The 110,542-nt window shown below is 38.6% G+C and carries 66 protein-coding genes and 1 pseudogene; 58 read left to right on the plus strand and 9 right to left on the minus strand.

What is annotated here, in order from left to right; all coding sequences use genetic code 11:
- Nucleotides 1–721: 721 nt before the first annotated feature.
- Nucleotides 722–1,099 (minus strand): response regulator, encoded by a 378-nt coding sequence (locus JEM65_RS03770; RefSeq protein ID WP_199597241.1) that lies wholly within the window; start codon nucleotides 1,097–1,099, stop codon nucleotides 722–724.
- 11 nt (nucleotides 1,100–1,110) lie between these two features.
- Nucleotides 1,111–4,092, minus strand: a complete 2,982-nt coding sequence (locus tag JEM65_RS03775) for a PAS domain-containing protein (protein ID WP_199597242.1) — start codon at nucleotides 4,090–4,092, stop codon at nucleotides 1,111–1,113.
- A gap of 1,330 nt (nucleotides 4,093–5,422) precedes the next feature.
- Here JEM65_RS03775 and JEM65_RS03780 point away from each other — a divergent pair.
- The 11 genes from JEM65_RS03780 (at nucleotide 5,423) to JEM65_RS22820 (ending at nucleotide 12,395) form a co-directional block, all read left to right on the plus strand.
- The gene (locus JEM65_RS03780) at nucleotides 5,423–7,228 is read left to right on the plus strand and encodes a cbb3-type cytochrome c oxidase subunit I (protein ID WP_199597243.1); all 1,806 of its coding nucleotides are present in this window, start codon (nucleotides 5,423–5,425) and stop codon (nucleotides 7,226–7,228) included.
- Nucleotides 7,229–7,240: 12 nt separating this feature from the next.
- Nucleotides 7,241–8,251 carry a cbb3-type cytochrome c oxidase subunit II gene (locus JEM65_RS03785; RefSeq protein WP_199597244.1) on the plus strand — a complete coding sequence of 337 codons (1,011 nt, stop codon included), beginning with the start codon at nucleotides 7,241–7,243 and terminating at the stop codon, nucleotides 8,249–8,251.
- Between the two features lie 3 nt (nucleotides 8,252–8,254).
- Complete coding sequence (locus JEM65_RS03790; protein ID WP_199597245.1) at nucleotides 8,255–8,524, plus strand: hypothetical protein; 270 nt, start codon at nucleotides 8,255–8,257, stop codon at nucleotides 8,522–8,524.
- 4 nt (nucleotides 8,525–8,528) lie between these two features.
- A complete protein-coding gene (locus JEM65_RS03795; protein ID WP_199597246.1) occupies nucleotides 8,529–8,951 on the plus strand; it encodes a cytochrome C in 423 nt (140 codons plus the stop codon).
- A 302-nt stretch (nucleotides 8,952–9,253) separates the two neighbouring features.
- Nucleotides 9,254–9,598, plus strand: coding sequence for a cupin domain-containing protein (locus tag JEM65_RS03800; protein ID WP_199597247.1), 345 nt, complete (start codon nucleotides 9,254–9,256; stop codon nucleotides 9,596–9,598).
- A 41-nt stretch (nucleotides 9,599–9,639) separates the two neighbouring features.
- Nucleotides 9,640–10,056, plus strand: a complete 417-nt coding sequence (locus JEM65_RS03805; RefSeq protein ID WP_199597248.1) for an OsmC family protein — start codon at nucleotides 9,640–9,642, stop codon at nucleotides 10,054–10,056.
- A 24-nt stretch (nucleotides 10,057–10,080) separates the two neighbouring features.
- Complete coding sequence (locus JEM65_RS03810) at nucleotides 10,081–10,725, plus strand: carboxymuconolactone decarboxylase family protein (RefSeq protein WP_199597249.1); 645 nt, start codon at nucleotides 10,081–10,083, stop codon at nucleotides 10,723–10,725.
- Nucleotides 10,726–10,800: 75 nt separating this feature from the next.
- Complete coding sequence (locus tag JEM65_RS03815; RefSeq protein WP_199597250.1) at nucleotides 10,801–11,100, plus strand: hypothetical protein; 300 nt, start codon at nucleotides 10,801–10,803, stop codon at nucleotides 11,098–11,100.
- A 262-nt stretch (nucleotides 11,101–11,362) separates the two neighbouring features.
- A complete protein-coding gene (locus JEM65_RS03820) occupies nucleotides 11,363–11,689 on the plus strand; it encodes a 2Fe-2S iron-sulfur cluster-binding protein (RefSeq protein WP_199597251.1) in 327 nt (108 codons plus the stop codon).
- Nucleotides 11,690–11,789: 100 nt separating this feature from the next.
- A complete protein-coding gene (locus JEM65_RS03825) occupies nucleotides 11,790–12,251 on the plus strand; it encodes a carboxymuconolactone decarboxylase family protein (RefSeq protein WP_199597252.1) in 462 nt (153 codons plus the stop codon).
- Between the two features lie 18 nt (nucleotides 12,252–12,269).
- Nucleotides 12,270–12,395 (plus strand): hypothetical protein, encoded by a 126-nt coding sequence (locus JEM65_RS22820; protein ID WP_262895211.1) that lies wholly within the window; start codon nucleotides 12,270–12,272, stop codon nucleotides 12,393–12,395.
- A gap of 974 nt (nucleotides 12,396–13,369) precedes the next feature.
- On the opposite strand, the gene JEM65_RS03830 is transcribed toward JEM65_RS22820, so the two are convergent.
- Complete coding sequence (locus JEM65_RS03830) at nucleotides 13,370–14,884, minus strand: catalase (RefSeq protein ID WP_199597253.1); 1,515 nt, start codon at nucleotides 14,882–14,884, stop codon at nucleotides 13,370–13,372.
- A gap of 373 nt (nucleotides 14,885–15,257) precedes the next feature.
- On the opposite strand from JEM65_RS03830, the gene JEM65_RS03835 reads away from it, so the two are divergent.
- The 5 genes from JEM65_RS03835 (at nucleotide 15,258) to JEM65_RS03855 (ending at nucleotide 23,171) form a co-directional block, all read left to right on the plus strand.
- On the plus strand, nucleotides 15,258–18,488 hold the full coding sequence (locus JEM65_RS03835) for a SusC/RagA family TonB-linked outer membrane protein (RefSeq protein WP_199597254.1): 3,231 nt from the start codon (nucleotides 15,258–15,260) through the stop codon (nucleotides 18,486–18,488).
- 12 nt (nucleotides 18,489–18,500) lie between these two features.
- Complete coding sequence (locus tag JEM65_RS03840; RefSeq protein WP_199597255.1) at nucleotides 18,501–20,012, plus strand: RagB/SusD family nutrient uptake outer membrane protein; 1,512 nt, start codon at nucleotides 18,501–18,503, stop codon at nucleotides 20,010–20,012.
- A 227-nt stretch (nucleotides 20,013–20,239) separates the two neighbouring features.
- Nucleotides 20,240–21,145, plus strand: coding sequence for a dihydrodipicolinate synthase family protein (locus JEM65_RS03845; protein WP_199597256.1), 906 nt, complete (start codon nucleotides 20,240–20,242; stop codon nucleotides 21,143–21,145).
- A gap of 96 nt (nucleotides 21,146–21,241) precedes the next feature.
- Nucleotides 21,242–22,411 carry a sialidase family protein gene (locus JEM65_RS03850; RefSeq protein ID WP_199597257.1) on the plus strand — a complete coding sequence of 390 codons (1,170 nt, stop codon included), beginning with the start codon at nucleotides 21,242–21,244 and terminating at the stop codon, nucleotides 22,409–22,411.
- Nucleotides 22,412–22,712: 301 nt separating this feature from the next.
- Entirely contained in the window at nucleotides 22,713–23,171 is a 459-nt protein-coding gene (locus tag JEM65_RS03855; protein ID WP_199597258.1) for a YhcH/YjgK/YiaL family protein, read from the plus strand.
- Here the strand turns inward: JEM65_RS03855 and JEM65_RS03860 are convergent.
- A complete protein-coding gene (locus JEM65_RS03860) occupies nucleotides 23,152–23,871 on the minus strand; it encodes a FadR/GntR family transcriptional regulator (protein ID WP_199597259.1) in 720 nt (239 codons plus the stop codon). The two genes, JEM65_RS03855 and JEM65_RS03860, sit on opposite strands and share 20 nt — an antisense overlap.
- 133 nt (nucleotides 23,872–24,004) lie before the next feature.
- Here JEM65_RS03860 and JEM65_RS03865 point away from each other — a divergent pair, with 133 nt between their 5' ends.
- The 10 genes from JEM65_RS03865 (at nucleotide 24,005) to JEM65_RS03910 (ending at nucleotide 39,253) form a co-directional block, all read left to right on the plus strand.
- Nucleotides 24,005–25,174 carry an AGE family epimerase/isomerase gene (locus JEM65_RS03865; protein ID WP_199597260.1) on the plus strand — a complete coding sequence of 390 codons (1,170 nt, stop codon included), beginning with the start codon at nucleotides 24,005–24,007 and terminating at the stop codon, nucleotides 25,172–25,174.
- A complete protein-coding gene (locus tag JEM65_RS03870) occupies nucleotides 25,171–25,944 on the plus strand; it encodes a creatininase family protein (RefSeq protein WP_233530513.1) in 774 nt (257 codons plus the stop codon). Before JEM65_RS03865 ends, JEM65_RS03870 begins: the two co-directional genes overlap by 4 nt.
- 239 nt (nucleotides 25,945–26,183) lie before the next feature.
- On the plus strand, nucleotides 26,184–27,311 hold the full coding sequence (locus JEM65_RS03875; RefSeq protein WP_199597261.1) for a sialidase family protein: 1,128 nt from the start codon (nucleotides 26,184–26,186) through the stop codon (nucleotides 27,309–27,311).
- 27 nt (nucleotides 27,312–27,338) lie between these two features.
- Nucleotides 27,339–27,704 (plus strand): CidA/LrgA family protein, encoded by a 366-nt coding sequence (locus JEM65_RS03880; protein ID WP_233530514.1) that lies wholly within the window; start codon nucleotides 27,339–27,341, stop codon nucleotides 27,702–27,704.
- Complete coding sequence (locus JEM65_RS03885; protein WP_199597262.1) at nucleotides 27,697–28,398, plus strand: LrgB family protein; 702 nt, start codon at nucleotides 27,697–27,699, stop codon at nucleotides 28,396–28,398. The genes JEM65_RS03880 and JEM65_RS03885 overlap by 8 nt, the downstream gene beginning before the upstream one ends.
- Nucleotides 28,399–28,408: 10 nt before the next feature.
- A complete protein-coding gene (locus JEM65_RS03890) occupies nucleotides 28,409–30,496 on the plus strand; it encodes a GDSL-type esterase/lipase family protein (RefSeq protein WP_199597263.1) in 2,088 nt (695 codons plus the stop codon).
- Nucleotides 30,497–30,503: 7 nt separating this feature from the next.
- Nucleotides 30,504–33,215 (plus strand): family 20 glycosylhydrolase, encoded by a 2,712-nt coding sequence (locus JEM65_RS03895; RefSeq protein ID WP_199597264.1) that lies wholly within the window; start codon nucleotides 30,504–30,506, stop codon nucleotides 33,213–33,215.
- Nucleotides 33,188–34,006 (plus strand): sialate O-acetylesterase, encoded by an 819-nt coding sequence (locus tag JEM65_RS03900; RefSeq protein WP_307810541.1) that lies wholly within the window; start codon nucleotides 33,188–33,190, stop codon nucleotides 34,004–34,006. The genes JEM65_RS03895 and JEM65_RS03900 overlap by 28 nt, the downstream gene beginning before the upstream one ends.
- A 204-nt stretch (nucleotides 34,007–34,210) precedes the next feature.
- Nucleotides 34,211–37,333, plus strand: a complete 3,123-nt coding sequence (locus tag JEM65_RS03905; RefSeq protein ID WP_199597265.1) for a SusC/RagA family TonB-linked outer membrane protein — start codon at nucleotides 34,211–34,213, stop codon at nucleotides 37,331–37,333.
- An 18-nt stretch (nucleotides 37,334–37,351) separates the two neighbouring features.
- Nucleotides 37,352–39,253: a SusD/RagB family nutrient-binding outer membrane lipoprotein gene (locus tag JEM65_RS03910; RefSeq protein ID WP_199597266.1), complete on the plus strand. Its 1,902-nt coding sequence runs from the start codon at nucleotides 37,352–37,354 to the stop codon at nucleotides 39,251–39,253.
- Nucleotides 39,254–39,616: 363 nt separating this feature from the next.
- On the opposite strand, the gene JEM65_RS03915 is transcribed toward JEM65_RS03910, so the two are convergent.
- Nucleotides 39,617–40,327 (minus strand): LytR/AlgR family response regulator transcription factor, encoded by a 711-nt coding sequence (locus tag JEM65_RS03915; protein WP_199597267.1) that lies wholly within the window; start codon nucleotides 40,325–40,327, stop codon nucleotides 39,617–39,619.
- A gap of 44 nt (nucleotides 40,328–40,371) precedes the next feature.
- Nucleotides 40,372–41,433: a sensor histidine kinase gene (locus JEM65_RS03920; protein WP_199597268.1), complete on the minus strand. Its 1,062-nt coding sequence runs from the start codon at nucleotides 41,431–41,433 to the stop codon at nucleotides 40,372–40,374.
- A gap of 283 nt (nucleotides 41,434–41,716) precedes the next feature.
- Here JEM65_RS03920 and JEM65_RS03925 point away from each other — a divergent pair, with 283 nt between their 5' ends.
- From JEM65_RS03925 to JEM65_RS04040, 24 genes are all read left to right on the plus strand, one after another.
- Nucleotides 41,717–43,975: a GH92 family glycosyl hydrolase gene (locus tag JEM65_RS03925; protein ID WP_199597269.1), complete on the plus strand. Its 2,259-nt coding sequence runs from the start codon at nucleotides 41,717–41,719 to the stop codon at nucleotides 43,973–43,975.
- Entirely contained in the window at nucleotides 43,975–45,852 is a 1,878-nt protein-coding gene (locus JEM65_RS03930) for a sodium:solute symporter family protein (protein ID WP_199597271.1), read from the plus strand. The genes JEM65_RS03925 and JEM65_RS03930 overlap by 1 nt, the downstream gene beginning before the upstream one ends.
- A gap of 5 nt (nucleotides 45,853–45,857) precedes the next feature.
- The gene (locus JEM65_RS03935; RefSeq protein ID WP_199597273.1) at nucleotides 45,858–46,823 is read left to right on the plus strand and encodes a glycoside hydrolase family 130 protein; all 966 of its coding nucleotides are present in this window, start codon (nucleotides 45,858–45,860) and stop codon (nucleotides 46,821–46,823) included.
- 53 nt (nucleotides 46,824–46,876) lie between these two features.
- Nucleotides 46,877–47,905, plus strand: coding sequence for a carbohydrate-binding family 9-like protein (locus JEM65_RS03940; RefSeq protein ID WP_233530515.1), 1,029 nt, complete (start codon nucleotides 46,877–46,879; stop codon nucleotides 47,903–47,905).
- A gap of 148 nt (nucleotides 47,906–48,053) precedes the next feature.
- Nucleotides 48,054–49,667: an alpha-L-fucosidase gene (locus JEM65_RS03945; RefSeq protein ID WP_199597277.1), complete on the plus strand. Its 1,614-nt coding sequence runs from the start codon at nucleotides 48,054–48,056 to the stop codon at nucleotides 49,665–49,667.
- A 67-nt stretch (nucleotides 49,668–49,734) separates the two neighbouring features.
- Nucleotides 49,735–50,892, plus strand: a complete 1,158-nt coding sequence (locus tag JEM65_RS03950) for a glycoside hydrolase family 18 protein (protein WP_233530516.1) — start codon at nucleotides 49,735–49,737, stop codon at nucleotides 50,890–50,892.
- A 24-nt stretch (nucleotides 50,893–50,916) separates the two neighbouring features.
- Nucleotides 50,917–52,029, plus strand: coding sequence for a putative glycoside hydrolase (locus JEM65_RS03955; RefSeq protein WP_199597279.1), 1,113 nt, complete (start codon nucleotides 50,917–50,919; stop codon nucleotides 52,027–52,029).
- 10 nt (nucleotides 52,030–52,039) lie between these two features.
- Nucleotides 52,040–53,353 (plus strand): sugar MFS transporter, encoded by a 1,314-nt coding sequence (locus JEM65_RS03960; RefSeq protein ID WP_199597281.1) that lies wholly within the window; start codon nucleotides 52,040–52,042, stop codon nucleotides 53,351–53,353.
- A gap of 76 nt (nucleotides 53,354–53,429) precedes the next feature.
- Nucleotides 53,430–55,676 (plus strand): GH92 family glycosyl hydrolase, encoded by a 2,247-nt coding sequence (locus JEM65_RS03965; RefSeq protein ID WP_199597282.1) that lies wholly within the window; start codon nucleotides 53,430–53,432, stop codon nucleotides 55,674–55,676.
- A 7-nt stretch (nucleotides 55,677–55,683) separates the two neighbouring features.
- Nucleotides 55,684–56,703, plus strand: a complete 1,020-nt coding sequence (locus JEM65_RS03970) for a N(4)-(beta-N-acetylglucosaminyl)-L-asparaginase (RefSeq protein ID WP_199597284.1) — start codon at nucleotides 55,684–55,686, stop codon at nucleotides 56,701–56,703.
- A 32-nt stretch (nucleotides 56,704–56,735) separates the two neighbouring features.
- Nucleotides 56,736–59,066 carry a glycoside hydrolase family 20 protein gene (locus tag JEM65_RS03975; RefSeq protein ID WP_199597285.1) on the plus strand — a complete coding sequence of 777 codons (2,331 nt, stop codon included), beginning with the start codon at nucleotides 56,736–56,738 and terminating at the stop codon, nucleotides 59,064–59,066.
- 3 nt (nucleotides 59,067–59,069) lie between these two features.
- A complete protein-coding gene (locus JEM65_RS03980) occupies nucleotides 59,070–60,377 on the plus strand; it encodes an alpha-L-fucosidase (RefSeq protein ID WP_199597287.1) in 1,308 nt (435 codons plus the stop codon).
- A gap of 54 nt (nucleotides 60,378–60,431) precedes the next feature.
- A complete protein-coding gene (locus JEM65_RS03985; RefSeq protein ID WP_199597289.1) occupies nucleotides 60,432–61,781 on the plus strand; it encodes an alpha-L-fucosidase in 1,350 nt (449 codons plus the stop codon).
- Between the two features lie 177 nt (nucleotides 61,782–61,958).
- Nucleotides 61,959–64,292 carry a GH92 family glycosyl hydrolase gene (locus JEM65_RS03990; RefSeq protein ID WP_199597291.1) on the plus strand — a complete coding sequence of 778 codons (2,334 nt, stop codon included), beginning with the start codon at nucleotides 61,959–61,961 and terminating at the stop codon, nucleotides 64,290–64,292.
- On the plus strand, nucleotides 64,289–66,511 hold the full coding sequence (locus JEM65_RS03995; RefSeq protein ID WP_199597293.1) for a GH92 family glycosyl hydrolase: 2,223 nt from the start codon (nucleotides 64,289–64,291) through the stop codon (nucleotides 66,509–66,511). The genes JEM65_RS03990 and JEM65_RS03995 overlap by 4 nt, the downstream gene beginning before the upstream one ends.
- Before the next feature lie 54 nt (nucleotides 66,512–66,565).
- Nucleotides 66,566–67,744 (plus strand): PNGase F N-terminal domain-containing protein, encoded by a 1,179-nt coding sequence (locus JEM65_RS04000; protein WP_199597296.1) that lies wholly within the window; start codon nucleotides 66,566–66,568, stop codon nucleotides 67,742–67,744.
- Nucleotides 67,745–67,983: 239 nt separating this feature from the next.
- Complete coding sequence (locus JEM65_RS04005; RefSeq protein ID WP_199597298.1) at nucleotides 67,984–71,118, plus strand: SusC/RagA family TonB-linked outer membrane protein; 3,135 nt, start codon at nucleotides 67,984–67,986, stop codon at nucleotides 71,116–71,118.
- A 13-nt stretch (nucleotides 71,119–71,131) separates the two neighbouring features.
- Nucleotides 71,132–72,868, plus strand: a complete 1,737-nt coding sequence (locus tag JEM65_RS04010) for a RagB/SusD family nutrient uptake outer membrane protein (protein WP_199597300.1) — start codon at nucleotides 71,132–71,134, stop codon at nucleotides 72,866–72,868.
- 362 nt (nucleotides 72,869–73,230) lie between these two features.
- Nucleotides 73,231–76,584 carry a glycoside hydrolase family 2 TIM barrel-domain containing protein gene (locus JEM65_RS04015; protein WP_199597302.1) on the plus strand — a complete coding sequence of 1,118 codons (3,354 nt, stop codon included), beginning with the start codon at nucleotides 73,231–73,233 and terminating at the stop codon, nucleotides 76,582–76,584.
- Between the two features lie 27 nt (nucleotides 76,585–76,611).
- Nucleotides 76,612–79,728 carry a glycoside hydrolase family 2 TIM barrel-domain containing protein gene (locus JEM65_RS04020; RefSeq protein ID WP_199597304.1) on the plus strand — a complete coding sequence of 1,039 codons (3,117 nt, stop codon included), beginning with the start codon at nucleotides 76,612–76,614 and terminating at the stop codon, nucleotides 79,726–79,728.
- 87 nt (nucleotides 79,729–79,815) lie between these two features.
- Entirely contained in the window at nucleotides 79,816–81,069 is a 1,254-nt protein-coding gene (locus JEM65_RS04025; RefSeq protein ID WP_233530517.1) for a glycoside hydrolase family 27 protein, read from the plus strand.
- A 14-nt stretch (nucleotides 81,070–81,083) separates the two neighbouring features.
- Nucleotides 81,084–83,561 carry a DUF4982 domain-containing protein gene (locus JEM65_RS04030; protein WP_199597306.1) on the plus strand — a complete coding sequence of 826 codons (2,478 nt, stop codon included), beginning with the start codon at nucleotides 81,084–81,086 and terminating at the stop codon, nucleotides 83,559–83,561.
- A 4-nt stretch (nucleotides 83,562–83,565) separates the two neighbouring features.
- Complete coding sequence (locus JEM65_RS04035; protein ID WP_199597308.1) at nucleotides 83,566–83,838, plus strand: hypothetical protein; 273 nt, start codon at nucleotides 83,566–83,568, stop codon at nucleotides 83,836–83,838.
- An 88-nt stretch (nucleotides 83,839–83,926) separates the two neighbouring features.
- Nucleotides 83,927–85,492: an arylsulfatase gene (locus JEM65_RS04040; RefSeq protein WP_199597310.1), complete on the plus strand. Its 1,566-nt coding sequence runs from the start codon at nucleotides 83,927–83,929 to the stop codon at nucleotides 85,490–85,492.
- Nucleotides 85,493–85,509: 17 nt separating this feature from the next.
- On the opposite strand, the gene JEM65_RS04045 is transcribed toward JEM65_RS04040, so the two are convergent.
- Nucleotides 85,510–88,533 (minus strand): ligand-binding sensor domain-containing protein, encoded by a 3,024-nt coding sequence (locus JEM65_RS04045; protein ID WP_199597312.1) that lies wholly within the window; start codon nucleotides 88,531–88,533, stop codon nucleotides 85,510–85,512.
- Between the two features lie 318 nt (nucleotides 88,534–88,851).
- On the opposite strand from JEM65_RS04045, the gene JEM65_RS04050 reads away from it, so the two are divergent.
- From JEM65_RS04050 to JEM65_RS04085, 8 genes and pseudogenes are all read left to right on the plus strand, one after another.
- Nucleotides 88,852–90,969, plus strand: coding sequence for a BACON domain-containing protein (locus JEM65_RS04050; RefSeq protein WP_199597314.1), 2,118 nt, complete (start codon nucleotides 88,852–88,854; stop codon nucleotides 90,967–90,969).
- A 62-nt stretch (nucleotides 90,970–91,031) separates the two neighbouring features.
- Nucleotides 91,032–94,247, plus strand: a complete 3,216-nt coding sequence (locus JEM65_RS04055) for a SusC/RagA family TonB-linked outer membrane protein (RefSeq protein WP_199597316.1) — start codon at nucleotides 91,032–91,034, stop codon at nucleotides 94,245–94,247.
- Nucleotides 94,248–94,441: 194 nt separating this feature from the next.
- Nucleotides 94,442–96,352 carry a RagB/SusD family nutrient uptake outer membrane protein gene (locus tag JEM65_RS04060; protein ID WP_199597318.1) on the plus strand — a complete coding sequence of 637 codons (1,911 nt, stop codon included), beginning with the start codon at nucleotides 94,442–94,444 and terminating at the stop codon, nucleotides 96,350–96,352.
- Nucleotides 96,353–96,369: 17 nt separating this feature from the next.
- Nucleotides 96,370–97,941 carry a sulfatase family protein gene (locus JEM65_RS04065; protein ID WP_233530518.1) on the plus strand — a complete coding sequence of 524 codons (1,572 nt, stop codon included), beginning with the start codon at nucleotides 96,370–96,372 and terminating at the stop codon, nucleotides 97,939–97,941.
- 267 nt (nucleotides 97,942–98,208) lie between these two features.
- On the plus strand, nucleotides 98,209–99,036 hold the full coding sequence (locus tag JEM65_RS04070; RefSeq protein ID WP_199597322.1) for a glycoside hydrolase family 16 protein: 828 nt from the start codon (nucleotides 98,209–98,211) through the stop codon (nucleotides 99,034–99,036).
- Nucleotides 99,037–99,313: 277 nt separating this feature from the next.
- On the plus strand, nucleotides 99,314–100,966 hold the full coding sequence (locus tag JEM65_RS04075; RefSeq protein ID WP_199597324.1) for a beta-N-acetylhexosaminidase: 1,653 nt from the start codon (nucleotides 99,314–99,316) through the stop codon (nucleotides 100,964–100,966).
- 280 nt (nucleotides 100,967–101,246) lie between these two features.
- Nucleotides 101,247–103,919: a glycoside hydrolase family 2 protein gene (locus JEM65_RS04080; RefSeq protein WP_199597326.1), complete on the plus strand. Its 2,673-nt coding sequence runs from the start codon at nucleotides 101,247–101,249 to the stop codon at nucleotides 103,917–103,919.
- A gap of 372 nt (nucleotides 103,920–104,291) precedes the next feature.
- Nucleotides 104,292–105,329: pseudogene (locus JEM65_RS04085) on the plus strand (virulence RhuM family protein).
- A gap of 280 nt (nucleotides 105,330–105,609) precedes the next feature.
- Here JEM65_RS04085 and JEM65_RS04090 read toward each other — a convergent pair.
- Both JEM65_RS04090 and JEM65_RS04095 read right to left on the minus strand, forming a co-directional pair.
- Nucleotides 105,610–106,050 (minus strand): CHRD domain-containing protein, encoded by a 441-nt coding sequence (locus JEM65_RS04090; protein ID WP_199597328.1) that lies wholly within the window; start codon nucleotides 106,048–106,050, stop codon nucleotides 105,610–105,612.
- 428 nt (nucleotides 106,051–106,478) lie between these two features.
- On the minus strand, nucleotides 106,479–110,348 hold the full coding sequence (locus tag JEM65_RS04095) for a TIM-barrel domain-containing protein (protein ID WP_233530519.1): 3,870 nt from the start codon (nucleotides 110,346–110,348) through the stop codon (nucleotides 106,479–106,481).
- Nucleotides 110,349–110,542 lie beyond the last annotated feature (194 nt).

Consider the following 110,542-nt stretch of genomic DNA (forward strand, 5'->3'; position numbering starts at 1 on the left):
CACCATTGGTGTGGAGGTTTTTAATATGTTCGACGTTCAAAACTCCATCACCAATACTTGGGTGAGAGATGTGTATAGCAAACGCCAATCTGCAGTTCCCAATTATTTAAGCCCGCGGGTGTTTAATGTGCGACTGTCTATGAAGTTTTAAGATTTTTAGTTTAGTAAACCCTATCTTAATAATGGATTTTACAAGAGTTTTTAAATTAGTGAAACTCAATTTTTAAAAGTTGCGAAGCAATGAATTAAAAATTGTTAGTTGAACTAATCCCGCTTTTTAGCGGGATCCTTGGGTTTTATTCCCCGACGCTCTGCGTCGAAATAAAAAAGGAACTTCTACTTGATACCTCGTACCCTTGGGTCGAGGTTGTTCATTTGATACAAACTTACGGCATAAGATTATACTGTGCATTGATCTATGATAAGAAGTGATCTGTTTGGTAATCAAGTGGTTAAAACCATCCAATGGATGGATGCCTATTGGTCCTTCATTATAATGAGATGTGATCTTATGATACAGCCTAGAGAGTTGTTTGTTGGAGAATTTACAATTCTAATAGTTGCAGTGGATAGTTGAGATGTTGATTTTTTGAAATATTGACGTGCCAATGTTTTATACTAAAAGTGTCTAAGAATTAGAGCGTTTTTTTAAGATAGGTTCCGTTCCCAAAGATAATCAGGTTCCTTTCATCAAACAGATGTTTACTATTGCCCCGAAGCACTAAAGGTCTTCCAGCATATTTATAAATAAAGGCTTGGTTAGGAATTTTTTTACGAAAGGATATTGAAGGGAGCGTTTAATATCCTGTGGGTCATTGGAGGAGGAGAGCATGATAATCTTACAATGGGTACGGATAGCCTCTGGGTATTTTTTAAACGCTTCAAGAAAACCAAATCCATTCATTTCAGGCATCTGGATGTCAAGAAAAATGAGATCTGGAAATTCTTCGGGATTATTTTTTAAGGTTTCTAAATACTTCAAGGCCTCCACGGCGGATGTATGTACCCCTATTTTTTTTGCTGTTTTACTTTTGGTGATATTGCGTTTCGCAATGTAATTGTCCACATTGTTATCGTCAATTAATAAGACATGTTTCATAAGTTAAGTTTTTAATTAAATACAGTGAGCTGATTGGGAAGGCTCACAAGAAATGTAGTCCCCTTTCCCAGTTCCGATTTTACGGTAATGGTGCCGTTAAGCTTATCTAGGGTTTCCTTTACAATATACAATCCAAGTCCAGAACCTTCGGAAGCCTTGGTGGCCCTGTAAAACATTTCAAATATTTTTTTCTGATCCTTTGTGTCAATACCAATACCGTTGTCTTTAATACGTATATTGGCCATGCCATTTCTACATTTGATAGCAATGCTTACAACTTGATTTTCTTTTGAAAGGTCTTGATATTTAAAGGCATTGGAGATAAGATTGTTTAAAACAATGTTAATTCTTCTTTTATCCGACACAAACTTCAGGTCTTGTTGGATGTCTACTTTCAGTTTGATTTTTTTAGTCTCCTCCATGTGTTTGTACTCTTTGATAAGGCCTTGCAGGGTTTCTTCAAAATTCATTTCTTCTTGTACAACCTCGGTACGGGAATTGCGTGAATATTGTAAGATGTCTTCAATAAAATCATCCAGTTTTATAATACTTTTCTTCATCATGTCCATCTGTTCCAATTGAATGACATTATCTTCATCCGTATCTTCTCTTATGATATCAGACAAGCCAAGCAATGATTTTAAGGGGGCGCGTAAATCATGGGAAGCACTGTAGACGAAGCGATCCAATTCGTTGTTTGTTTTTTTGAGCTCTCGGTTGGTAATGGTCAACTCATTAGCCCGTTTTTCAATCTCATCGTTTTGGAAAGCAAGTTTTTGGTTTTGTTGTTTGAGCTTTTCCCGAGTTTCAATACGTATGGTAATATCAACAATACTGGCATAGATTCTTGGTTTTTTAGCCTCTGGCAATAAGGCAAGTTGTACCTCACACGGAATATTCTTATTGTTGGCATCACAATGCATCCACTCAAAACTTACTTTTTCGCCTTGAATAGCCTTTTCAATATACATCTTCACTTTGTCTTCTGATAGACTGCCATCTGGTTGAAACTTTGGACTAATGTCTTGAGGTCCCATTTTAATAAACTGTTCAACTGAAAACTTGAACAATTTTACGCCATTTTTATTGGCTTTTTCAAATTTTAGGGTTATTAAATCAAGTACAAGGATACTTTCTGGTGCATTTTCAAAAAGATTGCGAAACCTGTTTTCACTTAGGGTTAATTCTTGGGTTCTTGTTTTTATTTTTTGTTCTAATTCAATATTGAATTGTTTGATCTCCTCTCCTAACAATTTGTTTTCAGTAATATCTTCTCTAATCACTATATATTGATAAGGTTTTCCCTGTTCATTCAGGAAAGGAATGATGGTAGTATTTACCCAATAAAAAGTACCGTCCTTGGCTTTATTTTTTATTTCACCTTTCCATACCTTTCCCTTGGCAATGGTTGCCCATAAATCTCTTATAAATTCCTTGGTATGAAATCCTGAATTAATAACCCTGTGGTCCTGACCAATCAATTCCTCTCGGCTGTATTTTGAAATTTTACAGAAGTTATTATTGACGGAATTAATAATGCCCTTTTGATCTGTGATGGCGACTATGGCAGATTCGTCTAAAGCATGTTTATAATCGGAAACTTCCTTTAAGCTCAGCTGAAGGCTGCGTTCTTTTTGTTTGCTTCCCTCTTCTAATAGTTTTTTTTCAGTAATATCTTCTCTAATCACTAAATATTGATACGGCTTCCTTTGTTCATTCAAGAAGGGGACGATTGTAGTATTTACCCAATAAATGGTACCGTCCTTTGCTTTATTTCTTAATTCACCTTTCCACACATTTCCCTTAGCAATGGTTGCCCATAAATCTCTTATAAATTCCTTGGTATGAAATCCCGAGTTAATGATTTTGTGGTCCTGACCAATCAACTCCTCTCGGCTGTATTTTGAAATTTTGCAAAAGTTATCATTGACGGATTTGATAATGCCCTTTTGATCTGTAATGGCTACTATACTAGATTCGTCCAGAGCATGTTTATAATCGGAAACTTCCTTTAAGCTTAGCTGAAGGTCGCGTTCTTTTTGTTTACTTTCCGTAATATCCCAATTGGTGCCTATCATCATTAAAGGGTTACCGGCTTCATCACGTTCTATAAGTGCAAATCCTTGGATATAACGGATAGACATGTCTGGCCAGATAATCCTGAATTCGGAATTGACCTCCTTCTTACTTAGTAGGGCCTTATTAACTTCATTATTGAAACGCTCCTTATCATCTGGATGAAGCTTTTGTTGCCATGACTTGTATATACTACTAAACGCTTGTTTGGTAAGACCATAGATGTTATACATTTGATCATCCCATTTAATTTCTTTTTTACCAATATTGTAATGCCAGATGCCCACTCCTCCTGCACGAGCGGCAAGTAACAGGTTTCTGTTGGCTTCAATAAGGTTTTCTTCGGCTTCTTTCAAATTGGAAATATCGATCCAATTGCCTACCATTTCAATAGGATTTCCCTGCCCATCATATATTAGTTTTAGCTCATCGCTCATCCAACGGTAATCTCCGTTTTTATACTTCCACCGGTAATTGTGCTTGTGCGTTCCTTTTTCAAAAAGTAAGTTGAGTCCATTAAATACCCTTTCTTTATCGTCTGGATGAATGTTGTTTGCCCAAAAACTTGGGTCCTGAATATAATCTTGAGGGGTATATCCCGTAAGTGTATGAACATTTCCGCTGATAAAAGTGGCACCAAAAGGTGCTTCTGCTTCACATGTATAGGTAATAGTGGTCGTAGATTGAAGCAAAAACCGCAATCGATTTTCTGAATCAAGAAGTAAATGTTTCTCTTGGTTTTGGGTCTTAAGTTTGGTTCTGGCTTTCTGAAGCTTTTCCTGTGCTTTTTTGCGTAGGTTAACCTCTTTTTGCAATAATTGCTCTTTGTGCTTCAATTTTTTCTTTACCAATAACAAATGCTCAGCCAGTTCCTGGTTTTTTTTAACCTGAAGTGCATAATGTGTAGTGTTCTCCATATGTTACATTTTATGGGTTAGGTGTAGAATTTGGGGGTATTCTATCTTAACAATGTCATTTTTTTAAATCTGGGATAATTTCTTTTCAATCCGTGTTGAGGTTAACTCACACAATTATTTTTTAACCCAGAACATCTCTTTATAGCCTAAGTTATAAAAAAAATAGTTTCCAGTACGTGTAATTTTCCTGAATGCGAGAAAGATATCGTTTGTTAGCATAAAATCTCTTATTTTTGAGAGTTTATTTTCCTAATTAGCTGTTTTTCGGATTGTATATCCGGTTTTTGTCATACCAGTAAGAAAATCCGCGAACATCTCCGCAATCAGCGGGAAACAAAAATAAGCGTATGGAAAAATTATCCCGCAGATCTCGCAGATTTACGCTGAACAAAAATAAATATTTGTTACTTTTTGATGAAATATACATTTTTATAATAAATCAATTTACTATCATTATGATGTTTTACGGACAATCAATTTTTCCGTTATAACTTCGTAAATCTAGAAATAGCACTGCTAATTTTGGCTTCACATCTGCATGGTTCTGTAGCCTTTAATAATGCCCAGATTGCTTCGAATGATGGTTGTTCTATGCAAAGTTTCAACGCACAAGTGCATAATCCCAATGGTATCGGAACTTCTCAAATCGGCTGGTGGATCACGGCTCACGACCCCGTTTAAAGCAGGAATCATACTGAGGTAGAATGAAAAAACAGGAATGCGATCAGCAAAGCGTTTCCAAAATTAGGTGCAGAATACTTTTTTCATTAGGCTGCCAGAGCCCTCGGGCGCTCAGGATTTACTTTTTTGATAATTTATATCGGATAAGTTTGTCTGACATCACTTCAGCGTGTATATTTGTAACTCATTAGTTCAACTTATTATTTTATAGTTATACTAATGCGTCATTTAATGTATTGCTGTGACGGCCTTGCAATTGATTGAATCACAATAAGGAAGCATCTTCTGCTAACTTTCATGAAATTGTATAACAAGTCAATTTACCAGTGCTTTTTGAATAAAACATTCTATCTCGTGACAAAAGCTATGAAATCAACATCTTAAACGAAATCGCCTGCGGTTTGAAATAGCAAAAAAAACAGCAGTAACATTATTCTAATTTTTATATAATCGACGGCCATCACATGTGAAGAAAGTGACACCGATTAATTATCGGAATGTAGCCAAATGGGTTGGTTACTCAAAAAATTGCTGACATCCAGAATACACTAATGACTACTCAAGAACCCTCACTTTGAGAGTAACCACGTCTTTTGGAATGCTAAAATGTATATTCTAAAATGATTAAAAGGATAATAAATTCAACTCTATGAAAAAATGTAAGATGGTCATCTTGTTATTTTTAGTCATACTTCCAAACATCTTAAGTGCCCAAGAGAAAATAACCACGGACAACTGGCTTTCCAGTCCTGGAATTATCGGCACCTTCGTGCTTATAGCAATAGTGATGATCATTGCTATTGTCATTTTATTTGTAAAGATCAATGGCTATATCGATTCATTAAAGCGCCGTCAGATTGATACGAATAAAATGGCGTTCGATGATGAGCTTGTGGCCTTGGACGATGCGGATATTGATGCCATTCTTGAAAAACGGAAAGCCGCCTTAAAATACAAATTAAAAGGCAACGAATTATCGGGTAGTGCTATCGCAAGTGATGATAAAGGCCTGATACAACGCGTCGAAAAGGATCCGAATAATGCCTATTTTGATGAAAAGAAGAAAACATCCCTCAGCCTCGAAACGCCTTTAGAATTAAAGAAAATAGTCATCTATTATATTGGTGCTGCTACCTTGTGGCTTGTATTAGGCACTTTAATTGGGCAATATCTCGGGATGAAGTTTGTTTGGCCTGAAATGGACCATCAGTCTTGGTTGAGTTTTGGCCGTTTGCGTCCGGTGCATACCAATATGGTGTTTTGGGGATGGTCGTCCTTGGCAATGATTGGCCTTGGATATTTCGTAATTGCTAGGACCTCCAATAATAAAATACACAATTACTCTTGGGCGTGGACCGCATGGGCGCTCATCAATGCTACGGTGTTACTGGGCAGTCTGGCATTAATGGCAGGAATCAATAATGGCGGCGGAGAGTACAGAGAATACATCTGGCCCATAATGCTCATGTTCGCCATAGGTTTAATCATCACCTTTATCAATTTTTATAAAACGGTAGCGACGCGTAAAATTTCAGAAATTTACATCTCCAATTGGTTTATACTGGCTTCCTTAATTTGGACGATCGTCTTGGCTATTATTGGCTATTTGCCATTCTATCAGGATGGGTTGGGAGAAACGGTAATTCAAGGCTATTATATGCATCAGGGCGTAGGGATGTGGTTTATGACTTTTACCTTGGGCTTGGTGTATTATTACCTGCCTTCTGCCTTAAACAAGCCTATTTATTCCTACTCTTTGGGAGTCTTGGCATTTTGGACACAAATGTTGTTTTATACCATGATCGGAACGCACCACTTTGTGTTTAGTCCGCTGCCTTGGTGGTTGCAAACCATTGCCATTGTCTTTAGTGCAGGCATGGTGATTCCGGTTGTAGCAGGAACTACCAACTTTTTAATGACCATGAAAGGCAGTTGGAATCATATCTCTAAAAGTTATGTGCTCCCGTTCTTTTTGGTGGGGACCATCTTCTATTTTGTGGGGTCCATGCAAGGAAGTGTACAGGCGTTTCGGTTTACAAATTTCGTCTGGCATTTTACAGATTTTAATGTGGCCCACTCCCATATGACCATGTATGGCATTGTGGCTTTTTTCTTGTGGGCGTGTATCTATGCTATTTTGCCAAAATTAACCGGAAGAGAACCTTCGCAGGTATTGGTTGGTGGTCATTTTTGGCTTGCATTTATCGGGCTGTTTGCCTATATGATTTCGCTTATGGCAGGAGGTACGTATAAAGGCTTAAGCTGGATTGAAGGGAATGCCTTTATAGAATCCGTCATTTTGATGAAACCCTATTGGGTGTGGCGCGCTGTTGGCGGATCGTTGATGTTTATCTCTCATCTGATATTTGCCTATAATTTTTATTATATGGTGATAGGATATAAGAAGATAAAGTCGTCAGTACTAGCAAAACCAATAGAAGAAATAACTGTTTAATACATCTAAAACATGCTTAATTTTCATAAAGAACATAAAAATTTGGTCCTTGCGGCAGGGGGTGTATTTATAGCCTTAAGTATTCTTATTGCTATTGTGCCAGCATTCCAGATGCAAGGTACTGAACCCATACCGGACGAAAAACCGTTAACGGCAGAAGAACGCGAAGGTCTTCACGTCTATGTTTCAGAAAACTGTATGGCTTGCCACACCCAGCAAGTCCGCAATATTGAAATGGACAATATGTGGGGAAGCCGGCCGTCCATTCCTTCAGATTATTATTACAGTAAAAAACGTCTGGATGTGTGGCGACAATCGCCGTCTGTTTTAGGAAGCGAACGAACGGGACCAGACCTGACCGATATTGGGAACCGTCAACCTAGTGAAGATTGGCATTTGCTCCATTTGTACAACCCTAGAGCGGTTGTTTCAGCATCGGTTATGCCATCCTACCCGTGGTTATTTAGAGAAGTAGATAGCGCATTGCTGAAAAAGGATGATAAAGTAGTTGCTGTGCCAAAGGAATTATTCAATAAACCTGGCAAAAAGATTATAGCTTCCAATGATGCCCTGCGTTTGGTAGATTATTTAAAATATTTGAAACAGACGGAATTGCCGGGAGGTACTATCAATGATTTTATTCCTGCGCTTAAGAAAATTCAAGCCGAAAGGAATGAAGGTCAGCAAGCTGGCGGATTGGATGGTGCCAAATTGTTCTCACAAGTCTGTGCAGCGTGCCATCAGGAAACTGGTAAAGGCATTGTGGGTGCCTTTCCGTCTTTGGTTGGAAGCACCATTGTAACGGATGGGGATACTGAAAAACTGATTCGTGTCGTGCTTCAAGGCTATGATGCCCGTACAGATTACGGTGTGATGCCGCCATTTGGAGATCAACTTACCGATGAAGAAATTGCGGCCATACTCACCCACGAAAGGAGCAGTTGGGGTAATGATGCAGCCCCTGTTACTGCAGATGATGTAGCCAAAGTAAGACAATATGTAGAGATGGAACTAAATAAATAAGAGATGAAAAAAGGAGCTTTAATATTTGTGTTGTTGTTTTTCTTTGGACATTTTATGGCGGTTGCTTGTGATGTTTGTAAAAAAAATCAACCCAAAGGATTTGAAAACATCACGCACGGTGCGGGACCTTCAGGAGACTTCGATTATATTATTATTTGGGGAGCTGTAATTATTGTTGGATTTACACTTTTCTACAGTCTTAAATATCTGATACGGCCTAAAGAGGATAATCCTGATCATATAAAGAATATTGTAAGAAACGAAGGATTTTAAAATTATGGAAGACAATAGGATCGTAACAGTGTTTTTGGACGATGACACCAAGCCGTTTGCATCATTTGCACCTCCGGTTAAAATCGTGTTGGATACTACCAAAATACCCGACGGAAAGCACACCTTAAAAATCGTAGCAAAATCCTCCAATAATGTGGAAGGCATTCGGGAAATTCCTTTTATTGTGCGTAACGGACCAGAGATTTCAGTGGTAGGCTTAAAGGAAAACGAAACGGTAGATTCCCAGATTCCCATAACCATCAATGCATACGGTAGTGAAACCTCTGATTTTTTTGTAATCCGCGGATCTGAAACACCAAAAGCCATACCTGCATGGGTTTGGGCCTTATTGGTGATGGTGTTTGCTTTTGGTCTGTTTTATATTATTATGTATTGGGATCCTGAACTTTATAAATCATTCTTTTAAATATGGAACGTGATGTTCTTTGAGAACATTCTTGTTTGAAAATTTAAATCGGATAATTTTGTCCTAATTAGAATTGTTTGTATCTTTACGTTGGGGATGGAGGGAATAGAGAATAGAGAATAGAGAATAGAGAATAGAGAATAGAGAATAGAGAGAAGAGAGAATTTCGAATACTGAATACTGAATACTGAATACTGAATACTGAATATCGAATATCGAATACTGAATATCTAACATCGAATTCTAAATACTGAATTACATAGTACTTAATACTACATACTAAATTCTATAAAACAAAATACATGAAAACAGCATCATTAACCAACAACATTCAATACCATGAGACCAGACCAACCATTCAAGTGTTATTAGAAACAGATAACGGCAAGGAAATAAGAATCGCTTTCAAAAAAGATCAAGTGATGAAAGAGCATAAAACGCCATTTCCTATTGTTGTAGAGATTTTTGAAGGCAGTATTGATTTTGGAGTCAATGGCAATATCCATACCCTGAATATCGGAGATCTTGTGTCGCTGGAAGGTGGTGTACCGCATGATTTAACCGCCGTAGAAGATAGTATTGTTCGGTTGAGTTTGAATAAATCCGATAGCGCCAAACGTGTGGAAGATGTTGCAAAAAACTCCTAAACATAAATTCAAAACACTATAAATATTTAAAAATCACTAGTATGAAACGAACAGGACATGCCGTTTGGAACGGTTCACTCAAAGAAGGAGAGGGGAAGTTGACCACCCAAAGTAAGGTTTTAAACAATTCACAATACTGTTTCAATTCCCGTTTTGGAGAAGGTAAGAGCACCAATCCTGACGAATTGCTGGCTGCTGCACACGCAGGCTGTTTTGCAATGGCGCTAAGTCTTATTCTAGGTAAAGAAGGCTACATTCCGGACGAACTTGATGTGTATTCAGAAGTCACAATGGATGCCGATAAATTGGAGCTTACTGGCTCTCATTTAATTTTGAAGGCAAGCATCCCAAACATCACCGAAGCGAAGTTTATGGAATGTGCAACTGCTGCCAAAGACAATTGCCCTGTGAGTAAAGCGCTGAGCATGCCAATTACTTTGGACGCCTCACTTCAATAATTAAAACATTAAAACAAATCTATCATGAACAACGCAACAGAATTAGCCAAGAAAAAAGCAGATTTGGCTCCAAAACATATAGAAGCGTGGCGAAATTTTAGCAGAACCGTTTTTAAGGAAGGGGCTTTAGATGAAAAAACCAAACAACTTATTGCGGTGGCTGTAGCCCACGTTACCCAATGTCCGTATTGCATTAAATCCCACACACCACAAGCCATGCGTAAAGGTGCCAGTAAAGAGGAAATTATGGAGGCTATTTGGGTTGCTGCTGCGGGTAGGGCAAGTAGCGCCTACACCCACGCAGCTATTGCCGTAGATGCCATGGAAGGAAATACCGAAGAAGGTTTGTATCCAAAAGCCACCCCAGAGATGGCTAGGAAAAAAGCAGATTTGGCGCCCAAACAAGTGGAAGCTTGGCGAACATTCAGTAATTCCGTATTTAGAGCAGGCGCCCTTGATGAAAAAACAAAACAGCTTATTGCTTTGGGGGTTTCACATGTTACCCAATGTCCAAATTGTATAAAGGGACATACTAAAACGGCCAAACTAAAAGGAGCTAGTAATGAACAAATGATGGAGGCCATTTGGGTTGCATCTGAAATGCGCGCTGGTGCGGCCTATGCCCATGCCTCAATTGCGATGGAAGAAATGGAGAAACATTCCCATTAAAATCTGTTTTTATAGCTCCTGCAGATAAGATGTCAAAATAAAGAGAATGTGATAAAATAATAATGTAACAAGGTCATGAATCTTATTGAAAACATTGTGCAGTTTTTGCAGAAACCCAAAGAAGAAACTGAAGGGAAATCGCCAACGGGGACTTGTCCCGTATGTTGGGGCTATCAGCAATACGACACTAAAATACGCGAGTTATTCAAGGACAAACAAATAGACGTCAACAACCACAGGGGCAGTTATATGCGAATCCAAAAATTTATGAAAACGTATATTGATGGCATTCGGTTAAAACAAGGAGAAATCAAAGATTGCCCAACTTGCGGCAAACATTCAAGAGCGGATCAAAATCCAGGATCCGAATCTTAACAAATGCTTCCCAACTATGGAAGTCTCAATAAATTTAAAAAAAACACACCTTTTATTGCTCAGTTGCGAAGTCAATTCCCGTCCGCTTTTTGTGCTGGCAATTATGACAAAGTTATTTAAAAAGCGTGGTAACAAATAGGATTAAACGATAGGTTGAGTGGAAGACAAAATTTATCTTTACCTCTCCAATTACTCATGCTTTGTGGAACGATATTATGACTTGTATCGACCGAAAAATTATAAACTAAATGGAATACGCCCTATGATACCCGAAAGTTATGACTTTACCTATATTAATGAGTTTGGTGAAGCGTGCAAAGTAGAATTCAAAATCAATGACTATCATAGTCTAATGGAGTTGCTATTTGATAAATATATGGAAGATTGGGGCGACTGCAAGGGTCGGGCATGGTGTGGTACTTGCCATATTCAAATTCTTGAGGGCCATCTATCCCAGACCGTGGATAGAGATGAAAAATACACGCTTTCTAAAATCGAAGACACCAAAGAAAACAGTCGCTTGGCCTGTCAGATTCCAGTCAATGCTGAACTGCATAAGTTGGTTTTTAAAATTATGGAACGCACATAGGTATGAAATCCATTCTTTGAGGTCTATTATATTGGTTCAGGATAAAAGACCCACTCCTATAGTGTAAGCCAATTATAACAAAGTATAATCTAATGTAACCATGAAACAACGATTGAATTACCAAACGGTAGCTCCAGAAGCCTTAAAAGGAATGATGGAATTGGAGAAATATGTAGCTGGTTCAGGACTGGAACACAGTTTATACGAACTCGTCAAACTTCGTGCCTCGCAAATAAACGGCTGCGCTTACTGTATTGATATGCACAGCAAGGATGCGCGTAAAGCTGGTGAAACCGAGCAACGCTTGTACGCCCTTACGGCTTGGAAGGAAACCTCGTTTTACACGCAGCGGGAACGTGCCGCCTTAGCTTGGACTGAAGCCATGACGCTAATTTCAGAAAACGATATGCCAGATGCATTGTATCAACAGTTAACCGAGCATTTTAGTGAAAAGGAGCAGGTGGCATTGACCATGGCAATAGTGGCCATAAATGGTTGGAACCGATTGGCCATAGGTTTTCGGGTAGAGCCAGGCAGCTATAATCCGAGTAAAGCCGTATGATATTCAGAATAGCATAAGATGGATCTTGATATAAAAATAGCATGGGTAACTGGCGTAAGCAGTGACCTAGGTGCTGCCATTCCGGCAGGTTTGATTTGTAACGGAACAAAAGTTATAGGCTTGCGCGTAACACAAATGCACTGAATTCTCTACAAAAAGAATTACGAGATCAATTTATTCCGGTGTCCTTAGATATTTCAGGTTATACAGCGGTGAACATATGGATCGACGAAACGATTTGAGAAAACAAAATGCACGATTTGAAAATAGTAATTGATTGTCCTTAAAACATCGTAATGCAATAAATTGATTCATTGTAATAACAGGTATATCTCATCAAAAAATGTGATTTTGTTTAGCGTAAATCTGCGAGATCTGCGGGATAATTTTTCCATACGTTTAGGGTTGTTTCCCGCTGATTACGGAGGTTTTCGCAGATTTTTCGACGCATATCGCAACTAACAGAAACAGGATCAATAGTATGGAGTGCTGTGGAAAAACTGCATCAAAAAAAATATGTGATTTTGTTCAGCGTAAATCTGCAAGATCTGCGGGATAATTTTTCCATACGTTTAGGGTTGTTTCCCGCTGATTACGGAGGTTTTCGCAGATTTTTCGACGCATATGGCAACTAACGGAAACAGGATCAATAGTATGGAGTGCTGTGGAAAAAGGTCATCAAAAAAAAATATGCGTTTTTGATCAGAGCAACTCTGCGAGATCTGCGGGATAATTTTTCCTGACGCTTATGATTGTTTCCCGCTGATTACGCAGATGTTCGCAGATTTTTAGACGCGTATCGCAACTAACGGAAACACGATCAATAGTATGGAGTGCTGTGGAAAAAGGTCATCAAAAAAAAATATGCGTTTTTGATCAGAGCAACTCTGTGAAATCTGCGGGATAATTTTTCCTGACGCTTATGATTGTTTCCCGCTGATTACGGGGATGTTGGCAGACTTCTTTGCTAGTATTACAAATAGCGGAAACACATTAAATAGTATGGTGTGTTTTGGAAAAAAAAAGATGTTAGCGGCTTTATAATTTGCCACAAACATCTTTTTTAGTTTAACTCTGCTAATACCGTCTGCTCAGTAGGTTAAAACGATTCAAAAATCCTATCTGTTGGTTGGTTTCGGTGCCCATCTATCATAAGGGGTCATGTCGAAATTATTCACTTCGTCCATCGATAATCCTAGAGCTCTTGCCACACCTGTTCCATATTCGGGATCGGCTTTGTAGCAGTTTCTAATATGACGAATCTGAATAAATTGTTCTGCACCACCCACTTGGGCCGCCGTGTTGTTATATAAGGCCTCTTCTTTACCATCTGCTTTTATAATGCGGAACAAGTCGCCGGGCTGGGTGAAATAATCCTCATCATCATCCCTGAAATTGTGCGCATAGGCATCACCACTTAGTTCTAAAGGCGGTTCTTGCGCTTCAGGCTGTTCTTGCCATTCGCCATAGCTGTTTGGTTCATAATGTTTGGTCGCCCCATAATTACCGTCCACGCGCATCGCGCCATCTCTGTGGTAGGAATGGTATGGGCAGGTTGGTTTATTTACAGGAATTTGATAATGGTTAACGCCCAGTCTGTAACGTTGTGCATCGCCGTAAGAAAAGAGTCGTCCCTGTAGCATTTTATCTGGAGAGAACCCGATTCCTGGAACAATATTCGTCGGATTGAAAGCCGCTTGTTCTACATCTTGGAAATAGTTTTCTGGGTTTCTGTTCAATTCAAATTCGCCAACAGGAATAAGTGGAAAATCTTTTTTAGACCACACTTTTGTCAAATCGAACGGATGAAAACGGTAGGTTTTGGCTTGCGCTTCGCTCATTACCTGAATGAACATGTTCCATTTTGGGAAGTCGTTGGCTTCAATCGCATCAAACAGATCTCTTTGAGAAGATTCTCTGTCCATGCCTACAATGTCTTTAGCCTCTTCGTCCGTCAGGTTTTCAATACCTTGTTGCGTTACAAAATGGAACTTTACCCAATGTCGTTCATTATTTTGGTTGATCAAACTATAGGTGTGACTTCCGAATCCGTGCATATGTCGGTAGCCTCTAGGAATTCCTCGGTCACTCATAATGATAGTTACTTGGTGCAAGGCTTCCGGCAGCAGCGTCCAAAAGTCCCAGTTGTTGTTAGGGCTCCTTAAGTTGGTTTTAGGATCTCGTTTTACAGCGTGGTTTAAATCCGGGAACTTCATCGGGTCACGAAAGAAAAATACGGGCGTATTATTTCCTACCATATCCCAAATGCCTTCTTCGGTATAAAATTTTAGTGCAAATCCGCGAATATCGCGTTCAGCATCAGCAGCACCACGTTCACCGGCAACCGTAGAGAATCGGCTAAACATATCGGTTTGTTTGCCAACTTCACTAAAAATTTTCGCCTTGGTATAAGGGGTAATGTCATGCGTTACCGTAAAAGTTCCGAAAGCGCCAGAACCTTTGGCGTGCATGCGTCGCTCAGGAATTACTTCCCGATCAAAATTCGCCATTTTTTCCAGAAACCAAGCGTCCTGCATCAACATGGGGCCGCGTGGCCCTGCCGTTTGGACGTTCTGATTGTCCGGAACTGGTGCCCCAGTCTGTCTTGTGAGTTTTGATTTTTTATCCTCCATTTTATATTGATTTTAGATGATTAGTTAAAAGATTGAAGTTACAATATTTTCAATAGGAATAAAAGAACTTTTGGCAGATTTAAAATCTAGAAACACCCTAATTCGACCAGTTTTAGAAGACGGGAGTGCGCCATAAGATGATTTAAAATTTTGTTAAAAGAAACGCTATAATAGCGTTAAAAAATTGCAGAAACGCTGTAATTACGCTGATTATGATGGATAAAGAGTTGTAGTAATTTATTTAAAGCGTTAAGATTTTCTTAAATAATTCCTTTGAGAAGTTAAAAATAAATGTTAGTATTGCATTATGTATAACATAATGCTTTTATACATAGCTAACTTAATTCAATCTAATTCATCAAAATTATTTCGTATGAAAAAAAGAAATTCCAATATCATTTATATGATATTTATTTTACTTTTCGCTTTGCCTGCCCTAAGTTTCGGCCAGGAAAAGACAATCACAGGAACTATAATATCGTCCACGGATAAGATCCCGCTTACTGGGGCTACCGTTATTGTAAAAGGCACAAGTACAGGAGCCGTTACAGATTTTGACGGTAATTATACCATAACAGCTAATTCAGGAGATGTCCTAGTATTTAGTTTTGTAGGTTTTCAAAATAAAGAAGTTACTGTTGCAACCCAGACCGTTATTAATGTGTCTTTAGCGGAAGATACTGCAATGTTGGATGAAATCGTTATTACAGGATATGGGAAACAGAGTCGTGCAACTTTAACGACGTCCATATCTAAATTAGATACGCAAATTTTAGAAACATCGTCAAGATCAAATGCTGCAACTGCTTTGCAGGGCACGATTGCGGGCTTGAGGGTAACTAATAATACAGGGCAGCCAGGGTCTACACCTTCTATAGTTCTGCGTGGTGGAACAACATTTGGTGGCGGTGGATCACCTTTGATTTTAATTGATGGGGTTCCAGGCTCATTTTATGCCTTAAATGCAGATGATATTGAATCAATTGAAGTTTTAAAGGATGCGGCAGCTACTGCAATTTATGGAGCAAGATCGGCAAATGGTGTTATTTTGGTCACAACTAAAACAGGAAAAGTAGGAAGGTCTTCTATCAACTATAAATATAAATATAGTATGAATAATAGAAGGGATGATCAAGAGTTCTTAGGGGCGGCAGACTTTATAAAGTATAACAGGCAAGCCGTTGCCTACTACAATGAAGTGACTGGCAGAACCAACTTTGATTCCGGATTCTTGAATAATGGACGGACAGCATTTTCTACCGGTAACAATACGACAGATTCAGCCTTTACTACTCAATTTCTTACAGATGAAAATCGATATCTCTTGGGACAACCAGGATGGAAAACGGTAGAAGATCCATTAAATCCTGGTAAACAAATTTTATATTTAGATAATGATGTAAGTGATAATATTTATCAGCAGAGCGAGATTAAAGATCATTATCTATCCTTTGATGGTGGTAACGAGAAGGGTACCTATTATTTAGGATTAGGATTTTTAGATAACGATGGATTGATCTTAGGGTCAGGATTTAAAAGATATTCTGGTAAATTCAGTGGGTCTTATAAAATAAAAGAGAATTTAAGGGTCAACTCAAATATTCTATACGCGCATTCTAATTTGAGTAGAAGTCCTTTAGGCAGTGATGATACAGTGTTTAGAAGATTTGCCGGACAAGCACCCACTTCAAGAACTTATGACACTAATCCTGATGGAACTATGTCAACAATTTTAAGTCCTGGAACTAATACTGGGTTTGGTAATCCATTATATTATCAAGATAAATTTGTCAGAAAAAATTTAGAACAACGTTTAACTGCTTCTGTAGGTGTGGATTGGGATATTTTAAAAAGTCTAACAGCATCGGTGCAGGGCAGTCATTTTACAATCAATAATCATAATGAGTTTTTCGCTAAAGCTTTTCGTCAAGGGAGTACTTCAGCTACGTTAAATACATCCCGTGATGCATCCACAAGTTTAACAAGAACTTTAAGAAATCAGGTAACAGCTACTTTGGCTTACACTAAGAAAATTGGAAATCATAATTTTAATGCCTTATTGGGAACAGAATATTTTAAAGAAAACGTATTTAGTTCTTATGCTGCAACGAAAGGGTCTCCAACAGATTTAATTTTCACCCTTAACGCAGGAGCTGAACCTACAGGAGCCTCAAGTTATGAAACTGAATATGCACTAGTTTCCACATTTGGTAGATTACTGTATGATTTTGATAGTAAGTATTTATTTTCCGCAACGTTTAGACGTGACGGTTCATCACAATTGGGGAATGAAAAGTTTGATTTTTTTCCAAGTGTTTCTCTGGGGTGGAATGCGCACAATGAGGAATTTATCCAAAACTCATTTATTGGTGGCTTTGTATCTAGGCTTAAGCCAAGGGTAAGTTATGGTTCTAATGGTAATCTTCAAGTGATTTCTGATCGAGGTAATTTCCTTGTTTTTGGTTCTTATGGCTCACAAGGAACATACAATGGCCAAACTGGTTACGGAAATACTGGTCTCCCAACCTTAGATCTCGTTTGGGAAAAATCAACAACATTTAATGTTGGATTGGACCTCTCATTTTTTGATAATAGAATTAATTTTATTGCAGATGTGTATTCAAGAGATGTGAAAGATAAATTAGCAGATTTAACATTGCCTTATTACACAGGGTTTGGAAGTATATTGACTAATAACGGAACACTTAGGAATAAAGGCTTTGAATTAGAAATGAATGCTGATATTATTAGAAACGATAATTTAACTTGGAATATTGGGGCTACTGTAACAACCAATAAAAATTATGTCATTAAGTTGCCTGAAAATGATAACCCTTTAAACCGACAAGGAGGGACAGAGATTTTTAATCCAGCAACTGGCCAGAACGAGTGGGTAGGTGGTTTGCAAGAAGGTCAACGTGTAGGGAATGATCTTATTGTTACTTATGAACAAGACTATATTTACGCAGATCAAGCAGCAGTCGATGCCCATGCTACTAGGGTAGATGAATTATTGAATGACCCTACAAAACGTTTTCCTGGAGATGTGGCGTGGGTGGATCAAAATGGAGATAATATAATCAATAGTTTAGATAGAAAAGTTATTGGTAGAGCAACCCCTAATTTTGTAGGAGGTTTAACCACTAGCTTAACCTATAAAAACTTTAATTTATTTGTCAAAACAGATTTTGCGACAGGTCACATGATCAATAATCATATCAGAGCTAAAGGGTATGCACAAACACAAGGGAATTTAAATCAACCTATTGAAGTATTGAATTCTTGGACACCAACAAATACCAATACAGATCTACCACGTTTTGTGTTTGTAGATGCTCAAGCAAATATACTGAGAGGTGCCACGGGTTCCACTCGGTTTTGGGAAAAAGGCGACTACTTGGCTTTAAGGGAGGTAACCTTAAGTTATAACATCCCAGCAACATACTTTAATGATGTCATAAATAACCTGAGTGTTTATATTACAGGTTCCAATTTACATTATTTTAAGTCCTATAGTGGTGATTCACCAGAAGAAGGGGGGGTGCAACTCGGTGAGTTTCCAATGCCAAGAACAATAACTATAGGGTTAAACGTATCATTTTAAAACTTTTACACAATGAAAAAATATATATACATATTTATAGCGGTAATTACTTTGAGTGCTTGTGAAAGCGAACTTGAAATAAAAAGCCCTAGCGAATTAACAGCTGCTGGTTTCTGGGATACTGAGGAAGGCGCAAAAGCAGCTCATACTGGTTTGTATGGCACGTATCGGTTTAGTAACTATACATTCTGGTTGTTAGGTGAAATAAGAAGCGATGTTTGGGGAGGTGATACTTTTGAGTCAGCAAGTGCGCTTGATCTTATAAGATCTAACTTTACGGTTACAACAGCACCTTTTGGTGGATGGGCGGGGCTGTATTCTAATATGCATAAGCTCAATGATTTTATCAAAAATGTACCTAACGTGCCTTTTACCAAAGAAGAAGAGAAAAATCACTTAATGGGACAGGCGTATGGTTTGAGAGCTTTTTATTATTACACTCTTTTGAAAACATGGGGTGGTGTTCCAATTGTTTTAGAACCATTGAGCACTGTAGATCCTGCAGGATTGAGTAGAGCAAGATCGTCTCAAAGTGAGGTAATGGCCCAAATAAAAATGGATATCACGGCTTCTTTAAGTGCATTTGGGTCAGATAACAGTTTTTGGGAGGGTAGCAATGTCTATTGGTCCAAAGCGGCTTCCTTGACCTTGAAAGGAGATGTGTATATCTGGTCTGGAAATTTAATGGGTGGCGGGAATGCCGATTTTTCGGAAGCTAAGACAGCACTTGAGCAAATTTCATCTTTAGGGGTGAGCTTAGAGCCAAGTTACGCTAGTTTATGGGGCATAGATAATGAAGATAATAGTGAATTTATATTTTCAGTGCAATATAAAGAGAATGAGTTTTCCAACTTTTATAATAGCTTTACGGGAAGATCAACAGAAATTAATCCTGCGTTTGATGATAGTGGCGCATCTATGAATGGTTTCATCATTAATGGCGCTAATAGGTTTGGGCCATCAGAAAAAACATTATTAACGCTTGACGATAATGAAGATACACGTAAAGCAGTTAACTTTATATACTTATATGCAAATGATAATGAAGGTGCCGGATATCCTAACTATAATGCCGCTAATTACTTTGGAGCGGTATTTAAGAAGTTTCTAGGTGTTGAAGATGGGACTGGTGGAAGGATTTTCGAAAATGATGTACCTCTATACAGATATGCTGACGTTGTATTAATGTTAGCAGAAGCTAAGAATTTATTAGGTGAAGATCCTTCTGCCGAAATTAATCAAATTCGTGAAAGAGCTTACGGTGCAGATTATGACCCTGCAGTACATGGGTATGTCAATAGCTCGCCAACAGCTAATGCCAACGCCATTTTAAATGAGCGTTATAAAGAGTTTATTGGTGAAGGTAAAAGATGGTGGGATTTAAGACGCGCTGGAAACAGTTTTGTTATAGATAACATCAGTTTTTTAAACCCTGGAGATGAGTATAAATTAATATTACCAATCACTAATGATATGATTGGAAGAAACCCATTGTTGGAACAAACACCTGGGTATACAAATTAGTTAGTGATTTTTTTGAGTTAGTCTGAAAAGGGAGTTATGTTTAAAAGCTTAGCTCTCTTTTTCTTAGTGAAACCCAAAACATAAAAGCGAAGCGCATTATGTTTTGTTGGATGTCCCGATAGCTACGGGATAATCCCGCTTTTTGGCGGGATTTTAGTTGAACTTGCCATAAAGCATTTATTAATTTAGCAAACGTAAAAATAACCCAAAGAGATTGATTAAAAATAATGAAGATAAAAAATTTAATAGCAGCAACATACGCTCCCATGCACCAAGATGGTTCATTAAATACTAGTATTATTGGGGAGTATAGTAAGTTCTTAGTAAGAAATAAAATCTCTGGAGTGTTCATGAACGGCTCTACGGGAGATTTCACGTCCTTATCTAGCGACGAAAGAAAGGAAATAACAACCGCATGGTCAGAAAATAAATCCTCAGATTTATATCTAATAGACCACGTTGGTGATTCAAGTTTAAAAGTTGCCAAAGACTTAGCAACGCATGCAGCTGATAAAGTAGATGCCATTGCCGTTTTAGCACCATTTTATTTTAGGTTGAACACTATTGAAAAGTTGGTGCAGTATTGTAAAGAGGTTGCGGCATGCGCACCTAATTTACCGTTTTATTATTACCACATTCCTGTATTGAGCGGTGCCAATTTAAATATGCTCGACTTTTTAAAAGCAGCATCTAAAGAAATTCCCAATTTAGAAGGCATCAAGTTTACTAATAACAACCTGATTGACTATTTGCACTGCAAAAACTTTGAAGGTGGCAAATACAATATCCTTTTTGGTTTTGATGAAATTTTCCTGTCAAGTTTACCGCTTGGCGCTGATGGATGGGTAGGCAGTACTTACAACCACTTGGCTCCGGTATATTACAAGATCAAAACATTATTTGAGGAAGGCAAAATGGCGGAAGCTGCTGCCTTGCAAACAAAAGCCATAAGATTTGTTGAAATTTTGGATGGTTACGGTGGGTTCAACGGCGTCGCTAAAGGCTTTATGAAAACCTTTGGTATTGATTGTGGACCGAGTAGATTTCCGCATACCACACTTTCTGATGCTGTTTATACTGATATTAAAACAGAATTGGAGAGTATTGGATTATTAGAGCTTTTAAGCAAATAATCTCTATTTGTAATTTTAAAATGATTTTGCCTGCTGAAATTTTATCTCTAAAGGATTGACTTATGAATTTTTATAAACCATTAAAAACTTATATCTATGAGCAGCAATTTGATTAGTAAGTATGTTTTAGTTTTATGCTTGGTCTTTTTTTTAGAAGTTAAAGCTTCAGAGAGTCCTTTAGACTCCATCCGTAAAACAATTGTTTTCAATGCGGGAGATGATGGAATTGACTCTTATCGCATTCCTACGCTTACCACTAGCAAGAAAGGAACCTTACTTCTTTTTACAGAAGCTCGTAAAGTGAGCTCTACTGATAAGACGCCCACAGATATAGCTTTAAAAAGAAGTGAAGATGACGGAAAAAGTTGGTCCAAAATTCAAATCTTAACCAACAGTGGCGAAAACGCCTTCATGGATCCAGTTGCTTTAGTAGATAAAGTTACTGGAAGAATATTTCTTTTTACAACCTTATGGCCTTCAGAGGATCATAGCAAGTTGAAAAATACCGCATGGGTCATTATATCTGACAATGATGGTATAAGTTGGAGTAAGCCTCGTGAAATCACCAAAGAAATCGTTGCGCCTAATCATTATATCGGCGGATTTGGTCCAGGTGCAGGCCTTCAAATGCAAGGGAGTCGGTTTAAAGATAGGCTGATAGTGCCAACTAGGCAAACTGATGGTAAAATCTCCAAAAACAGAACAGTATATAGCGACGATCATGGTGAGACTTGGGAAATTGGAACTAGCGCTCCTGATGGTGGAGAGTACCAAATTTCAGAATCTCCATATAATGTTTTAAGATATAATCTCAGAGCAGGTAAAGGTAAGCGCACGGTGGCCACAAGCCGAGATGGAGGGATGACATGGAGTAATAGTCATATTGATTTCCGCTTGCAATCATCAGTTGATTATGGTGGCTGTCAGGGTAGTATGTTAGGAATTGATACTATGCTGTTTTATGTTGGGCCTGCTGGGGGATTAGGTGATGCTAATCATGAAGATCGTCAGAACCTGTTTATTTATCGTAGTTTAAATGGCGGTGAGACTTGGGCAAATGATTATTTGTTGCATGATAAATCAGCAGGCTATAGTTGCATCACACAATTGTCAGATGGGCGTCTTGCCATTGTCTTTGAGGCATCAGATAGTAATGGGTTTCCAAAAATGACTCCCGGCAACCGTCCCCCTGGGTGGATGCGTTTAGATGTTATTATTCTTCCTAAGGAAATAGTTAATAAAGACACTTGGTTCAATCATTTGTAAAACTCCATTCTTTCTTGTAAAAACCCCGACTCCTTTTAAAATTGTACGATGGAAACTTATATATTTAGGTCTGGCTTCCGCTAATCTCGTTTAGGTTGGGTCACACAAAAAGAAATTGAACATCGATAAAAAAATGAATTGCTTAACTATAGACCACAATGACCCAATTAGAATTATTGATTTAAAAATCACTTGATAAAATTGCAGACCTGAGGTGTCAAAAAAGAATAATTAATATGAAATATACCAAAGTTTGAATCAACATTTTGAACTTGGTTTCTTAATCTTTAAACATGTTATAATGATTGTAGACAAAATTGAAAATGCACAGCTCTATCAAGGCCTTCACCCAGGAATTGATAAAGCTTTAGAGTATATTAAAAACACCAATTTTTCTGATTTACCTTTCGGAAAGCACGAGATTGAAGGCGACGCTGTGTTTGTCATTTTAAAGGAATACGAAACAAAGCAAATAGACGGAAACCTGTTAGAGTCTCATCTTAAATACATTGATGTTCAATATATTATTGAAGGAGTGGAACAAATGGGCGTCACTATGCGTACGGATCAATTGCCAAAAAAAGCATACGATGCCGACGACGATTATATGCTGTTCGATGAATCGTATGACATCATAACCGTTAAGGAAGGTATGTTTGCTATCTTTTTTCCTGACGATATCCACATGCCAGACATGACTACAGGCTCACCATCACATGTGAAAAAAGCTGTCTTTAAAGTTAAAATTCAGAATTCTTAAGGACTCTTTCAAAATGTGGTTCTAAATGCAAGGCCAAGCCCTTTCTGAACTTCTTGATATCATTAGCCTGTAAATAATTTAAAAGATCGCGATGGGTCACAAACTTTTTGGAATATTTATAAGTTTTAGCATCTAATAATTTATAGTCATGGACATATTTAAACACTGGCAATAAAATATGTTGCACGCGTTTTAAGGTTCTGTTTCCAGACATTTCGTATAATTTTCCATGAAATGCCACTTCATTCTGTAAGCTAAACACATGGGCTTCCGGTTGGTTTTTTTCCATCCGTTCTACAATTTCTGTAAGTTCCACCAAATCGGCATCAGTTTTTCGGGCAAAAACCAAATCAACCATACCCATTTCTAAAATGAGTCGAAGTTCAAAGATGTCTTTCAAGGCGCGATCGCCTAATAAATTGGTTTCTATAACCTTTTCAAAATTCTTGATGATATCTGGCTGAGAAAGAACCATGCCCTTGTGCTTTTTTGAATCGATAATGCCAATGGTGCGGAGCCTTGTTAAAGCCTCTCTAATTACCGTTCTACTCACACCAAGCGTTTCTGCAAACTCCATTTCTTTAGGAATCGCATCGCCAACTTTAAGATTATTATTTTTGATATATTCTGTAATGCTTATTTCTACCTTATCTACTAGCGTTAAATTAGTTAGGGGTTTTAGAGCAATGCGATCTTTCATAAGAATTTATTTTGAGCAAATGTAAATTATAAATCTAAATTCGCTAAGTTTGTATTATGTATTACATATGATACAAATATAATAATTTTTTGACTTGTAAGTAGGACTTTTAATTTTCAACAATTATAATGCAATGAATTACACTTCACTTTATAAAAATACACTTTTAAACGATATTATCCCGTTTTGGGAAACTTACTCTATAGATGCTGAACACGGGGGCTATTTTACATGTTTGGATAAGACAGGTAAAGTTTATGATACCGACAAGTTTATGTGGCTTCAAGGGCGCCAGGCGTGGACGTTCTCCATGCTTTATAACACCGTCGAAAAAAATGAGAATTGGTTGAAGTTGGCTAAACACGGTATCGATTTTATCATCAAACACGGCATGGACAAACACGGAAATTTTTATTTCTCAACCACCAGAGAAGGAAACCCCTTAGTGCAACCCTATAATATATTTTCAGACTGTTTCGCCGCCATGGCATTTAGTCAATACGCCATGGCGTCTGGGGATGAAGAGATCAAGAAGCTCGTTAAACAAACCTATCTTAACATTCTTAAAAAGAAAGACAATCCTAAAGGGAGTTATGAGAAATCAACAGGGGAACGCCCGTTGAAAAGTTTTTCACTACCCATGATCTTGTCAAACTTAGTGTTGGAATTGGAAGGGGTTTTGGATGAAGAAGAAGTGAATAAAACCATCGATTTCAGTATCAATGAAGTTATGAATGTCTTTTTGGATAATGAATCTGGTTTGGTGTACGAATTTGTCCGTCCTGATGGCACCCATGAAGACAGTTATAATGGCCGTCTTTTAAATCCTGGGCACGGCATCGAAGCCATGTGGTTTATGATCGATATTGGTGTTAGAAGAAACAATACTGAACTTATCGATAAAGCCGCAGATACTATTTTGCGTATCTTAGATTACAGTTGGGATAAAGAGGACGGCGGTATTTTTTATTTTATGGACGTGCTAGGAAAGCCGCCACAACAATTGGAATGGGATCAGAAGCTATGGTGGGTACATTTGGAAGCTTTAGTTGCACTAGCCAAGGCTTATGAGCAGACCGGTAGAAAGGAATTAATGGCATGGTATGAAAAGGTGCACGATTATGCCTGGGGTCATTTTTCAGATCCTGAAAATGGCGAATGGTATGGGTACCTCAACCGTCAAGGCGAGGTGCTTTTAGATCTGAAAGGCGGCAAATGGAAAGGTTGTTTCCACGTGCCTAGAGCCATGTGCCAATGTTGGAAATCATTCGAAAAAATAGAACATAAAAAAGTAACATCATGACGAAGACTATACGACCTTATGTGTTGGCAGAAACCAATTGGAAGTCTGTTAAAGACACCAATTATACCGTGGCCATTTTGCCGTGGGGCGCTACGGAAGCCCACAATTACCATTTGCCGTATGCTACCGATACTATTCAAGCGAAATATGTAGCTATTGCTGCTGCGGAACAAGCATGGGCTAAAGAGGCGAAGGTCATCGTGTTGCCAACCATCCCTTTTGGAGTGAATACAGGTCAAATGGACATTTCATTGTGTATGAATATGAATCCCAGCACACAATATGCCGTCTTGAGGGATGTGGTTGAGGTGTTGGATGGCCAAAACATTCAAAAACTAGTGATTGTCAATGGGCATGGCGGTAATAATTTTAAGCAGATGATTCGCGAATTGAGCTTAGAATTTCCCAACGTATTTGTGTGTGCCCTCAATTGGTTTCAGGCAGCCAATGCTAAAGACTATTTTGATGAACCTGGAGATCATGCTGGTGAGCTGGAAACTTCGGCAGTGCTGCACATTATGCCACATTTGGTATTGCCACTGGAACACGCTGGAAACGGAAGTGCCAAACAATTTAAAATTAAAGGCCTAAAAGAAGGTTGGGTAAGTTCCCAACGCCAATGGACACAAGTCACTGAAGATACCGGTGTGGGCAATCCGACAAAAGCGACTGCAGAAAAAGGCAAAACTTTTTTAGACGCCGTAGTAAAAAACATCACTGAATTTTTCGAAGAATTACATCATGCGAATGTTCATAATATGTACGAATAAATGATAAAGGCTGTCAAAATAGATCGGGACTGATTCGAGATCTTCAAAATGAATTTATTCATATGAAAAAACAGTATGAGACTAATTGGGCAAATCTATTTTAAACTCAGATTGTCCATCATTAAAGTTACAATCAAGTCTTTGTTCTCTTATCTAACAGCGAAGCGCCTGCCTGCCGGCGAGGCAGGGTCTTAATTCTATATTAAATAAGAAAACAATAAAATAATACATTTTTAACCATGAGAAAACTAATTGCATTACTGATTCCAGTATTCCTTTTTAATTGCGGGGTCAAAACCCAAAATACGAGCACTACTGATGGAGCGCCCGTCTTTCAAGATTTGTTCAACACTTCAATGACTGAAGGCGTGGAATGTTACCGTATCCCGGCTATTATTACCGCTCCAAATGGCGATGTCATTGCTGCTATTGATGAGCGTGTACCGGGCTGTGGCGATTTGAAATGGAGTAAAGATATTAATATTATTGTCAGACGTAGTGCTGATAATGGAAAAACATGGTCAGACATTGAAACGGCTGTAGATTTTCCTTTCGGACAATCGGCGTCAGATCCGTCATTGATTGTAGACCATGTGACCAATGATATTTTTATGTTTTATAATTACATGAATTTAGATACTGAAAAAGACATCTATTACCTACATTATGTAAAAAGTTCTGACGATGGTAAAACTTGGAGTGAACCCGTAGATATTACCTCTCAAATAGCCAAACCAGAATGGCACGAAGATTTTAAATTCATCACTTCTGGTAGAGGTATTCAAACCCGCTCTGGTAAATTACTACATACCATGGTGAATTTAAACAGTGGCTTGCATTTATTTGGTAGTGATGACCATGGTAAAACGTGGTATTTTATAGACACACCAATTCAACCTGCCGACGAATCTAAGGTCATTGAGCTTGTTGATGGCACCTTAATGATCAACGCTCGTGTTAATGGTGAAGGCTTACGTTATGTGCACACGTCTAAAGACGAAGGCAAATCATGGACTACCGTTCCTGCGCCTGAGTTGGTTGATCCGGGTTGTAATGCCAGCATCATTCGTTATACAGCAATTGAAGATGGGTATAAAAAGAATAGATTGCTTTTTTCTAATGCGAAGTCTGAAAAAGGCCGTGTAAATATGACCGTTCGTGTAAGTTATGACGAAGGTAAAACGTGGACTGAGGGCAAAACAATTTACGAAGGTCCTTCTGCCTATTCAGATATGACCATTCTTGAAAATGGCGATATCGGATTGTTTTTTGAGCAAGACGGCTATACCAAGAACCCATTTGTGAGTTTTTCACTAAATTGGTTGACTGATGGTAAGGATACCTATCAAAAACCTAAGAAAAAATAATCTTAGTTCTTACAGCGCTGAAAATTAATGAATCCACTAAGTAGTCGGTTACGAATGCTCAAAGCGTTCCTTTGGATTTTTTTATTCCTCGGAATAGGAGAGTTGATCAGCTACGTTACTGATGTTCCAATTCCTGGGAATATCTTGGGGATGATTTTAATTTTCAGCGCTTTAAAATTAAAGCTGATCCATCTCAAAGACGTAAAACCTGCTTCAGACCAGTTATTGAAGTATATGGTGTTGTTTTATGTGCCTTACGGTGTGGGACTCATGTCTTATTTTGATTTTATAAGCTCGTATTGGATGGTTCTTTCTGTTATTGCAGTTGTTACAACGCTGCTCACCCTTTACATTACAGCGCTCGTACAACAAAAACTGGAAAAACATGATTGACTTCTATCAGCTTCCCATTTTTGGTATCCTCCTAACTGTTGTCGTTTTTTTTGCTGCGCGAGCTTTACGGAACAACATAAAATTCGTTCTATTTAATCCTGTCTTAATAGCCATAACACTCATTATTTTGTTTTTGGTGGTTTTTGATATCCGTTTTGAGGACTATAACAAAGGCGGTAAATATTTGAGTTTTTTTCTAGGACCGGCAATTGTAGCGCTTGGTGTCCTCTTTTATGAAAAGTACCAGTTGATCAGGCACAACATATATCCCTTTTTACTGGCCGTAGGTTGTGGCGGTTTGATCAGTATTGCTTCGGTCTCCTTGATTTCAATTGTGATGAACGCGCCGGATGTCATAATTAGATCACTAGTGTCCATGTCGGTCACCACGCCAATCGCGATTGAAATCACCAAAATCACTGAAGGTATTCCGTCCTTAACGGCAGGCGTTGTGATTGCGGTAGGAGTTTTTGGAAATGCCTTTGGATCGGGGTTTTTGAAATTAGTGGGCATCCAGAGCCAGACTGCTGTAGGAACGGCACTCGGAACGGCAGCACATGGTATCGGTACAGCGCGCGCCATTGAGATTGGACCCTTACCTGGTGCTTATAGCGGATTGGCCATGTGTGTTAATGGGATTCTGACCACACTTATTTCGCCATATGTTGTACTTTGGATTGTAGGATCTATTTAAAAAATTCAAGATGAAAAATTCCTCAAATAACTGCCGGATAATTTTAATGACTTTGATGTTGTGTTTTTCTTTATTATTAAATTCCCAAACTATAAAAGTTGCCTGTGTGGGCGATAGTGTGACCTATGGCGCGGGGATTGAGGATCGTGAAGAAAACGCCTATCCGCAACAACTGCAAGAGCGTTTAGGCGCAAATTACGAAGTTGGCAATTTTGGGTTTTCAGGGGCAACCCTACTTAAAAATGGTCATAAGCCGTATTGGAAGACAGCCGAATTTAAGCAATCACAAGATTTTGCGCCTAACATTGTCATCATTCATTTAGGACTGAATGATCAAGGCAATAATAATTGGCCAGATCACCACGCCGAATTTGAACAGGATTATTTGGAGATGATTGCGCTCTATAAAAATCTGCCATCGAAGCCTGAAGTTTTGATTTGCAAAATGACGCCAACCTTTTCTGGGCACCATTGGTTTGAAGAAGGCATGCGCGAAAGTTTTAAGGAAATCCAGACGACAATAAAAGGCATTGCCGAAAAAGCAGAAGTTCAAGTCGTCGATTTGCACGAACCGCTCTACCGTTTTCCTGAATATTTCCCTGATAATTTGCATCCAACTAAGGAAGGTGCGGCAATAATTGCCCAAAAAGTGTTTAGTGCCATTACTGGCAATTATGGGGGATTAAAACTCCCTGTGATCTATGGTGAAAACATGGTATTGCAACGTAATGAACCCATGAGTTTTAATGGTACAGCCAATACGGATGAAACTATTACTGTTCGATTTAACAACGTCACGAAAACAACAAAAGCTGATGTGCATGGCAAATGGCAGGTCAATTTTCCTCCAATGCCAGCAGGCGGCCCTTTTGCCTTAAAATTTGCAACGGCTAAAACATCTGTTGAAATTAAATCGGTTAATATAGGAGAAGTGTGGTTGGCTTCTGGGCAGTCTAATATGGATTTTAAAGTCCGTGATATGGACAATGCGGCGACCGTTTTAAAAGACTCCCTTAATCCGCAAGTGTTCTTATTCTCCATGGACGGAAAAGTGTTGTCTGAGAAACCTTATACGGAAGCCGAGCTTAAAGATTGCAATGCCAATGCGTATTTTAAGAACTCAGGATGGACCGCGTCTACAACCAAAAACCTCGACAATTTTTCGGCAGTAGCCTATGCATTCGCCTATAGACTTCAAAAGAAATTGGGGATTCCTGTCGGGATTATTTGCAATGCTGTGGGTGGGGCGCCCATTCAAAGTTGGATCAGTAGGGAGGCAATGGAACAACATCCTGAAACTGTGAATCTGTTAAATGATACCCATTTACATCCAAAAGTAGATACTTGGGTTGCGGAGCGGGCAGCCTTAAATATGAAAGGTGATTCTAAGAGTGGGATTAGGGCCAGACATCCCTATCACCCAACAATGCTCTTTGATGCAGGCATTATGCCCATCAGAGACTACAGGATCAAAGGTGTAATTTGGTATCAAGGCGAATCGAATACCGAGCATGTCAAGTTACATTCAAAACTATTAAAACTGTTGGTAGACGATTGGCGTAACCATTTCAAAACACCAGAGTTGACATTTTATTACGTGCAGTTGAGCAGTATCAATAGGCCAAATTGGGGTCTATTTAGAGATTCCCAACGCCGATTATTGGAAATTCCTAACACAGGCATGGCGGTCAGTTTGGACGTGGGCCATGCATCCGATGTGCATCCAAAACAGAAATGGGTTGTAGGAGAGCGCCTTTCGAGAATTGCACTTCATAACACTTATGATGTCGAAATTCCTTTCTCTGGACCACTTTTAGATTATATAAATGTCAATAAGAATAGGTTGGAAATCCATTTTAAACACGGACAAGGCCTGAAAACTCTGGAAAACACTTGTGTAAATGATATTTATATTGCCGGACCGGACAAAAAATTTGTTCCCGCACAGACCAAAATAGTGAATGACATTTTGCAAGCATGGTCTCCGGAAATTGAAAATCCTCGATTTGTAAACTATGGGTATACCTCCTTTTCGGAAGGGAATTTAGTCAATAGTGCGGGATTGCCAGCATCCACATTTTCAAATAGTACTAATTAAATAAAAAATGAAAACACTACCAATTTTTATGAGAATACCTAAAGTTGCAATTGTCGTTATAGCCATAAGCCTGTCCATGTTTTCCAGCATGTTTGCTGATGCTACTCAAAACCGTGTTTTAGAGAAGAAATATCCAATCATCCCAACGCCTCAAGATATCCAATACGGGAAAAGTGAAGTGACCTTTAAAGCGTTTCAAATCGTAAAAACTGATTTTATAAATGAGTCCAATCAATTAAAATCGTTTTTTAAAAACAATGGTGTTTCAGAAGCGCCAGACGGGTTAAAAATTCACATGATCCAGGAGCATATTCCGGTTCATAATGCTGAAGAAGCCTATAAAATACAAATCGATTCTGAAATTAAAATCTGGGCCAGCACTGAAAAAGGTGCGTATTATGCTCTAAAAACCCTTCAACAAGTGTTCAGACAGCAAGGCGATTTTGGTGTCAGCCCACAACTGCAACTCACCGATTGGCCTGCGTTTAAAGTCAGAGGGTTTATGCACGATACGGGTAGAAATTTTCAATCGGTTGCCCAATTAAAGGAGCAGTTGGAAGTCTTGTCCCAATACAAATACAATGTTTTCCATTGGCATTTAACGGACGATCCAGGATGGCGACTTGAGAGTAAGTTGTATCCGCAGTTACAAAACGAAGACGCCACTTCTCGAGGGAAAGGGAAGTTTTACACCCAAGACGATTTTAAAGAAATCTTAGCCTTTTGTAAAGCACGGCATATTACCGTAATACCGGAATTTGATATTCCAGGGCATTCGCGTGCTTTTAGAAATGCGATGGGTTTTGAAAACATGAAAGATGAACGTGCACTTCCAACTTTACTAGACTTATTTGATGAATTGATGGACTTGGCAAGCGCTGAGGAGATGCCTTATATTCACATTGGTACGGATGAAGTGAGAAACAAAGAAGAATATGTTCCAGACGGGTTTGTCAAAACCATCATGGACCGTGTGAAATCTAAAAATAGGGAACTCATTGTTTGGAAGGAAGGCATTGAAATTGAAGAAGATTCCACTTCCATCAATCAGCTATGGGCGCAGCATACGCCACGTAAAGGGCATCGTTTTATAGATTCGCGCGCCAATTACATCAATCATTTGGATCCTTTTGCGGGAATGTCGCGATTGTTTTTCCAACAGCCTGCACGTCAACCACAAGGCGATTCTTTAGCCTTGGGCGGCATTTTAGCAGCATGGCCAGACAATAATGTGGCTAAGGAGCGCGACATTTTAATTCAAAACCCAATCTACCCATCCATGGTTTTTTATGCCGATGCGATATGGAAAGGACGCGCGGAAAATAAGCTGGAGTATTGGGCGAAATTTCCACCAGTCGGTTCAAAGGAATTGGAGGAATTCAAAGCGTTTGAAGACAAAGTCATTGCCCACCGCTTTTTTTTTTTTAAAGGCAAGGAATTTCAATATGTAAAGCAAACTAATTTGGAATGGAATGTGATTGGGCCATTTGAAACACATGGCGATGTTAACTTGCGTTTCCCGGTTGAAGACTCGTTGACTGCTTCCTATAAAGTAGACGGGAAAGATTATACATGGTCTCAACCTATTGTAGGTGGTACTACACACTTTAAACATTTCTTTGGCTTCCCAGCGGTAACCACCGAACGAACAGGAACCTATTATGCCTATACTGAAATTTATTCGCCAGATGATCGGGTACAAGATTTTTGGATAGGTTTTCAAGGCTGGTCACGTTCAGGCGGAAGACGTGTTGGTCCATTTCCTGATCAGGGGCAGTGGCATACCACCAATCCTAAGATTTGGGTGAATGGAACAGAAATAGCGCCGCCCGTGTGGAAGCAGCCAAATTTAGGTACTCGAACGGACGAAATCCCATTTATAGACGAAGATTATTTTTATAGAGCACCAACCAAAATTGCCCTCAAAAAAGGCTGGAATAAAGTGCTGTTGAAAATTCCGCAAGATAAGAATTCATGGAAATGGATGTTTACCTGTGTGCCAATTCATCTAGAAAATGGTGCTGTTAAAGAGGTAAACGATTTAAAGTTTAGAGCGGTTTTTAATACGGAGCCAAAGGTTTCCGTAACCGAATTCCCGAAGGAGAATCAGTTATACGCAAGAGATACAGCTAATAGGGCAACGGTTGCTGTTTCAGGAATAGCTGATAGCACTGTGGATAGTGTACTTGTAAGAGTGCATCGTGACAAAGGCGTTATCACAAGCCATTCAGTCGCTGCAAATGGTGCTTTTTCTATCCTTTTAACTATTGAGGCTTTAAAACACAATTATACTATTGAACTTTTCGCTAAACGTAAAAAGGAAGAAGTATATCTTATTAAAAGGGCCACACATGTCACCGCGGGTGATGTGTATGTGTTAAGCGGACAATCTAATGCTTGGGCCATAGATTATGACAATGCGTATAATAAAGAGCATATGTCTTCAAATGTACAATGGGTGCGTACCATTGGCGCCATGCATGTGTACAATAGTCCAGCCATCTATCCTGAAGCTGGAAATACAGATTGGTATATAGCCAGTGGCAAAGCACCTGATATGGTTGGTAAAGCGGAACGCGTAGGCAAGGGCATGGTAGGTGTGTTAGGGATGAACATTGGTCTTAATTTAGTAACATCTCAAGATGTGCCCATCGCGATCATCAACGGTGCGGGAGGTGGAGGCGCCATTGCATTCTATCAAAAAAAAACTTTAATTTAGATACACCTTACGGTCGATTATATCACAGATTAGAAGCGTCGGGATTAAAACAGCATATCAAAGCATTTATTTGGAATCAAGGAGAAAGCAATGCGGGCGATTCTGTTTTAGAGTATAAAACTGCGCTTACGCAACTGTATCATGATCTCAACTCAGAGTATACATTTGAAAAATTTTACCTGGTACAGACCCCACCTGGTTGCAGCGCATCAAGCGGCCATCAAACCGTGAGAGAAGCGCAACGGCAATTTGCTGAACAGCATTCTCAAGTCAACATCATAACGCGTCATGGGTTTCCTACCAATCCATTATTTGATGGTAACTATTTTTTATCTGATGGCTGTCATTACCACGCCCTCGGGTATGAGGTGTTGGCCGATTGGATTTCACATATGGCTCTGTATGACTTTTATAATGGCAGTGTAGATTTTCAAGCACCACAAGTTATTAGTGTAAAAAGGGAGACGTCTAAGTCCCTGAGTATCGAATTTGACAAACCTATTGCCATTCAGCCAGACTTAAAAATAGATGGTATTGTGTATACTGTAAAAGATCAATTGTTCGCTGTCAATTCTAAAAAAATCACTTCAATTTCTGAGTTGAAAGTCGATTCTAAAAACCCTAAAAAGCTTCGAATAACCTTTAAGGGGAAACGCCTTAAAAAAGGTGCTGTTCTTACCTATATTTTAGGTGACACTTACCCAGAAACATCAATTCCATATCGCGGACCGTGGCTTGTAGATGCCAGAACAGGAATCGGTGCCGTAGGGTTCACTTCAACGATAAAATAGATTTAAGCTGTTAAATTGATAGTTGTAAGAAGAAATTTATGAGACTATCATAATTATTATGCTGTTTTAGTTGTATATTAATAATGCGCTAAAATCGAGATTATCCTACCAACTCCTCACTAGAAACGTCATTAGTCGAAAAAATTTACTAGTGTCTGATATTTTGCATTCATTTAAACTGTTAAATTAAACTTAAATAATATTATGACAAAAAAGGTACTTAATTTACTGTTTGTGTTAGGCATTCTATGCACTTATGGTATGCAAGCACAAACAACTGTAAAAGGAGTTGTTGTTGATGCTGCGAGCAGTTTGGGACTTCCGGGAGTAAGTGTTGTTGTTAAAGGCACGAGTAAAGGGGTTACAACAGATTTTGATGGTAATTACAGTATTGAAGTATCAGATACTGAAAGCATCTTGCAATTTTCTTATGTGGGGTTTACAACACAGGAAATTGCCGTTAATGGAAATAGCACCATTAATGTTTCTCTCATTGAAGATGTGAGTAAATTGGACGAAGTGGTGGTAACCGCCCTCGGTATTAAAAGAGAACGTAAATCTTTAGGATATTCTGTGCAAGAAGTTAAAGGAGAAACTTTAACAGATACAAGAGAACCTAACGTGGTAAACGCATTATCTGGAAAAATAGCCGGTGTGCAAATTATTAAGGGAAGTAATGGTCCTGCTGGATCATCAAAAATTGTTTTAAGAGGAAACAGTTCTCTTACTGGAGACAACCAACCATTAATTGTTGTTGATGGTGTGCCAATGGATAATTTTACTGGAGCTTCTAACAATGATTTTTTCAATCCATCCTCAGATTTAGGTAATGGTTTGGGAGATTTAAACTCTGAAGATATCGAGAGTTTATCTGTATTAAAAGGAGCTTCTGCTGCTGCATTATATGGATCGCGTGCTGGTAACGGTGTTATTTTGATAACAACTAAAACAGGTAAAGGGAAAAAAGGATTGGGGATTTCATATTCTTCAACTACTGGCTTTGAATCTATTTTCATGACACCTGATTTACAAAACAACTTTGCTCAAGGAAGTAATGGTATATATGACCCTCAATCTGGTACAAGCTGGGGTCCAAGAATGGACGGACAATCGGAAATAGATTATAGTGGAAACAGCGTTGTCTTAAAACCTTATGACAATATTGGTAATTTTTACAATAATGGGTTTAGTCAAACACATGCAGTATCCTTTCAACAGCAAGTGGGAGAAGGATCTTCATTTTACACTTCTATAAGCAACACTAGTGATAAAAGTAATATCCCTGGTGCAGAATTAGAAAGATTAAATGTACTTACAAGAGGTGTTTCTAAATTTGGAGAAGATAAGAAATGGACGATTGATGCTAAAGTACAATATGCCAATACAATTGCTAGAAATCGACCTTTAGCAGGAAGCAATATTAGAAACGCTTACGGTACTATTGCACAGTTGCCTAGATCAATTGATATTAGAGATTTTAGTGAAGGAAGAGATGAATTTGGTAACCATATCTGGTATCAAGAAGATGCTAGCACAGTAAACCCTTATTGGGCTGAAAAGTTTAACTTGAATGAAGATTCTCGTGATCGATTTTTGTTAAATGGATCTTTGAAGTATGAATTTACGGATTGGTTAAGAGCTGAGGTTAATGCAGGAGCCGATTTATATACCACCAATGGAGAATCGAAGCAGTATGCAGGAAGCCCACTTTCAAACAATGGACGTTACAGTTTGTCAAAAAACACGTTTATAGAGCGGAATTATAGCACCTTAATTGTGGCATCTAAAGATAACCTTTTTGGTAAATTTGGAGGTTCTGTAACGCTTGGAGGTAATTTAATGTCACAAAACTCTAGCGGGTTAAATTCTAATTCTGGAGAGTTAGAAGTTCCTGATTTGTTTAGTTTGAATAACGGACAAAATTCAGCTTCAGTTGGTCAAGGGTTTAGTGAAAAGAAGATTAATTCTTTATATGGTTTGTTTCAATTAAACTATGATGGGTACTTATTTGTTGATGTTACCGCGAGAAACGATTGGTCCTCGGCATTAAGTAAGGCAAATAGATCTTTTTTCTATCCTTCAGTAAGTGGTTCTTTGGTTATTTCAGATATGATAAGAAAAACTGGAGGAGAGACGCCAAGTTGGTTTGATTTTGGAAAAGTTAGAGCATCCTATGCAACCGTAGGAAATGATTTAGATGCTTATCAGTTGTACAATTCTTTTGGGATAGGGAGCGATGCAAACGGAAACACAACAGCGGGCACTAATAATACTTTGCTTAATCCAGATATTAAAAGTGAGTTAATTAAATCATTGGAGTTTGGTTTTGAAACCCGCATGTTTAATAATCGTGTTGCTTTAGATTTTACTTGGTATAAGTCTAATGCTACAAATCAAATACTTGACCTTGCATTAGATCCTTTTAGTGGATTTAATGGTCGGAAAATTAATGCGGGTGATGTACAAAATACGGGGATAGAGCTTGGGATTAATGCTGATATTATTAGATCCGATGATTTTAATTGGAATATGAGTGTTAATTTTTCTAATAATAAAAACACCATTGAAGCACTTGACCAAGATGTGGTCCAGTTTGGTTTAGGTGGTTTTGACAATTTATCTGTTATAGGAGTAGTTGGAGGAACTTATGGAGAGATTAGAGGTACCAAATATGTGAGAGTGGAAGACAGCAATAGTCCTCATTTTGGAAAAATTGTCTTAGATGGTGATGGACTTTTTGTTAGTGATACTGATAAGTTTAAATTAGGAGATCAGCAGGCAGATGCTTTGTTGGGTATTACAAATACATTTTCTTATAAAAACTTTACTCTTGGTTTCTTAATAGATGCACGTATTGGTGGGGAGATTTTTTCTGGGACAAACCTCGTATTACAAGAATCTGGTAATGCAGCTGTGACAGTTATTAACGGACAAAGAGAAGATATTGTAGTAGATGGCGTTGTTAGTGATGGGAATGGTGGCTTTACACCAAATACTGTAGCAGTTTCACCGCAACAATATTGGGAGGCAATTACAGGAAGAACAGGTAATTTAGGAATTAATGAAGCTAATATTTATGATGCCACAAATGTGAGATTGAGAAATGTAAGTTTGAACTATAATTTTCCAACCAAGACGTTAAAAAATTTACCAATTCAAAATTTAAAGCTTGGTATTTCAGCAAATAATGTTTGGATGATTTCTAGTCATTTGAATGGTATTGATCCAGAATCTGTTTACTCTACGGGAACTAACGCTACTGGTTTTGAGAGTTTATCATCTCCATCAACAAGAAGTGTTTTTTTAAATTTAGTAGTTAATTTTTAATATTTAAAATAATTGATTATGAAAAAAATAATAATAAAGCTAGGGTTACTTAGCATCGTTTTATTATTCTCTCAATGCTCCGACTTTGAAGAAATAAATACAGACCCCTTGGCTGCAAATGCAGACCAAGTACAAGTTGAATACCTCATAAATGCTTCAATTGGTGGTGCTCAAATGAATCCACACATAGCAGAACGTGTGTTTTTCTTATATTGGTTAGATGCATCAAATATGAACAGAGTAGGTACTTTGTCTGTAGGAGATTATAATGATGGATGGTCAAATGACTATTTTCAAGATTATGTGTCTAAATGGTTAAGAAACATAAATACCGCCGTTTCTGTTGCCGAAGAAAAAATTGCTTCAGGTAATGTTAAAGAATATACAAATAACTTATTGCAAATTTCAAGAATCTGGCGCGCTTATATTATGAGCGAAATGTCAGATAATTTTGGTCCTGTTCCCGTCAATGGTTTTAAAGGAGTAAATCCAGAGTATAGTAGTGTAAAGGATGTTTACTATTATATGCTTGCTGAATTAGATGAGGCGGTTAGTTTATTGGATGACAATATTACTGCTCAACCGGATGCAAAATTTGATCAAGCTTATGGGTTTAATTATTCACAATGGAAAATGTATGGTAATTCTTTAAGAATGCGTTTGGCAATGCGCTTATCTGAAATTGATCCTGCCAAAGCACAACAGGAATTTGAAGATGCTGCAAGTAGTGGATTATTTATAAGTGCAGCAACAGACAATTTTACAGTACACCAACTAGATGGTTGGAATGACTATTCAGGCGTTATGTCAAGGGGATACAGTAGTCATTATATTTCTGCCACATATAGAAATTTAGCATTAGGTTTAGGAGGTGTAACATCAGCGGCACAAATACCAATGAATCAACACGCCAATATCAAACCCGCTAACTATATGGGGCTTAAATTTGAGAAGCATTATAGCAAACTTACTAACGACCCAACAACAGGCTTTTGGCTTGATGGTCTTCCAAATACAATTGATCCTAGAGCTTATAAAACATTTCCTATTACAGGCGATTTTGATAATTCTGATTTTTATAATGTGGGTAATTCAACTGAAAGAAATTTACTGAATCCCGCCAATAGCAGCAATGTGTTGCTTGCCATAGATGGGGCCTTTACCTATAATGCTTTTCCTGTTGGAGATTTAGGAGTACCTGGCTCATTAAACCAGCTACCTAATCGCGCTACTTTACCTCGTATAGCAGAGCATTTCAGATTTGGTACAGATGCTAAAGATAATCGCGTATTTTTTGCGTCATGGGAAACACATTTTTTAATTGCAGAAGCAGCTGTTAGAGGTTGGAGCGTACCAATGAGTGGTCAAGCTGCTTATGAAACAGGTATTGGTGAAAGTTTTGCCTTTTTTGGGGTATCGAATCATCTTGCAACTTATTTAGCATCTCAAGATTATAATAATGCTGGTACATCAGTTAGTTGGACACATACTACTGAGCCTCCTGCTACCAAAACAATGGAATATATTGATGGTTATACAAAAACACCAGGGACGTTTAACTATAAATTTCCAGAAAACACAATTTATGAAGGTGGAAATGTAAAAAACGACCTTTTAAGTAAAATTATAACGCAAAAGTATATTGCGCAAACACCATGGTTGCCTTTAGAAGCTTGGAGTGATCATAGAAGGCTTGGTTTGCCATTTTTTGAAAACCCTGCGGTTGAAAATCCATTGACAGGATTGCCAGCTTTAAATGCAGGTAACGTTATGACTAATAAAGTAGAGTTTTTTCCACAACGATTAAAATACCCATCATCTTTTGAGACTAACATACCTGTTGGTTATTCACAAGCTGTTCAGGTATTAGGAGGTCCTGATGCTGTACTTACACCATTATGGTGGGCAAAACAGAATTAAGAAACTGTATATTTTTATTTTATGTTAGTCGAAAATGGAGAACTGTAATGGTTCTCCTTTTTTTTTAGTGAAACCCAAAACCCAAAAGCGCAGCGCATTGGGTTTTGATGGTTGAACTAATCCCGCTTTTTAGCGGGATCTTTAAATTAAAAGTATGGAACCCAAAGGTGAAGCACATTTGGTTTTGATGGTTGAATTAATCCGGGGGCTTAGCAATGCGGAGCTTTGTACGTGTATCACGCAGTGTTCTGTAATTGATACACCTTGCTTGAGATGAAGAAGTGCTTTCTTTTCTTTTTAAGAGGCATTGAAGCCAATATTCACAGAGCTTTTTATCTAATGATATGATACGTCTTAATTCGTTTAAATTGAAGAATTTAAAATCTTTGCTTTTACTTCGTCTATATAAGAGCGGCCAATACTATATCTCATGCCATCAATTTCAATACTATTGCCTTCAACAGCGTCAATTTTACTGATCGATATAGTATAGGACCTATGAATTCTGATAAAGTCGGAAGCGGGGAGTAAGTCGGTGAAGTCTGATAAGGTACTGTGGATCATAAACCGACCGTTGATAGTGATGATTTTTAGGTAGTCTTTTTGGCTTTCAATAACCAAAATTTCGTCTAAAAATATTTTCTTCATCTTTTTCTTGTCGATCTTAATGAAAATATAGGGTCGCGAGTGGCTGATATCTGAAGGCGCTTGCTTCAAGTTTAACCGTCTGTAAACTTTGTTTAGCGCATTCATGAATCTTGGAAACTCGATTGGTTTTACCAGGTAATCGATGACATCTAGAGCATAGGTTTCTACTGCATATTCTGTATACGCTGAAGTAATGATAATCAAGGGTGGTTCTTTTAGACTTTTAATAAAACTAATGCCGTCCAAAATGGGCATGCCAATATCTAAGAAGATCACATCTACCTTATGGTGCTTTAAAAAATTTAAACCATCAATGGCATTGTTGAACGTATTCACCAATTCTATGTCTTCAATTTTCTGTAGATAATTTTTGATGACATTAATTGCTAAAGGCTCATCATCAATAATTAAACATTGTATTTTCATAACATATTTTTTAAATAGCCGCCATTATGAGCAGGTGTAAAACTTTACTGAGTTACCTTAATTTTAAGGTGAATTGTAAAGGTTTGCGCATTACTTTTAATGGTCAGCTCATAATCATTCTTATCATACCCTAAACTTAATCTTTTTTTTACGTTTTCTAAACCTATCCCGCTAGATTGATCAAACTTGTTTGGGATGATGTGCTCGGCGGGCAATGGATTGGTGATGGTAAAATAAAGAAAATCGCCTGTTACAGTAAAGTCAATATCCACCTTTACTACCCCAATATTTTTGTTTACACCGTGCTTAAAAGCATTTTCAACAAAAGTCAACAATAAAATAGGGGCAATGGTTTTATCTTGTATGTCTCCAGAAATAGACATGTTGACCTTTAGTCGCTCGTCATGACGAATTTTTTCCAGATCGAGATAATTTTGGGTGCAGAGAATCTCATCTTGTAAAGACTGTCGCTCAGACTTTGTCTCATAAAGTAGGTAGCGCATTAACTCTGAAAGCCGCAAAATAATTTTGGGCGTTTTATTTGATTTCTCTAGCGCTAGGGAATGGATATTATTAAGTGTATTAAAGAAAAAATGTGGAGAGATTTGCGATTTTAAAAACAATAATTCGGTTTCTAATTGGGCCTTTTCAAGATCCGCAACCCGTTTGTGCTCCTTCACAAAATCTAAGGTCACTTTTATGGCCGTCACAAACGTAATCACGTACAATTCCCCAATCATCATATCAATCACATAATTGAGCGTCAAGGTATTGATGGGGTTGGGGCCTTCGGGCCACACTTCATTGCTGATTAAAAAATAGGTCAGATTAAATTTTGCGAGCACCATTAAAAAGATGGCCGACAAAATCAAGATCACATAGGGTACATATTTCTTTTTGAACAAAAACTTGGGCATCAAAAAGTAGATGTTGAAGTAAGATAACGTAATATGAATTGGAAACCCGAGAAAGTTTGTTTTTAGAGAATACAAGTAATCATCAAAGTAACTTCCCCATCTAAAAGTGTTAAATAAAAAATAAACAGACCAAAAAATAATATGGTGCCAAAACGAGATTCTATAGAGTCTGTTGGATTTAAGGTTCATTAAAAAAATCTTTTGTGATGTTCAGGAGAGTTAACGTGTCGTCCGTCTAATTTAATTTCAATTCCGGTTAAATTTATGAAAATTTATGGAGTGAATTCAGTTTGTTTTTTTTCTTTCCATTTAAAAAGTAAAATGATAGCAAACCTTAAGGAAAGTAGCGAATTGCTTTTGCAAATTCTAAACTGACATAACGGTCTCGAAAAGAGTAGAAATGGATCATTATTTCCCTCTTTTAAAATTTAATTAACGAAAACGATTGCTTAATTCAGGTTAAACCATAATCATGAAAAAAAGATACTTAATTTTTTTATCCGCACTTCTGCTTGTCGGCTGTAATGACAAAGTAGAAAAGACTGCAGAAGTAAAACCAGACGCCATTAGTTATGTCGATCCATTTATCGGAACTGGAGGTCATGGCCATACCTATCCAGGTGCTACTGTGCCTTTTGGAATGCTACAAGTGAGTCCTGTAAATGGCATCAGCGATTGGGATTGGTGCTCAGGCTACCATTATTCTGATGATGTGGTTATCGGATTTAGCCATTTAAACCTAAGCGGAACGGGCATTGGCGATTTGGCAGATATTCTTTTAATGCCAACTAATAAAGCGGCCGATTTAACTTTAAATCCGACGTCTCGAGACAGCCTGCCTTACAAGTCGTCCTACAGTCATAGCAAGGAAACTGCAACACCTGGCTATTATCAGGTATTTTTAGAAGATCATAATGTGAATGTGGAGCTGACCACTTCAAAAAGAACGGCCTATCACCGATATACTTTTAAAGAAGATGATGAGCAGTCGGTAATTATTAATTTAGGATTCGCAATCAATTGGGATAAAGCGGTTGCAACATCCCTAAAAGTAGAAGACCGCTACACTATTAGCGGCTATCGCCATAGCACCGGATGGGCACAGAATCAAAAAGTATTTTTTGTGGCTAAATTTTCAAAACCCATTGCCGATTATAAATTGTATGTAGATGGTCAGGTTTTTGAAGACGGCGATCATGAAGGCGTGCAATCGTCCATTCAGGTAGTCTTTGATCCGAACGAAAAGAGCCCTGAATTATTGGCAAAAGTAGCCTTGTCGTCTGTGAGTATAGAGAACGCCAAAGACAATATGGGAACGTCCGGATTTGATTTTGATAAGACAAAAACAGCTGCGGAAAAGCTATGGAATACGGCATTGGCTTCCTTTGAAGTGGAGAGCCCAACTGATTCCTTAAAAACCATTTTTTATACGGCATTGTACCACACCCAATTGGCGCCAGTTACTTTTAGCGATAAAAATGGCCAGTTCAGAATGGAGAATGACAGTATTGTTACGGCTAAGGATTATACGGCATATTCTACACTTTCACTTTGGGATACGTTTAGGGCAGAACATCCATTATTAACCATCATTGCGCCAGATAGAGTTTCTGACATGGTCAATTCCATGTTAGCGTATTATGAAGTCAGAGATATATTACCGGTCTGGACATTGTACGGTAAAGAAACGAATACCATGACGGGCTACCATTCCATCCCTGTAATTGTGGAAGCTTATAAAAAAGGAATCCGAGGCTTTGATGCCGAACGCGCTTACGAGGCCATGAAAACTACCATGATGCAAGACGAGCGTGGCCTCAATCACTATAAAAAGTACGGCTATATTCCGTACAGTTTGTTGGATGAATCTGTAACCATCACGTTGGAATATGCCTATGACGATTGGTGCGTGGCAGAAATGGCGAAAGCACTAGGTAAGGAAGAGGATTATCAGTATTTCTCAGAGCGTTCTAAAGCTTACCAACATTTATTTGATAACGAGTCCGGATTTATGCGCGGAAAATCTGTCGCCGGAAATTCTTGGAACGAACCTTTTGATCCGAAACACTCCAACCACAGGGAACAAACGGATTATACCGAAGGTAACGCGTGGCAACACAGTTGGTTTGTGCCACATGCGGTCGATAACCTTATAAAACTTCACGGGGGTAACGAAAAATTCACCAGCCGTTTAGAGCAATTGTTTTCCGAGAGTTCTGAAATTACTGGCGATAATATTTCTGCAGATATTACAGGACTTATCGGTCAGTATGCACACGGCAATGAACCAAGTCATCATATTGCCTATATGTTTAATCATGCTGACCAACCTTGGCGCACACAATATTGGGCACGTCATATTATGGATACGCAGTATAATACCACACCAAATGGATTGAGTGGTAATGAAGACTGCGGACAAATGAGTGCTTGGTATGTGTTGAGTTCAGTTGGTTTGTACCCAATGAATCCAGCTTTTGGAGAGTATGAAATAGGGACCCCAATTTTTGAAAAGGCAAGCATCAATCTACCTAATAAAAAGTCATTTGTTATAGAAGCAGAAAATGTTTCAGACAAAAATTTCTATATCCAATCGGCAACACTTAATGGCAAAGCCTTTAATAAAACAGCCATTGCTCATGATGTTATTTTAAAAGGCGGAACGCTACATTTTGTAATGGGCGCAACGCCTAACAAACAGTGGGGCACCGCTAAAACTACTACAGACTAATGGGAATTATAGATGTATCAATTATAGTCCTCTATATTATCATCACTTTGGCGGTAGGGATCTGGATTTCCAAACGCGCTTCTAAAGGCTTGGACTCTTACTTTCTTGGAGGCAAAAGTATCAAATGGTATTACTTAGGGTTGAGCAACGGTTCAGGAATGTTTGATGTTTCCGGAACCGCCTGGATGGTTGGGATTCTATTTCTCTATGGCGCTAAAAGTTTCATGTTTATGTGGATGTGGCCCATCTGGAATCAGATTTTCATCATGATTTTCTTGGCTGCTTGGATTCGCCGTTCCAATATCATGACGGGTTCAGAGTGGATTTTAACCCGTTTTGGTGATGGGAAAGCAGGAAGGGCATCACATTTAATTGTGGCTATTTTTGCCGTAGTGGCCTCCATCGGATTTATTGCTTACTTTTTTGAAGGTGTTGGTAAATTTATGAGCATTATTTTACCATGGGATTTAACCCTTATGATGAATGGAGATGTGTTCTTAACTTCAGATCAAAATTATGCGCTTATTATCATATTCCTTACCACTATTTACACTATTAAAGGGGGGATGTTTTCGGTTGTTGCTACAGAAGTGTTGCAATATGGTATCATGGTTATTGCAGGAATTCTGATTGCGGGTTATGCGTTTGTTACCGTTACTGATATTCAAATTAATGAGGTGATTTCAACAGAATGGTCTAGTATTTTGTTTACCAATCAACTGGAAGGTTCATGGTCTGAAAAGTATGCCGCATTTAATAGTTTGATCGATACCCAAGGTTATAAAATGTTTGGCGCTTTTATCGGGATGTCACTTTTTAAAGGTTTTTTTGCCAGTATAGCTGGGCCAACACCTAGTTATGATATGCAACGCATCCTTTCCACTCGATCAGTTAAAGAAGCCGCCTATATGAGCGGATTTACTAACTTGGTGCTTTTTATTCCGCGGTATTTGCTTATTGGTGGTATTGTGGTGCTTGGATTGGTGTATTTGGCACCAGGAATGGCAGCTTCTGGCACATTAACCGGCGCCGATTTAGAAGTTATTCTGCCTAAAGTCATCAATGAGCATGTGCCCGTTGGTATTAAAGGCCTGTTGCTAGCTGGACTTTTAGCCGCGTTTATGTCGACTTTCTCAGCCTTTGTAAACTCTGGTCCTGCTTATATTGTAAATGATATTTATAAAAAATATTTTAAACCTGTAGCAACAGATAAGCATTATATAAAAGCAAGCCATATCGCTTCTTTTGCCCTTGTGATTCTCGGGGTAACGATGGGATTCTTTGCCGGATCCATCAATAGCATAACGCTCTGGATTACCAGTGCACTTTATGGAGGTTATGTTGCCGCTAATTTCTTGAAATGGATTTGGTGGCGTTTTAACGGTTGGGGCTATTTTTGGGGAATGACCTCAGGATTGTTTGTGGCTACATTACAGTTTTTATTAGACCAAAATAAGGGTAATTTTGAAGTAGGAACCTGGCTGTATGATGTTTCACAGATACCTGCCATTTATATGTTTCCGTTTATTTTTGTAGTATCATTATTAGGCTCATTTCTAGGAACATTATTGACGCCTGCTACTTCCATGGAAACTTTAAAAACGTTTTATTCAAACGTACGCCCATGGGGTTGGTGGAAGCCTGTGTATAACGCTTTGCAAAAGGATAATAGTGAGGCAACTCAAAATAAAGATTTTGTAAGTGATATGTTAAATTGTGTGGTGGGTGTCGTTTGGCAATCGAGTATGATTTTATTGCCCATCTACTTCCTGATCAGAGACTACCCAAAAGCGTGGACAGCGGTATTGATATTTGGCATTACCACCCTTATTTTAAAATTCACTTGGTTAGATAAAGTTAAAAAATATAAAGATTAAAGCAGATGAATTCAATTCCATGGCAAGATAAGCCTGACAACTGTAACGACGTGATGTGGCGTTATTCTGAAAACCCAATTATTAACCGATACGATATTCCATCATCCAACAGTATTTTTAATAGTGCGGTAGTGCCTTTTGAAGATGGTTTCGCCGGTGTTTTTAGGTGTGATAATAAAGCAGTGCAAATGAATATTTTTGCTGGTTTTAGCAAAAACGGCATCGATTGGGAGATCAATCATGACCCGATTGTGATGCAGGCTGGAAATACAGAGATGATAGAATCCGATTATAAATATGACCCTCGCGTGGTTTTTATTGAAGATCGGTATTGGATTACCTGGTGTAATGGGTACCACGGGCCAACTATCGGTATTGCCTACACTTACGATTTTAAGGAATTTTTCCAGTGTGAAAATGCCTTTTTACCATTCAACAGAAACGGGGTCTTATTCCCTCAAAAAATAGACGGCAAATTCGCTATGTTAAGTCGCCCAAGTGATAACGGTCACACGCCATTTGGAGATATTTACATCAGCTACAGTCCAGATATGAAGTACTGGGGAGAGCACCGTTGTGTGATGAAAGCCACGCCGTTTGTGGACAGTGCATGGCAATGCACCAAAATTGGGGCGGGTCCAATTCCTATTCTTACTGATGACGGTTGGCTGATGTTGTACCACGGCGTTATCAATACCTGTAACGGATTCCGTTACGCCATGGGTGCTGCTATTTTGGACGAACAGCAACCCGATAAAGTTAAATATAGAACACAACCCTATTTACTAGGTCCAGCCGAACTTTATGAAACCACGGGCGATGTACCTAATGTGGTGTTCCCTTGCGCCGCCTTGCACGATACCAAAGAAGATAAATTGGCCGTATATTACGGTGCCGCAGATACCGTGGTGGCTTTGGCATTCGGAAAGTTGAGTGAAGTGATACAGTTTACAAAAGATAACAGTTTATAAAAACAATTTTGATGGATTTGAGATTTCGATATGCGTTAGTATGCTTTTGGTGTATGTCTCTGACAGCGTTTGCCCAAACAACTAACAGTAAAATTCCTAAAAGCTATATTGCCTATCACACGGCTGATTCTATAAAGGTTGATGGAAAGGATGCTGATGCCTCTTGGAATAAAGTGGAATGGACCGATCTGTTTATTGATATTGAAGGGGTCAAAAAACCGACTTACAATACCCAGGCAAAAATGTTATGGGATAGTACTTATTTCTACATTTTAGCCAAAATGGAAGAGCCACATGTGTGGGCAGATATTACAGAACACGACGCGATTATTTTTCATAATAACGATTTTGAAGTGTTTATCGACCCCACTGGCGATACCCATAATTATTATGAAATTGAGATCAACGCCATCAACACCGTTTGGGATTTATTTGTGTCAAAACCCTATCGCGAAGATAATGTGGTGTTAAACGATTGGATGGCTACGGGAATGAAATCCGCCATAACCATTGACGGCACTTTAAATAATCCGAAGGATACTGATAAAGGATGGATGCTCGAAATTGCCATTCCGTGGTCTGTTTTCAAGAAAGCCTATTTTGAAGAAAATGTACCTAAAGACGACTTTTGGCGCGTGAATTTTTCTAGAGTCAATTGGGATTACCAACTCAATGACGGTGCTTACGGACGCAAGAAAGATGCGGAAGGCAATTACCTCCCAGAATACAATTGGGTGTGGTCGCCACAAGGTGTCATTAACATGCACGAACCTGAACATTGGGGCTATGTTTATTTTTCTTCAAAGGAAGCTGGAGTAAAAGATACGTTTGAAATTCCAAATGACGAAAAAATCAAATGGGCATTGTATGAATTGTATCGCGCGCAAAAGACTCATTTTGAAGCTCATGCTGCTTGGATAACGTCTATTGAAAAACTATCTTCATCCCCTATCATTGTTGACGGGAAAACGATAACACCAAAACTAGAAAATCATGGTTTTGGATGGACGATTTCAGTTATGAGTCCGTTTTCAAATAAATTGTTGATTTTAAAAGAGGATGGTAAATTTATAATAAAATAAAAATAGAATAATAAAAGATTTAGCGGTTAGAGACCTCACAGGTTTATAAAACCTGTGAGGTCTCGGCCACCCTCAAAGACACAAGAAGTTTATTTCTTAAAATTAATTTTGCCATGCGCAGGACAAACTAAATTTAAAAATAACCAACATGGAGTTCAATAAACACATTTTAATTTTATTCCTAATCGGATTTTTGAGCTTCCCTGCTCTTTCACAGGACAAAGAATTGTCATGGGAAGAACTCAGTGCAACTTATGAATTCCCTGCGTGGTATACAGAAGCCCGATTTGGAATTTGGGTACATTGGGGTGCGCAAACCGAGCCAATGCAAGGCGGAGGTTGGTATGCGAGACACATGTATATGGAAGACGTGAAACATGAAAAATGGGGGAGAAACGCTTATGCCTATCACAATAAAACCTATGGCCATCCAACTGAAATTGGATATAAAGATGTGCTCAATGAATGGAAAGCTGATAAGCTAGACACGGATGCGCTTGTTTCATATTTCAAAAGTGTTGGCGCAAAGTATTTTGTTGCCTTAGCCAATCATCACGATCATTTTGATAATTTTAATTCCACCTATCATCCTTGGAATTCCGTTAATTTGGGACCAAAACGAGATATCATTGGGCAGTTTGAGAAGTCATCTAAAAAACATAACATGAGGTTTGGGGTGAGTTCTCATGATGACCGCTTTTTGGGTTGGTGGGAACCTGCTTTTGGAGCTGACACTTCAGGACCTTATAAGGGCATTCCTTATGATGGACATATGACTATTGAAGATGGAAAAGGCAAATGGTGGGAAGGTTTGGATCCTGCCGACTTATACGGTTTGCCACCAGCAAAACGGACTCCTGAGTATATTGAATCCGTAAAGGAAAACTGGAAGTTACGCCACACCGAACTCGTTACAAAATATGATTTAGATTACCTGTGGTTTGATGGGTATAATTTTCCTTATGGCGATTATGGAAAGACGGTGAGCACCACTTATTTCAACAAAAAACGTCAGAGCAATGGAAAAATTGATGCGGTTTTAGCGGGTAAATTTAGCAGTGAACCCACAACCGTTAAAGATATTGAACGTGGTGGGGCTTCTGAAATACTAGCTTTTCCGTGGCAAGGGATAACAACCCTCCGTACTTGGTTTTATAAAGAAGATGAAGGCGGGTTGGATTATCGCCATAGCGCAAGAACCGTTATCGAAACCTTGGCCGATTACAATAGTAAAAATGGTAATCTCGTGCTGAATGTTGAATTGTTACGTGATGGCACCATCCCTACCACCCAAAAACTAATTTTGGATGACGTTGGTGCGTGGATACACCTCAATAGTGAAGCTATTTACGCCAGCAAACCTTGGAAAATATATGGAGACAATCTGGATTCTTATCTCAAGGTACTAGAAAATAGTAGCATTGGGGAAGCAGATCTTGAAGCCTTAAAAAAGCAAAAGAGCGAGGAGCATTTCAATGAAAGAACGCTAGCTAGTCCTGCTTATGGGAGTGATGAAGTGCGGTTTACTACAAACGGAGATGTGCTGTACATGTTTGTGCTGAATCCAGCGGAGGGGGAAATTGAATTACCAACTTTAGGTTTAAAATCAAAACAAAAGCCAGGCAAAATAAGCGCTATTGAGATGATTGGTAGTGACCAAAAAATCGAGTATAAACAAGACAATAATAAGCTTGTACTTACAATGCCAGCAAATCGACCTAATACATTAGCAACGGTTTTTAGAATTAAAGGAGCTCTATAATTGACGCATGACGTCAAAATAATAATTACAACTAAAACCAATGGCATTTTTTTAAAACAAAAAAGAGATGAGATTTATAAAATTTATGGTCCTATTACCCCTGTTTTTTGCCTGCAACAATGCACCTGAAAAATCGGAATTACCAGTTGAAGCTCAAGAGGTCTCCAAGGAGGATGCAGAACCTGTCGATATGAAAATCATCGGTTATGCGGCAGGATATGAAGATTATGATTTCTCAGAAATTGACGCCACAAAACTGACCCATATCAATTTTGCCTTTGCCAATATTGTAGAAGGTAAAGCGGCTTTTGAACTCGACACTGATGCCGTTAAAATTGCGACGCTTATCGGACTCAAACAACAAAACCCCGACTTAAAAGTATTGTATTCTGTAGGAGGATGGGTTTGGTCTGATCAATTTTCAACTATGGCTGCATATGAGGAGTCGCGTAAAATATTTGCAGAAAGTTGTGTGGCGCTCCTTAAAAAACATGAATTTGATGGGGTCGATTTAGATTGGGAATATCCAGGCCAACGCGCCGAAGACAACGTCTTCCGTCCGTCAGATAAAGATAATTTCACGTTGCTTTTAAAAGCGATTCGTGAAGCACTCGATGTGCAAGGTGAAAAAGACGACACTCATTATTTATTGACTATTGCTACTGGCGCTGATCAGGCGTATATAGATAATACCAATTTAGGAGAGGCGCATGAGTACCTTGATTTTATTAATGTGATGGGCTACGATTTTTATCAAGGCTGGATGTATCAAACCGGGCACCACGCCAATTTATATCCATCAGATAAGGAAAAATATGGCGGGAATAGTGGTGTTGAAGCTATTGAAAGACATATTGTTGCTGGCGTTCCTGTGCACAAACTCGTTTTGGGTATTCCATTTTATGGCAGACAATGGGAGAAAGTAGCACCAACAGAGGTTCCTTTGTACTCGTCGGCTAATGAAGGTGGCTATATCATTTCCTACTGGCAAATTCTTGAAAAGCTAAAATCCGGAAAGTATAAAAAAATGTACGACGAATCGGCAAAAGCATCCTATCTATGGAATGAAACAGACAACATTTTTGTATCTTGGGATACCCCAAAGGAAATTAAGTTGAAAGCGAATTATATCAAAGAAAAGGGCTTAGGTGGCGCGATGTTTTGGGAGTATAGTCTTGATAAGGATCAGGAATTGTTGAATGCGCTTTTCGAAAATTTAAACTAATAAGTTATATTAAATCGCTTTCGGATGAAAACCAACTTTTTATTTTTTATACTGATCGTTTTAGGGTTGGTCAGCTGTAATCAAATGGAACGGAAGCAGGAAACTGCGGATACAAAACCTTCAGAAGAAGCAAGTTTTAATTTTGGCACTTGGATCACCTCCAACAAAGACAAATCTAGCGAAGATTACGCTGCCGAATTTAAACGCTATAAGGCAGGTGGAATTGACGAGTTGTTAATCAACACGGCTACAGATGTTAAAGAATTGGAGCGATTGGTGGCCATTGCAGCAAAGGAAGATCTTAAAGTTCACGCTTGGATGTGGGCGGTCAACCGACCGGGCGACACCATTGCTCAGAAACATCCGGAGTGGTATATGGTGAGCAGAGATGGCAAATCGTGCTATGACACCCAGCCTTACGTAAACTATTACCAATGGCTTTGCCCTACTAGAGAAGCGTCCCGAAACCATATTTTAAGTTTGGTAGAACGTATGGCTAAAGTGGATGGGATTGAAAGTGTACATCTCGATTATATCCGCTTTCCGGATATTTTCCTACCGATAGGATTACTGCCTAAATACAACCTTACCCAAGATACTGAAATGGCAGAATACGACTTCTGTTATTGTGAAGCCTGTATCAGTGCCTTCGAAAAAATCCATCATAAAAACCCACTGGAAAGTAACAATACCGCTATTGACATGGAATGGAAGAACTTCCGTTTGAATGCCATTAGAAACTTGGTTAATGACGCTTACGAGATCGTCCATAAACACAACAAGAAATTAACCGCTGCCGTTTTTCCTTATCCGGAAATGGCGGACCATATGGTGCGCCAACGTTGGGATAAATGGAATATTGATGCCGTTTATCCGATGATATACCACGGCTTTTACAACGAAGAAATCGATTGGATTGGCTACGCTACCAAACAAGGCGTCACCGATTTGGAATCTAAGAATGTCCTTCTGAACACTGGCGTTTTTGTGCCGCCGTTTACATCTGCGGAGGAACTCAAAGAAGCCATTCATTACGCTAAAGACAACGGCGCAAAAGGCGTGACATTTTTTGACGGCCCACAACTAACAGATGCGTATTTACAGACTATTAAAGAAATAAAAGGAAGCTTTAACTAACACATAACCTATGTCAAACCAGAAATCATACCGCTCCGCATTTATTTTATTGACTATCCTATTTTTCCTTTGGGGATTTATAACTGTGTTGGTCGACTCCCTAATTCCGCGATTGCGTGAATTGTTTACCTTAACTTATTTTCAGGCAGGACTGGTTCAATTTGCATTTTTTGGAGCTTATTTTTTACTGTCCATTCCGGCAAGTTATATCCTTTCCAAAATCGGCTATAAAAAAGGAATCATTCTCGGATTATTGACCATGGCTTTGGGTTGTTTACTGTTTTATCCCGCGGCATCCTATCGCATCTTTGGAATCTTTATGTTGGCGTATTTCATTTTGGCAGGAGGGATTACCATTTTACAGGTGGCTGCCAATCCGTTTGTAGCAGTTTTGGGTTCTGAAGAAGGCGCGTCGAGTAGATTAAACCTTTCCCAAGCCTTCAATTCCTTAGGCACCGCTATCGCGCCAGCAATTGGCGCCTTGTTTATTTTAAGCGATGTGATAAAAACCAAGGAAGAAATTGCAGTATTAGAAGGTTCGGCGAAGGAAGCGTACCTCTCCGCAGAAGCTGCAGCCGTGCAAACACCATTTTTGGGCTTGGCGCTTTTTATAGGCTTGATCGCGGTTATTTTCTTGTTCGCAAAGTTGCCTACCATGATTTCGGAAACTTCTACGGGAACTTATAGAGAAGCCTTAAAGAATAAAAAATTGATGCAGGGCGTATTGGGTATCTTCTTTTATGTAGGTGCTGAAGTAGCCATTGGGAGCTATTTGGTCAACTACTTTTTAGATATGAACCTGGTTTCCGTAATCAAAGAATCTAGTGTGATGCGGTCTATAGCAGAAACCATTCTAAATTCAGGTTTGGCAGATAAAGACGATAAAGCCGTCGTGGGTGTGTTTGTCACATTTTATTGGTCCGGTGCGATGATTGGAAGGTTTGCAGGCGCTTATCTTACCAGAATTATGCAGCCAGGAAAAGTCTTGGCGATTTTCGCAACCATTTCCATCAGCTTGATTGTACTATCTATTAGTACCGTCGGTTTGGTGAGCATGTGGAGTATTTTGGCGGTTGGTTTGTTCAATTCTATCATGTTCCCAACCATTTTCACCTTAGCGATTGACGGCATTGGGCATTTAAAACCTAAAGCTTCAGGCTTGTTGTGTACAGCCATTGTGGGTGGTGCCATAATTCCGCCAACGTTCGGGTTTTTAACCGATCAGATAGCGTTTAAAAATGCCATGATTTTTATAGTGTTGTGCTATGCGTACATTGTGTGGTTTGGGTATAAAAATGGGAAATCGAAGGTGGCTATAGTGTAAGGTACATGGGCTGTAGTGTAGAGAAAAGAGAACAGAGAGAAGAGAAAAGAGAAAAGAGAATAGAGAATAGAGAGAAATGAGAAAAATTGTGGTAATTGGTCTGATGAGTATGGGGTTTTTGTGGCATTGCAAAGCACCTAAGACTGTAGTACCTCAAAAGAAATTAACCCAATATGTGAATCCGTTTATTGGTACGGATGGACCGGGGAATACATATCCTGGCGCCACCGTTCCGTTCGGGATGGTACAGTTGAGTCCCGATATCGGCATCCCAGGTTGGGACCGTATTGCGGGTTACTTTTATCAAGATTCCATAATTTCTGGATTTTCGCACATGCATTTGTCCGGTACCGGCGCTGGTGATCTTTACGATATTTTGGTAATGCCAACCAACAGTCGCTTTTCTGAGCGTATGGAAGCCAACAGCTTTAAACCTTTTTCAAGTTTTTCTCACGACAAAGAAGCCGCCTCTCCAGGCTATTATACCGTAGACTTGTTAGATTATGGTATTAAAGCGGAATTGACCGCCACCGAACGCACAGGAATTCATAAATATACCTTCCCTAAAGACGACAGTACGCAAATTCATATCGATTTAGGTTACGCTTTAAATTGGGACAGTCCTACCGAAACACATATCAATGTGGTAAATGAAACCACTATTGAGGGCTACAGAAAATCTACAGGTTGGGCAAAAGACCAGAGGGTTTATTTTGTTATTAAAATTTCAAAGCCATTCAAAAGCTATCAGGTCTTTAAAAATGACTCGCTGACAAGTTCTCCAGTCACTCACAAAAACACCAAAATTATTCTGGATTATACAACCTCAGAGGGCGAGGAAATCGTCTTAAAAACAGGGGTGTCTTCCGCAAGTATTGAAGGCGCTTATAAATCTTTGGAAATTGAAGCGGCACATTTTGATTTTGAAGCACTAAAACATCAAGCAGAAAATAAATGGGAAACCCAACTCAATAAGATCAACATCACCGTAGCTGATGACACGAAAAAACGAATTTTTTACACCATGTTGTACCAGTCCATGTTGGCGCCAACCTTATTGAGTGATCTTAATGGCAACTACAAAGGCGCCAATGATACCATCATGAAGGCTGACGGATTTGACCGTTACGATACGTTCTCATTATGGGATACCTATCGCGCAGCACATCCACTTTACACCATCGTACATCCTACACACGTGTCAGATATGGTCAATTCCATGCTGGCTCATTACAAGGAAACAGGATTGTTGCCCGTTTGGTCCATGCAGGGCAATGAAACCAATATGATGATTGGCTACCACGCTGTTCCGGTGATTGTGGATGCTTATTTTAAAGGCATTAAAAATTTTGATGCTGATTTGGCATACGAAGCCTGCATCGCCAGTGCCACAGATGCGTCGAGAGAAATTGATAAATACATGGCCTTAGGCTATGTTCCTATTGGTGAAGGCGGCGATGATTGGTCGGTATCCAAAACCTTGGAATATGCTTATGACGATTGGTGCATTGCGCAATTCGCTAAAGCGTTAGGAAAAACGGAAGATTATAATACCTTTCTAAAACGTTCCGATAACTGGCGTAATGTTTACGATACCCAAAGCACCTTTATGCGTCCAAAATTGGAAGATGGTACTTTTATAGCCGATTTTGACCCTAAAGCGTATTCCGCACATTTTTGCGAAAGCAATGCTTGGCAGTACTTCTGGTCCGTGCAACACAATATTGAAGGTCTAGCCGAACGGGTTGGTGGCAATGAACTATTCGAAAGAAAACTCGATTCCATGTTTTCGTTAAATCCGCTTCCTGACGATAAATTACCCATTTTCAGTACCGGAATGATTGGCCAATATGCACATGGTAATGAACCGAGTCATCATGTCGCCTATCTTTATAATTATGTTGGTAAACCATGGAAAACCCAAAAGTTGGTCCGCGAAATTCTAGAAACCCAATATCAAAATGAGCCTAGCGGCCATTGTGGTAATGAAGATTGCGGCCAAATGTCGTCGTGGTACGTCTTTAGTGCTTTAGGTTTTTATCCGGTCAATCCAGCACAAGGAGTCTATGCTTTTGGATCGCCAAGTGTTGATTCGGCAACGCTCAACTTAGAAAATGGAAAGACTTTTAAAATCACTGTGCTTAATAACAGTCCAAAGCATATCTACATCCAGTCCGTTACTTTAAATGGCGAGACTTTAGAAACTAATTTTATCACGCATAAACAAATAATTGAAGGTGGCGCGCTCCAGTTTAATATGGGTAGTGAGCCTAATAAAAACACGAGCAATACCATGGCGCCTTCATCACAACTATATAAATAAATACTGTATGTCAGACAGAAGAGATTTTATAAAAAAAGCAGCCTTAGGCACTATAGGAATTAGTTCCGTATTGAGCTGTACCAGTGTAACTAGTGCCACTGCCGCAGTACCAGTAGTGAGTTCAGGAAAGAAGGGATCGAAACCTTTTGTGATTTCAACCTGGAACCACGGGTTGCCAGCCAACGACGAGACTTGGAAGCAACTTAAAAATGGCAAATCGGCCATAGATGCGATTGAAGCAGGAATGAGAATCCCTGAAGCAGATCCTAAAGTAAGAAGTGTGGGGTATGGCGGTTTTCCGGATCGCGAAGGCAAAGTAACTCTAGACGCTTGTATTATGGATCATAATAGCGATTGTGGGGCGGTGTCCTTTTTACAAGGCATTAAGCATCCAATTTCTGTGGCTAAAAACGTCATGCAAAATACACCGCATGTGATGCTTTCGGGTGAAGGCGCCCTTCAATTTGCCTTGTCTGAAGGTTTTAAAGAAGAAAACCTTTTAACGGCAGAAGCAGAAGCGGATTGGAAAAAATGGATGGAAGAATCGAAGTATAAACCGGTCATCAATATGGAAAATCACGATACCATTTCCATGTTGGTTATTGATAAGGACGGCAATATTTCAGGTGGCTGTACTACAAGTGGAGCGGCTTGGAAAATGCACGGACGTGTTGGCGATTCGCCAATTATTGGTGCAGGTTTATTTTTGGATAATGAAGTGGGCGGCGCAGCCTCAACAGGATTGGGTGAAGCGGTCATACGAACTGCCGGCAGTGCCATGGTGGTCGAATTGATGCGCCAAGGCAAATCGCCTTTAGAGGCCTGTAAAGAAATTGTAGAACGCATTTATAACAAACATAAAAACCATAGAGATATGGAATATTTGCAGGTTGGTTTTATCGCTATTAATAAAAATGGAGAACACGCCGGCTATAGTTTGCGTTCCGGATTTAATTATGCGATAACCGATGAAGCAGAAGGCAGCAGAATGGAAGATGCCACTTTCAAAATGTCTTGGGAAGAATAGAAAATTAATTGATCATATAAAATTTTAGAAAAATGAGTGTATTTAGAAAGCTAGTTGTTTTAGCATTAATTGCGATAACGTGGTCTTGTGAAGAAAACAAGGTGAACAAAACGTTTACAGAAAAGGAGATCGCTGTTATTCCGAAACCTGCGCAACTAACCTTGGCGGAAGGGTCTTTTCAATTTAGTGATGACACAAAAATTGTCATTTCAGACGCCTCTCAAAACGATGTGATTTCTGGATTTTTAAGTAAATTCAAAAATGCAGCGGGATGGGATTTAGAGGTGTCAGAAAAAGCGCCAAAAGCGGATTTTGTGCAATTGGTTGTGGATAGCAATTTAGAAGTGGAAGCCTATAAATTAGACGTCAATTCTGATCGTGTCATCGTCTCTGCGAAAGGAAATGCTGGATTTCTCTATGGATTGGAAACACTGAGACAATTACTTCCTGTAAGTATTGAAAGCCCTGATAAAATTGGTGATATAGCCTGGATTATTCCAAACTTGACAATTTCTGATCAACCACGTTATAAATACAGAGGTTTGATGTTGGATGTGTCCCGTCATTTTTTTGAAATCGATTATTTAAAGGAAACCATTGATCGTTTGGCAATGCTTAAAATGAATGTCTTGCATTTGCATTTGGTGGATGATCAAGGCTGGAGGATCGAAATAAAAAAATACCCAAAATTGACAGAAGTTGGGGCATGGAGAGTCGATCAAGAAGATAAGCATTGGGACGGGAGAGAAGAAACTTCTCCAGACGAAAAAGGCACCTACGGCGGATTCTACACCCAAGAAGAATTAAAAGATTTAGTAGCCTATGCGGCGACTAAAAATGTGGAAATTATTCCTGAAATAGAAATGCCTGCGCACGTCACTTCAGCAATTGCGGCCTACCCAGAATTATCTTGTCATGAACGTCCAGTTGGTGTGCCTTCAGGAGGTGTTTGGCCAATTACAGATATTTATTGTGCAGGAAAAGAACATACTTTTGAATTTTTAGAGAATGTATTGTTAGAAGTTATGGAGATTTTTCCATCTAAATACATTCATGTTGGTGGCGATGAAGCGACCAAAACCAATTGGGCAACCTGTCCAAATTGTAAGCAACGCATGCAAACAGAAGGTTTAAAAAATGTTGAAGAATTGCAGAGTTATTTCATCACGCGCATGGAGCGTTTTATCAACGCCAAAGGGAAACGTCTGATTGGATGGGATGAAATTTTAGAAGGCGGAATCGCACCTGAAGCAACGGTTATGAGTTGGAGAGGTGTTGCCGGCGGTGTTGAAGCAGCAAAACAAGGTCATGATGTGATCATGACGCCAGGTTCACATGCCTATTTTGACCATTACCAAGGCCCGCAAAATGAAGAGCCTTTAGCGTGGGGCGGCTATACGCCATTAAGTAAAGTGTACACGTTTGATCCATTGGTAGAAGGCATGACGGACGAGGAAGCAAAACACGTTTTGGGCGGGCAGGCCAATTTATGGTCTGAACAAATAAAAACTACGGACCATTCCGAGTATATGATTTTCCCGAGATTGGCAGCGTTATCTGAAACCTTGTGGTCTCCAAAAGAGTCTCGTAATTGGGAAGATTTCTCTTCGCGTATCGAAACCATGTTTAAGCGTTATGATTTGATGGACATCAATTATGCAAAGAGTTCCTACTTAGTTATGGAAGATGTAAAAATTGATATGGAAACAAAAGAGGTTTCTGTAGAATTGAAAAATGAGTTTACAGATGCTGATATTCGTTATGCATTAAATGATGCGAAACTAACAGACAACGCAACAAAATATTCAGAGCCCTTAGTAATTGATAAAACTACTGAAATTCATGCCTCACTATTTAAAGATAATAAACCAGTTGGCGTGCCTTTTAATACAACGATTGAATTTCATAAAGCAGTTGGAAAGGACGTTACTTTTAAGGAACCATACAATAAACAATACCAAGGTGAAGGCCAATTTGGTATGGTAAACACCTTACGAGGCACTAAAAATTTCCACGATGGCCATTGGCAAGCATGGTTAGGTAAAGATATGGAAGCCGTAGTTGATTTGGGTGTAGAGACTTCCATTTCTAAAGTGGCTTTAGGTACTATGGAAAATCAAGGTCCTGGCATCTATTTCCCAACCGCAGTAACTGTTTATGTTTCTAAGGATGGTAAGAGTTATAAGGAAGTTGGTTCTGAGAAAAGAGCTTTTGCTAAAAATCCTTCTTTTGATCTGAAAGATTTTACAATTTCATTTGATGAACAATCCGTTAGATATGTAAAAGTTATAGCCACAAGTTTAAAAACGCTTCCAAAAGGTGGGCATGTGTGGCTATTTGTAGATGAAATAATAATTAATTAAAGTATGAAAAGGATCCGAATTTTGTTATTGACACTGCTTCTTTTTATCACTGCAGAAAATATTGCCCAAACTAATTATGAGCCAACCCAAAGCAATTTGGAAGCTCGGCAGTGGTTTGAGGATGCGAAATTCGGACTCTTTATTCATTGGGGTGTTTATAGTATTTTGGGTGATGGGGAATGGGTGATGAATAATCAAAATATCTCCATTGATGCCTACAAAAAGCTGCCTTCATTTTTCAATCCCATTGAATTCAATGCTGAAGAATGGGTGAAGATTGCTAAAAATGCTGGGATGACATATATAACCATCACTACCAGGCATCATGATGGATTTTCAATGTTCGATTCTAAAGCTAGTGATTATAACATTGTTGAAAAAACACCCTACGGAAAGGATGTTATCAAAGATTTGGCAAAGGCTTGTGAAAAGGAAGGTATCAAACTGTTTTTTTATTATTCATTATTGGATTGGCATAACGATGATTATTTTCCAAGAGGTAAAACAGGTAATGACATTGAGGGAAGAAAGGAAGGCGATTGGGATGCTTATATCAATTTCATGAAGGCTCAATTAACAGAATTGTTGACTAACTATGGTGACGTTGCTGGTATTTGGTTTGATGGCGATTGGGATAAAAAGGATGAAAATTGGCATTATGACGAGATTTATAAATTGATACATGAGTTGCAGCCCCAGTGTTTAATTGGGAATAATCATCACGACGCGCTCAAACAAGGTGAAGATTTTCAAATGTTTGAACGCGACTTGCCTGGAGAGAATAAAACAGGTTTTGGGACATCAGAATCGAATGTTGGCAGATTACCAAAAGAAGTTTGTGCGACAATTAATGGCTCTTGGGGTTTTGACTTACAAGACAAAAAACACAAATCAAAGAAAGAGCTTATTCACTATTTAGTGAGAGCATCGGGGTTTGGAAGTAACTTGTTACTAAATGTCGGACCAATGCCGAATGGCAAGATACAAGACGAACATATCCAGTCCTTAGCAGAAATAGGTGATTGGTTAAAAATAAACGGTGAAACCATCTATGGCACCAAAGCTGGAATTATAGCACCTAGCAAAGATTGGGTTTCAACCCAAAAAGGAAATGTGCTCTACGTTCATTTATTAGAAAATAGAACTACGGCTTTTGTTATTCCGGAGTTTAATGCATCAATAAAATCGGCTAAGTTATTCGCTACTAAAAAAAAGGTCAAGACCAAACAAACAAAAGATGGGTTACTTATAGAAATCCCTGAAAGTGATCAGAATGACATCGACACCATAGTAGAAATTACTTTGAAATAATGAGTGTTTTTATTAAAAAAAAAGATTTACCAACTATAATCAAATCAGTTAACAATGAGATATTATAAAGTTATAGCAGTCCTGTTTTTCTTAGTCGCTAATCACGTGGTAGCACAAGAAAAACTGTCAAAAGAAGAACGATTAGAGTGGTTTCAAGATGCCAAATTTGGGGTCTTTATCCACTGGGGCTATTATGGCGTAAAAGGCATTGGCGAATCGTGGTCCATGTATCACAAACGCATTTCTTATGACGATTATATGTCCCAAGGAAAAGAATTTACCGCCAAAAATTACGATCCGGAAGCTTGGGCAAAACTCTTTAAGAAAATTGGAGCACGTTATGCGGTATTGACTACCAAACATCATGATGGTGTCGCGTTATGGGATACCAAATTCAGCCATTTAAACGTTGTAGAAAAAACGCCAGCGAAGCGCGATTTAGTAGGGCCTTATGTAGACGCACTGCGGGCAGAAGGTTTAAAAGTTGGCTTGTACTACTCGCTAATTGATTGGTCGCATCCGGATTATGATGTTGTTTTTCCGCGTCCTGATACTCGTAAAAACTATCCTCAAAAAAATCAAAATCAATTGTCGCCATGGCAACGTTTTTTGAGATTTAATGATGGGCAGTTAAAAGAATTGAGTACCAGATACAATCCGGATTTATATTGGTTTGATGGCGATTGGGAAAAATCTAGCGAGCAATGGCGCGCAGAATCCTTGAAAGATTCCTTATTGGCTTGGAACCCAAAAGTGATTGTGAATTCCCGTTTGAAAACCCACGGCGATTATAGCACCCCAGAACAAGGTGTGCCAGTAGTAAGGCCAGAAGGTGCATGGGAGTTTTGTATGACCATGAACGATAATTGGGGCTATTTCCCATCCGACACGAATTACAAACCGGTATCTCAAATCATCAGAACTTTTGTTGAGGTGATTGCTACCGGAGGAAATTTATTATTGAATATCGGGCCTAAACCTGACGGGACTATTGCAGAAGAGCAGTTAGAACGTTTGGAAGCTTTAGGGGAATGGGTTAATAAACATGAATCGGCTGTTTTTAGTGCTAAAGCAGGTTTGCCTTACGGACATTTTTACGGCCCTACCTTGTTGAGCAAAGACGACACAAAAATCTATTTGGCATTATTTGACAATCCTAAAAACTACATCTCTTTAAAAGGAATTCAGAATAAAGTGAAATCCATCAAAGTTGTGGGGAGTGGACAAGAATTGAGTTTCGAAAGAAATGGTGGTGCAGAATGGAATAATATTCCTGGAATCTTAAGAATTGAAATCCCTCAAGAGAAGAATTTAGATGCGAATGTAACCCTGATTGAAGTGGAGTTGGAAGATGCGTTGGTGTTGTATAGAGGGCATGGGAATGCGGTGGAGTTGAATAAATAGAATTAAGACCGCTGCGCTGTTAGAATTAAGAACAAAGATGGAAGACTTAGGACTTAAGACTTAAGACGTAGGACGGATTAAACCTAACACAAAACATTTTGTGATTCGTCTTACGTCCTGCAGTCCTAAGTCAATAAAAGGGCTTCAAACAAATAAGCATATTAAATAAATAATAAAATGCCAATACTTATTTTAAAACGGTCGTGGGTTGTTTTACTTGCCATTGTATGTGCAGGAACAACTGGCATAGGTCAGAATAATAGCTACATCGACAGTCACGATTTGGTGGATTTTGTCAATCCTTTAATGGGCACGGATTCATCTTTCGATTTGTCCAACGGGAATACCTATCCCGCCATTGCCACGCCTTGGGGGATGAATTTTTGGACCCCAATGACTTCAAAAATGGGCGATGGCTGGACTTATAAATACCGTGAAAACAAAATTAGAGGCATCAAACAAACCCACCAACCGAGTCCGTGGGTGAATGATTATGCAGCGTTTTCCTTTATGGCCGTAACCGGCGATTTAAAATTTCAAGAAGATGAGCGCGAATCTTGGTTTTCGCATAAAGCAGAAACGGTAACGCCGTATCATTATTCGGTGTATTTGGCCGATTATGATGTGGTGGCTGAGGTAACACCAACAGAACGAGCGGCGCAATTTAGATTTACCTTTCCAGAATCGGACAGTTCCTATATCATCCTCGATGCGTTTAACAAAGGATCCATGGTGAAAATCATTCCTGAAGAACGCAAAATTATTGGCTACGCTAGAAACAATAGCGGTGGGGTGCCCGAGAATTTTCACAACTATTTTGTGGCTGAATTTGATAAAGATTTTGAGCTCAACCACACTTGGAAAGATGGTTGGCAATTGGTTGAAAACACTACTGATAGCGAAGGTGACCATGTGGGCGCCATTATCGGATTTAAAACAAAAAAAGGAGAAGTGGTAAACGTTAAAGTGGCGTCGTCATTTATAAGTCCTGAGCAAGCAGCACTAAATCTTTCAAGAGAAATTGGCGCAGACACTTTTGACCAAACAAAAGAAAAAGCAAAACAAGCTTGGGAAACTGAGTTGGGCAGAATTAAAATTGAAGATGATAACATCGATAATCTCAGAACATTCTATTCCTCTTTATACCGTGTGTTGCTATTCCCAAGAAAATTTTATGAGTTTGATGCCAATAATGAGATGATGCATTATAGCCCGTATAATGGGAAAGTCTTACCGGGCTATATGTTCACGGACAATGGGTTTTGGGACACTTTCAGAGCGGTGTTTCCGTTTTTTAATATGATGTATCCTGAGCTTAATGGCAAAATTATGCAAGGCTTGGCTAATACGTATAAAGAATCGGGTTGGTTGCCAGAATGGGCAAGTCCGGGACATCGGGATGTGATGATTGGCTCCAATTCAGCGCCTATTATTGCTGATGCCTTTTTAAAAGGTGCCAAAGATATGGATGCCGATATTTTAATGGAAGCCATACTTAAAAATGCCACCGTTGCAGACGGACGTCCTGTAAATTCCGTGGGCAGAGCCGGATTGGAATATTACAACACATTGGGTTACGTGCCGTATGATGTGGATATCAACGAAAATGCAGCCAGAACTTTAGAATACGCTTACGCCGATTTTACCATCGCTCAAATGGCGGAGAAAATGGGAAAACCAAAGCTTGCCAAAAAGTATTTTAAGCAATCCATGAATTACAAAAACCTTTTCGATCCATCCACCAATTGGATGCGTGGGAAAAACAAGGATGGCAGTTTTCAAAGTCCGTTTAATCCTTTAAAATGGGGCGATGCGTTTACCGAAGGCAATAGTTTGCACTACACGTGGTCCGTTTTTCATGATATTCAAGGCTTGATTGATTTGATGGGCGGCAAGGAACCATTTGTGGGCAAGTTGGATGAAGTTTTTGACATGCCACCAAAATTTGACGCGTCCTACTACGGATTTACGATTCACGAAATTCGAGAAATGCAAATCGTCAACATGGGCAACTATGCGCACGGCAATCAACCCATTCAGCACATGATCTATTTGTATAATTATGCCAATCAACCCTACAAAGCTCAAGAGAAGGTTAGGAACGTGATGACGAAATTGTATTCAGCAACACCTGACGGCTATTGTGGTGATGAAGACAACGGTCAAACGTCGGCTTGGTATGTGTTCAGCGCATTAGGCTTTTATCCGGTAACCCCGGGCGTGGACGAATATGTAATTGGAAGTCCGCTGTTCAAAAAAGCAACCCTCCATTTAGAAAACGGGAACACCTTTATAATCAAATCCAACAACAATTCAGAATCGAATGTCTACATTCAAAATGCGGAATTGAATGGAAACACCTATAACAACACCTATCTGAAATTTGATGTCCTCCAAAACGGCGGTGTCTTAGGATTTAATATGGGCAACACTCCAAATACAAGTTGGGGCATTGCAAATGAAAATGTTCCGTACTCCTTAAGTACGTCAAAAAATAAACCTAAAAAATGAAACAATTTGGCTTATTAATTCTCTTATTTTTTTGTGGTACTTCCAGCCTTATGGCACAAGAACCAGCCGATTATGTGAATCCGTTTATTGGTACCTCCAATTACGGCGCCACGTTTCCTGGCCCAATTGCCCCGCGAGGCATGGCGAGTATCAGTCCGTTTAACGTAGCGGGACCACAAAACACCTTGGAAAAGGACAGTCAGTGGTTGTCCAATCCGTATGTGAATGAAAACACATTTTTAACCGGTTTTAGCCACGTCAATTTAAGTGGTGTGGGCTGTCCAGATTTAGGAGTGTTATTGTTAATGCCAACTACGGGCGAATTAGAAACCAATCACCTGAACTACGGTTCTACCTACAAAAATGAAGTCGCAAAAGCCGGCTATTACAGTACGGAAATCGATAAATATAAGGTGAAAGCTGAGTTCACGGCGTCTACTCGAGTAGGGGTGAGTAAATTTCATTTTCCAAAAGGACAAGCCAATGTGTTGTTGAATCTTGGTTTAGGGTTGACCAATGAGGAAGGTGCTATGGTGCAAGTCGTCTCATCAACTGAAATTGAAGGCATGCGTTCCGTTGGATCATTCTGTTACAACAGTCCAGAAGCCGCATATCCGGTTTATTTTGTCGCTCAATTTTCAAAACCAGCTGATAATTTTGGCGTTTGGAAAAAACCTGCGACATATGAAGGTGTGGAAGCACAATGGATGGGTTATAATGGCAAAACGCGTCTGATGGAGAAATCGACCAAAATGGTAGTTGGTGATAGTATTGGCAGTTATTTTACTTATAATTTTGATAAGGCCGAAACGGTTGAAGTTAAAATCGGGGTAAGCTACGTGAGTATTGCCAATGCACGCGAGAATTTAGAAAAGGAAACCAATAACAAAACGTTTGAAGACGTTTATAAAGACACCTACAACGCGTGGAATGAAACACTCTCCAAAATCAAAGTGGAAGGAGGTTCTGAAGACGATAAAACTGTTTTTTATACCGCTTTGTATCATACGCAAATCCATCCGAATACTTTAAATGACGTCAACGGCGACTATCCTGAAATAAAAACAGGAAACATCGGAAATACCGATGGGACGCGCTATACCGTCTTTTCCTTATGGGATACCTATCGGAATGTGCACCAATTGTTATCGCTCGTTTATCCGCAGCAGCAGAATAATATGATCCATAGTATGTTGGATATGTATGAAGAGAACGGTTGGTTGCCTAAATGGGAATTGAATTCCACCGAAACCTTTACCATGGTAGGCGACCCAGCGAGTATTGTTATTGCGGATACGTATTTGAAAGGCATTCGCGATTTTGATGTTGACAAGGCCTATGAAGCGATGTTAAAAAGTGCCGATCATTTGGAGAATAATCCCCTGCGTCCAGGTTTGAAAGATTATATTGAAAAAGGGTTTGTGACAACGGATCATGGTGGTTCGGTTTCGACCACTCAAGAATATAATGCGGCGGATAATGCCATCGCTCAACTGGCAAACGCCCTCGGTATAAAAGACGATTACAAACGGTTTAAGAAGCGCTCATTATCGTATAAAAAACTGTTCGACAAAAAATTAAAAATGTTACGTCCTAGACTACAAAATGGGGAATGGTACGAGCCCTTTGATCCTTATGCAGGTGCTAATTTCTCTGAAAACATCGGATTTATTGAAGGTAATGCATGGCAATATTCGTTTATGATGCCGCATGATATTGACGGGCTTATAAAGTTGATGAATGGCGGTAAGGGCTTTACAGATCAGTTGCAAAAAATATTCGATACGGAGCAATTTGATATGGCTAATGAACCGGGAATTGCCTATCCGTACCTTTTCAATTATGTAAAAGGCGAAGAGTGGCGCAGTCAGCAAATGGTAGAAGATTTGGTTAGAAAACATTTCAAGAACACGCCTGATGGCATTCCGGGAAATGATGATACCGGCACCATGTCTGCTTGGGTAGTCTATTCTATGATGGGCTTTTACCCAATCGCTCCTGGAGAACCTGTTTATACCATTACCAAGCCGCTGTTCGATAAAATCACCATTCAATTAGATTCCAAATATTACAAGAATAGTGAGTTGGTTATAGAAAAAGAAACCAATGGCAACGGTCGCATCGATCACATTCTAATCAACGGAAAAAAACATAAGGGGTATTTTATTAATCATGACGACTTGGTGAATGGAAATACTATGAAGGTCATTCTAAAATAAGTAACTCGCTTAAAAACATCTATTCTTATCAATTACAGAAAACACACTTTTAACATGAAATCAAACGTATTAATTTTTACATTTTTAGTATTTGCAATTTTTTCATCAAGCGCTCAAAAGCCCTCTATTTACAAGGTTTTTGAGAAGCAACCTCTCAATTTCGGCGGCGAAAAAGGCAGCGATGCTGAGACGGCGCGTTTAATGGACGGCCGTTTGGTCTATAAAAAAGTTACGGTACCTACATTTGCTCAAGGCACGGATGTGAACATAAAATTGACGGTACGCTCGAATGGTGATCGCTGGGATAAATCGGGATCTGTCTTCGTGGTTTCTGATTCTGAAAAACTTTCCATTCTGGATATTGCAGGAAAGGACGAAAAATTCCCAACAGATTCTTATGTAGATGGGAAATACGCGGGATTGGTAAAAGGAAAAACCTACGAACCAGTAGTGGAACTCATGCGATTTATGACTCCGTTTGGCGTGGGACATTATAGTGATAATAAAGTAAAGTATCGAAGACCAGTTTATATTCCTTCTTGGGAAAAAGAAGTGGTGTGGGAGCATGATATCACGGCCTTAGAAAGCGTGGTGACGGGGACGTTTTATGTAGGTGTTTGGATTGATTCCTGGACCGCAGAAGGTTATGATTTTGACCTGGAATTGAAGTATTCTGACAGAACACAACAAAAAGTTTCAGTGCTTCCTTTAGTGAATACCATTCCGTACGTTGGCGGACAGAAAATACCAGATAATTTTGCCCATAAAGATTTGGAGCAAACCATTCAACTAAAGAAGAATGCTAAAAATGTGAAGTTGCATTACATCACTACCGGACACGGTGGACATAGTGGAGGTGATGAATTTATCAAAATCAAAAACAGTGTCTATTTTAATAATACATTGGTTTTGGATACCATTCCGTGGCGGGATGATTGTGCGTCCTTCCGACGATTCAATCCAACATCAGGTGTTTGGATCAAGAAAGATTCCGCATCATATATAAGTCCAAAAACTAATAAATACGAGGTCAAAGAAATTGAAGAACGTATTGCCTCTTCTGATTTATCACGATCTAATTGGTGTCCAGGGTCTTCCGTTGAACCAATGGTAGTCAGTTTAGGCGACTTAAAAGCGGGCGCGCACACGATCAAAATAAAAATTCCTGCCACTCCTGTGGATGGTGACAAGCTGAACCACTGGTTAGTGTCGGCGTATTTGACTTACGAATAATAGTATAATTTTTATTAGGAATGCTGTAATCAGCTGATCATTAAACATGTTAATGACCAGCTGATTTTTTTTTTTAGATTTATAAAACTCAGTTCACCGCGCAGAAATAGTTGTGTATCGATCTAGAGGTGTTATTCGTCTAATTACCTTAAAATTTAACATAAGTTTATATATTATTGTGTTATGTAATACATAGCACTGCTGTGTGAATAGAATATTAACCTTAAAAATAAATATTAATGATTCAAAAAGGAAGTATGTTACTGCTTGTGTTTTTTTTGTTCGGTTTTACTGTCGTACAAGCGCAAGTTACAGTAAAAGGGACAGTTACTGATGCTACTAATGGCGACCCCATACCGGGAGTTAACATTATAGAAAAAGGCACAAGTAAAGGAGTAGTTACAGATTTCGATGGTAATTATTCAATTGAGGTCAGTACTAATGGTACACTTCAATTTAGTTATGTAGGGTATGCCACCCAGTCTATTGCTGTTAATGGCAAACAGACTATTAACGCGGTTATGATGGAGCAGAGTGAGGGCTTAAATCAAGTCATTGTAGTAGGGTACGGGACCCAGAAAAAAGGCAATCTTACTGGTGCCATAAGTACCATCGACGCTGAGGTGTTGGAGAATAGGCCTGTGAGCAATGTGATGCAGGCCATCCAAGGCTCTGCACCAGGCCTGTCATTAACCGTAGGAAATGCCGGGGGGTCACCGGGATCGAGTATGAATATCAGTATCCGAGGGGTTGGTAATCTTCAGGGAAATGGCGCACCTCTGGTGATTGTCGATGATATCCCATTGAATGATCCATCAGGGTTAAACAATATTAATCCAGAAGATATTGAGACTATTTCAGTTTTAAAAGATGCGGCCTCTTCAGCAATCTATGGGTCACGTGCTGCCTTTGGTGTGATATTGGTCAAGACAAAAAGTGGTAAAGGAATTGTAGGACATGAAATCACTTATTCCAATAACTATATTTATTCATCTCCAACTAAAATACCGGATATGATGAATTCTTTACAATTTGCGGATTATTTCAATCTTGCTGCCACCAACGGTGGTGGTGCAGCTATATTTAGCACAGATGTTTTAGCACGTATAAAGGCTTATTTAGCTGATCCCATAAATACTCCAGTGACCGTTGCAAACGAGGCGGGTACCAGATGGCAACAATATACAGGTTCCAACGCCAATACCAATTGGTTTGACGTGATGTATAAAGATATGGTACTGCGTCAGCAACATAATCTTAGTTTTGCAGGTAACGAAGGAAACCTCAATTATAACGTATCAGGTTCCTTTTTTGATTCTCCCGGGATTATTAATTTTGGAGATGACAGTTATGAGCGTTACACGCTTAACAGTAAAATTGGAAGTAAAATGAATGACTGGTTTACTGTAAACGCAAATATCAGAATGTCCCGTGAGGATTTAGATAGACCCAGTTATGATCCTGGACTATATTTACATAATATAGCAAGACGTTGGCCAACTAACGGGGTGGTTATGCCCAACGGCAGTTATAGTGATGGATCCGAGATTCCTTTTCTTTTAGATGGTGGAAGACGTCTAAAAAGAGATTTCAATACCAATGCCAGTGTTGATTTAATATTTGAACCCATTGAAGATTTAAAGATCAAAACGAGTCTGCTTTACCAACGTGAAACAACGAACATCTCCTCTCATACTGCGAAAGTTGGGGTGATAGAGCCTGATGGTCAAGAACGTTTGATCCAACAAAATAACAGTTTTGTAAGATATGCATATGAAAGGAATTATATCTCTCCAAACGTGGTGGTTTCTTATGAAAAATCTTTCAATGAGAAACATAATTTTTCTGGATTGGTTGGTTTTCAACAGGAAAGAACTGATTACAGTTCTGTACAGGCTTCTAAAAATGATCTGATAACAGATAACGTGCCTTCCGTTTCAACAGGTGTGGGAGAGGATAATGTTGGTGATTCTCAAGGTGGCTTTGCAATTCAGGGCTATTTTGGAAGATTGAATTATAATTTTATGGAAAAATATTTGTTTGAAGTAAATGGACGATATGATGCCTCTTCAAGATTTTCTCGTGATACGCGCTGGCATTTTTTTCCTTCTATTTCTGCGGGATATAATATTGCGAAGGAAGAATTTTGGCCTATCGAACAGGTAAATATGTTCAAATTGCGTTATTCGACAGGATCTATTGGTAATCAGAATGTAAAGGACCAATTTGATAATATATTGAACTATTCCTATATAGCGACTATGCCAATACGGACTAATTTGTGGTGGTTGGGCAATGATGGTCGGCCTAATTATACTTTAACCCCAAATCTTATCTCCCCCAATTTAACTTGGGAAACTGTTAAGACTGATAACTTTGGTATAGATATAGCAGCATTCAATAATAGGTTACAGACAACTTTTGAATATTTTGTAAGGACAACTGATGACATGTTTGGTAATTCAGAGCCATTGCCAGGTTTATTAGGTGCTACGTTGCCACCGTCTAACAATGCCTCATTAGAAACTAAAGGTTTTGATTTTAATGTTAGTTGGAAAGATAATATTGGTGATATTGGTTATAATGTGGGCATAGTTCTATCTGATGCTGTAACTAAGGTCACTAAATTCCGCAATCCAAATAATTTATTGAACAACTATCGTGAAGGAGAATATGTGGGTGAAATTTGGGGCTATGAAACTGTCGGTTTATATCAAAATCAAGCAGAGATTGACAATGGTGCTGATCAGTCCACTTTGTATGGAGGCGTGTGGTTTCCAGGGGATGTGCAGTATAAAGATTTAAATGGAGATGGAAAAATTGATAGAGGTCAAGTTACTTCTGACAATCCTGGAGATTTAACTGTAATCGGTAATTCAACGCCTCGCTATTTATATTCATTAAATGCAGGTTTTGATTATAAAGGAATGGATTTTTCAATGTTCTGGCAGGGTATTGGAAAGAGAGAGGTCTGGACAGGTGACGCCTATACATTTGGAGCTGTAGGCAATCAGTGGCAATCAGCTGGGTTTGTGGAGCATTTGGATTATTGGTCAGAAAGTAATCCTAACGCATTCTTACCAAGACCAACTTTTAGAAGTGCTTGGAGAAATCAACAAGTTCAAACGCGATTTTTACAAAATGGCGCTTACTTAAGATTAAAGAATGTCACTCTTGGATATAGCTTTGACGATTATATTATTAAGAAATTAGGTCTTAAAAAACTAAGGCTATTTATGGCAGGGGAGAATCTATTGACCTTTACTAAAATGTCAACCATCTATGACCCTGAAGCCACTGGTGGTAGTTGGGGGAATGGAAAGATTTATCCACTCCAAAAATCGATTTCTCTAGGTTTAAATGTTCAATTTTAATAACATCATAATTATGAAAAATATAAATTTCATTGCACTAATTTTTATAATGCTTTTCAGTTTAGGCTGTTCAGATGATCTATTGGATAAATTGCCAGAAGATCAAATTGCTCCAGAATCCTATTGGAAAACATCTAATGACCTTAAACTTTATCTCAATCAATTCTACACATCATTCCCTGTACATAGTGGTTATAATGGTGGTATCTTTGAGTTTGACAACAACAGCGACAACTTGGCCGATATTTTTGTCAACGATCGGTTTGTTGGAAACACCAGCAATGTACCAAGTACGGATGGCTCTTGGAATTATAGATCCATAAGAAGCGTCAATTTTTATCTTGAAAACAGTGGTACGGCACAAGGAGATGAAGGTTCACTCAACCACTATAATGGAGAAGCTTATTTTTTCAGGGCCATGTTTTATTACAATCTTTTAAGAAGATACGGTGGCGTGCCATATATTAATAAAGTCCTAAATACGGATTCTCCAGAATTGTATTCAGCAAGAATGGCTAGAAATGAATTAGCCACAAAAATTGTGGAAGATTTGGACAGAGCCATTGCTAATCTAAAACCTAGAAGTTCTGCAGAAGCCTTTAGGGTGCACCAAGGTATGGCTTTGTCATTAAAGTCAACAGTGTGTCTATACGAAGGTACTTGGGAGAAATATCACAATGATGATGTCTTTGCGGCGCCTACCAATGAAAGTGCAAAGTTTCTACAATGGGCAGTTGACGCCTCTTCCACATTGATTGAACAAGGGGAATATACATTGTATAATAATGGAACGGCTACTAGCTATTATAATTTATTTAATCAGGTAGATTATTCCGGAATTTCAGAAGTTATGTTTTGGAAAAAATATAATGTTGCTGATGGCGTAAGTCACTACGTTGGACATTATCTTCCACACACAGGTTCTGGGACAGGGTTAACAAAATCATTGGTCGATTCCTATTTGTCCATCGACGGAAATCCCATTGCTGTAAGCCCGTTGTACAGCACCAGTCAGGAGCTAAGTCTTACAACCATTGCAAAGGATAGAGATCCTCGTCTTGCACAAACCATTGATATTCCTGGCGACTTACTTACAGAAAATACGGGAGTGCCAAATGAAATATTTGAATTCCCAACCTTTAGAGGTAATAATGAGATTACAAATACAACAGGGTATCAGATTTACAAAGGTGGACCAACAGATAACGTCCAAAGATACGACAGCTTTACAGGTGCCATTATTTATAGATATGCAGAGGTGCTTCTTAATTTTGCGGAAGCAAAGGCTGAACTGGGTAATTTGACACAAGATGACTTAGATGCCTCAATTAACTTATTGAGGGCACGTGTTGGGATGCCTGCAATGAGTATCTCTCCAGTTTCAGATCCTAATAAGGACTTTCCGGGCCTGAGTGATCTTATAAATGAAGTGAGAAGAGAGCGTCGTGTGGAAATGGCGTTGGAAGGAAAGCGTTTTGACGATTTAATGCGTTGGGCTGCGGCAGATGAGCTTATTGTTGGAAAAAGATGGCTAGGTTTTAAAATTATAGGAAGTGATCTGGAAGATGAATTTTCTGATTTGATTGGAAGTTCGATTCTAGTAAACTCTGATGGGTACATCGATCCCTATATGAACACAATCCCAGAAGGTTTCGGTTTTAAACTTGGAAGGGATTATCTCTCGCCAATACCTACCGAACAAATCATTTTGAGCCAAGGCAATCTGACTCAAAATCCAGGATGGGAATAGGTAGAGCAAACTAATATTTTAAAATTACATATTGCAGTAGAGTAGTCCTATTGTAAATCCCACCCAAGCTAATTGGGTGGGATTTTTTATTCTATTATGAGTCTAACTTCTCATAGTGCTAATATTAATGCAGTATTGACTGTTGCTGAGGTTTTACTCAATCGGTTGCGTAGAATTTTATGAATTCTCATCCCATAAATCAGTATATTTTGCTTATTTTAGGCAATTAATTTGGCCCGCATTTTAGGACGTTGCCAATAGATTTTTTTCTTCTTGCAATTGTTGAATTTGCTGGGAGATTAATCTCATAAATAGGAAGTACTAATTCATATATTTTATACCCTACAACTAAACATTTCATCATGATTTTAAAAAAGAAGGCTTTAGTGGCATTTCAATTTGTTTTTGTGTGCCTTGCTGTTTTAAATGCTAATGCACAAGACAAGGATCCGATTAAAGATTACAAACATTTTATTGAAAATGAGGCGGTCATTAGCGATAATAAATTGGAAGCCCACGCATCATTTACCTCGTTTACCACTGAAAAGGATGCCTTAAACAACACTCCTCATTTTTATCAGTTACTAGATGGTCTTTGGAAATTCAATTGGGTAAAAGATCCGAAGGACAGACCGACAACCTTCATGAACTTAAATGAAGAAATGTCTGGTTGGGATGATATTAAAGTGCCGTCCAACTGGGAAGTGGAAGGGTATGGCGTTCCTATTTACGTAAATCACCAATATGAGTTTTCTGATTATAAGGCCATGATTGCTGATGATATGGAGCTTGTAGATCGTATCTATCCTGCAAATCCAGGGAAAGTTCCGCACTCCTATAATCCAGTAGGGTCTTATGCCCGCGAGTTCACTATTCCAAATGATTGGGATGGTAAGGAGATTTTCTTACAAATTGGTGCAATGAAATCAGGCGGTTTTGTATGGCTTAATGGTACTTATATTGGGTATTCCCAAGGCAGTAAATTACCTGCAGAATTTAATATTACGGAAGCTGCTAAACCAGGCAAAAATAAAATTGCTTTTCAAATCTTCAGATGGACTGACGGTTCCTACCTAGAGGCTCAAGATTTCTGGAGAATCAGCGGGATTGAGCGTAGCGTATATGTGTACGCACAACCTAAATTGCGTATTGAAGATTATGAGGTAGTGTCAGTTTTAGATGCTGCCTATAAAGATGGTGTTTTTGGACTTGATGTCAATCTTGACAACGCCAATTCTAAATCGGACAAAGGAAGTATTTCTTATAAGATTTTAGATGCCGACTCGAAAACAGTGGCCTCAGAATTAAAATCATTTACCATCGATGGTTCTAAACAAAATGAAGTGAGTTTTTCTGCAACTTTACCAAGTGTTAAACAATGGAGTGCAGAACATCCTAATCTCTATACCCTTCTTATTGAAACTAAAGATAACAAAGGAAAAATATTAGAAGTGACGACGTCTAAAATTGGGTTTAGATCAGTTGAAATTAAGCAAGGTCTGCTATTGGTCAATGGACAACGTATTACTTTAAAGGGCGTAAATACTCAAGAAGCTAATCCTGAAACGGGACACGTTGTACCAGAGGAATTGATCATGAAAGATATCAAGCTTTGGAAAGAAAATAACATCAACGCCGTACGTTTAAGTCACTACCCACAACAACGTCGTTTTTATGAGTTGTGTGATGAGTATGGTTTATATGTCGTTGATGAAGCAAATATTGAATCTCACGGTATGTACTACGGCGAACATTCCTTAGCGAAAAAACCAAGTTGGGAAAACGCACATGTTGATAGAATGGTGCGTCTCGTAAAGCGCGATAAAAACCATCCATCAGTAATTATCTGGTCTATGGGGAACGAAGCCGGAAACGGTGTGAATTTCTTCAAAGGTTATGATGAAATGAAGGCAAACGACAAAACAAAACGCCCAGTACAGTACGAGCGTCCGTATAAAGATTACGACGGTAGTTTATGGGATATGGATACCAATACCGATATTATAGTGCCACAATATCCAACGCCAGCAACTTTTGAAGCGGTTGGAAGAACCAAAACGGACAGACCTTATATTCCTAGCGAATATGCCCACGCGATGGGAAATAGTACCGGAAATTTTCAAGATTATTGGGATATTATTGAGCGTTATGACAACCTTCAAGGTGGATTCATCTGGGATTGGGTTGACCAATCAATCTGGAAAACCAACGAAAAAGGCGAGCGTTTTTATGCCTATGGCGGTGATTATGGCGAAAATATGCCAACCGACAATACCTTCCTAAATAACGGAATTGTATTCCCGGACCGTACCCCACAGCCAGGTTTGTTTGAAGTTAAAAAAGCACACGAATTCATCAATTTCAGAGATCAAGGCATCAACCGTCATGATGAACTCCGTATTCTAGTGGAGAATTTATATGATTTTACAGATTTAAATCACTTCACTTTTAGTGCTGAAATTAAAGCTGATGGAAAGGTGTTAAAAACGATTCCTATTGAAGAAATCTCCGTAGAAACACACACTGGAAAACTGATCAGGGTATCCCTAAAAGATGTCGATTACAAAGCAAACACCGAGTATTTCTTAGAGATTTCAGCGAAAACTAAAGCGCCTTGGGGCATTCTTCCTAAAGCACATGAAGTTGCTCATGAGCAATTTGCATTATCGCGTAAATACACCAAGCAAAACACGGTATTGGATAATAAAGCGGCTTTAAGTATCAAAGAATCAAAAGAGAATTTTGAGGTTTCTAATGCAGATGTAAAAGTCATTTTTGATAAAACAATAGGACAAATCACCTCTTATGTCTATGAAGGAGCGGAATTGTTGAAAGATGGTAACGGACCGAAACCGAACTTCTGGCGTGCACCAACGGACAATGATTTTGGTAGCCAAATGCAAGCCAAAAACATCGAATGGAAAAAAGCATCGTTGTTTGCGAAAGTGGCCAAATTAACTTCTACTAAAAATGATGATGGCAGTGTCACCATCAATGTGACTTATAACTTACCAGGTGTAGACACGACGTTCGATTCAGAATACCATATTCTTGGTAACGGCGTGATTAAAATCAACAATACCTTACACGAAACAGCATATGAGGCCGACTTACCACGATTGGGGATGCGTATGCAATTGCCAAAGGCCTATGAAAACATGACCTATTTTGGTCGTGGGCCATGGGAAAACTATCAAGACAGAAAAGCCTCTGCGTTTCTTGATGTATACGAATCGAAAGTGCGAGATCAGTATGTGCCTTACGTAAGACCACAGGAAAATGGCTATAAAACAGACGTGCGTTGGTCAGCTTTTGCTGATGCAAATAACAACGGACTTTTAGTGGTTGCAAAAAATCAATTCCAAGGTTTAGGGATGAGCGCCTTGCACATGCCAAACGAAGATTTTGACACGACGGATGGTATTGCTTATAGTGGCAACGACAAGTTGGAGGAAGAATTTAGAACCGATGGTATTCCGCAAATTAATGCGTCCAAACACATCAATGATATTAAAGAGCAAGATTTGGTACAACTTAATATCGATTTAGCCCAACGTGGTGTTGCCGGAGATAATAGCTGGGGAGGAAGACCACAGGAGGAATATTTAATCAAAGGGCAAGAAAAACAATCCTACAGTTTCTTTTTGATTCCTTTTAAAAACGGTACCAAAAAAGATTTTGTTGAATGGAGCAAGTTGTATTCCAACCAAAACTAATTGAAAAGACATTAAATTAAATAAGCAATGAAACAAAGAAATCAACGTATCCTTACGGCGTTCCTAGCAGTGTTGGGAAGTTATGTGGGCATCGGCCAAACCCTGGACCCTGTTATTGAAAACCCTGATGTGATAGGCATCAATAAATTAGATGCACGTGCCACGTTTTTCCCGTATAGTTCTTTAGAATTAGCGAAGGAAAACGACCTTTCAAAAGCAGAGAATTACATGCTTTTAAACGGTACTTGGCTATTTAATTACAGTGATACGCCAGAAACCAGACCAGCCGATTTCTATAAAGAAGATTTCGATACCTCAAACTGGAACACGATAAAAGTACCTTCTAATTGGGAAGTTGAAGGTTTTGGAGTGCCAATATATGTGAACGCGACGTACCCATTCCAAAAGGGGCATTTAAATCCGCCAGACATTCCAGACGGCGATAATCCGGTGGGGTCTTATAAAAGAACTTTTAATGTGCCGAACAATTGGGATGGTAAGGATTTATTCATTCATTTTGGAGCTGTAAAATCGGCATTCTATATCTGGATTAACGGTAAAAAAGTGGGCTATAGTCAAGGCTCTAAATTGCCGGCAGAATTTAATGTGACCGATTTTGTAAAACCAGGAACCAACAGTATTGCTTTAGAAGTGTACCGTTGGAGTGATGGTAGTTACTTAGAATGTCAGGATTTTTGGAGAATTTCCGGGATTGAGCGTGATGTATACTTATATGCACGGCCAAAGATTCAGTTGGTAGATTATTTTGCCAAAGCAGGATTGGAAAACAATTATACCGATGGTGTTTTTGATTTAGCGTTCGATGTAAAAAGTATCGATTCTAAAAAGCAAAAAGGAAGTGTTTCGGTAGAAATCACCAGAAATAACCAATCAATTTATAGCGCATCAACCGGGTATGAATTGACGCCTAATACAGCGCAAACTTTCAGTTTCAAAAAAGTGATTCCGCAAGTAAAAACATGGTCAGCTGAAATTCCAAATTTATACCAATTAAACATCGTCATTAAAGACAGAAAAGGGAATGTCATCGAAGCTATTTCTCGAAAATTAGGCTTTAGAACATCTGAAGTAAAAGATGGTCAATATTTGGTGAATGGAAAACCAATTTTATTCAAAGGCGTCAACCGTCATGAGCACGATCCTAATACAGGCCACGTCATTTCTCGTGAAGACATGCTAAGGGATGTTCAAATCTTTAAAGAATACAACATCAATGCGGTTAGAACGGCACATTACCCTAACGATCCTTATTTTTATGAATTATGTGATGAATACGGTATTTATGTAGTTGATGAAGCCAATATAGAGTCTCACGGCATGGGGTATGCTTTGGACAGAACCTTAGCGAACAATCCTGCCTGGTTAAAAGCACATCTGCAACGTGTAGAGCGTATGGTGCAACGTGATAAAAATCATCCGTCCATTGTTATTTGGTCTTTAGGTAACGAAGCAGGAAATGGCTATAATTTTTATGAATCGTATTTGTTGGCCAAAAAACTGGATACTACCAGACCAACGCAATATGAACGTGCGGTACATGAATGGAATACTGATCTCTTTGTTCCTATGTATGATACTCCAGAACAGGTGGAAGCCTATGCCAAAGATCCAAGGAGAACAAAACCTTTAGTGCAGTGTGAATATGCCCACGCTATGGGGAATAGTATGGGTGGTTTTAAAGAATACTGGGACCTCTATGAAAAATACGACAAACTTCAAGGTGGTTTTATTTGGGATTATGTAGACCAAGGCCTAAAAATTGAAAAAAATGGTAGAGAAATTTATGCTTATGGAGGCGATTTTGGACCAGAAGGCACACCAAGTGATAACAACTTTTTAAACAACGGCTTGGTACAACCAGACAGAAAACCAAACCCGCATATCCATGAAGTTGCGCACATTCAACAAGATGTGAAATTTTATGAAAATGATCTTGCAAACGGGATGATTGATATTAAAAACTGGTATTTCTTTAGAGATTTGTCAAACTACAAATTGAATTGGGAAGTCATTGCCAACGGTGAAGTTGTTGACTCCGGAAAAATGGACGCTATAGACATTAATCCGCAAGCTAAAAAAGCGGTAAAAATTCCTTTTAAAGCGGCATTTAAAAAGGATGTAGAGTATTTCTTAAATGTTTCAGCAATACTTAAGACAGACGAAGCATTATTAAAAGCAGGACATATTGTGGCTTACGAGCAATTCCAGTTGCAAGAGGCAAACGTTCAAATTCCTGAAAAAGCAACGGCAGCTGTAAGTTCTAAAACGCAAGGTGATGTGATTACTGTTACTGGTGAAAATTTTACTGTCCTATTTGATCAAAAAGCAGGAACACTAACCGATTATAACTTTAAGAATAAAGGTCTTTTAAAGAAAGGCCCAGAAGTTAATTTTTGGAGAGCGCCAGTTGATAATGATTATGGTGCAGGGACGCAAAAAAGATACAAAGCATGGAAAGATGCTGGTACAAAAGGTAGCGTAACAACGTCCGTAAAACAACTTTCTAAAACGGAAGTAGAAATAAAATTCACAAGAGATTTATTTGACGGCGATGCCAAAATAATTGAAACTTACCTAGTAGATGGTAACGGTGCTGTAAAAGTAACTAACAGTTTAAAAGCAATTAAAGGCGAGCATCCCGATTTCTATAAATTCGGAAATAAATTAGTATTGCCAGAAGCGTATAAAAACATCACGTTTTATGGTAAAGGTCCTTTTGAAGCCTATGCTGATAGACAACATGCGGCTAAAGTAGGGTTGTATAAGCAAACAATTGAAGAACAATATTTCCCGTATATCCGTCCGCAAGAAACGGGGAATAAATTAGATGTTCGTTGGGTTGCATTGACTAAGGAAGATGGTTCCGGACTTAAATTTTTAAGTGAAAAACCACTGTCAGTATCTGCCCTTAATTTTGCCGAAGAAGATTTACATACCAATGATGAACGCGTGCAACATCATGCTGGCGAAATAGACCCGAGAAAAGAGGTTTTCGTAAATATTGACGGATTCCAACAAGGATTGGGAAGCATCAATAGCTGGGGTACACTGCCTTTAGAACCTTACAGGCTGCATTATAAAGACTATTCGTATTCTTATTGGATAGTGCCGATTGAAAAATAAAATCACAATTTTAATGTATACATAAAAACAATATCGATCTTTTTCAACGTGTGAAGGATCGATATTGTTTTTTTAATAAGAATTTATATGATGAGATTTTGCCTTTTTTTATCGCTTATTGTTTTAGCTTCTTGTAAACATCAAGAACGCGGATTACAATCGGTCAGCCTAAATACTACCATAACCCAAGACATTTCTAAGCCTAAAACACCTATTATGGGATGGTCCAGCTGGAACAATTTCCATGTGGATATCAACGAAGACGTTATTAAAGCGCAAGCTGATTTTATGGTGTCTTCAGGAATGGCTGATGCTGGTTATGCTTACGTCAATATAGATGATGGATTTTTTGGAGGTCGTGATCAGCAAGGCAATTTATTGGTCCACCCGGAACGCTTTCCAAACGGGATGAAAGTTATTTCAGAGTACATCCATTCTAAAGGCTTAAAAGCAGGGATATATTCTGATGCGGGGATCAATACTTGTGCATCGCATTGGGATAAGGATACCATTGGCGTTGGTTCCGGACTCATGGGCCACGATAGAAAAGATTTGAAGTTGATGTTAAACGATTGGAACTACGATTTTATAAAAGTCGATTGGTGTGGTGGCGATTGGTTAGGATTGGATGAAGAAACCCGATACACCCAAATTGCCAACATCATTAAAGAGATCAAACCAAATACGGTCTATAACATCTGTCGCTGGGAATTTCCAGGAGAATGGGCACTTCAAATTGCGGACTCGTGGCGTATTTCAGGAGATATATCCAATGAATTTAGTTCCATCTTACATATTATCGATTTAAATGCGGACCTCTGGAAATATGCATCGCCAGGCCATGTCAATGATATGGATATGCTACAAGTGGGACGTGGCATGAGTTATGAAGAAGATAAAACACATTTTACGATGTGGTCTATGATGGCTTCGCCGCTTTTAGCAGGTAATGACTTGCGATATATGACCCAAGAGACCATTGACATTCTTACCAATAAAGAAATAATTGCGCTTAATCAAGATCCATTGGTGTACCAAGCGCGTCGATTGATTGATAACGGCGACTTAGAAGTGTGGGCAAAACCATTAGTATCTACAATGAGCGGTAAAGTAGCGGTCACCTTATTAAATAGGTCTGATAAAACGGAAACCATGTCTTTTGACTTAAATACGGTCGGTTTAGACCATAATCAAGGGTATAGCTACCGCGATTTATGGGCGAAAAAAGATTATGAAAAGACTAAAAAGGAAGCATTGAGCTTTGAAGTGCCACCGCATGGCGTTGTGGTATTAACGCTTTCAGGAACATCAAAACCGTTCAATATTTTTCAAAATAAATAGACAGTTCAAGCCTTATGATACTTTCCAAAAGACACATTTATAACAACAGCACAGTTAGTAAACTATCTGTGATCTGTGTTCTATTTGGATTCCTATTCTCAGGTTCAACTTACAGTCAAGAAACGGAGAGAACGGTGTTGACTTTAGAAAAGAATTGGCGGTTTCATAGGGGTGATGTGGAGAACGCATTTTCCCAATCGTTTGACGATTCCAAATGGGAAACCGTTACCGTGCCTCACGATTGGGCAATAAAGGGCCCATTCGATAAAGAAATTGACAAGCAAACGGTGGCTATCGTTCAAAATGGAGAACAAGTGGCTACTGAAAAGACTGGCCGCACGGGAGCATTGCCTTATATTGGCGTCGGTTGGTATCGTAATAATTTTTCTATACCTAATTCTTCCGCAGACAAGAAAGTCCTTCTTCTTTTTGAAGGGGCTATGAGTGAGCCTGAAATTTTCCTCAATGGTAAAAAAGTGGGCAGTTGGAATTATGGCTACAGCTATTTTTATTTTGACGTCACCGATCATATCCGTGGCAACGGAAAAAATACTTTAGCGGTTAAATTAACCAATCGCGAATTGTCTTCACGTTGGTATCCCGGCGCTGGGCTCTACCGCAATGTTAGGGTAATTGTAAAAAATAAGGAAAGCATTGACCAATGGGGCACGTTTATTACTACGCCGGTAATCACGTCAGAATTGGCTAAGGTCAACGTCAAAACTAAAGCCTCTGGAAAAGATCTTAAAATGGTCACTAAAATCCAAGATGCTGAAGGTAAAACTGTGGCTTCAGATACGGCACATACTATATATGGCGATGAATTTGAGCAAAATATCGCTGTTGAAAATCCGAAGTTATGGAGTCCAGAAACACCTTATTTATACACTTCTGTGTCTCAATTATATGCTTATGGAATTTTAAAAGATGAAATCTCTACCCGATTTGGAATCCGCAGTATCAAATATGAGGCTGAAAAAGGGTTTAGTTTAAATGATTCCATCATCAAATTTAAAGGCGTTTGCTTACATCATGATTTAGGACCGATAGGCACGGCTGTTAATAAATCGGCACTGCGCAGGCAACTCACAATTTTAAAGGATATGGGGGTCAATGCCATCCGCAGTGCCCACAATATGCCCTCTTTGGAGCAACTCGAATTGTGTGATGAAATGGGCTTCATGTTTTTAGCCGAAAGTTTTGATGAATGGGCAAAACCTAAAGTAGAAAACGGCTATCACCTCTTTTTTGAAACCGATGCCGAGAAAGATATCGTAAACTTAGTACAAGCAACCAGAAACCATCCTAGCATTGTCATGTGGAGCTCAGGTAATGAAGTGCCGGACCAGTGGGGAAGTGATGGTGCTAAACGGGCCAAATGGCTTCAGGATATTTTCCATCGCGAAGACCCTACTCGACCAGTCACGGTAGGTATGGATCAGGTTGAAGCGACCATGGCTTCAGGTTTTGGTGCGGTATTGGATATTCCGGGCTTAAATTATCGGGTGCATTTGTATGAAGATGCCTATAAAGCTTTCCCACAAGGCCTTATTTTGGGTTCAGAAACCGCGTCTACAGTCAGCTCAAGAGGAATTTATAAATTTCCTGTTGTGGAAGCGAAAATGAAACAATATCCAGATTTTCAAAGTTCATCTTATGATTTGGAAGCCTGCAGCTGGTCCAATATTCCTGATTTAGATTTTGTCTTGCAGGATGATAAACCGTGGGTAATTGGTGAATTTGTATGGACCGGTTTTGATTATTTAGGAGAGCCAACGCCTTATGATACCGCATGGCCATCACGGAGTTCCTATTTTGGAATCAACGATCTGGCGGGTTTGCCAAAAGACCGATATTATTTATACCGCAGCCGTTGGAATACGAAAGACGAAACCTTGCACATGCTACCACACTGGAATTGGGAAGGACGTGAAGGCGAAATTACGCCCGTATTCGTTTACACCAATTATGATAGTGCTGAACTGTTTATGAACGGCAAAAGTATGGGCATTCAAAAGAAGAATATGAGTTCGCCAACCCACAGATACCGTCTGATGTGGATGGATGTCAAGTATGAACCGGGTACCATAAAAATAGTGGCCTTTGATGCAGATGGGAACCCCGTGGCAGAAAAGGAAACGCATACCGCAGGTAAACCTTACAAATTGGTATTGGAAGCGGACAGGACACAATTGGACGCTGACGGCAAAGATTTAGCTTTTATAACGGTATCAGTCGTGGACAAAAACGGAATTCCGTGCCCCATAGCAACCAACCAATTAAAATTTAAGGTGAAAGGCGCTGGTACTTATCGCGCAGCGGCTAATGGCGATGCGACGTCATTAGAAATGTTTCATCTGCCAACTATGAAATTATTTAGTGGTAAATTGGTGGTGTTGGTGCAATCGGATGAAAATGCTGGGGAGATAGAACTGACGGTTTCTGGGAAAGGTTTAAAAACTGGGAAAATAAACATTTCAACTAAAAACTGAAGTCATGAAGTTATTAACGGATAGAAATTTGACACTCATCAATTTTGGCATCGTTTTCTATTTCTTGATAATATATGGTTTGTATGTGTTTAAAATTGATTTTGTGATCATTGGCGTATTCCAAGAAATGCTGTCAATCCCTTTTTTAATAGCGCAAGTGGTATTTGTAGTGATTGGAATAAATTATGTGATAAAGCATAAAAAGAAACCACTAACCATCATCAGTTTGTTCGCGTTAATTGTTTGCTCAATATTGACGATTGGTAGTTTTTTTTAAGGAATATAAAAGAAAAGTATGATTTCAAAAGACACACAATGATGCAGAGTGCCTAAGAAGTCATTATCAAAAAAATAATAAACCCATTATGAAATTACTTAAAACTGTTATCACTCTTAGTAGTGTCATCTTAATGATAGGCTGTCAAACCAAAAAAACGACAAAACAATCGGAAACGCAAACCCATCAAAAACCAAATATCATCTACATTTTGGCGGACGATTTGGGTTATGGCGATTTAGGAGTTTACGGTCAGACTAAGATCGAAACGCCAAACATCGATGCGTTGGCAAAAGAAGGCATGATGTTTACCCAACATTATACCGCTGCTCCCGTTTGCGCTCCTGCACGTGCCTCGTTGTTGACAGGGTTACACGGTGGTCATGCCAGCATTAGAGGTAATGATGAATGGGAAGAACGTGGTGATGTTTGGAATTATCGCGCCATGCTAAAAGATTCTACTCTGGAAGGTCAGCGGCCAATGCCTGAAAACACGACCACCATTGCCCAATTTTTAAAAGAAGCCAACTATAAAACGGCCATAGTAGGAAAATGGGGATTGGGAGCACCACAAACCGAATCCATTCCAACAGAAATGGGCTTCGATTATTTTTTTGGATATAACTGTCAGCGTCAAGCGCACACCTATACACCAGTACATTTGTATGAAAACAAAAACCGATATCATTTAAGAAATGATACGATTGCACCACACTTCGGATTATTGAAAGAAGATGACCCTTTAGCAGCTGTATCCTATGAAAAATATACGCAACCAGACTATAGCCCTGATTTGATTTTTAATAAAATGATGGATTTTATAGAGGAGAACAAAAAAGAGCCATTTTTTATGTATTGGGCAAGTCCGATTCCTCATGTACCGTTACAAGCCCCTCAAAATTGGGTGGATCATTATGTTAAAAAGTTTGGTGATGAAGCTCCGTATTATTTTAAAAAAGAAGTGGGGAGTTATTTTCCAACACGTCATCCGCATGCCAGCTATGCGGCGATGATTTCATATTTAGATGAAAATGTAGGGAAGTTAGTAGCATATCTAAAAAAAGAAGGCTTGTATGACAACACCTTAATCGTATTTACTTCTGATAATGGCCCTGCAAGTGATGGTGGTGCTGATCCGGAATGGTTTAATAGTGGTGGTGCTTTGCAAGGACAAGCTGGTAGAGGCAAAGGCTATACTTATGAAGGCGGTATCAGAGTGCCACTGATTGCTACGTGGCCTGCTAAAATTAAAGCCGGAACAACAAGCCATCATATTTCTGCATTCTATGACATATTGCCAACATTCAACGAGATAGCCAACGTTCAAACCGACTACAATACAGACGGCATTAGCTTTTATAATGCGCTCACAAATTCTGGAAATCAACAAGAGCATGAGTACTTATTTTGGGAATTTGCTGGTTATAATGGGCAGGTTGCCGTAAGAATAGGCAAGTGGAAAATGATTTGGAAAAACATTAAAAAAGGGAATAAAGATGTCGAGCTTTATAATTTAGATCAGGATATCCGTGAGGAGCATAACATTATGGACCAACATCCTGAAATGCTTAAAAAATTTCATGATATCGTTAAGAAGGAACATGAAACCCCAGTAAACAAATCTTTTTTGATTGAAGGTCTGGAGGAATTGTAAAATTGTAATTTGAAAAGCTATACGTCTTCAATGACATTAATATCAGAAAGAAAGTCTTTTAGAGGCTGCCCTTCCTTTACGCCCAGTTTTTTTCTTAATCTGTGTCTTGCTACTTTAACGGAGCTTAAGGAAATCCCATATAATATAGCAATATGTTCCGAAGAAAAATTAAGTTTTATTAACGCACACAGTTGGATGTCACGTTCACTGAGCTTTGGGCAAAATGTCTTTAAATCATCAAAAAACGTAGGGTGCACTTGGTTAAATATAGCATAAAAGCTTTCCCAGTCCTTATCCAAAATGAAACTATCGTCGATAAGATTGATAAGATTTCTGAGATTTTGTTTGTCTATTTTTGCCAGCTTTATTTCCTGTTTTAGCTTTTCCCTAATATCATTTAACAAGTTGTTTTTATGGATTGTCCGCAACGTGTGGTTGGTGAGCTCGTTAATTTTGAATTTTAATTCATCTTTTAGCTTCTTTTGATTTAATTTTTGATTCTTTTTTTCAGCATCAAGGACAGCTATTTTCCCTTGATAAACTTCATCCTGTTGTTTTTTTACTTCATTTGTTTTAAGTTTTAGCTTATACTGTAGCTTTTCTTTTTGACTTTTTATCGAAGCAATGCGCCATTTATATATTACAATAAGTAGCGTTAGTAGGGTCAGGAAAATAATAGCCTTGGTCGATTTTTTTTGCCAAAGTGAAGGTGTGACCTTAATTTTTAATGATGCTATATATGGGCTCCATGCCCCTAAATCATTAGCTACTTTTATTTTTAAAGTATAGTCGCCGGGATTGAGCGACGAAAATGTTAAACTTTTGGTGTTTTCAATAGGTTGCCATGTGTCATTTAAGCCATCGAGCTTATACGCATATGTTAATTCGTCAGGTGCATAAAGGTATGATGATGAAAAATTGATAGCAAAGAGGACGGTGTTGTGACTGAGCTCAATAGGGGTGTTTATAACGGCCTTATTTAAGCTTAAATGATAATTAATAGAGTCTGAGCTTTCCTGGTTGTTTACAATGGAAGCAGAGGTGAAAAAGACTTTTGGTAAAGGAGAGTTGGGTTGAAGTTCTTTTGGATGGAAATAGGTCAAACCTTGGCTGCCTGCCATTAATATGGAACCCTTGCTATCTAGTTGTGCGGAGCCACCGTTAAAGGCTTGTACACCTTCGGTGGATGTCAAATTGATGACGCTCCCATCAGTATTTATTTTTGATAATCCTGTGTTGGTGCTAAGCCATATATTATGGTTTTTATCTTTTAATATACCTCTAATGATGGCGCCATCAATATTGTTTTTGGTTTTTAACTTCTGAAAAGTATTTCTTGTCCTAGAGTATATATTTACACGATCACCATAGGTCCCAATCAATAATGATAGATTTTCTGTTTCAGCTATGGATAAAATATGATTGCTGCTTAAGCTAACAGAGTCTTGAGGGTTGGAGTAATAACTTTGTTTATTGTATCCTGATGAGGTTATTTGGTATTGGTGTAAGCCATTTTCAGTGCCCACCCACATATCATCTTTCACATCCTTGTAAATAGCAGTTACGTTGTTGCCAGAAGAATTTTTTAAAGAAACTTGAATCTTGTCTATTAAGTTTAAGTTAACATCATAAATTTTTATACCATCACTTGAGCCTATCCATATATCTCCATTTTTTGCTTCTTCTATCGCATAGATTCTTTGAGAGTCATTATGCGGAAGATTGACTATAAAGCGTTTGTTTTTTATATCATAAATATTCAGTCCGCCACGTAAGGTGCCTATCCAAATTCTTTTTTGTTTATCTTCCATTAGCGACAATACAATGCTACCGCTAAAATCTGTCGGATCTTTTGGATTGTCAATAAAGCTAGTTAACTGTTGGGTATTGGGATTGTATTTTCTAAGACCGTCACGTCCAGCAGACAGCCAAATATTCTTGTCGCTATCTTCCAATATGGTTGAGCTTTGTCCGTCTTTGTAGTTAAAGCCCAATGCTTCGGCAGAAATACGTTTAATATCCAGATGGTTTTTAAAAATGGAAATACCACCATGAACGGTTGAAACTAGTATCGTTTTGTCTAAACCTTGGCTAATGGAGAGTATCGAATTATCGGAAATGGAGTAATCGTTATCAAAACCCTGTTTGAAAAAATGAAAGGTATTTGTTTTGTGTTGGAACAAGTTCAAACCACCACCGTCTGTGCCTATCCATAAATTGTTTTTCTGGTCCAGAAAAAGGCTTAACACAATATTACTATTGACGGTTTGGTTGTTGCGGTGATGATTTAGAAAATGTACTAAGCTGCCATTGTCAGGGTCTATATGAAATAATCCTTGGCCATTGGTGGCTACCCAAAGTTTGTTTGTATTATCAGCGAGGATATCATTTATTGCTACCTTTGTTAAGGCCCTAAATAATTCGACCGTTTTGCTCGATTTGGGACGGTATTTAAAAATATCACCTCGAGTATTACCTAACCATATCACGTGCTTGGTGTCTTCTACTAATGTGGAGTAGCTAGAAGAACTGTCATTGGTTATGATGTTTTGTGTTTTAACATCAATGTCGAAATTATCATTTATTTTGAAGCCCCCTAATGTAGAGCCATTTATAAACCAAAAAGTGTCATCTTCACGTGATTGGATCAGTTTCCATATATTTCCTTTTAGTAAATCATTGAAGTTTTTGTCGTCTGACGTTAATCCAATAAACCTGTTTTTATCAGCATTATAAACAAATATGCCTTTTGTCGTGGCTGCTAATATTGTCCCGGTTTTAGCTTGTATAAGTTTAGTGACTACACCGCCATTTTCTATCTCATAACTCTCGGTTTTTTCACCATTGTATTTATTAATTGCCAACTTATTTCCAGCCCATATTAATCCATTTGAATCTTGAATCACATCATTGATTCTATTGTCAGATAAACCTTGTTTTGATGTGATGTTTTGGAAACGTAAAACATACTCTTGTGCGTATACAAAACTAAAGTTTAAGCAAGATATCAGAAAGATTATAAAAAGCCTAATATTTTTCATGTGTAACCTATATTCCTCCAAATAATTTGAAATATTAGTTGGGATTTGTTTATTTGTAGGGGGTTAGAACTTATTTCATCAAATGACGTAACTTAAATGTATCACCAATGTAACCTATTTGTAATCCAAAAATATCACTCACTGTTAAACATAGTTCTAAATTCAACAAAGTTTAACAGTGTAAAAGTATGCATATTCTCGAAAACATCAAGTGCAAATCCATAGAACGTTACTATCTGATTACAGATGTTAAGATGGCACGAAGGCAGAAGATTTAAGCGTAACTAAAGTAACATAATAACTAAATAACTTAAATAAATGAAACAGCAACAATTCTTTAAGCTCATTTTTATTCTAGTAGCCGTATTTTCAGTATTACTGGCGTGCGATAATGATGATGATTCCAATGAGAAAAATAGAAGTCCCTATTTTGATATCTCAACTATTTACTTTTCTGAAACTGACATTCTTGGGATACAACAAGATTCAATGAAGGTTGAAATAAAAACCAATTCTTATTGGGAGGTAACTAAAGGAGAGAATTCTGAATGGTTATCCATAACTCCAAACAAAGGTACGGGAGACAATGTGGTACGTGTTCTTTCAAAACCGAATGCAGTAATCTCAGAAAGATCGTCCTGGGTCTATTTTACGGCGTATCAATTAAAGGATAGTATTAAAGTAACACAAAAAGGAAAGGATTTGGCTTTGTCACAATCAGAGTTTGATAATGTTGCAGCTGAAGAAAACAAGTTGCTCTTTAATGTGGAATCCAATAAAGATTGGAAAGCAGTAGTGGATGATTCATCAACTTGGCTAAGCTTAAATAACCTAGAAGGTGAGAAAGGTATGACAGCCATGGAATTGACTGTGTCTATTAATGAGGACATTGAGGTGCGTAAAGATTCTATTTTATTTATAACAAAAGATAATAATCCTGATTCAAGAGTATGGTTAAAAGTTACTCAAATCGGCTCTGTTATTCCTGACCCTTCTATTGTTATAGAGTCAGACGCAGCAAATGTAAGTGCTGAGACAGGTAAGTTTGATTTGAAATTCTTATCTAATATCGATTGGGAAATCAGTTCCGAAACCCCCGAAGTTACATTTTCAAGTTCTGAGGGAACCTCATCGGAGGTGAGTCAAACTGTAACTATAACTTATCCAGAAAACACCAACTCAGAAGCTAAAAGTATTGACCTTGTTCTTAAAGGTAAGGCTCCGAACGATGGGTTACAAAAAACATTTCAAATTACCCAAAGTGGCGTTGTGGCAGCAGGAATAATGGTGAAAGAGTCAACTATTGAAATTGATGGTAAAAATCAAGTGTTTACAATTGAGGTAACCTCTTCCAATGTAGGTTGGAAAGCAGTGTCAAAAGATTCAAGATTCGTGATCACAGAGAATGCATCAGGTGCAGCAACAAGTACGCCTGTCCTTATTTCAGTAAATACTTCTGATAACAAGACTTTAAATAGCCTTTCAGGAACTATTGAAATTCAAAAGGAAGATGATGCCAATGTAAAAACGGAAGTCTTCATTAAACAAGGTTTGCATCCTATGAATGATGAGACTTTAGTGTACAGCGATCCTGCTAAAACAGCGGCTCAATTGACTTTAGATAGAGGCGTAGCCCATCCTTCCCAAGAAAATTGGAAATTCTGGAATGCTCATGAATTCACGAGTAACTCAACTGGTTTTTGGAATTTTGACACCAAATTATCCATGACTCACGCTAAATTTAATGATGATATGAGAGTTATAGACAATGGGACCCTAAAACTTAAAACCCGAAAATTAGCGGCGCCAACCACTAATAAGTATGGTGATCCTGCAGAATATGAAACGGCGGCATTATACAGTAAACGACATGATCAAGGAGGGGTGAAATGGGTTAAGTTTACCACCAATATGAGGGTTGAAGTGCGTTACAAAAATTCAGGTAAACAAGGCTTTAATGAAGCTGTATGGTTTATGGGGCAAAGTAATTATGATGCACAAAAAATTCCATGGCCAACATGTGGTGAAATAGATTTAACAGAAGCACCATTTAAAAACGAAGCACATTTTGCTTTGCATACAGAAAATTTCTCTGCCAGTACTAATAATGCAGAAGCAGCTAGTGTTAAAATTGCAGATGAAACAAAATGGAATATCTATTGGGTAGAGATTTTAGAAGATAGGATTATAGGTGGTATTAATGGCCATCAATACTTCGAACATGTTAGAGGTGAAGGAGGTAACAATGATTGGCCTTGGGACAATCCTGCTGGAATGATGTTGATTATTACACCGGGTATTGGTGGATGGACTGGCGTCATGCCAAACATGAGTGCAGGAGAAGAAGCTGTTATGGAATTGGATTGGATTCGTGTTTATACCAACTCTAATTTCAATGAAAGTTCTCAGTTGGGCCATGATGGGAAATTCTATTAATAAAAACTTTATAAGAGAAGGAGAATCAGTTTTCCTTCTCTTATTTAAATAAAAATATAACAATGAATAGTATAAAATTATTATCATTAACCATATTCATTTGCCTTTGTTTTGGTATTCAGAGCTATGGTCAGAATCAAATAACCACTGTAAAAGGTGTTGTTACAGATGAACTGGGAATGCCATTGCCAGGGGCTACGGTTCTTTTAAAGGGGACATCCAAAGGAGCCGCTTGTGATTTTGACGGTTTTTATGAAATCAGTTTTCCTTCATCTTCTACCAATGTTTTAGAATATAGATATGTTTCTTATGAAATGACTTCCATTGCAATTAAAGGAACGGGAACGATCGTACAGGATGTCTCTCTAAAACCTTCTGAAAACCAATTGGATGAAGTTATTGTAGTTGGATTTGGAACAAAAAAGAAAGAGAACCTGACGGGAGCTGTGAGCCAAGTTGGCTCAGAAGTTCTTGAATCTCGTCCTATATTACGTGCTGATCAGGCCTTGCAGGGTGTTGTAGCGGGGTTGAACATTGGTACTGACTCTGGAGGTGAATTGGATGGCAACCTAAACATCAATATTCGTGGCGTAGGTACCATTGGCGAAGGATCGTCTGGTAGTCCATTGGTTCTCATCGATGGTATTGAAGGAAGCCTAAGTTCCGTAAACCCGAATGATATTGAAACTGTTTCGGTTTTAAAAGATGCTGCTGCTGCTTCTATTTATGGATCAAGAGCCCCCTTTGGTGTTATTTTGGTGACTACAAAAAGTGGTAAAAAAGGAAAAACAACCATTAATTATTCAAATAATTTCCGTTATGCGATACCAGTTAACATTCCTGATCGAATGAATTCCTTGGAATACGCTTACTTGTTGAATGATTTAAGCACCAATAGCGGCGGAAATGCGATATATAGTGAAGCTGCCGTTCAAAGAATAAAGGACTACCGCAGCTATAAATTGGCTTATGGTACTGAGCCCAATGCCACGGGAACAAACTGGTTATTGAACAGATCGGCCTATGGTGATACAGATTGGTACGGTATCCATTTAAAAAATATGAGTTTAGGTCAAGAGCACAATTTAAGTGTCAGCGGCGGTGGTGATAAGATTACGTATTATACCTCTGCAAATTACTTAGGTCAAGAAGGAATTTTTTCATTTTCAGATGAAACTTTTGATCGATTATCGTTTAATACAAAGATTGATGCGCAATTAAGCGACAAATTTGAATTGAGCATCAATACACGTTTCATGCGTAAAAATCACGACAGGCCTACGGCACAAGATGAACGTTTTTATCATAATTTATCCAGATCGGCACCTACGTCGCCACTTTATACACCATATGGTGATTATATGGAAAACTCAATGGTGCAACAATTGCAAGAAGGCGGTCGACTTTTGGAGCAAACCGATTATTTATATAATAAATTGAAATTGACCTATGAGCCTATTAAGGATTGGAAAATTTATGGCGAATTTAATTCAAGAATTGAAAATCATAACAATACAAAGCACATTGCGAGAATTTCAGTACTGCAGCCTAATATGAAAAGTGAATATATCCCAGTATTCTCTGGATATGTTCCAAAAATTGAAATAAAGGATTGGGGAATACAAGCAATAACCGCCCCAGGACAGAATTATTTTGAGGTACAATCTGGGCAGGTCAACTATACAGGAATGAATTTTTATTCCGATTACACTAAATCTTACGGAGACCATAACTTTAAAATCCTTGTAGGGGTTCAAAATGAATTATATAAATCTCATTTTTCTCGATTGGGAACCGATAATATTGATTCTGATGACCGCCCATTTATCTCACAAAACGGCGAGAAATTTGTGTATGAATCTAAAGGAGAGTGGAGTAATATAGGAGTGTTTAGTCGATTAAGCTATGATTATAAAGAGCGCTATTTATTAGAACTTAATTTCCGTGCCGATGGCGCATCTCGTTTCCCATCGGACCAGCGTTGGGGCTACTTTCCGTCAGTATCTGCCGGGTGGAACATTGCCAAAGAGGGGTTTTGGAAACGTATTTCCACTGATATAAACAGTTTAAAAGTCAGAGGTTCTTGGGGTGTTTTAGGGAACCAAAATACAAATAGCTTCTATCCATACTTTCAAAACATGAGTATTGGAAATGGTAACTGGGCGGTAGATGGTTCAGTGCCATCACAATTGCCTATGCCCGCACCTTTTAGTACGTCTATTACTTGGGAGAAAATTAGGAGTTTGAATTATGGTTTTGACATCTCGGTGTTTAAAAATCGTTTATCTGCTACAGCTGATATTTTTGAACGCAAAACGCTTGACATGATAGGCCCAGCACCGCTAAAACCGGGAAGTTTTGGGGCTACGGTACCAAGAACAAACAATGCCGAGTTGGTGTCAAAAGGTTGGGAGCTTGAATTAAGTTGGAGAGATCATATTAATAAGGATTTCTCCTATAATGCGGGTTTTGTATTAAGTGATGTAAAATCTACAGTAACCAAATATAGCAATCCTGAAAAAATACTGTTTGTAAATGGAAGGGACCAATTTTATGAAGGCAAAGTTCTTGGTGAAATTTGGGGCTACCAATCGGGAGGTATTGCGCAGTCTGATTTGGAGATGTCTGAATGGTTACAAAATAATCGTCCTAATTTCGGAACCAATTGGGAAGGTGGTGATATCAAATATCGAGATTTAAATGGCGATAAATTGATTGATGCAGGCGCTCAAAAATTGGGAGACAGTGGCGATATGACGGTTATAGGAAACAGTACACCGCGGTATTCGTTTGGTGTAAACCTTGGGTTTCGTTATAAACTAATAGATGTGAGTGCCTTTGTGCAAGGTATTGCAAAAAGAGATGCATTACTATCAGGTAGTGGGGTTTACCCAGGTATCAGTCAATGGCAAATGGCCCCTTATGCGGCACATCTGGATTATTTCCGTGCCTATGGCGCTGAACTTGGACCTAACCTCGATTCCTATTACCCTCGTCCTTATATAGGTGATAAGAACTATAAGCCTCAAACACACTTTTTACAGGATGCATCCTATTTTAGGTTAAAAAACCTTCAGATTGGGTTTAACCTGCCTGAGAGTGTTTTAGCTAACTTTGGTATTACAAACGCAAGAATCTATGTATCGGGTGAGAATCTATATACCTATACCAAATTAAGAATGTTTGACCCTGAGGGCATTCAGGATTTAATAAATGGAAGTGGAAAAACATATCCTATGTCGGCTACGTATTCAACAGGTCTTAGCGTCACATTTTAATCGGTATTAAATTTTGAAAGTTGAAACATCCATAACTAATTTGATAATCAATAAAGATGATTATCTAGATGTTAAATCTGACTATTGAAAACTATAAATATCAACACATGAAACATTCATAGCCAAGGCTTGATCGTTAAAAAATGATTATCTGAATGTAACATGTGACACTTGAAAAAAATAAAAATGAACACATGAAAACAAAATATTATTATATACTTCTTGCTATATTTAGTATGGCAATTGTAAGTTGTCAAGATTATTTGGAGCGTGAACCCCAGGATTTTCTTTCGGAAGAATCCTATTTTAATAAACCGTCAGATTTGGAGCTTTTCGTAAATAAGTTTTATGATAGTTTTGATGTCACTTCAGATGTTGGGGCAAGATCATTATATGCGAAAGATCGAAATAGTGATGATCTTATTGGCCCATGGGAAGAAGAAAATCTACTTAAAGGCTTCAAATTGGTGCCTTCCACAGCAGGAGGGGGCGTAGGTGATTGGCGTTTCAGAGATATTAGAGAATGTAATTATTTTATTGAAACGGTCGAGAGTAGAATAGAAACTGGTCTTCTAGACGAACAGAATCTTGATGTAAAGCATTATAGAGGAGAAAACTATTTTTTTAGAGCATGGTTCTATTTCAATAAACTACAGTCTTTTGGAGATTTTCCTATCATTACCACCGTGCTTTCTGATGATACGGAAACACTTATAGAGGCGAGCAAAAGACAGCCTCGCAATGAAGTCGCACGTTTTATATTGGAAGATTTGGACAAAGCTATTTCCATGCTTCAAGACAACCGATCAAAAAACAGGATCAATAAATCTACGGCCCAATTATTGGCATCACGAGTGGCTTTATTTGAGGGTACTTGGCTAAAATATCACCAAGGAACTGCAAGAGTGCCAGGTGGTCCAAACTGGCCGGGTGCTTATTTGCATCCCAGTTTCTCTTTTGAAGCAGGAAGCATCCAAGCTGAAAGTAATTTTTTCTTAGAAAAATCAATGAATTACGCACAACTAGTAGCCAGCAATTACAGTTTGTCACCAGATTACCGAGGCATGTTTATATCTCATAATTTGGCAGCTAATCCCGAAGTTCTTTTGTATAAAAGTTACGCCATTGGATCGGTTTTAGGTCACGGTGCGACCCACTATTTACAAAGAACAGGAGCTGGCATAGGACTCACAAGGTCTTTGGTAGAATCTTATTTAATGAAAAATGGTTTGCCTATTTACGCTGCTGGATCAAATTATCAAGGTGATGGATTACTGTCAGATGTTGTTATGGATAGGGATGAAAGATTGCAGTACTCTGTGCTGTCAGAAGGTGATATCCGAATAGCAAATCCTGATGGTTCCAAAGAGTTTTTTACTTATCCTGATTTGATTGGTGGCAACGGATGGCAAGGTGTTACTTCAGGATATCAACTTGAAAAATGGATGAGTACAGACCCAAAGGAAGCTGTCTCTTCAACAGCTGGCACTACTGAAAGTCCTATTTTTAGAGCAGCAGAAGCATATTTAAACTATATGGAAGCGTCTTATGAACGCAATGGAAGTTTGGACGGACAAGCTTTGGGTTATTGGAAAGAATTAAGAAATAGAGCACAGGTGGATGATGATGTGCAAAAAACAATCAGTAATACAGATTTGTCTAAAGAGCGTGATTTGGCGGTGTATTCCGCTGGGACACTGGTCGATCCTGCTTTATACAATATCCGTCGAGAAAGACGCAATGAGTTTGTTGCTGAGGGGATGAGACTTATGGATATGTACCGATGGAGGTCATTTGATACCATGGACGGTTATATTGTTGAAGGTTTTAACCTTTGGGATGATTATTATAAGAATTATGATGACGAATTGAATGAGGGCGATAATGTGTCTCTGTCCCCGTCAAATGGTGGTTCTAAATATGTACAACCTTTTAGAAAATCTACTTCCAACAGGGCCTATAATGGGTATACATTACCTAAAGCACACTACTTAAGTGCTGTGCCGTTGGATGAGTTTACATTAACAAACTCTGCCGGCGAAAATGGAGCGTTGTACCAAAATCCAGGGTGGTCTAAAACATCAGCAATTCCTGCTACAGAATAATTTTTAATATGTACATTATGAAATCTATAGTAATTGTCTTTTTAGTTGTGGTATGTGTGTCCTGTGCGAATAAAAAACTGGACATTGCAAAACCCAACATCATTTTTATCATGTCTGATGATCACGCTTACCAGGCCATCAGTGCTTATGATACAACCTTAATCCAAACGCCAAATATTGATCGGCTGGCCAATGAAGGGATGCTTTTTACTAATGCCAGTGTAACTAATTCCATCTGTGCACCATCAAGAGCGGTAATTCTTACAGGTAAGCACAGCCATATCAATGGAAAAATTGATAATCTGAGTCATTTTGATACGACAAATGTGACATTTCCACAAATCTTGCAAAAAGCAGGGTATCAAACCGCCATGTTTGGTAAACTTCATTTTGGTAACAACCCAAAAGGCTTTGATGAATTCAAAATATTACCAGGACAGGGCGAGTATTACAATCCGCGGTTTATCACCCAAAAAGGTGATACCATTATTGACGGTTATGTGACAGATATTACCACTGATTTGACTTTAGACTGGATGAAGAATCGCAGAGATCCAAACAAACCATTTATGTTGATGTATTTGCACAAAGCGCCACACCGTGCGTGGTTGCCAAGTGAAAAGTATTATAAAGAATTTACTAAAAAAACATTCCCACTACCAGAAACCTTGTTTGATGATTATAAAACCAGAGGTACGGCCGCAAAAACTGCTGAGATGGGCATTTTAAAGCACATGTCTTTAGTAAATGACACCAAATTAACGCCAGCAACTATGGCAAAACTAAATCTCACTGATTGGAATAATCTCGGTGAAAGCTTAGGCGGTATGACCGCAGAACAACGCGCCAAATGGGATGCTGTGTACGGACCCATCAATGAAAAGTTTATTGAAGAGTATCCTACGATGAATGATTCTACATTGACCATCTGGAAATACCAGCGTTACTTACAAGATTATTTAGGCACCATTGCCTCTGTAGATGATAACGTAGGGCGTGTTCTAGATTATTTAGATGATGAGAAGTTGGCGGATAATACCATCGTGATATACACTTCAGATCAGGGTTTTTATTTGGGGGAGCACGGCTGGTTTGACAAGCGTTTTATGTATGACGAATCATTTAAAACACCGTTATTGATAAAATGGCCAAATAAAATTAAAGCAGGAATTACCGAAGATGAAATGGTTCAAAACTTAGATTTTGCCCAAACATTTCTGGAAGTTGCTGGAGTTACAGCCCCAAAAGACATGCAGGGTGAGAGTTTAGTGCCGCTTTTGACCGGGAATAAAGAAAAATGGAAAAGAGATGCGGTGTATTACCATTATTACGAATATCCAGCTGAGCACGCCGTAAAAAGACATTACGGCATTGCCACAAAAGAATTTAAATTAATCCATTTTTATCATGATGTCAATGAATGGGAGCTTTACGACCGTAAAAAAGATCCTAAAGAAATTAACAACGTTATAAATAATCCAGCTTACGCTCAGGTGGTGAAGGATATGAAGCAAAAACTTCAAGAAACACGTAAAAAGTATAAGGATTCTGAGGAGCTGGATAGGAAGTATATTGAGAGTTATAATTAAGATGAGAGAATAGAGAATAGAGAATAGAGAGAAGAGAGGATAACAAATAGCGAAGTGTGAAGCACAGTGATATTGACGATTTTGTTGATGACATGATTTCAATCTTTAACTACCATCTTAAATTCTCCTCCTTGTAAAGGAGGAGTGGATTCTGCTTCAGAAAAGAAGCAGAAGACGAGGTGGTTTAGGTATGATTATAAGTAAGTTGAAAGGTGAAGACAGAATAGAGAAAAAAGAGAAGAGAATAGAGAATAAATTTTAGAGAGGATGAATACGAATTTTATGTTGAGTCGGTTGGGGATACTGTTACTTTTGTGCGGGGCGTTACAGTCGTGTTCGGTTAGTAAACCTATAAAAGAGAACAGTACTGAAGCGTATCAATTGGTGTTTGAAGATCAATTTAACGGGAGTGCTTACAGTACTAGATCTTGGAGCAGTTTTCCGGAAGGCGTAGGTACAGCACCATGGAATCGGTATGTAAAAGATGATGCAGATTTGGCTGAAGTAAAAGACGGAAATTTATATATGAAAGCTCGCTGGAACACAGATGCTGATCTTCCTGAAACTGGCGCCATTCAAACCAAAGATAAATACAGTTTTAAATACGGTAAGATAGAGGTCAGAGCAAAATTCAATAGCTCAGGTCAAGGTGGATGGCCAGCAATATGGTTAATGCCACAAAATGACATCTATCCGGGGTGGCCCAATGGTGGCGAAATCGACATCATGGAACGTCTCAATACCGATAGCTTTGTGCATCAAGTAGTCCATCAAACTAATGGCGAAGCCAAACATAACTCGACCGGTATAACTCAGGCTATTTCACCAGCAGAATATAATACTTATGGCATCATTAAAAAGCCAAACCGAATAGAGTTTTATGTGAATGATAAATTAACCATGGTTCATGAACCTACAGGCGATTTTGAAAAACGTTGGCCATTTGAAACCGATTATTACATCATTTTAAACCATGCTACAGCCGATAAAGGACAAGCAGGCGTTAACTATTGGCCGGGTCTTGTAAAATCAATCGTAGATTTTCCTTATGAAATGGCAATTGATTATGTGAAGGTCTGGGAGTTTGTGGACTAAGGGCATTTGTTTATTATTTTGATCTAAGAGAACAGAGAACAGAGAACAGAGAATAGAGAACAGAGAACAGAGAACAGAGAACAGAGAATAGAGAATAGAGAATAGAGAATAGAGAATAGAGAATAGAGAATAGAGAATAGAGGACTTTAGTCTTTCTCAATAGGTATGTAGTTTAACTCTGAATAATTAGCATTTGTAAGATCTTAATAAGTAAGAGTTAGTGTCAAGATAATTGATTAAAAAATTAAATAGTATTAATCCGAATTTCTATATATCCATGAAAAAAACCTGCATTCTTCTAATCGTTTTCATTTGTAGCATAGCCGCTTATGCCCAAGTGATTCCAGCTCCAGAAAGTTTGAAATTCAATAAGGGGCACTTTGTTTTAGATACTTCAACAGGAATTACATTGGATGGTTTAGAGCCTTCTGAAAGCACCAAATTGACCAATTATCTCATTGATAAAGTAGAAACTGAAACAGGTGTTCGTATCTCATCTAAAAAAGGGAATAGCAAAAACATTCTGTTTGAAGTGCTACGCTATCCTAGCAAAAATTTAGGTGAAGAAGGTTATATCTTGAATATTACAACAAATGAAATTCATATTGCAGCCAATTCAAATGCAGGATTATTCTATGGCGTGCAATCGCTTTTACAATATATAATCGCCAACAATATCCAAACCCCAATTCAGCTGCCTAATTTGAGTATTAGCGACAAACCTAATGTGGCATGGCGCGGAATGGTGATGGACGTTAGTAGACATTTTTTTAATGTTACAGCGATTAAGGAAGTGTTGGATTTAATGGCATTTTATAAATTAAATGTATTCCACTGGCATTTGGCCGACAATGAAGGCTGGCGCTTGGAAATAAAAAAGTATCCAAAACTTACCGAGGTTGGTGCGTGGCGCACTGAAATTCCAGGAAGTGTCATGTACAAACAGGATTCTACCTATGCTAAGAAATTAGACGGGAAACCGTATCAGTACGGCGGTTTTTATACCCAAGAACAAGTCAAAGACATTGTGGACTATGCTAAAGACAGAAACATTACTGTGGTTCCCGAAATTGATGTGCCAGGACATTCTGGTGCCGCTTTAACCGCATATCCTGAATTCTCTTGTGAAAAACACCAGCAAGAATCGCCAAATTCCACCTTATGGAATGGCGTTGTTAATCCGTTAAACGTCAATCTGAATTATTGCGCAGGGCAGGAATCTACATTTGAATTTTTAGAAGATGTATTCACAGAAGTCATGGCCTTGTTCCCTTCAAAATATATTCATGTTGGTGGGGATGAGGTTGATAAATCCTATTGGGAAAAATGTGATGCTTGTCAAAAAAGAAAGGCTGATGAAGGCTTAAAGGACGAAAATGAATTGCAAAGCTATTTCTTAAAACGGATTGCAAAATTCTTAGAAGATAACGATCGTAAACTTATTGGATGGGATGAAATTCTTGAAGGTGGCGCACCGGTAAATGCGACAGTCATGTCGTGGCGGGGAGAGAAAGGTGGTATTGAAGCGGCTAAATTAAAGCAAGATGTTATTATGACGCCAAATGATCCGTTATATTTCAATAGACATCAAGTTGATTCAGATGATGAACCTTACGCTCCTGCCTACAGCATCAATACTTTGGAGCGGGTTTATAATTATAATTTGATCCCTGAAGAACTTTCTAAAGAAGAAGCAAGGTATATTTTGGGTGGTCAGTTTGCCGTTTGGACCGAGTTTATTTCTTCCGTAGAGCATTTGGAATATACCTTATTACCGAGAATGCCTGCCTTTGCTGAAAACATGTGGTCTACTTCTAAAAATAAAGACTACAACAAATTTATTGAACGTTTAAATCTGATGCATTATGATTACTGGAAAGCGAATGGAATTCGTTTTCACCCAAAAGCGTATTTAAAATCGGTGTATTAGTGAGACCCGTATTTCAATCTCGGCCATCGGCAGAGCATTGAAATGCGATGGTCGAACTAACCCCGCATTTTTGGCGGGGTCTCAAGTTCAATATTTCGGCCTGGTACTTATCGAATGTCACGAGAATTTTTACTGATCAAATTAAATAGATACAATTACATTAATTGACACGAATTGCACGGATTTTCACAAATTGAATTACGCACCTATTCGTGATAATTAGTGTCTCTTTTTTTTATTCCGTTTAAGGATAATTTATTCTTATATCAAAACTAAAACTATGTTTAAAAGAACTTTTATCGCCTGCTGTTTCTGCATTTTAGGGACAGCATTAATAACAGCCCAGCATAATCCTGAGTTTTCAAAAGCAGGTTTCTACCCAGTAGAAAACACAGGACGCCAAGTCTTTTCAATGAATGTGGCATGGCGTTTCCATAAAGGCGCTTTGGCTAATGCCGAAGCCTCCGCACTTGATGACAGCAAATGGGCTGTGGTCAATTTGCCTAACGGGATAGAATATTTGCCAGAAGAGGCGAGTGGTGGCGCCAATTATCAAGGTGAAGTATGGTATCGTAAACATTTTACGCCCGATATTAAATTTAAAGGTAAGAAGCTCTTCTTGCATTTTGAGGCAATCATGGGGAAATCAAAAGTGTATGTCAACGGCATATTGTTGAAAGAACATTTTGGTGGTTATTTGCCAGTCATGGTTGACATCTCCAAGTATTTAGATTGGGGTAAAGATAATGTGATCGCCGTTTGGGCAGATAACAGTAATGATCCGGCCTACCCTCCAGGGAAGGATCAAGAAGTGTTGGACTTTTCTTATTTTGGGGGAATTTATAGGGATTGTTGGTTGATTTCACATAACGAGGTGTTTATAACAGATCCTAATTATGAAGATGAAATAGCCAGTGGTGGCTTTTTGGTAACGTTCGATAAGGTGTCTACAAAGGTATCAATAATCAATACTAAGCTTCATTTACGAAATGAAACTACTCAGGATTTTTCTGGAAAAATAAGATATGAATGGTTTGATAAGCAAGGAAAGCGTGTTTTGAAATCGGAGGTTCCATTTCAATTAAAAGCCAAAGCAGCAAATTCATTTTCAAATAAATCAACGCTAAAAAATTCAGAACTTTGGTCACCGGAAAGTCCTTATTTATATCAACTGCACATTTCAGTGCTAAATAAAAAAGGAAATGTGGTCGATGGGTATCGCAAACGCATTGGCATCAGAAGTGTGGAATTTAAAGGGAAGGACGGATTTTGGCTCAACGGAAAGCCTTACGGACAACCGCTAATGGGTGCCAATAGGCATCAGGATTTTGCGGTGGTAGGGAATGCGCTTTCTAATACTATCCATTGGCGAGATGCTAAAAAATTGAGAGATGTGGGTTTGAAGTTAATCCGGAATGCGCATTACCCTCAAGATCCTGCGTTTATGGATGCTTGTGATGAGTTGGGACTTTTTGTGATCGTTAACACTCCAGGATGGCAGTTTTGGAACGATGCGCCAAGTTTTGAGCAATTGGTTTATAGTGATATCCGTAATATGGTGCGCAGAGATCGTAACCGACCAAGTATTTGGCTCTGGGAACCTATTTTAAACGAAACCTGGTATCCGGATACTTTTGCCTTAAATACCAAGCATATTGTTGAAGAGGAAACGGCTGGTGGTAATTCCTACACTTCTAGCGATTTACAGGCAAAAGGAAGCGAGCATTTTCCGGTGATCTTTACCTATCCGATGGACGAAAAGGAAATGGATCCCAATAAAAATTATTACACCAGAGAGTGGGGCGATAATGTGGATGATTGGAATTCGCATAATTCACCAAGTCGAGTGTATCGCGGTTGGGGAGAGCAACCGATGCTGGTTCAGGCCTTGCATTATTCGAATCCGCCCTATTCGTATATCAGCTATAACTCCTTGCATAAAACGTCGCCACAACACATGGGCGGTGCTTTATGGCATTCATTTGATCATCAACGTGGTTACCATCCCGATCCTTTTTACGGCGGAATTATGGATGCCTACCGTCAGCCAAAATATTCTTATGAGATGTTTAAGGCGCAACGCAGTCCTGAACCCTCAGATATAATTGCCGAAACAGGCCCTATGGTGTATATCGCTAATGAAATGACGCCATTCAGTAGCTCTGATGTGATGGTGTTTTCAAATTGTGACGAAGTGAAATTGACCGTGTTTAAAGAAGGAAAAGAGTTCATTCATAAAAAAGGCAAGGCTGTTGAAGGCATGCCATCACCACCAATAGTTTTTAAAGACGCATACCATTTCTTGGATATTAAAGCGCTTCACCGTCAGAAAAAACAACGTGATGCCTATGTATTGGCAGAAGGGTTTATCGATGGAAAATTGGTAGCGACAGATACGGTTCGGCCCGCATTGCGACCAGAGAAAATTATATTGTGGGTGGACAATGAGGGCGTCGATTTAAAAGCAGATGGCTCAGATTTCGTAACTGTTGTTGCTGCGGTTGCCGATAAACAAGGCAATATAAAACGCTTGAATAATAGCGTTATTACTTTTGAAATCTCAGGGGAAGGTAGTTTGATCGGTGATGAACCCTTTATTGCAAACCCGCGACAGGTAAGTTGGGGGACAACACCTGTGCTGGTTCAAAGTAGCACGACGTCAGGATCTATCACTATTAAAGCGTCTATGCTGTTTGAAGGTACGTTACGGCCTATTGCTGGAGAAATTACGATTAATAGCGTTGCCACTAATGATGTGCTTCTTTTTGATCAAAGTGAATTGGAGGCCAAACGCAATAATCAATTCTCATCCTCTGAAAATAATTCTTCTCCTGTAAATCAAGAATTGAAGGAGGAACTTAAAAAGGTTAAAATGGAATTGAACGATTTGAAACTTAAACACGTCGAAAAACAGCAGGCGGATTTTGGTGAGAAATCTAAGAAGGATGATTAAGTGATCGTCACAGTTTTAGTCTTAGGCTCAATTAATCACTTACATTCAGACCTGTTAGGTTTTTAAAGCCTGACAGGTCTTTTGAGAAACAGCCCACTTCTAGAGTGCGCTATTCCATTCGTTTAATATTATTTTTCTTTGTTGTTTTTCTGGTAATTTCATGATTCGTTGTACTATTTGAGGCTCAGTTATTTTCTAATCTTCACCCTCTCATAGCTATTTTGTACTCATACTATGAGTATATTTGATAGTTGAATTTACTTTAGTGGTATAAATAATGAAACCATTTAAAGTCGTTTCAGAGACCTATTTTTAAGAAGAAGAAACCTGTTCGACAAGCCTAAAGTTTGAAATCTGAAAAAAAGGAAGCCAATGAGTAAGAAAGACGACATAAAAAAAGCCTATGAATTACAAACTTTAAAAAACTTTGTAATTTTTAAAACTGAAACTGGTAAGGTAAATATTGACGTTTATTTTCAAGATGAAACACTTTGGCTCACGCAAAAACGTATTGCAGAATTGTTTGAGAAAGATAGAACTGTAATAAGTAAGCATCTTAAAAACATCTTTGAAAGTGAGGAGTTAATCGAGAATTCAGTATGTGCAAATTTTGCACATACTGCCGAAGATGGAAAAATTTATAATACCAATTATTATAGTTTAAGAGCAATTACCGCCGTTGGATATCGCGTAAATTCACACAGAGCTATTGAGTTCAGAAAATGGGCGACCGAAATTTTACACGAATACATCATCAAAGGTTTCGCTATGGATGATACCCGTTTAAAGCAAATTAAACATTTTGGTGTCGATTATTTTGATGAACTATTAGAACGAATCAGAGAGATTCGTTTGAGTGAAAGAAGATTATATCAAAAAATCACGGACATCTACGCTTTATCAGCCGATTATGATAGTAAAGCGGATGTGACGAAACATTTTTTTGCTAGTGTTCAAAACAAATAGCACTGGGCAATAACAGGAAAAACTGCTGCTGAAATTATTTATACTGAGGCTGATGCTACTAAAATTTTTATGGAATTGAAAACTTGGAAACTAGCACCAGATGGTAAACTATTGAAAAGTGATGTTGTTGTTGCTAAAAATTATTTGAACACAGAACATATTAAATCCCTAGAAAGAATAGTGACCTCGTATTTAGATTTAGCAGAAAGTAGAGCAACCAATAGGAATGTTATGAATATGAAAGATTGGGATAAGTTTTTAATCCAGTTTTTAGAGTTAGCCGATTACCCTATTTTAAAAGATAAAGGCAAAATATCAATGTTGGAAGCCAAATTAAAGGCCGAAACAGAGTACGATAAGTTTAGGATCGTGCAAGACGAAAATTATATTTCGGACTTTGATAATGAGATAAATAAAATAATTGACAAAAATAAAGAATATTGAGATACGATTTTAAAGGAAGTTAAGGAAGCCAAAACAGCAAAAAGCAAATCCTGATTGGTCTTTTTTGTTTTCAAAACCTATTTCTGAGTGTTATGATTAAAATAATTAGATGGGTGATATTAATTTTTAAATTTTAACAACAGCGATTATTGCTGCTTTTTGATAGCTTTACTTTAAGAAAGAATGAAGATGATAAAAAAACGGAACAAACTTCGAAACCTTCTAAACAAAAAAAGCCGACTCTTAAGAATCGGCATTATAAATGAAATTATTAACTGTATTATTTCTTTACTAAATTCCCACGAATCTCGCCACCTGGAAAGGCTTCAGTGTGAATATTAACATAGAAAAGTCCATTATTTAAAAGGACTACTTGTTCTTCTGTTAAAACTGGACTGGTTAATGAAATTGGTGATTTTGCCGATGTAAATGGAAATATTACGGCTCCATTTTCACCAGCCGGAGCCATATGAATGTGTCCAGCAGTTGGGTTAGCAATATCATGCGTCACATTTAATACAAAGATTTTAGTGTCTTTATTAAAAGTAAGTGTAGCCTTGCCTGTTGCCGCTGAACTGTTTGCAGGAACTTCCTTAGGACCCGTTAAAGTGGTTTCAAACATTACATTCGGATCTGGCTTGGCATCATCATCATCATTACTACAAGACGCCATGGTAAAGATAACTGCTAGAAGCGCAAAGAATTTGATTGATTGTTTCATAATTGACTTAATATTTAGGTTTTTATTTTAAAGAATAGTTTTTCTTTAGAGTTTAAACATTCATAATGCTTAAAAATTGTATTGGATTTTTATTTTAACGTTATTTTATGGTTTTAGCAGTGATTAGGTTGGTTGTGGGTGGTTTTAAGTTTAACAACTACATTGTTGTCCGATAAAGAATCAAGACCGCTGCGCTTCTAGAATCAAGAACAAACCGGTTTGCCGGCAGGCAGGGACTTGCTTGCAAATAACCGACGAACAACGATAATTTAAATTGAAATTACCCAATCTCGGTAGAGATAGTTTCTAAAAGCAAGATGTCATTTTGAAAAGCTCGTAATGTCTCTTGCTTTAAATGGGTTTGTTAATTTACTTTGTATTCTTATCGGACACTTATGTCTTTTAATTTACCATAAAGAAATAAATCCTTAAAACTTCACGGCAGTTAGGTTCTTATCAACCAATAAGCCTTCCAAAGCTTTTAGATCAAAAGCTCCTTTCTTAATGGCTTTAAATTTAATAATGAATAAGTTTAGAGAACCTTTAAGCGTTTCTTGATTTCCTAAGTTGACAAAAGTTGGGTACAACACTTTCTCTCTGTTGGAGTGCAATCGGTCATTAGTTAAGTTCTCCATTTTGAAAGTATTCAAGGTTTCTATTCCGACGAATTTATAACTTGACTCATTGTAAGGAATTGCAAAACTCAAGGCATTAACGTCTTTTAGATCTTTCCCCGTAACCAACACTTCAATGATTTCATCTTTAGCATAGGTTTTCTGTTTGGTCGAGATCGAAATGTTACCAGCAACCTTTGTGGATTCTGAATTTTTAACTCCACCATCAATACGTGTTGCCACTGTAGAGATGTCATAAGCATCAATCAAATTGTTTTTATTGACATCACCATTACTGACATAACCTTCAAAATCAGCATCACCTAATCGGAGTCCGGTGTAGTTTGTGTAAGAGGTAAGGTCGTTTCGATCTACCAAACGGTCGTTATTGATGTCTCCAGGAATATAGCTTGGTGTGCCTTCCACTTTATAGATATAGAGTTCGCTTCCAGAACCAAAGTTTCCAACCGCCTTAGTGATCGCCAATTTCACATAGCGCACTGTAGGATTTGTGTCAAAAATCACCGTTTTGATGCTGTCATTTTTCGCCCAAGTAAAGGTTTCTACGTCGGTCCACTCTTGTTTATCGTTACTGTATGAGAGCGTTCCTTCCAAAATGTTGCCATTACCACCACCAGTTCTTGGCATATATTCCAACTTATCGAGTTGGTTGATGGTATTTAAATCAATGATCATATCAAACGTTTCGGCTTTCAAATCCCAGCTGGTATGCCAGCCTGTACTTTCATTAAAGTCAAAAAGATTAGCCACTTGTGCGCCACCTTGGTCTGGTACTGACACTTTTGCGGTAATGCCTTTGATAGCGAATTCGTAAGGGTTATTTTTTGTGGTCGCCATAAAATCTGTCCAGTCGGAATGTCCAGATTTATTTACTGCTCTTACTTTAAAATTATATGAGGTTTCTGGTTGTAAATCATCGAATAACAAAGCTGTTTCTTTGATTGTAGAATACAACATGTTGTTAAACTGCACCTCATAAAAATCAGCATTTATAACCTTATTCCAAGTTGGCGTTAAGGTGTAGGCATCAACATTGTCTCCTGTGGCCTGTGCGTTTTCTGGGGCTGTTAAAGCACCTGAGGTGATGCTATTGTTATCTCTAGGTGAAAACTGAAATCCTTTAATTTCTAAACTAACACCGTTTTTTGTAATGTCTGTTGGAGCTACTCTTACTAAAACTTGTGGGTTTTTAATGATCTGTAGCTTCTCAAGTCCACTTCCTTTGGTTGAGAATTTGTTGAGGTTTGGTGCCTGGTTATAGAAATAAACGTTCACTCCTGCTTGAAAATCTTCCAAGGAATTCGCTTCAGAAAGCTTCACTTTTTTCTTACCTATTTTAGCAACAACTGCTTTAGGCTGTTCAGTAACATTCACTACAAATTCCGTGGCTTTTTCGGTAATAAAATCATTAAACTGTCCTGTGGTTGGATGCACAGTAATCAATGCTTTGTTTTTAGAATCTACTTCAGAAGTTATGGACGTATAAGCGCCTGCGCCTAATTTGTAAGCTTCAGATACACCATCATCGTCATATGCTGTAAACGATGATTTCCCTGCAGGATACACTTCATAAATCCGTAGATTTTTGTCGATTTCCGACACATTGTTATTTGGATTAACCATCGGGATGATGGCACCGCTTTTTACAAATACGGGCAGTTTCCAAATAGGACTGTCAAAATGGTTGATGATTCGGTTTCCTTTATAAGTTTCGCCACTAAAGTAATCGATCCAAGTACCTTCTGGTAAATAGATACCGTTACGGATGTCATTTCCGAAGTCATCGGCTGCTGTTGTTTGATAAATAGGAGCTACCAAGAAATTTGGTCCGTACATAAATTGGTATTGTGTTGCTTTGCCTTCGGTATATGGATTTTTAGATACCATAAACATCGGTCTGATCATCGGTTTGCCATCTACAGCTTCTTTGGCAATACTATAGGCATAAGGCAAAAGCTCAGATTTCAACTTTAAATAATTTCTGTTGATTGAAGCCGCAGGTTCCCCTAAGGCATGTGGATATTTCGGGTTTGCACCCCAACCATCCATATTCAATTGCATCGGTGTAAAAGTTTTCCATTGGAAATCACGCATGTTAATGATTGGTTTATTACCACCAAAAATACCGTCCATATCGGAGGAAATATTCGGTTGCCCAGATAATCCCGACCCAATATACGTTGGAATATGGAAACGAATGTATTCCCAAACGCCTCCAGTTTGATCTCCTGACCAAATAGTCGCATAACGTTGTGTGCCTGCCCAACCATCTAAAGAGATGATAAAAGGACGTGCCTGGTCGCCATATTCTGACATAATGGTTGCAGCATCAGCAACGCCGTTTAATCCAAAAGAATAGCCTGGACCTACCCAAGCGACGTCAGTTTTTAAGGCTCTTACACCAGCCTGCCGTACTTCTTTTACGATATCACGTTGCAATAAAGCACTAATACTATCAATAGGATGCAAATCTGATTGGGTCCATAACCCTATTTCTACGCCATTTTTGCGAGCGTAATCTCCGAAAGTTTTTAGGTTTTGAATGTTTCCGTCTAAAGTTTCTGTTTGGCCGTATCCTGCACCATAACCGTCGTTTGGAAGAATCCATCCCAGTGGCATGTCATGCGCTTTATAACGATCTACAACTGCACGTCCTGAGAATTGGTAATTTCCAAGTTCTCCGTTTAAGGTCTCTCTGGCGCCGTCATTATCCTTTTGGCTTTCCTTATACAATTTTCCATCTTCAAATAGGGTTCCTTTCTCATCTTCAACCCAATAATCGCGGTTGTAAGCATTTAAGTGGCCTTCATAAAATCCAAACTTCGGAATTAAAACAGGATTTCCTGTTAATTGGTAAAAGTCATTCAATAAGGCGATAGAAGTATCGTTAATCATAAAGAAGGCATCCAAATAATCTGTGCTATGGGATAGTTTAACAGTTCCTGGTGCTTTATTTCCAAAATCATAGCTTCCCTTTTTGAAGCTATACCACATCACCGCATAGCCTTTTGTAGACCAATAGAATGGGTTGGGAGAGGCAACACCACCGTCCGTCCAGCTGTTTTGGTTTTCAATGGAAATGGTAGTTCCTTTATGAGAGAAACGTCCGTTTTGAACGCCACCGCCATAAAAATATTCGTCAGCGCTTTCTTTTAAAGTAAGCGTCACTTCTTTTTCATCAAAAACAGGCAGGGCAGTTTCTTCTACAACAACCGTTTTTGTTTGGGTGTTAACGATTCTAAATAATGACGTTTGTTTATTGAAAACGATGGTGATTTTTCCGGTTGAAATAGATAGTTCATTTTGTTGATCGATCACATTTAAATCTGAAACCTCTTTTCTGGGATTATCGACCAATATTTGAGCTTCAGGTTTTGCCTTTGGAGCACGCATACCTTCGCCAGAATTATCCTGAAAAAGTCTGAAGATATTGTCTCCAAAAAAATCAAGAAGCATCTTTTGGTTGTTAGAAAATAGCACTTCAACAGTGGTGGCATTGATTTTTTTGGCACCGATCACATTTTGTTGAGGCGAGGCTTCTATTTTCTCAATGGCAGTATTTGAAGCGCCTTGGGCGTGAAGATTGTTAAACGTCGCCATCGTGGTTAGTATAAACAAAAAATTTGCAATGGGTTTTACCGCCGGGAATTTAAATTTTATCATATATTTTTATTTAATCGCATAGGTGTTTACAAATTTGGTAAACACATCGCATCTGTTTGTTTATTATCTAGTTAAAGGTAAAAACCCTGCTCCCGATAGCTATCGGGATTCATTGCATCTTCGGCTTTTTAAACCACTGAATTATTGAAGAGATCCCGCTTTGCGGCGGGATTAGTTCAACCAGCAAAACCCAA

The organism is Gelidibacter salicanalis (genome assembly GCF_016469035.1).
Lineage (GTDB): Bacteria > Bacteroidota > Bacteroidia > Flavobacteriales > Flavobacteriaceae > Gelidibacter > Gelidibacter salicanalis_A.

Excerpts from the sequence above, each read along its gene's own strand:
- JEM65_RS03770 (WP_199597241.1), bottom strand. The coding sequence starts at position 1,099 with ATGAAACATGTCTTATTAATTGACGATAACAATGTGGACAATTACATT.
- JEM65_RS03775 (WP_199597242.1), bottom strand. The coding sequence starts at position 4,092 with ATGGAGAACACTACACATTATGCACTTCAGGTTAAAAAAAACCAGGAA.
- JEM65_RS03780 (WP_199597243.1), top strand. The coding sequence starts at position 5,423 with ATGAAAAAATGTAAGATGGTCATCTTGTTATTTTTAGTCATACTTCCA.
- JEM65_RS03785 (WP_199597244.1), top strand. The coding sequence starts at position 7,241 with ATGCTTAATTTTCATAAAGAACATAAAAATTTGGTCCTTGCGGCAGGG.
- JEM65_RS03790 (WP_199597245.1), top strand. The coding sequence starts at position 8,255 with ATGAAAAAAGGAGCTTTAATATTTGTGTTGTTGTTTTTCTTTGGACAT.
- JEM65_RS03795 (WP_199597246.1), top strand. The coding sequence starts at position 8,529 with ATGGAAGACAATAGGATCGTAACAGTGTTTTTGGACGATGACACCAAG.
- JEM65_RS03800 (WP_199597247.1), top strand. The coding sequence starts at position 9,254 with ATGAAAACAGCATCATTAACCAACAACATTCAATACCATGAGACCAGA.
- JEM65_RS03805 (WP_199597248.1), top strand. The coding sequence starts at position 9,640 with ATGAAACGAACAGGACATGCCGTTTGGAACGGTTCACTCAAAGAAGGA.
- JEM65_RS03810 (WP_199597249.1), top strand. The coding sequence starts at position 10,081 with ATGAACAACGCAACAGAATTAGCCAAGAAAAAAGCAGATTTGGCTCCA.
- JEM65_RS03815 (WP_199597250.1), top strand. The coding sequence starts at position 10,801 with ATGAATCTTATTGAAAACATTGTGCAGTTTTTGCAGAAACCCAAAGAA.
- JEM65_RS03820 (WP_199597251.1), top strand. The coding sequence starts at position 11,363 with ATGATACCCGAAAGTTATGACTTTACCTATATTAATGAGTTTGGTGAA.
- JEM65_RS03825 (WP_199597252.1), top strand. The coding sequence starts at position 11,790 with ATGAAACAACGATTGAATTACCAAACGGTAGCTCCAGAAGCCTTAAAA.
- JEM65_RS22820 (WP_262895211.1), top strand. The coding sequence starts at position 12,270 with ATGGATCTTGATATAAAAATAGCATGGGTAACTGGCGTAAGCAGTGAC.
- JEM65_RS03830 (WP_199597253.1), bottom strand. The coding sequence starts at position 14,884 with ATGGAGGATAAAAAATCAAAACTCACAAGACAGACTGGGGCACCAGTT.
- JEM65_RS03835 (WP_199597254.1), top strand. The coding sequence starts at position 15,258 with ATGAAAAAAAGAAATTCCAATATCATTTATATGATATTTATTTTACTT.
- JEM65_RS03840 (WP_199597255.1), top strand. The coding sequence starts at position 18,501 with ATGAAAAAATATATATACATATTTATAGCGGTAATTACTTTGAGTGCT.
- JEM65_RS03845 (WP_199597256.1), top strand. The coding sequence starts at position 20,240 with ATGAAGATAAAAAATTTAATAGCAGCAACATACGCTCCCATGCACCAA.
- JEM65_RS03850 (WP_199597257.1), top strand. The coding sequence starts at position 21,242 with ATGAGCAGCAATTTGATTAGTAAGTATGTTTTAGTTTTATGCTTGGTC.
- JEM65_RS03855 (WP_199597258.1), top strand. The coding sequence starts at position 22,713 with ATGATTGTAGACAAAATTGAAAATGCACAGCTCTATCAAGGCCTTCAC.
- JEM65_RS03860 (WP_199597259.1), bottom strand. The coding sequence starts at position 23,871 with ATGAAAGATCGCATTGCTCTAAAACCCCTAACTAATTTAACGCTAGTA.
- JEM65_RS03865 (WP_199597260.1), top strand. The coding sequence starts at position 24,005 with ATGAATTACACTTCACTTTATAAAAATACACTTTTAAACGATATTATC.
- JEM65_RS03870 (WP_233530513.1), top strand. The coding sequence starts at position 25,171 with ATGACGAAGACTATACGACCTTATGTGTTGGCAGAAACCAATTGGAAG.
- JEM65_RS03875 (WP_199597261.1), top strand. The coding sequence starts at position 26,184 with ATGAGAAAACTAATTGCATTACTGATTCCAGTATTCCTTTTTAATTGC.
- JEM65_RS03880 (WP_233530514.1), top strand. The coding sequence starts at position 27,339 with ATGAATCCACTAAGTAGTCGGTTACGAATGCTCAAAGCGTTCCTTTGG.
- JEM65_RS03885 (WP_199597262.1), top strand. The coding sequence starts at position 27,697 with ATGATTGACTTCTATCAGCTTCCCATTTTTGGTATCCTCCTAACTGTT.
- JEM65_RS03890 (WP_199597263.1), top strand. The coding sequence starts at position 28,409 with ATGAAAAATTCCTCAAATAACTGCCGGATAATTTTAATGACTTTGATG.
- JEM65_RS03895 (WP_199597264.1), top strand. The coding sequence starts at position 30,504 with ATGAAAACACTACCAATTTTTATGAGAATACCTAAAGTTGCAATTGTC.
- JEM65_RS03905 (WP_199597265.1), top strand. The coding sequence starts at position 34,211 with ATGACAAAAAAGGTACTTAATTTACTGTTTGTGTTAGGCATTCTATGC.
- JEM65_RS03910 (WP_199597266.1), top strand. The coding sequence starts at position 37,352 with ATGAAAAAAATAATAATAAAGCTAGGGTTACTTAGCATCGTTTTATTA.
- JEM65_RS03915 (WP_199597267.1), bottom strand. The coding sequence starts at position 40,327 with ATGAAAATACAATGTTTAATTATTGATGATGAGCCTTTAGCAATTAAT.
- JEM65_RS03920 (WP_199597268.1), bottom strand. The coding sequence starts at position 41,433 with ATGAACCTTAAATCCAACAGACTCTATAGAATCTCGTTTTGGCACCAT.
- JEM65_RS03925 (WP_199597269.1), top strand. The coding sequence starts at position 41,717 with ATGAAAAAAAGATACTTAATTTTTTTATCCGCACTTCTGCTTGTCGGC.
- JEM65_RS03930 (WP_199597271.1), top strand. The coding sequence starts at position 43,975 with ATGGGAATTATAGATGTATCAATTATAGTCCTCTATATTATCATCACT.
- JEM65_RS03935 (WP_199597273.1), top strand. The coding sequence starts at position 45,858 with ATGAATTCAATTCCATGGCAAGATAAGCCTGACAACTGTAACGACGTG.
- JEM65_RS03940 (WP_233530515.1), top strand. The coding sequence starts at position 46,877 with ATGTCTCTGACAGCGTTTGCCCAAACAACTAACAGTAAAATTCCTAAA.
- JEM65_RS03945 (WP_199597277.1), top strand. The coding sequence starts at position 48,054 with ATGGAGTTCAATAAACACATTTTAATTTTATTCCTAATCGGATTTTTG.
- JEM65_RS03950 (WP_233530516.1), top strand. The coding sequence starts at position 49,735 with ATGAGATTTATAAAATTTATGGTCCTATTACCCCTGTTTTTTGCCTGC.
- JEM65_RS03955 (WP_199597279.1), top strand. The coding sequence starts at position 50,917 with ATGAAAACCAACTTTTTATTTTTTATACTGATCGTTTTAGGGTTGGTC.
- JEM65_RS03960 (WP_199597281.1), top strand. The coding sequence starts at position 52,040 with ATGTCAAACCAGAAATCATACCGCTCCGCATTTATTTTATTGACTATC.
- JEM65_RS03965 (WP_199597282.1), top strand. The coding sequence starts at position 53,430 with ATGAGAAAAATTGTGGTAATTGGTCTGATGAGTATGGGGTTTTTGTGG.
- JEM65_RS03970 (WP_199597284.1), top strand. The coding sequence starts at position 55,684 with ATGTCAGACAGAAGAGATTTTATAAAAAAAGCAGCCTTAGGCACTATA.
- JEM65_RS03975 (WP_199597285.1), top strand. The coding sequence starts at position 56,736 with ATGAGTGTATTTAGAAAGCTAGTTGTTTTAGCATTAATTGCGATAACG.
- JEM65_RS03980 (WP_199597287.1), top strand. The coding sequence starts at position 59,070 with ATGAAAAGGATCCGAATTTTGTTATTGACACTGCTTCTTTTTATCACT.
- JEM65_RS03985 (WP_199597289.1), top strand. The coding sequence starts at position 60,432 with ATGAGATATTATAAAGTTATAGCAGTCCTGTTTTTCTTAGTCGCTAAT.
- JEM65_RS03990 (WP_199597291.1), top strand. The coding sequence starts at position 61,959 with ATGCCAATACTTATTTTAAAACGGTCGTGGGTTGTTTTACTTGCCATT.
- JEM65_RS03995 (WP_199597293.1), top strand. The coding sequence starts at position 64,289 with ATGAAACAATTTGGCTTATTAATTCTCTTATTTTTTTGTGGTACTTCC.
- JEM65_RS04000 (WP_199597296.1), top strand. The coding sequence starts at position 66,566 with ATGAAATCAAACGTATTAATTTTTACATTTTTAGTATTTGCAATTTTT.
- JEM65_RS04005 (WP_199597298.1), top strand. The coding sequence starts at position 67,984 with ATGATTCAAAAAGGAAGTATGTTACTGCTTGTGTTTTTTTTGTTCGGT.
- JEM65_RS04010 (WP_199597300.1), top strand. The coding sequence starts at position 71,132 with ATGAAAAATATAAATTTCATTGCACTAATTTTTATAATGCTTTTCAGT.
- JEM65_RS04015 (WP_199597302.1), top strand. The coding sequence starts at position 73,231 with ATGATTTTAAAAAAGAAGGCTTTAGTGGCATTTCAATTTGTTTTTGTG.
- JEM65_RS04020 (WP_199597304.1), top strand. The coding sequence starts at position 76,612 with ATGAAACAAAGAAATCAACGTATCCTTACGGCGTTCCTAGCAGTGTTG.
- JEM65_RS04025 (WP_233530517.1), top strand. The coding sequence starts at position 79,816 with ATGATGAGATTTTGCCTTTTTTTATCGCTTATTGTTTTAGCTTCTTGT.
- JEM65_RS04030 (WP_199597306.1), top strand. The coding sequence starts at position 81,084 with ATGATACTTTCCAAAAGACACATTTATAACAACAGCACAGTTAGTAAA.
- JEM65_RS04035 (WP_199597308.1), top strand. The coding sequence starts at position 83,566 with ATGAAGTTATTAACGGATAGAAATTTGACACTCATCAATTTTGGCATC.
- JEM65_RS04040 (WP_199597310.1), top strand. The coding sequence starts at position 83,927 with ATGAAATTACTTAAAACTGTTATCACTCTTAGTAGTGTCATCTTAATG.
- JEM65_RS04045 (WP_199597312.1), bottom strand. The coding sequence starts at position 88,533 with ATGAAAAATATTAGGCTTTTTATAATCTTTCTGATATCTTGCTTAAAC.
- JEM65_RS04050 (WP_199597314.1), top strand. The coding sequence starts at position 88,852 with ATGAAACAGCAACAATTCTTTAAGCTCATTTTTATTCTAGTAGCCGTA.
- JEM65_RS04055 (WP_199597316.1), top strand. The coding sequence starts at position 91,032 with ATGAATAGTATAAAATTATTATCATTAACCATATTCATTTGCCTTTGT.
- JEM65_RS04060 (WP_199597318.1), top strand. The coding sequence starts at position 94,442 with ATGAAAACAAAATATTATTATATACTTCTTGCTATATTTAGTATGGCA.
- JEM65_RS04065 (WP_233530518.1), top strand. The coding sequence starts at position 96,370 with ATGAAATCTATAGTAATTGTCTTTTTAGTTGTGGTATGTGTGTCCTGT.
- JEM65_RS04070 (WP_199597322.1), top strand. The coding sequence starts at position 98,209 with ATGAATACGAATTTTATGTTGAGTCGGTTGGGGATACTGTTACTTTTG.
- JEM65_RS04075 (WP_199597324.1), top strand. The coding sequence starts at position 99,314 with ATGAAAAAAACCTGCATTCTTCTAATCGTTTTCATTTGTAGCATAGCC.
- JEM65_RS04080 (WP_199597326.1), top strand. The coding sequence starts at position 101,247 with ATGTTTAAAAGAACTTTTATCGCCTGCTGTTTCTGCATTTTAGGGACA.
- JEM65_RS04090 (WP_199597328.1), bottom strand. The coding sequence starts at position 106,050 with ATGAAACAATCAATCAAATTCTTTGCGCTTCTAGCAGTTATCTTTACC.
- JEM65_RS04095 (WP_233530519.1), bottom strand. The coding sequence starts at position 110,348 with ATGATAAAATTTAAATTCCCGGCGGTAAAACCCATTGCAAATTTTTTG.